Annotated in this window: 96 protein-coding genes and 1 pseudogene (2 of these 97 cut by a window edge); 49 read left to right on the plus strand and 48 right to left on the minus strand. The window is 41.6% G+C overall.

Translation table 11 applies throughout. The features are described 5' to 3' along the window. Both V7L07_RS26720 and V7L07_RS26725 read left to right on the plus strand, forming a co-directional pair. A protein-coding gene (locus tag V7L07_RS26720; protein WP_335061922.1) for a tetratricopeptide repeat protein crosses the window boundary here: on the plus strand, positions 1-468 show its 3' end. It extends 597 nt beyond the left edge of the window; 468 of the gene's 1,065 nt are visible here — the last part of the coding sequence; the start codon falls outside the window, past its left edge; the stop codon is at positions 466-468. Positions 469-624: 156 nt separating this feature from the next. Continuing rightward, positions 625-2,934: a VIT domain-containing protein gene (locus V7L07_RS26725; RefSeq protein ID WP_335061923.1), complete on the plus strand. Its 2,310-nt coding sequence runs from the start codon at positions 625-627 to the stop codon at positions 2,932-2,934. Positions 2,935-2,994: 60 nt separating this feature from the next. Here V7L07_RS26725 and V7L07_RS26730 read toward each other — a convergent pair whose 3' ends face one another. Then, positions 2,995-3,525, minus strand: coding sequence for a hypothetical protein (locus V7L07_RS26730; protein ID WP_335061924.1), 531 nt, complete (start codon positions 3,523-3,525; stop codon positions 2,995-2,997). Between the two features lie 505 nt (positions 3,526-4,030). Here V7L07_RS26730 and V7L07_RS26735 point away from each other — a divergent pair. Continuing rightward, positions 4,031-4,666: an esterase/lipase family protein gene (locus V7L07_RS26735; RefSeq protein ID WP_335061926.1), complete on the plus strand. Its 636-nt coding sequence runs from the start codon at positions 4,031-4,033 to the stop codon at positions 4,664-4,666. A gap of 56 nt (positions 4,667-4,722) precedes the next feature. Here V7L07_RS26735 and V7L07_RS26740 read toward each other — a convergent pair whose 3' ends face one another. Further along, a complete protein-coding gene (locus V7L07_RS26740; protein ID WP_335061928.1) occupies positions 4,723-5,154 on the minus strand; it encodes a VOC family protein in 432 nt (143 codons plus the stop codon). 223 nt (positions 5,155-5,377) lie between these two features. On the opposite strand from V7L07_RS26740, the gene V7L07_RS26745 reads away from it, so the two are divergent. From V7L07_RS26745 to V7L07_RS26755, 3 genes are all read left to right on the plus strand, one after another. Beyond that, positions 5,378-6,175, plus strand: coding sequence for a TIGR00297 family protein (locus tag V7L07_RS26745; protein WP_335061930.1), 798 nt, complete (start codon positions 5,378-5,380; stop codon positions 6,173-6,175). A gap of 370 nt (positions 6,176-6,545) precedes the next feature. Further along, positions 6,546-7,328 carry a peptidylprolyl isomerase gene (locus V7L07_RS26750; protein ID WP_179065537.1) on the plus strand — a complete coding sequence of 261 codons (783 nt, stop codon included), beginning with the start codon at positions 6,546-6,548 and terminating at the stop codon, positions 7,326-7,328. Beyond that, positions 7,277-9,979: a type I secretion system permease/ATPase gene (locus tag V7L07_RS26755; protein WP_335061932.1), complete on the plus strand. Its 2,703-nt coding sequence runs from the start codon at positions 7,277-7,279 to the stop codon at positions 9,977-9,979. Before V7L07_RS26750 ends, V7L07_RS26755 begins: the two co-directional genes overlap by 52 nt. Positions 9,980-9,998: 19 nt before the next feature. Here V7L07_RS26755 and V7L07_RS26760 read toward each other — a convergent pair whose 3' ends face one another. Then, positions 9,999-10,244 carry a hypothetical protein gene (locus tag V7L07_RS26760; protein WP_335061933.1) on the minus strand — a complete coding sequence of 82 codons (246 nt, stop codon included), beginning with the start codon at positions 10,242-10,244 and terminating at the stop codon, positions 9,999-10,001. A 333-nt stretch (positions 10,245-10,577) separates the two neighbouring features. Here V7L07_RS26760 and V7L07_RS26765 point away from each other — a divergent pair, with 333 nt between their 5' ends. Next, entirely contained in the window at positions 10,578-11,675 is a 1,098-nt protein-coding gene (locus V7L07_RS26765; protein WP_335061935.1) for a 30S ribosomal protein S1, read from the plus strand. A gap of 131 nt (positions 11,676-11,806) precedes the next feature. Continuing rightward, the gene (locus V7L07_RS26770; RefSeq protein ID WP_335061937.1) at positions 11,807-12,541 is read left to right on the plus strand and encodes an HAD family hydrolase; all 735 of its coding nucleotides are present in this window, start codon (positions 11,807-11,809) and stop codon (positions 12,539-12,541) included. Between the two features lie 393 nt (positions 12,542-12,934). Here V7L07_RS26770 and V7L07_RS26775 read toward each other — a convergent pair whose 3' ends face one another. The 3 genes from V7L07_RS26775 to V7L07_RS26785 form a co-directional block, all read right to left on the minus strand. Further along, positions 12,935-14,038, minus strand: coding sequence for an AI-2E family transporter (locus tag V7L07_RS26775; RefSeq protein WP_335061939.1), 1,104 nt, complete (start codon positions 14,036-14,038; stop codon positions 12,935-12,937). A 261-nt stretch (positions 14,039-14,299) separates the two neighbouring features. After that, positions 14,300-14,734, minus strand: coding sequence for an NUDIX hydrolase (locus V7L07_RS26780; RefSeq protein WP_335061940.1), 435 nt, complete (start codon positions 14,732-14,734; stop codon positions 14,300-14,302). A 33-nt stretch (positions 14,735-14,767) separates the two neighbouring features. After that, on the minus strand, positions 14,768-15,025 hold the full coding sequence (locus V7L07_RS26785; protein WP_335061942.1) for a hypothetical protein: 258 nt from the start codon (positions 15,023-15,025) through the stop codon (positions 14,768-14,770). 446 nt (positions 15,026-15,471) lie between these two features. Here V7L07_RS26785 and folD point away from each other — a divergent pair, with 446 nt between their 5' ends. The 3 genes from folD (at position 15,472) to V7L07_RS26800 (ending at position 18,199) form a co-directional block, all read left to right on the plus strand. After that, positions 15,472-16,359: a bifunctional methylenetetrahydrofolate dehydrogenase/methenyltetrahydrofolate cyclohydrolase FolD gene (gene folD / locus V7L07_RS26790; protein WP_335061944.1), complete on the plus strand. Its 888-nt coding sequence runs from the start codon at positions 15,472-15,474 to the stop codon at positions 16,357-16,359. Positions 16,360-16,534: 175 nt separating this feature from the next. Continuing rightward, positions 16,535-17,467 carry a geranylgeranyl diphosphate synthase CrtE gene (crtE, locus tag V7L07_RS26795; RefSeq protein ID WP_335061946.1) on the plus strand — a complete coding sequence of 311 codons (933 nt, stop codon included), beginning with the start codon at positions 16,535-16,537 and terminating at the stop codon, positions 17,465-17,467. Between the two features lie 276 nt (positions 17,468-17,743). Continuing rightward, positions 17,744-18,199 (plus strand): divergent PAP2 family protein, encoded by a 456-nt coding sequence (locus V7L07_RS26800; protein WP_335061948.1) that lies wholly within the window; start codon positions 17,744-17,746, stop codon positions 18,197-18,199. Positions 18,200-18,249: 50 nt separating this feature from the next. On the opposite strand, the gene V7L07_RS26805 is transcribed toward V7L07_RS26800, so the two are convergent. Beyond that, positions 18,250-18,915, minus strand: coding sequence for a hypothetical protein (locus V7L07_RS26805; RefSeq protein ID WP_335061949.1), 666 nt, complete (start codon positions 18,913-18,915; stop codon positions 18,250-18,252). A gap of 642 nt (positions 18,916-19,557) precedes the next feature. Between V7L07_RS26805 and V7L07_RS26810 the strand changes: the two genes are divergently transcribed. Then, complete coding sequence (locus V7L07_RS26810) at positions 19,558-20,655, plus strand: LLM class flavin-dependent oxidoreductase (RefSeq protein WP_335061951.1); 1,098 nt, start codon at positions 19,558-19,560, stop codon at positions 20,653-20,655. 56 nt (positions 20,656-20,711) lie between these two features. Here the strand turns inward: V7L07_RS26810 and V7L07_RS26815 are convergent, their stop codons facing one another. Beyond that, positions 20,712-21,479, minus strand: coding sequence for a LysR family transcriptional regulator (locus V7L07_RS26815; protein ID WP_335061953.1), 768 nt, complete (start codon positions 21,477-21,479; stop codon positions 20,712-20,714). Between the two features lie 329 nt (positions 21,480-21,808). Here V7L07_RS26815 and V7L07_RS26820 point away from each other — a divergent pair, with 329 nt between their 5' ends. After that, the gene (locus V7L07_RS26820) at positions 21,809-22,765 is read left to right on the plus strand and encodes an aliphatic sulfonate ABC transporter substrate-binding protein (protein WP_335061955.1); all 957 of its coding nucleotides are present in this window, start codon (positions 21,809-21,811) and stop codon (positions 22,763-22,765) included. 109 nt (positions 22,766-22,874) lie between these two features. On the opposite strand, the gene V7L07_RS26825 is transcribed toward V7L07_RS26820, so the two are convergent. The 12 genes from V7L07_RS26825 to V7L07_RS26880 form a co-directional block, all read right to left on the minus strand. Then, the gene (locus V7L07_RS26825) at positions 22,875-23,204 is read right to left on the minus strand and encodes an MgPME-cyclase complex family protein (RefSeq protein WP_335061957.1); all 330 of its coding nucleotides are present in this window, start codon (positions 23,202-23,204) and stop codon (positions 22,875-22,877) included. A gap of 63 nt (positions 23,205-23,267) precedes the next feature. After that, entirely contained in the window at positions 23,268-23,987 is a 720-nt protein-coding gene (locus tag V7L07_RS26830) for a SnoaL-like polyketide cyclase (RefSeq protein WP_335061959.1), read from the minus strand. Between the two features lie 167 nt (positions 23,988-24,154). Continuing rightward, positions 24,155-24,880, minus strand: coding sequence for a pyridoxine 5'-phosphate synthase (locus tag V7L07_RS26835; protein WP_335061960.1), 726 nt, complete (start codon positions 24,878-24,880; stop codon positions 24,155-24,157). A 225-nt stretch (positions 24,881-25,105) separates the two neighbouring features. Further along, a complete protein-coding gene (locus tag V7L07_RS26840) occupies positions 25,106-25,675 on the minus strand; it encodes a YvaD family protein (RefSeq protein ID WP_335061962.1) in 570 nt (189 codons plus the stop codon). A 27-nt stretch (positions 25,676-25,702) separates the two neighbouring features. Then, positions 25,703-26,869, minus strand: coding sequence for an ABC transporter permease DevC (devC, locus tag V7L07_RS26845; RefSeq protein ID WP_335061964.1), 1,167 nt, complete (start codon positions 26,867-26,869; stop codon positions 25,703-25,705). Positions 26,870-26,903: 34 nt separating this feature from the next. After that, positions 26,904-28,223, minus strand: a complete 1,320-nt coding sequence (locus tag V7L07_RS26850) for an ABC exporter membrane fusion protein (RefSeq protein WP_179065521.1) — start codon at positions 28,221-28,223, stop codon at positions 26,904-26,906. Positions 28,224-28,421: 198 nt separating this feature from the next. Further along, positions 28,422-29,579 carry an acyltransferase family protein gene (locus V7L07_RS26855; RefSeq protein WP_335061966.1) on the minus strand — a complete coding sequence of 386 codons (1,158 nt, stop codon included), beginning with the start codon at positions 29,577-29,579 and terminating at the stop codon, positions 28,422-28,424. Positions 29,580-29,680: 101 nt separating this feature from the next. Then, on the minus strand, positions 29,681-30,004 hold the full coding sequence (locus tag V7L07_RS26860) for a DMT family transporter (RefSeq protein ID WP_335061968.1): 324 nt from the start codon (positions 30,002-30,004) through the stop codon (positions 29,681-29,683). A gap of 107 nt (positions 30,005-30,111) precedes the next feature. Beyond that, positions 30,112-30,990 carry a class I SAM-dependent methyltransferase gene (locus V7L07_RS26865; RefSeq protein ID WP_335061969.1) on the minus strand — a complete coding sequence of 293 codons (879 nt, stop codon included), beginning with the start codon at positions 30,988-30,990 and terminating at the stop codon, positions 30,112-30,114. Positions 30,991-31,052: 62 nt separating this feature from the next. Then, the gene (locus V7L07_RS26870) at positions 31,053-32,459 is read right to left on the minus strand and encodes an aminotransferase class I/II-fold pyridoxal phosphate-dependent enzyme (RefSeq protein ID WP_335061970.1); all 1,407 of its coding nucleotides are present in this window, start codon (positions 32,457-32,459) and stop codon (positions 31,053-31,055) included. Continuing rightward, on the minus strand, positions 32,456-34,690 hold the full coding sequence (locus tag V7L07_RS26875; RefSeq protein ID WP_335061971.1) for an AMP-binding protein: 2,235 nt from the start codon (positions 34,688-34,690) through the stop codon (positions 32,456-32,458). The genes V7L07_RS26870 and V7L07_RS26875 overlap by 4 nt, the downstream gene beginning before the upstream one ends. A gap of 982 nt (positions 34,691-35,672) precedes the next feature. Further along, positions 35,673-35,954, minus strand: coding sequence for a hypothetical protein (locus V7L07_RS26880; protein WP_335061972.1), 282 nt, complete (start codon positions 35,952-35,954; stop codon positions 35,673-35,675). A gap of 354 nt (positions 35,955-36,308) precedes the next feature. Between V7L07_RS26880 and V7L07_RS26885 the strand changes: the two genes are divergently transcribed. From V7L07_RS26885 to V7L07_RS26915, 7 genes are all read left to right on the plus strand, one after another. Continuing rightward, complete coding sequence (locus V7L07_RS26885; protein ID WP_335061974.1) at positions 36,309-42,290, plus strand: trifunctional serine/threonine-protein kinase/ATP-binding protein/sensor histidine kinase; 5,982 nt, start codon at positions 36,309-36,311, stop codon at positions 42,288-42,290. 142 nt (positions 42,291-42,432) lie between these two features. Next, entirely contained in the window at positions 42,433-42,558 is a 126-nt protein-coding gene (locus V7L07_RS26890) for a hypothetical protein (RefSeq protein ID WP_335061975.1), read from the plus strand. A gap of 134 nt (positions 42,559-42,692) precedes the next feature. Continuing rightward, positions 42,693-42,980: a CRISPR-associated endonuclease Cas2 gene (gene cas2 / locus V7L07_RS26895; RefSeq protein WP_335061977.1), complete on the plus strand. Its 288-nt coding sequence runs from the start codon at positions 42,693-42,695 to the stop codon at positions 42,978-42,980. A gap of 386 nt (positions 42,981-43,366) precedes the next feature. Continuing rightward, positions 43,367-43,804, plus strand: a complete 438-nt coding sequence (locus tag V7L07_RS26900) for an RrF2 family transcriptional regulator (RefSeq protein WP_292847338.1) — start codon at positions 43,367-43,369, stop codon at positions 43,802-43,804. 130 nt (positions 43,805-43,934) lie between these two features. Continuing rightward, positions 43,935-44,321 carry a pentapeptide repeat-containing protein gene (locus tag V7L07_RS26905; protein ID WP_335061979.1) on the plus strand — a complete coding sequence of 129 codons (387 nt, stop codon included), beginning with the start codon at positions 43,935-43,937 and terminating at the stop codon, positions 44,319-44,321. A 153-nt stretch (positions 44,322-44,474) separates the two neighbouring features. Then, positions 44,475-44,948 (plus strand): DUF2243 domain-containing protein, encoded by a 474-nt coding sequence (locus V7L07_RS26910; RefSeq protein WP_335061980.1) that lies wholly within the window; start codon positions 44,475-44,477, stop codon positions 44,946-44,948. A 124-nt stretch (positions 44,949-45,072) separates the two neighbouring features. Next, on the plus strand, positions 45,073-45,678 hold the full coding sequence (locus V7L07_RS26915) for a DUF4129 domain-containing protein (protein ID WP_335061982.1): 606 nt from the start codon (positions 45,073-45,075) through the stop codon (positions 45,676-45,678). Between the two features lie 53 nt (positions 45,679-45,731). Here the strand turns inward: V7L07_RS26915 and V7L07_RS26920 are convergent, their stop codons facing one another. Next, on the minus strand, positions 45,732-47,012 hold the full coding sequence (locus tag V7L07_RS26920; RefSeq protein ID WP_335061984.1) for an aspartate aminotransferase family protein: 1,281 nt from the start codon (positions 47,010-47,012) through the stop codon (positions 45,732-45,734). Between the two features lie 295 nt (positions 47,013-47,307). On the opposite strand from V7L07_RS26920, the gene V7L07_RS26925 reads away from it, so the two are divergent. After that, on the plus strand, positions 47,308-48,138 hold the full coding sequence (locus V7L07_RS26925; protein WP_335061986.1) for a metallophosphoesterase: 831 nt from the start codon (positions 47,308-47,310) through the stop codon (positions 48,136-48,138). Between the two features lie 196 nt (positions 48,139-48,334). After that, a complete protein-coding gene (locus tag V7L07_RS26930) occupies positions 48,335-49,168 on the plus strand; it encodes a metallophosphoesterase (RefSeq protein WP_335061988.1) in 834 nt (277 codons plus the stop codon). Positions 49,169-49,401: 233 nt separating this feature from the next. On the opposite strand, the gene V7L07_RS26935 is transcribed toward V7L07_RS26930, so the two are convergent. The 7 genes from V7L07_RS26935 to V7L07_RS26965 form a co-directional block, all read right to left on the minus strand. Then, positions 49,402-50,142 carry a hypothetical protein gene (locus V7L07_RS26935; RefSeq protein ID WP_335061989.1) on the minus strand — a complete coding sequence of 247 codons (741 nt, stop codon included), beginning with the start codon at positions 50,140-50,142 and terminating at the stop codon, positions 49,402-49,404. 417 nt (positions 50,143-50,559) lie between these two features. After that, entirely contained in the window at positions 50,560-50,673 is a 114-nt protein-coding gene (locus V7L07_RS26940; protein ID WP_335061991.1) for a WD40 repeat domain-containing protein, read from the minus strand. Positions 50,674-50,931: 258 nt separating this feature from the next. Next, on the minus strand, positions 50,932-52,173 hold the full coding sequence (locus V7L07_RS26945; protein ID WP_335061993.1) for an aminotransferase-like domain-containing protein: 1,242 nt from the start codon (positions 52,171-52,173) through the stop codon (positions 50,932-50,934). Between the two features lie 353 nt (positions 52,174-52,526). Further along, positions 52,527-53,261: an ABC transporter ATP-binding protein gene (locus V7L07_RS26950; protein WP_335061995.1), complete on the minus strand. Its 735-nt coding sequence runs from the start codon at positions 53,259-53,261 to the stop codon at positions 52,527-52,529. Next, positions 53,258-54,097 carry an ABC transporter ATP-binding protein gene (locus tag V7L07_RS26955; protein WP_335061997.1) on the minus strand — a complete coding sequence of 280 codons (840 nt, stop codon included), beginning with the start codon at positions 54,095-54,097 and terminating at the stop codon, positions 53,258-53,260. Before V7L07_RS26955 ends, V7L07_RS26950 begins: the two co-directional genes overlap by 4 nt. Next, positions 54,094-55,932, minus strand: a complete 1,839-nt coding sequence (locus tag V7L07_RS26960; protein WP_335061999.1) for an ABC transporter permease — start codon at positions 55,930-55,932, stop codon at positions 54,094-54,096. Before V7L07_RS26960 ends, V7L07_RS26955 begins: the two co-directional genes overlap by 4 nt. Continuing rightward, on the minus strand, positions 55,925-57,127 hold the full coding sequence (locus V7L07_RS26965; RefSeq protein ID WP_335062001.1) for an ABC transporter substrate-binding protein: 1,203 nt from the start codon (positions 57,125-57,127) through the stop codon (positions 55,925-55,927). The genes V7L07_RS26960 and V7L07_RS26965 overlap by 8 nt, the downstream gene beginning before the upstream one ends. A gap of 431 nt (positions 57,128-57,558) precedes the next feature. On the opposite strand from V7L07_RS26965, the gene V7L07_RS26970 reads away from it, so the two are divergent. From V7L07_RS26970 to V7L07_RS26980, 3 genes are all read left to right on the plus strand, one after another. Continuing rightward, the gene (locus V7L07_RS26970; protein ID WP_335062002.1) at positions 57,559-58,359 is read left to right on the plus strand and encodes a basic amino acid ABC transporter substrate-binding protein; all 801 of its coding nucleotides are present in this window, start codon (positions 57,559-57,561) and stop codon (positions 58,357-58,359) included. Positions 58,360-58,628: 269 nt separating this feature from the next. Continuing rightward, a complete protein-coding gene (locus V7L07_RS26975) occupies positions 58,629-60,623 on the plus strand; it encodes a serine/threonine phosphatase (RefSeq protein ID WP_335062004.1) in 1,995 nt (664 codons plus the stop codon). A gap of 194 nt (positions 60,624-60,817) precedes the next feature. After that, a complete protein-coding gene (locus V7L07_RS26980) occupies positions 60,818-62,101 on the plus strand; it encodes a protein kinase domain-containing protein (RefSeq protein WP_335062005.1) in 1,284 nt (427 codons plus the stop codon). A gap of 45 nt (positions 62,102-62,146) precedes the next feature. Here the strand turns inward: V7L07_RS26980 and V7L07_RS26985 are convergent, their stop codons facing one another. Beyond that, on the minus strand, positions 62,147-62,365 hold the full coding sequence (locus V7L07_RS26985) for a DUF4327 family protein (protein WP_012407469.1): 219 nt from the start codon (positions 62,363-62,365) through the stop codon (positions 62,147-62,149). Between the two features lie 889 nt (positions 62,366-63,254). Here V7L07_RS26985 and V7L07_RS26990 point away from each other — a divergent pair. The 7 genes from V7L07_RS26990 to V7L07_RS27020 all read left to right on the plus strand — a co-directional run bounded on the left by V7L07_RS26990 (position 63,255) and on the right by V7L07_RS27020 (position 73,691). Beyond that, the gene (locus V7L07_RS26990) at positions 63,255-63,665 is read left to right on the plus strand and encodes a tetratricopeptide repeat protein (protein ID WP_335062007.1); all 411 of its coding nucleotides are present in this window, start codon (positions 63,255-63,257) and stop codon (positions 63,663-63,665) included. Positions 63,666-63,735: 70 nt separating this feature from the next. Beyond that, positions 63,736-64,476 (plus strand): N-acetyltransferase, encoded by a 741-nt coding sequence (locus tag V7L07_RS26995; protein ID WP_335062009.1) that lies wholly within the window; start codon positions 63,736-63,738, stop codon positions 64,474-64,476. Positions 64,477-64,685: 209 nt separating this feature from the next. Next, complete coding sequence (locus tag V7L07_RS27000) at positions 64,686-65,117, plus strand: sugar 3,4-ketoisomerase (protein WP_335062011.1); 432 nt, start codon at positions 64,686-64,688, stop codon at positions 65,115-65,117. After that, the gene (locus tag V7L07_RS27005; RefSeq protein ID WP_335062012.1) at positions 65,098-65,304 is read left to right on the plus strand and encodes a DegT/DnrJ/EryC1/StrS family aminotransferase; all 207 of its coding nucleotides are present in this window, start codon (positions 65,098-65,100) and stop codon (positions 65,302-65,304) included. Before V7L07_RS27000 ends, V7L07_RS27005 begins: the two co-directional genes overlap by 20 nt. Positions 65,305-65,370: 66 nt before the next feature. Beyond that, complete coding sequence (locus tag V7L07_RS27010; protein ID WP_335062014.1) at positions 65,371-71,535, plus strand: glycosyltransferase; 6,165 nt, start codon at positions 65,371-65,373, stop codon at positions 71,533-71,535. Positions 71,536-71,799: 264 nt separating this feature from the next. Next, positions 71,800-73,155, plus strand: coding sequence for a UDP-N-acetylmuramoyl-tripeptide--D-alanyl-D-alanine ligase (locus V7L07_RS27015; RefSeq protein WP_335062016.1), 1,356 nt, complete (start codon positions 71,800-71,802; stop codon positions 73,153-73,155). Next, a complete protein-coding gene (locus V7L07_RS27020; protein ID WP_335062018.1) occupies positions 73,152-73,691 on the plus strand; it encodes a GNAT family N-acetyltransferase in 540 nt (179 codons plus the stop codon). Before V7L07_RS27015 ends, V7L07_RS27020 begins: the two co-directional genes overlap by 4 nt. Positions 73,692-73,709: 18 nt before the next feature. On the opposite strand, the gene V7L07_RS27025 is transcribed toward V7L07_RS27020, so the two are convergent. Next, on the minus strand, positions 73,710-74,045 hold the full coding sequence (locus tag V7L07_RS27025; RefSeq protein WP_335062019.1) for a hypothetical protein: 336 nt from the start codon (positions 74,043-74,045) through the stop codon (positions 73,710-73,712). 203 nt (positions 74,046-74,248) lie between these two features. Further along, a complete protein-coding gene (locus tag V7L07_RS27030; protein WP_335062022.1) occupies positions 74,249-74,650 on the minus strand; it encodes a fasciclin domain-containing protein in 402 nt (133 codons plus the stop codon). A gap of 265 nt (positions 74,651-74,915) precedes the next feature. On the opposite strand from V7L07_RS27030, the gene V7L07_RS27035 reads away from it, so the two are divergent. Then, positions 74,916-76,403: a CIA30 family protein gene (locus V7L07_RS27035; protein WP_335062023.1), complete on the plus strand. Its 1,488-nt coding sequence runs from the start codon at positions 74,916-74,918 to the stop codon at positions 76,401-76,403. 20 nt (positions 76,404-76,423) lie between these two features. After that, the gene (locus V7L07_RS27040) at positions 76,424-76,582 is read left to right on the plus strand and encodes a hypothetical protein (protein ID WP_335062025.1); all 159 of its coding nucleotides are present in this window, start codon (positions 76,424-76,426) and stop codon (positions 76,580-76,582) included. 77 nt (positions 76,583-76,659) lie between these two features. Here V7L07_RS27040 and pheT read toward each other — a convergent pair whose 3' ends face one another. From pheT to V7L07_RS27070, 6 genes are all read right to left on the minus strand, one after another. Beyond that, positions 76,660-79,110 carry a phenylalanine--tRNA ligase subunit beta gene (gene pheT, locus V7L07_RS27045; protein ID WP_335062027.1) on the minus strand — a complete coding sequence of 817 codons (2,451 nt, stop codon included), beginning with the start codon at positions 79,108-79,110 and terminating at the stop codon, positions 76,660-76,662. A 270-nt stretch (positions 79,111-79,380) separates the two neighbouring features. Further along, complete coding sequence (locus V7L07_RS27050; RefSeq protein WP_335062029.1) at positions 79,381-79,632, minus strand: hypothetical protein; 252 nt, start codon at positions 79,630-79,632, stop codon at positions 79,381-79,383. 2 nt (positions 79,633-79,634) lie between these two features. Next, positions 79,635-80,477 (minus strand): hypothetical protein, encoded by an 843-nt coding sequence (locus V7L07_RS27055; protein ID WP_335062030.1) that lies wholly within the window; start codon positions 80,475-80,477, stop codon positions 79,635-79,637. A gap of 164 nt (positions 80,478-80,641) precedes the next feature. Next, positions 80,642-81,418, minus strand: coding sequence for an RNA polymerase sigma factor SigF (locus tag V7L07_RS27060; RefSeq protein ID WP_335062032.1), 777 nt, complete (start codon positions 81,416-81,418; stop codon positions 80,642-80,644). A 987-nt stretch (positions 81,419-82,405) separates the two neighbouring features. Further along, complete coding sequence (locus V7L07_RS27065) at positions 82,406-83,242, minus strand: photosystem II manganese-stabilizing polypeptide (RefSeq protein WP_335062033.1); 837 nt, start codon at positions 83,240-83,242, stop codon at positions 82,406-82,408. A 274-nt stretch (positions 83,243-83,516) separates the two neighbouring features. Further along, positions 83,517-83,702, minus strand: coding sequence for a hypothetical protein (locus V7L07_RS27070; RefSeq protein WP_335062035.1), 186 nt, complete (start codon positions 83,700-83,702; stop codon positions 83,517-83,519). A 303-nt stretch (positions 83,703-84,005) separates the two neighbouring features. On the opposite strand from V7L07_RS27070, the gene V7L07_RS27075 reads away from it, so the two are divergent. Then, entirely contained in the window at positions 84,006-84,353 is a 348-nt protein-coding gene (locus V7L07_RS27075) for a hypothetical protein (RefSeq protein ID WP_335062037.1), read from the plus strand. Between the two features lie 97 nt (positions 84,354-84,450). Here V7L07_RS27075 and V7L07_RS27080 read toward each other — a convergent pair whose 3' ends face one another. Next, on the minus strand, positions 84,451-89,502 hold the full coding sequence (locus V7L07_RS27080; RefSeq protein WP_335062039.1) for an nSTAND1 domain-containing NTPase: 5,052 nt from the start codon (positions 89,500-89,502) through the stop codon (positions 84,451-84,453). Positions 89,503-89,581: 79 nt separating this feature from the next. Then, positions 89,582-90,913 (minus strand): P-loop NTPase fold protein, encoded by a 1,332-nt coding sequence (locus V7L07_RS27085; RefSeq protein ID WP_335062232.1) that lies wholly within the window; start codon positions 90,911-90,913, stop codon positions 89,582-89,584. Between the two features lie 677 nt (positions 90,914-91,590). Between V7L07_RS27085 and V7L07_RS27090 the strand changes: the two genes are divergently transcribed. The 4 genes from V7L07_RS27090 to V7L07_RS27105 all read left to right on the plus strand — a co-directional run bounded on the left by V7L07_RS27090 (position 91,591) and on the right by V7L07_RS27105 (position 95,666). Beyond that, positions 91,591-92,424 carry a cell division protein FtsQ/DivIB gene (locus V7L07_RS27090; RefSeq protein ID WP_335062041.1) on the plus strand — a complete coding sequence of 278 codons (834 nt, stop codon included), beginning with the start codon at positions 91,591-91,593 and terminating at the stop codon, positions 92,422-92,424. Positions 92,425-93,415: 991 nt separating this feature from the next. After that, positions 93,416-93,703, plus strand: coding sequence for a hypothetical protein (locus tag V7L07_RS27095; protein ID WP_334776610.1), 288 nt, complete (start codon positions 93,416-93,418; stop codon positions 93,701-93,703). Positions 93,704-93,763: 60 nt separating this feature from the next. Beyond that, positions 93,764-95,068 (plus strand): cell division protein FtsZ, encoded by a 1,305-nt coding sequence (gene ftsZ, locus V7L07_RS27100; protein WP_179066944.1) that lies wholly within the window; start codon positions 93,764-93,766, stop codon positions 95,066-95,068. A gap of 313 nt (positions 95,069-95,381) precedes the next feature. Further along, entirely contained in the window at positions 95,382-95,666 is a 285-nt protein-coding gene (locus V7L07_RS27105) for a hypothetical protein (protein ID WP_335062042.1), read from the plus strand. A 27-nt stretch (positions 95,667-95,693) separates the two neighbouring features. Here V7L07_RS27105 and gshB read toward each other — a convergent pair whose 3' ends face one another. Both gshB and grxC read right to left on the minus strand, forming a co-directional pair. Continuing rightward, positions 95,694-96,668 (minus strand): glutathione synthase, encoded by a 975-nt coding sequence (gshB, locus tag V7L07_RS27110; RefSeq protein ID WP_335062043.1) that lies wholly within the window; start codon positions 96,666-96,668, stop codon positions 95,694-95,696. Positions 96,669-96,886: 218 nt separating this feature from the next. Next, positions 96,887-97,159: a glutaredoxin 3 gene (grxC, locus tag V7L07_RS27115; protein ID WP_335062045.1), complete on the minus strand. Its 273-nt coding sequence runs from the start codon at positions 97,157-97,159 to the stop codon at positions 96,887-96,889. Between the two features lie 521 nt (positions 97,160-97,680). Here grxC and V7L07_RS27120 point away from each other — a divergent pair. Together V7L07_RS27120 and V7L07_RS27125 are read left to right on the plus strand one after the other, a co-directional pair. Next, positions 97,681-98,115: a DUF29 family protein gene (locus V7L07_RS27120; protein WP_335062047.1), complete on the plus strand. Its 435-nt coding sequence runs from the start codon at positions 97,681-97,683 to the stop codon at positions 98,113-98,115. Further along, the gene (locus V7L07_RS27125; RefSeq protein WP_335062049.1) at positions 98,116-98,934 is read left to right on the plus strand and encodes a TlyA family RNA methyltransferase; all 819 of its coding nucleotides are present in this window, start codon (positions 98,116-98,118) and stop codon (positions 98,932-98,934) included. A gap of 113 nt (positions 98,935-99,047) precedes the next feature. Here the strand turns inward: V7L07_RS27125 and V7L07_RS27130 are convergent, their stop codons facing one another. The 3 genes from V7L07_RS27130 to V7L07_RS27140 form a co-directional block, all read right to left on the minus strand. Then, the gene (locus V7L07_RS27130) at positions 99,048-99,308 is read right to left on the minus strand and encodes a Calvin cycle protein CP12 (RefSeq protein WP_335062051.1); all 261 of its coding nucleotides are present in this window, start codon (positions 99,306-99,308) and stop codon (positions 99,048-99,050) included. Between the two features lie 402 nt (positions 99,309-99,710). After that, entirely contained in the window at positions 99,711-101,066 is a 1,356-nt protein-coding gene (locus V7L07_RS27135) for a GTP-binding protein (RefSeq protein WP_335062053.1), read from the minus strand. A 353-nt stretch (positions 101,067-101,419) separates the two neighbouring features. Then, positions 101,420-101,566: a hypothetical protein gene (locus V7L07_RS27140; protein WP_335062055.1), complete on the minus strand. Its 147-nt coding sequence runs from the start codon at positions 101,564-101,566 to the stop codon at positions 101,420-101,422. Between the two features lie 247 nt (positions 101,567-101,813). Between V7L07_RS27140 and V7L07_RS27145 the strand changes: the two genes are divergently transcribed. After that, positions 101,814-102,065, plus strand: a complete 252-nt coding sequence (locus V7L07_RS27145; RefSeq protein ID WP_335062057.1) for a hypothetical protein — start codon at positions 101,814-101,816, stop codon at positions 102,063-102,065. Positions 102,066-102,814: 749 nt separating this feature from the next. Then, positions 102,815-103,912 (plus strand): annotated as a pseudogene (locus V7L07_RS27150) (PDDEXK nuclease domain-containing protein). A gap of 377 nt (positions 103,913-104,289) precedes the next feature. Here V7L07_RS27150 and V7L07_RS27155 read toward each other — a convergent pair. Next, positions 104,290-104,622, minus strand: coding sequence for a hypothetical protein (locus V7L07_RS27155; protein WP_335062059.1), 333 nt, complete (start codon positions 104,620-104,622; stop codon positions 104,290-104,292). Positions 104,623-104,920: 298 nt separating this feature from the next. Here V7L07_RS27155 and V7L07_RS27160 point away from each other — a divergent pair, with 298 nt between their 5' ends. The 5 genes from V7L07_RS27160 (at position 104,921) to V7L07_RS27180 (ending at position 109,617) form a co-directional block, all read left to right on the plus strand. Further along, complete coding sequence (locus V7L07_RS27160) at positions 104,921-105,490, plus strand: Rieske 2Fe-2S domain-containing protein (RefSeq protein ID WP_335062060.1); 570 nt, start codon at positions 104,921-104,923, stop codon at positions 105,488-105,490. Positions 105,491-105,872: 382 nt separating this feature from the next. Continuing rightward, the gene (locus V7L07_RS27165) at positions 105,873-106,658 is read left to right on the plus strand and encodes an HAD family hydrolase (protein WP_335062062.1); all 786 of its coding nucleotides are present in this window, start codon (positions 105,873-105,875) and stop codon (positions 106,656-106,658) included. Between the two features lie 205 nt (positions 106,659-106,863). Further along, the gene (locus V7L07_RS27170) at positions 106,864-107,160 is read left to right on the plus strand and encodes a hypothetical protein (protein WP_335062063.1); all 297 of its coding nucleotides are present in this window, start codon (positions 106,864-106,866) and stop codon (positions 107,158-107,160) included. 178 nt (positions 107,161-107,338) lie between these two features. Beyond that, a complete protein-coding gene (locus V7L07_RS27175; RefSeq protein WP_335062065.1) occupies positions 107,339-108,223 on the plus strand; it encodes a TauD/TfdA dioxygenase family protein in 885 nt (294 codons plus the stop codon). A 317-nt stretch (positions 108,224-108,540) separates the two neighbouring features. Continuing rightward, positions 108,541-109,617, plus strand: coding sequence for an aliphatic sulfonate ABC transporter substrate-binding protein (locus V7L07_RS27180; protein ID WP_335062067.1), 1,077 nt, complete (start codon positions 108,541-108,543; stop codon positions 109,615-109,617). Positions 109,618-109,712: 95 nt separating this feature from the next. Here the strand turns inward: V7L07_RS27180 and V7L07_RS27185 are convergent, their stop codons facing one another. Next, positions 109,713-110,111 (minus strand): DUF6335 family protein, encoded by a 399-nt coding sequence (locus V7L07_RS27185; RefSeq protein WP_335062069.1) that lies wholly within the window; start codon positions 110,109-110,111, stop codon positions 109,713-109,715. Positions 110,112-110,421: 310 nt separating this feature from the next. Between V7L07_RS27185 and V7L07_RS27190 the strand changes: the two genes are divergently transcribed. Then, positions 110,422-111,519 (plus strand): DJ-1/PfpI/YhbO family deglycase/protease, encoded by a 1,098-nt coding sequence (locus tag V7L07_RS27190; RefSeq protein ID WP_335062071.1) that lies wholly within the window; start codon positions 110,422-110,424, stop codon positions 111,517-111,519. 202 nt (positions 111,520-111,721) lie between these two features. Here the strand turns inward: V7L07_RS27190 and V7L07_RS27195 are convergent, their stop codons facing one another. Next, positions 111,722-113,455 carry an iron uptake porin gene (locus V7L07_RS27195; RefSeq protein ID WP_335062072.1) on the minus strand — a complete coding sequence of 578 codons (1,734 nt, stop codon included), beginning with the start codon at positions 113,453-113,455 and terminating at the stop codon, positions 111,722-111,724. A gap of 364 nt (positions 113,456-113,819) precedes the next feature. Next, positions 113,820-115,343, minus strand: the 3' portion of a protein-coding gene (gene pabB, locus V7L07_RS27200; RefSeq protein WP_335062074.1) for an aminodeoxychorismate synthase. The gene runs 639 nt beyond the window's last position; only the last 1,524 of its 2,163 coding nucleotides appear in the window; its start codon lies off the right edge, out of view — the gene reads right to left on this strand; its stop codon occupies positions 113,820-113,822.

Raw genomic sequence — 115,343 nt, forward strand, 5'->3', positions numbered from 1 at the left:
GACACAAATCAACTCGGTTCTCTCACCTTTAACTGGTCAGAAGTCACAGCCAGAGTAGTAGGACTTTTGCCTATTTTTGAGCAAGTTGTAGATGTTGATCCCTACCATAAACTCGAATGGAAAACTCAAACACAAGACTATGCTCAGTTTTGTGATTTACACATACCTGGTAGACGTTGCATTCTCCGATTTTATGATAACGGCTATGAATTCCAGCAAGGTTTAGAAATCATTCCCCAAGCTGGCCAAAATACAATCAGAATTAATTGGAATCATTTGTCTAGTTGGATTAACCAGCAACTACCTCAAGTCAAAATCTGGTCAGATTTCACATCTTTTGCAGATACAACATTAGATCAAACAGAAATGCTGAGTCATATCAAGCCTCACATTGATCTGTTTCGTCGGGAGCAGAGTAATTGGGATTCAGCTTTTCATTTATATAGTGGACTGGTATTTGTTAAATAATTCCTAATTAAATTTTAGATTTTGGATTTTGGATTTTAGATTGATTGACCGAGCAGACATTTTTTGATTTTGAATTATTCAAGCCAAAATCAAAATTTTCAAATCAACTAAAGTCTTATAAGTTTACCAATCGAATAGGAGTGTTGTATCAAACTGATGAATACAGTAAGTGCTAAAAACCAACAGCTAGGGGGTTTATACGTCCAATCCCCTGAAAGACAACAGCTAGTGTTTCCCCTAAAACACACAGAAGTTATAGCAAAAATTGCAGGTAACTTATCACGAGTTGAGGTCATCCAAAGCTTTGAAAATCCCTTTACGCAGCCTTTAGAAGCGGTGTATGTCTTTCCGTTACCCGATGAAGCCGCGGTGGATGACATGGAAATCAAAATAGGCGATCGCACCATCAAAGGTAATATTAAAAAACGTGAAGAAGCTGTAGCCATCTACGAAAAGGCAAAACAAGAAGGACGCACCGCTGGACTTCTAGAACAGGAACGAGACAACATCTTTACCCAGTCTCTTGCTAACATCAAACCTGGTGAACAAATTGATGTCACAATTCGTTACACCGAAAGCTTAAAATTTGAGGCGGGAAATTACGAATTTGTTTTCCCGATGGTGGTGGGGCCAAGATATATTCCGGGAACGCCCATAGATGGTAGCGGTGACACAGACCAAGTTCCTGATGCTTCGCGCATTACACCGCCTATAGTCTTAGAAGGAACGCGAACGCGTCACAATATTAATGTCACAGTCGAAATTGATGCAGGTTTACCAATTTCTCAAGTGCGTTCTCCTTCACATCAATTAAAAATTGAACACTTAGGTCAAATTGTGCGAATTCAATTAGCTGGAGAAGATACAATTCCCAACAAAGATTTAATTCTCCGCTATCAAGTTTCTGGCAAAGAAACTCAATCTACAGTATTAACCCAAGCCGACGATCGCGGCGGACATTTTGCAATATATTTGATTCCAGCTTTGGAATATTCCACTGATGAGATTGTCCCCAAAGATGTTGTATTTTTGGTAGATACTTCTGGTTCTCAATCTGGCGATCCGTTGCAAAAGTGTCAAGAGTTAATGCGGCGATTTATCAATGGGTTAAATCCCAACGATACTTTCACAATTATCGATTTTTCCGATAGAGTTAGGCAGTTATCGCCAAAACCTCTGCCGAATACAGCAGAAAATCGTGCTAAGGCGATCGCTTACATTAACAATTTACAAGCTGATGGCAGCACAGAAATGCTCAGTGGCATTCGTACAGCGATAAATTTCCCCACACCAGTCGGAAGATTACGCAGTGTTGTACTCTTAACCGATGGCTACATCGGTAACGAAAATGAGATTTTAGCAGAGGTACAACAGCACCTACAACCAGCAAATCGCCTTTACAGTTTTGGTGCTGGTAGTTCAGTTAACCGTTTTTTACTGAATCGCATCGCCGAAATTGGCCGGGGAATATCTACAATTATTCGTCATGATGAACCCACAGAAGAAGTTGCCGAAAAGTTTTATAGGCAAATTAACAATCCTGTACTTACGAATATTCAAATCTCTTGGCAAGGTGACACAGAATCACCTGTGATTTACCCAAAGGTAGCGCCTGATTTATTCAGCGAACAACCATTAGTTTTATTTGGTCGCAAACAGGACAAAGTTAGTGGTAATCTGCAAATCTCCGGCATTGCTGCGGGTGGTAAGCACTATGAAAAAACGTTTCACCTCAGATTTGAGGAAACAGGAAATGTTGCTGTAGCGCAGTTGTGGGGACGCGCTCGTATCAAAGACTTGATGAATCAAATGGTGAGTTTTGAAACCAAAGCTGGTGTAGAAGCAGTTACAGAAACAGCCTTAAATTATCAACTGCTTTCTCAATACACCGCTTTTGTGGCTGTCAGCGATGACGTGCGGGTTGAACCAGGAAGCGAATACTTGTCTATGCAAGTGCCAGTGGAAATGCCTGAAGCAGTTAGTTATCAAGGAGTGTTTGGCAATGCTCCGGCTGGTGGTTTTGCGCCTCAAATGAAATTGTCAGCACCAACTTTAGCAGAAGCTCCCGATTTGCTCTACAAAAGGCGATCGCCACCATCCCCAGTACCTAAAGAAGTCGAGATATCTTTGAGCTTTGATTTAGAGGAGATAGAACAAGATGAAATATCAGACGCAGCCATCAACCATCAGTTAGAGGTCATCAGTGTTACTGGCTTGGATGAAACAGAAATTGCTAACCTAACCCAACACCTTCAACAACTAAACTTTCCTTCCGGCTTCGATGGTGAAATCGTCTTTGAGTTCACCGTCAACAAAGGTCGGGTAGAACAGGTAATGTTAGACGAGGAAGCCTCTAACCTAAAAGATGCAGTTGTAGTGGAGAAAATTAAGCGATCGCTCCTACTTTGGAGAGTTTCCCCATCTACAACTGGCAAAGTTATCTTAACCTTACATCTTCACATTTAATTTTGTAGAGGCGCGTTAGTATTGCGGCACGAAATGCAATTTCGCGTCTCTACAAATTAATTAATTCTTAGGGGTTTTAATCTGACGTGCCAGTTCTAGATAAGCACTCATATTCGCCCCTGGACGACGACGACCATTAGAGCTTGTTGTCGAAGGAGCAAGATATTTTGGTGCAAAGGTGGTTTCAGTTGGCTGCTCTTTAATGACTTTGGCTGCTGCGGCTTTTCCATTTTTAGCGGGTTCAACTTTAAGACCCTCAGCAGTCTGAACTAGTTGAACATCAGCTGCTTTAGAATTTTTAGCCGATTTTGCCTTAGCCGCAGCGGTTTTTGTTCCGTTTAATGAATCTGGCTTGGATGAAGTTGCTGCTTCTGATGTAATTGTTGCCGTTACCTTCTTAGCATTCGATGAAACTGTATCTGCTACTTTCTTCGCATTCGATGCGACCTCTTTAACAGCATCTTTGGCTTCGTCCAATTCTAAGAAGTAGCCATTGCTTTTCTTCTTCCCTGGTAACAGTCCGGTAATGAAACCCAAAATACCGCCAAGAAAACCTTGAATACCCGAAATTAACTTTTTGATAAAATCCATTACAATTACTCCTGCTTTTACCTTTTATATTGGGAACTCTACCGTAATTGTTAAAAATTACGACAAAATATTACATTTTCTACTTTGCGTCACCTCGTTCTGGTGACAACCTTTATAGGCTTGTGCTTAATTAACATTGTAGTAAAATCACAGGGCAAATGTTCTATTGCAAGCATTTTGCAACCTACATACACCAAGAACTAATTATTAAATTTTACTGTAACTAAGAGCAAGATTCTGAAAGCAAGCTTTACAAGAATTAACATTTCTTTGTTTGGTAAATACCTAATTGAAGTTAAGCAAGCAGTTTACTCTCAACCAGTGATAGCCTATTGGCAGATGGCAAGATTGATTAGTTAAATTTTATACAAACTCTCTTTGTGGAAGCATTTCAGTTTTGCAAAAATATCTTTTAAAGAATCCGAAAAGCAATAGCTTCAGTTTGTAGAGCAGTATGTACCGACAAAGGTAAAATATATCCCCTTAATTCAGCTAGATTTTGTAAATGAATATTGAAAATCAACAACGCAATCCCGTTTTATTAATACATGGTATTGACGACACAGAGGCAGTTTTTAATAAAATGAGGGCATACCTCATAGAACGTGGTTGGTCTGTCTATAGCCTGAATCTAGTTCCTAATAATGGTGATGTGGGTCTTGATGAGTTGGCAAAGCAAGTAGTTGATTATGTTACAGCTACCTTTGCACCAGAACAATGCCTAGATTTAGTAGGCTTCAGCATGGGAGGAATTGTTAGCCGTTACTATATCCAGCGACTAGGAGGACTTAACCGTGTGCAGAGATTTCTTACCATCTCTTCACCCCATTATGGAACTGTTGTTGCTTATGGTTCCCGGCGTCCTGGTTGCGTACAAATGCGCCCCGACAGCATTTTTCTCAAGGATTTAAATTCTGATTCTGTAATATTGGGGCAGCTAGATTTTACGTCTATCTGGACACCTTATGATTTGATGATTGTCCCAGCAAATAGTTCACAAATGTCCTTAGGACGCGAAGTAATAGTACCAGTTGCTCTACACCCTTGGATGCTGACAGACTCCAGAAGTTTAGCAGTAGTCACAGCAACCTTAGCAGAGCCTATCAAGCTACCCTTGCTAAATAAAAAATCCAGTCAGTAGGCAGGATACTTGTTGCACTTGCATCTCTTTAATTTTTAATTCTTAATTTTTAATTCTTAAGCCCTATCCCCAATTTGCGTATATTCGTAACTTCCAAAAATCGCCTCTGGGTGACTATAGTACTTAAACTCCATGAGGTTATAAAAAGGATCTTCTAAAAAGAAAGTACGATGCTCAAGAGGAGAACCAACAAAGCGATTTTTCGTTTCTTCGCGAAAAAATAGCTGTTGTTGTTGTGCCCTTTCTAGTAAGTCTTGCCAGTCACCTTCTTGGGTAAAAATTAGCCCAAAGTGTCTGGGATAGATAGTGGATTGCGGTATCAAAGGTTCTTTAGTGACGTGAGCGACTAATTGATGTCCGTAGAGATTGAGAATTAGAGCATGGCGGTTTTCACGGCCAGGAATGCAGCCCAAGCCATCTACGTAATATGCTTTCGTTTGGGCAATATCAGTCACAGGGAAAGCTAGATGGAATAAAGTTTGACTCATAACTTGTGTGGAAAAAAGTAGTGGTTGATGCTATCTACAATTTATGCTGTTAAGTCTTGATTGTGGTCAATTTAAAAATCAGCTTTCGGCGCAATGCCTACGCTATTTAGTGAATAATACAAACATATTACTTTAGCTGGAGAGGTTTCAGAAATTAAGCACTAAGTATCATAAATTCGCTATTCTGTTGATATTCAGAAAAATTACTCATAATTAATTGCTGATGTCACCCTCAATTGATTCTGTAAATCCCTGGTTGGTAGCAGTAGTGTTAAACACACTTTTATTGGGTTTAGCTTGGATTTCTCCGAAAAAACTACTTACCCCTGCTGGATTATTTCATGCCTGGTTCTTGGCTATCTTAATTTGGGTAACTCTAGGCTGGCAAGGATATGCAGTAGTAATGTTCTATTTTCTGGTTGGTTCTGGCGTTACCCGCATCGGTATGGCACAGAAAGAGGCAGAAGGAATTGCCGAAAAGCGTTCTGGGGCAAGAGGTCCAGAAAATGTTTGGGGTTCGGCTTTAACTGGCGCGCTCTGTGCTTTGGGAGTAGGGATAATAAATTCGGGATTCTTTGTAGCTAGTCCCCAATCCCTAGTACCCAATCCCCAATCCCTATTATTGTTAGCTTATGTAGCAAGTTTCAGTACCAAGCTGGCTGATACTACTGCTAGTGAAGTTGGTAAAGCTTATGGTAAAAGTACCTTTCTCATTACCACACTCCAACCAGTGCCACGGGGTACAGAAGGAGCGGTAAGTTTGGAGGGAACTTTAGCTGGGATTGTGGCTTCTGTTGCGATCGCATTTATCGGTTGGGGAGTTGGTTTAATTGATCTATTAGGAGTCGCTTGGTGTGTATTAGCAGCATTTATTGCTACCAACCTAGAAAGTGTGATTGGTGCAACATTGCAATCTAAGTATACTTGGCTGACCAATGAAGTGGTAAATATTTTTAATACATTAATCGGTGCGATCGCCTCTGTGCTACTTACCTTGACATGGATAAATTTCATTAAGTAAATCAGTGAAAATAACTAGCTGGGGCATTGGGCATTGAAAAGAGGTAGAGGGGCAGGGTGCTGCTCTCGCTGAGGGGAAAATTCTTCTCCCTGCTTCCTGCTTCCTGCTCCCTTACTTCTTCCCCAATCCCCAATCCCCAATCTCCAATCTCCAATCCCCAGTCCCCAGTTCAATCCTGTTTTGTCCCCACCAGACTGTAAAAGAGATCAAGAGAAATTATATTATTCACTAGTTATATAATTTTTTGACCATTTAGATGTAATTAGTTCATGGAATCTTTATCATATTTATCCATCAACAACCAGATGATTTCTATATGATTTAAATTAAAAGTCCTATAAGTGTTTAACCATTTTCACATAATTAGTTCATGGAATCTTCATCATTTTTGACAATTAATGACCAAATAATTTCTGTTGAGGAAGCAGTAAAGTACCTGCAAGCCTCTGGAAAGTTGGGACAGTTCATTGGGGATATTCTCCGCCAGTACGTAATTGAGGAAGAAATCAGAACACGAAACGATATTGAAATTGGCACAGCAATAACTGAACAGTCAATTATTGACTTTAGGCTGAAAAATCAACTGACTGATCCCGAAAGTTTTCAAGAATGGTTAAAGATCAATAACACAGATTACGCTACATTTCACACATCGGTTACTTTTGGGTACAAGTTAGAAAAGCTCAAAGCTGTAGTAACCCAAACAAAAATCCAAGAATATTTCATTGAGCGCAAAATTTTTTTGGATCGGGTAGTACTTTCTCGGATTGTTGTCAATAATCGAGAATTGGCAGATGAACTCCATACCCAAATTGAAGAAGGAGGTAGTTTTGAGCAACTAGCCAAAGAGTATTCACTTTCAGATGACCGAATTGTAAACGGCATGATGGGAATCGTCAGCCGAGGCAGTATGCCGGATATATTACGCGCAGCTATTGATGTCGCTAGTCCAGGACAATTGGTAGGCCCAATAGAAATCGTTGGCAAAGACTCTCCCCAAGGAGAAGGACCTTTTGGTTTGTTTCGAGTAGAACAATTTCTGCCAGCGTCTTTAGAAGATACTCAACTACAGCAAGTACTACAAAATGAGTTATTTGAAAAATGGCTAGCAGAGAAAATTCAAAAACTGACAGTCAAGTTACAAGTGAGTTAAAAATTCTGGATAATGAATCTTTACGATTAAAAGTTCTAGCTTCTTTGCCTTGGAATCAGCCACCGCTATGCTGGCTGACTCCCGAACAAAAATCCCAATTAGAAAATGAATCCCAAACCCGCCAGTATCGTCTTGGGGAAAAAATCTGGTCAAATGATGTCGGTGGTTATCAATTCTTAATTGTGGCTGGAAAAGTCCGCTTGCGAGAAGAGGGCATTGGCAAACCAATAGCTGCCCTAGATGCAGGGGATTGGTTTGGCGACTTACAAAAGCTGTCTGCGGATTTTAAAGCTGTAGCTGCTAGTAAAGAAGTGATAGTAATTTGTTGGGATACTGCACTTTGGACAGAATTTTCTCACCCACAAATTCAAGAGTTTTGGCAAGCATTACCAGTACAAACAGAAGGAGAAAGGGAGACATTTTCCTTCTCTTCCACCCCTTCAGTAATATCAACCTCAGACGGAACTTCCAGCCCCCACAGCCTCCAACCCCAAAAAGGACTCCCAGCCGCCAATCAGATCGTTGCAAATTATCCCTTTGTTGCTAGTTGGAATACTGCTGCGGCGTGTTTAACAATGGTGGCGCAACAGTTAGAAAATTCTGTGCAACTGGAATGGGTGCAGCGCCAACTCAGAGGACAACGCCCAAAACAGGTTGTGGAAGCAGCAGAAAAATTAGGGTTAGTGTTGCGGCGGTTACAAGTGAGTTGGGGCGAGTTGCGGCAGTTGTCATTTCCAGCTTTACTGCTGTGGAGTTCTGACTCACCCCAGAGTCCATCTTGGGTGGTGGCTTATGGAGTTAAGGGCGATCGCTTAATTATCGCTAATCCTCTCAATCCCGAAAGAACTTGTGAAAGCTTGCCACAGTCCATAGTTGAAGCCTCTTGGGATGGACAATTATGGCAAGTAGAACTCGTATCTCGGCAAGAAAAGTTTAACCTTAATTGGTTCACCCCAGCAGTTTGGAAGTATAAGGGCTTACTCGTAGAAGTATTGTTGGCATCTTTTACCTTGCAGCTTTTGGGGTTAACAACACCCCTAATCACGCAAGTCGTCATTGATAAAGTGATGGTGCAGGGGAGTTTGCCGACTCTTGATGTCATGGCGATCGCACTTTTATGCGTAGCTGTATTTGAGTCCATATTGGGTATTCTACGCCTATTCATCTTTACCCATACAGCTCGTCGGCTGGATTTGAGTTTATCAGCACAGCTATTTCGCCATCTGATGCGTCTGCCATTAGCTTATTTTGAGTCGCGGCGCGTCGGAGACACAGTAGCACGAGTCCAGGAACTCGAACAAATTCGTCAGTTTCTCACAGGTACAGCATTAACAGTAATTCTAGATAGCATTTTTACTGTGGTGTATCTGGTATTGATGTTTTACTATAACGTCCCACTCACCTTTGTCGCCTTAGCAGTACTGCCGCTATTTGCCACATTAACTATCGTTTCAACCCCTATTCTGCGTAACTGGCTCAACGAAACTTTTAACCGTTCTGCCGATAGTCAATCGTTTCTAGTAGAGACAATCACTGGAATTCACTCCGTTAAAGCCCATGCAGCCGAACCAGTAGCCCGCGATCGCTGGGAAGGCTTATTTGCTCGCTTCATTCGCACAGGTTTTAAAGCCTCCACCACCTCCAATATCAGCAGCAACATTGGTGACTTTCTTACCAATTTGTCTACTATGCTGATTCTCTGGTTTGGAGCTAAGTTAGTTATCGAACAAAAGCTCACAATCGGACAGCTAGTTGCTTTTCAAATGCTGTCTGGGAGAGTTACAGGCCCACTTTTGCGTTTAGTACAGTTGTGGCAAAACCTCCAACAAGTGCTACTTTCTGTAGATCGCATTGGTGATATTCTCAACGTCTCCCCAGAAGCAGAACTGGGAACTGGTCTAGTTTTACCACCTCTGAAAGGACAAATCACCTTCGAGCAAGTATTTTTTCGCTACCGGCCAAACTTTGAAGCAATTCTGCGGGGAATATCTTTCAATGCCGAACCAGGGCAATTTGTCGGCATTGTCGGACGCAGTGGTTCTGGAAAAAGTACCCTGTCTAAACTATTGCAACGCCTCTATCAAATTGAATCAGGACGTATCCTCATTGATGGTTTTGATATAAAAAGTGCCGACTTAGCCTCACTGCGGCAACAAGTTAGTGTGGTTCTTCAAGAAGACTTTTTATTCAACGGTTCCATTTTGGAAAATATCACTCTCGGTAGTCCCGACATTACCGCAGAACAAGTAGTAGAAGCGGCAAGACTAGCAGTAGCACACGACTTCATCAGTCAATTACCCTACGGTTACGAAACCAATGTTGGTGAACGCGGTACTGCTTTATCTGGTGGACAGAGACAACGTATTGCCCTAGCAAGACTATTTCTTTCCCAAGCGCCGATTTTAGTTTTAGATGAAGCTACCAGCGCTTTGGATAGTGAAACTGAACAACAAGTACTGCAAAACCTACAAAAAATTTCCGCTAATCGTACCGTGTTCCTGATTGCTCACCGCTTTGCCCCCCTCAAACGTGCTGATTTGATTTTGGTATTAGAGCAAGGTGTGATTGCTGAACGTGGTACTCACTCACAGTTGTTGCAACAAAAGGGTTTGTATTGGTCATTATATCAACGTCAACAAGCAAACATTTAACTAGCTTTTAGTTTAATGTCTACTTGATATCTAAAGAATGGCTGAATAATAGACCACACAGTAGGGGCACAGCATTGCTCATTGATGTCAAATTAAGCTGAAACTCCTTTAAAACCTCGTTTTCAGCCTCCGGCTGGGAATGCTGATACTGGCGGCTCTGCCGCAAGTGTTGAGGCGGAGCCTCAATGACGAGCATTCCCAGTCGGAGACTGGGAACGAGACAAACGAGACAATATCTAAAAGCTTTTACTAGGCTAGTTTTCACGTTAAGTTGACACCAATGAGCATTGCTGTGCCCTTACGAGAGATGTGGTTCAAATACATAAAAACTGCTGTAATTTGGTTACAAACTCGCCCATTGTTCCATTAATTTAACGTGAGTCTCCAAGGAAGGCACACGTTAACTACTAAGTAAATAACCAATCATTTTCATATTGTGATATAATTTCCAATCTTGGGAGTAGATATGTGTTAATACTAGCTTTTCTGCGCTAGGATGAAAATGGATGTTTTGTGTAAGCTGCCATAAAAGTGCTTACATAGCACATCGCGCTTGTCGCACAACCTTTACGGAGACTAGAACCAGGAACAAATCAGCATGGTCAATCAGAATTTAACCGCTACAGAAATTGGATTCACTCACGAAGATTTCGCTGCTCTACTTGACAAATACGATTATCATTTTAGCCCTGGCGATGTTGTCCCAGGAACAGTTTTCAGTATAGAGCCGCGCGGCGCTCTGATTGACATTGGTGCTAAAACCGCAGCATATATACCTATACAAGAAATGTCTATTAACCGGGTGGATAGCCCGGAAGAAGTATTACAGTCAAACGAAACGCGGGAATTTTTCATCCTTACCGATGAAAACGAAGATGGACAATTAACCCTTTCCATTCGCCGTATTGAATATATGCGGGCTTGGGAGCGCGTGCGACAGCTGCAAGCAGAAGATGCTACTGTCCGTTCTGGCGTATTTGCAACCAATCGCGGCGGAGCGTTGGTACGGATTGAGGGATTACGTGGCTTTATCCCAGGTTCCCACATTAGTACCCGCAAACCTAAAGAAGAATTGGTCGGCGAGGATCTGCCGTTGAAATTCCTAGAGGTGGATGAAGAACGTAATCGCCTAGTTCTATCTCACCGTCGGGCGTTGGTTGAGCGGAAGATGAACCGCCTAGAAGTCGGCGAAGTAGTAATTGGTACTGTTCGTGGTATTAAGCCATACGGTGCTTTCATCGACATTGGCGGCGTCAGTGGTCTACTACATATTTCTGAGATTTCTCACGAACATATTGATACACCTCATAGTGTGTTCAATGTCAATGATGAAGTGAAAGTTATGATCATTGACTTGGATGCAGAAAGGGGTCGGATTTCCCTATCTACCAAGCAACTAGAACCTGAACCCGGCGACATGATTAAGAACCGGGATTTGGTCTACGATAAGGCAGAAGAAATGGCTGCTAAGTATCGTGAACAGCTATTAGCCAAGCAGCAAGGTGCTACTGCTGCACCGGCTGCACCTGCGGAAGTTGTAGCAGACGAAGATATTCCACCAGCAGCGGAACTTGAAGAAGAGATTCCACCAGCAGCAGAACTTGAACAAGAAAATTCAGTAGTTGCGGAAATTGAAAAGGAAATTCCAGCAGCGACGGAAACTGAAGAGGAAATTCCAGCAGCTATTGAAGAGTAATAGATTTTTTATAGTTTTACTTATTTTTAAGTAAGAGTATCAAATCATTTTATAAAGAGGGTTTTCCCCTCTTTTTTTATGTGGAGAATCAGTAAAAATAAAGAATTGGCAGTAGTTAGAAGTTAAATATTATGGCAACCATTAAATGTAGAAATATCACTTTTGATAATATCCAGGCAATTTTGTTTGATAAAAACGGTACTCTAGAAGATTCAGAAACGTATTTGCGATCGCTCGCACAAAAAGCAACAAGGTTAATAGATGCTCAAATCCCTGGAACTGGGGAACCCTTGTTAATGGCATTTGGTATCAATGGCAATTTTCTAGATCCCGCAGGCTTAATATCAGTAGCAAGCCGCCGCGAAACAGAAGTTGCGGCTGCGGCATATATTGCCGAAACTGGAAGAGGATGGTTTGAGTGCTTAAAAATAGCCCGTCAAGCTTTAGATGAAGCGGAAAAGTACATTGGACAAACTGCTTCACCATTGTTTGTGGGTAGCTTAGACTTGCTGAAATATCTACAAGAAGGGGGTTTAAAACTTGGCATCCTCTCAGCTGCGACAACTGAAGAAGTACGTAATTTTGTAGCCAATCACCAGTTAAGTGATTATATCCAGTTGGAAATGGGCGTAGATGAAGGGCCGAGTAAACCAGATCCAGTGCTATTTTTGCAAGCTTGTCAAGCTTTAGGAGTTGAACCGAACGCTACATTGATGGTGGGTGATTCAGTTGGTGATATGCAAATGGCGCGTAATGCTAAAGCCGCAGGTTGTATTGGTATCACTTGGGTAGGTAAGTCAGATAATGTCCGAGGTGCAGATGTAGTGATTAATCAACTTGATGAAATCCAGATTTTAGAAGATTAATTTAACGTGAGTTCGACAAGTCTTATTTGACCTCTCCCCCAGCCCCTCTCTGATGCGGAGAGGGGAGCAAAAAACTGAATTTTTCGTTACTCATTTTATGTCATTGCAAACGAAGTGTTCGCGGAGCGTCTCGTAGAGAAGCAATCCCAAACATTTGCGATTGCTACGTTTCGCTACGCTACACTCGCAATGACAATGTATTTTTAATTTTGCATGACTACTTCTTGTAAATCGCGATGCCTGCGACGGGCTACGCCTACGCTCCAGTTTTTTACCCTTATCTTAAGATGCACAAAGTAATAGCTTCTTGTTTGTTGGCATCATAAATCAGGGTTTTATAGTTGATCTCTGGACAAAATCACCAGTTTTTCAGTTAATCTGAATGATGTAATTTTAGCTGTAAGTTCCTGCTCTCTCAGTTGTTATCGCAATAGGTTCAGACTCAATATCATCTATTTTATTAAATTCTCCAGCCCGCCAGCTATCTGTTATATCCTTGATAAAACTGGCAATGGGGATCGCAACTAACAAACCCAAAACACCTCCCAACTTTGCTCCTAGTAATAAAGAAATTACCACCCATACAGGATTTAAGCCGGTCAAATTGCTGAGAATTCGAGGTGCAATAATATTAGAGTTAACTTGGTCGATCGCAACAGCGACACCTAAGACTTCCACTCCTAACCAAAAATTTTGCAGCGCTACTAACAAACTTACTATCGTAATACCAACTCCCGTACCAAAGGGGAAGAGTGAAAACAAGCCAATACCGATGCCAAAAAGTAGAGCCAAGGGGACTTGCAGCGCTAAAAACGCCAGCGTAATTGTCACCCCTAACACAGCTCCCAATGTTGCTTGACCGATGAAGTAATTGTGGAAATCTTCTCGCAGTAATTCCCGCACTTTGAACCCAATGTTAGGGGGAAACCACTGAAAAATTCCGTCCCAAAGACGTTCACCGTTCAATATTAGGTAGATAGTCAGCACTACCGCCAGCAGCACATTGAGGACAATACCGATGGTATCGACGGCAAAACCAAGAATTCTACCAGTGAAGGATTGAAGTTGGTTAGATAATCGTTCCAGAACTTGGGTAAATAAACCACTTAAATTAATCGGAAGTTGCTGTTGACTTAACGCCCAATCTTGAAAAGCTTGTAGCTGCTGAGTACCAGAATCAATCCAACTGGGTAAAATATTAGCCAGTTCAACGAGCTGTTGAATAATCAGGGGAACCAAGGTGATGCCTAAAGCTACTAAAACCACCAGAGTCAAAAGCAACACTCCCCCGATCGCTAAGTTGCGTTTTACCCCTTGTTCCTGAAGAAACTGGATTGGATAATTCAAGACAAAAGCCAGTAGGATGGCGGCGGCAATAATGCTAACTAAGGGTTGAAAATATTGTATAACCTGGATCAATAGCCAGCCGTTGAGAATAGCAATAGGAAATGCCAATCCGATAGTTAACCATCGCGGCAATTTGTTTGCTGATTGCATTAGTGATGACCCCATAAGAGTTCTAACTTTATTGTGGCTTGGGAGTTTGGGGAGTGGGGAGTGGGGAGCAGGGGGCAAGGGAGAAGAATTTTCCCCTCAGCAAGACGCAGTACCCCACCCCTCTGCCTCTTTTCAATCCCCAATGCCCCTCAAGAGTGGTGAGTGGGGAAGAAGCAAGGAAGCAGGGAGAAGAATTTTCCCCTCCGCTCCCCGCACCCTGCCCCTCTGCATCTTTTCAATGCCCCATACCCAATCCCCAAATTATGTTAGATTTTTCTCAATAAAATCCAACATAATTTTCTGATGCATTGCCCCTAAAGGTCGGATTTCACCAGCATTTTGTGAATAACAGTTACCTTGACGGATATCTTCTGGGGTAAATAACGCCATATCCCAACCCTCGTTAAGAACCAGTTGATTTAATTCCACCAAGAGTGGTGCATGAAAGACATGACGGACAACTCTTTCGTTGGGATAACAGCCAAATTCAACAAAGGGTGGTAAATCATAGCCGATTTCTTCTAATATTTCTCGTTTTACGGCTACATCCGGCGTTTCACCAGGTTCGATGTGACCGCCAAACAGCCCCCAGTAACCAGGATAGAGAATACCGGGGATATTGTCGCGTAGCTGCATGAGAAACTTGTTTTTTTGATAGAGAATTGCGATCGCTACGTGTACCTGTTGACTGTTCATAGTTCATATATTTATTTTTAATTTAATTGCTGATTACTCTTCTTCTAAATAAACTTCCCCCAATTCTTTGCCAGCTAAGGGAATACTTCGGTAGCGAACTTTACCCTTAATTACCACTTGTGAACCCTCACCCAGATTCTTTTGATTGGTAACAACCCAAATTTTGCCGGTTGAGTCACTAATTTTATAAGCCCACTGTTTGATCAGAGGAGCTTGCTTTTCTACCTGACCTTGGATGTAAACTATAGCCTGATTGTCCTGTTTTGGTTTAATTTCTCCAATTGGAGTCACATTTGTCCTAAATTTTAAGCCAGCCTTACTTAAGCTAGGTAATGTCAAGTTACCACAACTACAAAGTCCCGCTACGAGGAAACAAGTCAATCCTAAGCGGTATGGAAAAATACTGTGCCCGTATAAGAATGAAAGGGGAAAATTTCTCGTTTTTTGCATGAAAACCACCGATTTATTTATTTTAGGCATGGGGCATTGATTGAAAAGAGGCAGAGGGGCAGGGTGCGAAGGGGAAAATTCTTCTCCCCTGCTCCCTACTCCCCACTCCCCACTCCCTAATTCTTCAGATGATGCCGTTAATCTGAGAAAATAAATATTATGAATTTACTGTGAGAGAAACGCTACGACATCAAACAGCCACACAATAATAGTCAAAAGTCAAGATGCAATAATCAATATTTTTACTTTGGACTTTGGACAACAAGCGAATATAGCTGGGAATTTTTATGGAAACAAAAACTGCCAAACTCCTTGATGGTAAAACTTTAGCGGCAAAAATTCAGCAAGAACTTTCTGTCGCCATTACAGAATTACAACCAAAAATTGGACGACCTCCTGGTTTAGCAGTGTTGATGGTTGGTGACAACCCAGCGTCAGCCGCTTATGTACGCAATAAAGAAAAAGCCTGCGCTAAAGTTGGGATCGCTTCTTTTGGTAAGCATTTTCCTGCCCAAACTACCCTTGGGGAGTTAGAAGAGGTCATTGCTGCGCTCAACCACGATGAACGGGTGGATGGCATTCTTGTACAGTTGCCCTTACCTAACCACTTGGATGCTGTGACTCTGCTGCATCAAATTGATCCCGATAAAGATGCCGATGGACTGCACCCAGTTAACTTGGGGCGACTAGTACGGGGAGAAAGTGGTTTACGTAGCTGTACTCCGGCTGGTGTAATGCGGCTTTTAGAAGCTTATGAGATTCCTTTGCAGGGAAAACAGGCAGTAGTGGTGGGACGCAGTATTTTGGTGGGTAAACCGATGGCGCTGATGCTATTAGAAGCTGATGCCACCGTTACGATCACTCACTCGCGATCGCACGATCTCAAAACCATCACCCAAAATGCTGATATCCTAATTGCAGCAGTAGGTCTTCCCGGACTAATCTCTGCTGACATGGTGAAACCGGGCGCAGTTGTGGTAGATGTGGGGATGAATCGCGTCACCGATGCTAATGGCAAAAGTCGCCTCATTGGCGATGTTGATTTTGAATCAACCTCTGATGTAGCAGGATTTATCACTCCTGTTCCTGGCGGTGTTGGCCCGATGACTGTTGCCATATTGTTGGAAAATACATTTGCTAGCTATGTCAGAACGACAAAAGAAGAAAGAGAGTGATGAGTTAAAAGTTAAAAGTGATGAATTAAAAGTTAAGAGTGATGAATTAAAAGTTAAGAGTTATTAACTCCTAACTCCTAACTCCTAACTCCTAACTCTTCATTTTTTTCAGCCCCACAGCGCCTTAAAATTGTGACGTATAAGACAAGAATCCCAAAATGTCAGGAATTAAAGCATGGTAGCAACTGATAACGTTCAAAAAACACCACCAGAGGGAACCACATTTAACTTAGCAGCCTATCTCAAAGAGCGGCAAAAGCTTTGTGATAATGCTTTGGATCAGTCTATCCCAGTCATTTATCCAGAAAAGATTTATGAGGCGATGCGCTACTCGTTATTAGCTGGAGGTAAGCGTGTACGTCCCATTCTTTGCCTTGCTACCTGTGAAATGATGGGTGGAACCATCGAGATGGCTATGCCGACGGCTTGTGCTGTGGAGATGATCCATACAATGTCGTTGATTCATGACGACCTCCCAGCGATGGATAATGACGATTACCGTCGTGGGAAGCTGACGAATCATAAAGTCTATGGCGAAGATGTCGCGATTTTGGCTGGGGATGGCTTGTTGGCTCTCGCTTTTGAATTTGTTGCCCTTCAAACCCCCCAAAGTGTTCCCAGAGAGCTAGTCTTACAAGTAGTTGTCCGTCTTGGTCGGGCGCTGGGGGCAGCTGGTTTGGTCGGCGGTCAAGTTGTCGATTTAGAGTCGGAAGGGAAATCTGATATTTCTCTAGAAACGCTAAATTTTATTCATAAACACAAAACAGCAGCCCTTTTAGAAGCTTCTGTAGTTTGTGGTGGGATCATAACTGATGCATCACCCGAAGATGTGCAACGACTGACCCGTTATGCTCAAAATATTGGGCTAGCATTCCAAATCATCGATGATATTCTGGATATCACTTCTACCCAAGAGCAATTAGGTAAAACAGCTGGTAAAGACCAAAAAGCTAAGAAAGTGACCTATCCCAGCCTTTGGGGACTTGAGGAATCACGCTCAAAAGCCCAAGAGCTAGTTAAAGCAGCTTGTGTGGAATTGGAACCGTTTGGAGACAGAGCTAAACCACTCCAAGCGATCGCTCATTTTATTACCAGCCGCAATAACTAGTAACGTTTTGGGTAATTCGTAATTCCTATACCACAAGCGTTTTCTTGATTGAAAATGGGTGGTCTATTGACGCTATGCTGTACTACACCGCCCAACGGAATTCAAAATTTACTCATTCAAAATTCAAAAAGCTGATCCATTAAGCTTTTAGGTGATTTTGAAGAATTGGTCTGTTTCCACCGTGATCTACTAGGTTAATTTGGGATTTTGGGTTGAATCTAAATGTTTCCTCAACCAACAACTGCTGCTAATATTTACTAACCTAACCAAAATACCATGCAGGACATAGGCAACATTTTAGACAACCGCGTGCTGCTGGTTGCTCTGGTAGCTTGTTTAATTGCTCAAGCATTAAAGCTCGTAATCGAAATCATCAAAAATCGCAAACTGAATATACGTGTTTTGGTAACAACCGGAGGTATGCCTAGTGCCCATTCGGCTCTAGTTACGGCTCTAGCGGCTGGTGTCGGGCAAACACTGGGTTGGGCATCTCCTGATTTTGCCGTTGCGATGATTTTTGCCATTATTGTCATGTATGATGCAGCCGGAGTTCGCCAAGCTGCTGGCAAACAAGCTCGTATCCTCAATCAAATGATTGATGAATTATTTCATGAAAAACCAGACTTTAGCCAAGACCGTCTGAAAGAATTACTCGGACATACACCAGTTCAGGTAATCGCTGGAGCGGCTTTGGGTATAACCATCTATTGGTTAGGGAGGTCTGCTTATTAGTCAATAGTCTACAGTTTATTAACCAATGACTAATGACTAATGACTAATAACTACAACCGCACAGTTGAGCGCAGCAGAATCACCTTACGACTATCTACGATGCTGGCAACAAAACCGCCATTGTTGAGCTTCTGCAATGTGTTGTATGCTTCACTTTGGTTAGTAGTATAAACTGCCAACAAGTAAGGGCGTTGTCCATAAGAAACAAAGCCGACGTTACCTCCAACTGCTTGCTGCACACTATTTACGAGTTCTGGGCGGTTGTAATAATCTACCAACACTGCATAACCCTCTCCTAAAGCTTGAGGATTATAACTAACTGTCTGCTGAGGTGGCTGTAGCTGTCGCTGTGCCTGTGGTTGTACCGCCTGCACATCTGGTGTTGTTGGTCGAGTGGTAATTATGGCAGACAAGCCAACAATATTACTGACATATCTTGCCCAACGATTGGCATCATCGATTTTGTTAAAGCCACCTACTCGCGTCACAGTTTCGTTGAGATATTTGCAGGTGATAGTTTTGAGTTCAGGTGGTAAGGCACTACGTAACTGCTTTTGATTATTCGCTGTGGGACTGACTACTAATAAAAGATACTCGCCTGCATTTGGTGGTTGACAAAGGGGAATGGTTTGTTGGGCAAAGACAGAACTCGTGCCACCAATCAACCCTGCAACTGCTAATCCTAAAACACTTGGTAAAGTCTGAAATCTATGCACAAAAGTTAGATTATGTAAATTAAGGTGTCTTAGAAGATTTTATAAAAATATATTTTGTTCCCCCAAAATAATATAGCACTTGTCTCTACATAGTGATTGATTGGCGATCGCCCTTTAGGGAAACTTTTGCTGCTGGGGAATTGTTGCGGTTGTTGGTTTTTTTGGTAAGGGCATCGCGTTGCAACTGTGATGAGAAGTTTGCTTCTTGAAATGATCTGTGGTCACTTCATTGGAAAAACTACTGTTTTCAGATAAGATTACCGTAGTTTAATTTTACTACCCTAGCGAAAAAAGTTTTCATAGCTAGTGGTCTGTCCCATTAATTTTGTGGGGCTGCTAGATCCCCGAATTCTTCAAGAAGTCGGGGATCTGAACACCACTAACCTCTCAAAACTTTTGGGACAGACTACTAGGTAGTCTCGATATTTTCCATAGGTTAGCAATAACGCATTGTCCAGAGAGGGCGATCGCGAGCTTTGAGCAGCCCTGTTCGTCAGAGATGCCTAAGCAATGCACATTTGTAGCATTTAAATGGGTATTGCAGATTGGTATTGAAAAAAAATTTTCCCAGTCCCCAATCCCTAATCCCCAATCCCCAGTCCCCAGTCCCCAGTCCCTAATCCCTTTTCAGGAGAATTAATCATGCCTATCGAGTTCATTGGAGCAATCCGCACAACACCAGTTTCGGAGTTAAATAGTATTCCTGGAACCCTGAACGAAGACATCATCGACAAAGATTACCTTCGTGAATTTGCTCAAGCTCATGAGAAAAGTGATTTTGACCGAGTACTAGTTGCCTACCGTTCTAGTAGCCCTGATAGTTTTCTCGTGACTAGTTATGCAGCTTCCGTAACCGAGCGATTGGGCTTTATGATTGCCCACCGACCGGGTTTTGTTGCTCCCACTTTAGCAGCCCGCACGGCAGCTACCCTCGACCACTTCACCAACGGCCGCATAGCAGTACATATCATCACTGGTGGTAATGATGCTGACCAACAACGAGATGGTGACTGGCTAGATCATGACAATCGGTATCGTCGCACCGATGAGTACCTAGAAATTGTTCGCCGCATTTGGACAAGCGATACTCCTTTCGACTACGAAGGCGAATTCTACCACGTTAAAGATGCTTTCGCGGCAATCAAACCACTGCAAAAGCCCCATATCCCGCTTTACTTTGGCGGCGCATCCGGCTCTGCTGTCAACGTGGGAGCTAAACACAGTAATGTCTACGCCTTATGGGGTGAGCCAATTGCCGGAGTCAAAGAGCGCATCGCTGAAGTAAATGCGGCCTTACCTCCTGGTCGTTCTATCCGCTTTAGTGTGTCCCTACGACCGATTCTTGGTGCCACAGAAAAACAGGCCTGGGAGAAAGCACACAATATTTTGGCGCGGATTCAAGAACTGCGGCAAGAGGTGAAAGTCGATCCCTTAACTAGACCACAAGCGGTAGGGTCACAGCGTTTAGTAGACTTTGCGGCAAAAGGAGAAATTTACGATAAGCGTCTGTGGACACCAATAGCCGCAGCGACCGGTGCAGCAGGTAATACGACGGCTCTTGTGGGTACACCTGAGCAAGTTGCAGAAGCCTTACTTGATTACTACGATGCTGGTGTTACCACTCTATTGATCCGAGGCTTCGATCCGCTACAAGATGCGATTGATTATGGAGAGGTGATTTCTTTGGTGCGTGCGGAAGTGGCACGGCGCGATCGCCAAGCGGTTTCTGTTGCGAACTAGTTATGATCCTATAAACATCTATACCTCAGTCGTGCTGATGAAGAAGAATTCAGGATTCAGAATAATTCATTCTGAATTCTGACTCCTGAATTCTGTTTGATAAAGCTAAGGAAGAGTTTTAGTTGTGGAGACTCAAACCCATCTAGCCAGACAGATGAAATTTCCAACTGAGGACGAGGAGGTAGTAAAGGGATAAATCGTAAGTCTTTGGTTGCAAATTTACTTAAAGTTCGTGTAGTTAAAAGTATCCCTGCACCAGAAGAGACTAATAAGGGGCATTCCTGATTAGGTTTCTTGTGGAATAGCTTAGGCTCAATTCCTCCGTCTCTTAACAGGGTAAGAAAACTGTCGTAGAACTGGGGATTATCCCTCCTGGGTTGAAAGATAAATGTCTCATCGTGGAGATCGGCAAAACGAATGAGTTTTTTCTTTCCCAACCGATGAGTCTTGGACATCAAAATTCCAAAGTCCTCTCGGTGAATCAATTGTGTCTGAACGCCATCGAGGTTGATCCTACCTTCAACAAGGGCAGAAAACCCCACGCGAAGTATACCTTCACTATTCTTAGCAGATTGACTAACCTGCTGTTTAAGTCGTTCGGCTTGATTGATTAAGTCTTTTGCTCCCTCGTAAAGGATTATTCCACTTCGAGTCAGTTCAACCTTTGTTGTCGATCGCTCAAACAACTGGACTCCTAACTGCGCCTCAAGTCGATGCACGAGTCTCGTCAAAGGAGGTTGTGTAAGATGCAATCTGGCCGCTGCTTTTCTAAAATTTAGTTCTTCTGCAAGGACGAGGAAGGCGTTTAAGTCTCTCAATTCCATAGAAATCGACAGAAATTGACTGATACCAAAATAGTATCAATTGCGATACTTTTTTAGAAATTCCCCTGTGCTTTTATTTGCCGTAGAATCTCTTTGAGAACAAAAAAGGTATTACCAATTCAACTCAATAGATGAATTTGTGAGTAGCTAGGGCAGTTTTGATATTGTCTTAGCAATCTCTTGGATATATATAGAAAGTTTATTTTACTCAACCAAAATCACGGTAGCAGGGAATTGTAAGTAATATGTCTAATCAATATTTTCACAACCGAATCACAAAGCACTCAAGAATATCCAGACGCAATTTTTTCCATGTCTGTTATGGATTCATGGCTATATCTACAGCTTTAGCCAGTTGCAATACAAAAAATAGTAGTACCAAGTTAGTTAGACTTGGTTATCAGAATTCTGGGGACCTCATCGCCCACGAGAAAAAAGTGATGGAAAAGCGCTTGACTTCTCTGGGAGTTGGCGTGCAGTGGTCTTTATTTGTTTCCGGCCCTCCCTTACTAGAAGCCTTAGATGTAGGGAGCATAGACTTGGGGCCGACGGGAGAAACACCGCCAATTTTTGCCCAAGCATCTGGTAGCAACTTAGTGTATCTGGCTAATATACCAGGGTTAACCGCAGAAGCCAAAGCGATCGTCGTCCCAAATGACTCTCCAATTCGCACGTTAGCGGATCTTAAAGACAAGAAAGTTGCTTATGCTAGGGGTACGGCTCTAACGTATTTCTTGGTAAAAGCACTTGAGGAAGTAGGGCTGAAATTAAGTGACATCAAATCGGTTAACTTAACAACTCCCGATGGACGTTCAGCATTTCTAAACAAGACTGTAGATGCTTTTGTAGCTTCAGATCCGGCTCTACTACAACTACAAAAGGAAAGTAATATTCGCACCCTACGAGATGGTAAAGGCATTGATACGCCAGGGGGCTATTACTTGGCTTCTCGGGAGTTTGCTAAGAATAATCTCGATCTGCTCAAAGCGATTTTAGAAGAATACTACAACGTTGGACAATGGACAAATAACAACAGGCGTGAAGCAGCACAAATTCTTGCACCGAAACTCAAGATAGATATCCCAACAATGGAACTATTGCTAACAAGGCGCAACTTCGACATGAAACCGATTACTGAGGAAGTGATTAACGCTCAACAACAGGTTGCAGATTTGCTGTATCAGTTAAAGATTATTCCCAAACAAGTGAATGTTAGGTTGGGCATCCTTACCCCCGAACAGTATGCAGCAATTACTCCCGATGCTGTCAGGAATAAAGTACATTGATCAATCGAATGGGGAATGGGGAATGGGGAGCAGGGAGCAAGGGAGAAGAGTTTGAGTTTTCCCCTCCGCCCCCCGCACCCCGCCCCTCTGCCTCTTTTCAATGCCCAAATTAGGAAACAGTCACAAGCGATGCCAATGCATCGGGTATTGCCTCACAAGGAGCCTGGAATTCTCCAGTGATGACATATTCTAAACGCAGTTTTAACCAAGTAATAAATTGGGGATTAGTAGAAATAATCGCCACTGCTGGTTGAGGACACTTCGCCTTTAGCTCTTTAAATTGTGGTGCTTCCAAGAAAGCTGGTTGCTCAACCAACCAAAAATCTATTTGTTTTTCTTGTTCGTGGTAGTTACGGATGCGCTCTTTGAGAACTTCCTGTATCGGTTCTTCTTGGAGAAGAAAACGTTGACTAGCCAAAACGTAATGATATTTTTGCATTTTCATCCTTTGTAGTTACTATGTGAATAGTTTAAGGGCACAGTGACTCTGTACCCTTACAAACTAACTTTTGTGGGATTTCTTGAACCAAGAACTGAACGGACAAGCACTTTTCTGATTTTCAGCATTTGTCTGTTTGCCACCAGATGTTAGCTTTTCCAAGAACAGATTATTGTCAAAGTAGTGTTCTAAGGAAATAACCTTCAAGTCATCGGTAACTTTTGCAATGCTCATGCCGATAATTTCTACTGTCTCTCCAGTAGGTGCATGACCTTTGTATTCTCCGTTAAAATGTCCCCAATGCCGCCATTTGAATGTGACATTTGGTGGCCCTGAGAAAACTTCCAGTACTTCCCAAGGAAATCCTTGAGGAAATGTTGTGTGGAAGACTTTTGCGGATGATTCAAAGCTTTCTTCTGAAGCTTTGTAATGCTCTGAATCAGCCATGAATAAATTGTAAGTACCTTGGGCTGATAAATCTGCTGCGGTATACTCTACTCCGCCATTGGTACTCACCCGAAACTGTTCATTCACAATAGATAACCACTGTTGGGGGTTAGCTTTGAAGGATACCTCCATCTCGAAGGTTCGCACTAAGTTTTGCACGATCGCTTCTAGTGTACCTTCAAGGTGATTGTAGATACTTTCTTTCGCAAGATTCTCTTTTGAACGGGAATAATCAGGCGGTGTCTGATAGCGCCACTCGACATCAGTGCTTTCTGCTATTACCTGATCTCGATCCTGTACCCAAAGTGGCAGGTTGTTAGATTGTGTTGCGCTCATAGAAGTTTTTGCTGAAAATTTGATCCCAATTTCTAGATTTCGCAGTGACAACCCTCTGTGGGGGATTGGGGATTGGGGACTGGGGACTGGGGACTGGGGAGGCAGAGGGGCGGGGGGCAGAGGGGAAAATTCTTCTCCCTTGCTCCCTGCTCCCTATTCCCTATTCCCTATTCCCTATTTCCCCTTATAGCTTCTTTCATCTCACGGACTGCCCTTTCTATACCTACTAATGCTGCCCGACTGATGATGGTATGACCAATATTCAGTTCTTCCATGCCTGGAAGCGCAGCCACAGGAAAGACGTTCCAATAGGTGAGTCCGTGTCCAGCGTTGACTCGCAATCCAGCTTGAATCGCTTGTTCGCAACCTTTAGCTAATATGGCTAATTCTCGGTGGCGATTTGTTTCATCTTTAGCCTCAGCGTATTGTCCGGTGTGCAATTCAATAAACTGCGCCTGTACCTTGACAGATGCTTCGATTTGTGTTGGTTCGGCATCGATAAATAAACTAACTGGAATATTAGCGCTTTGCAATTTATCGACGATTTCACCTATTCTAGCAATTTTCCCGATGATATCTAATCCGCCTTCTGTTGTGACTTCTTCGCGTTTTTCGGGGACTAAAGTCACGTAATCTGGTTTGATATCGAGAGCGATCGCAAGCATTTCTTCTGTAGCGGCCATTTCTAAATTAAGATGCGATCGCACTGTTTGCCGCAATATCCGCACATCCCGATCTTGGATATGCCGCCGATCTTCGCGCAGATGTACTGTAATCCCATCTGCACCGCCTAGTTCTGCCAGCACCGCAGCTGCTACGGGATCTGGTTCTACCGTCCGCCGTGCTTGCCGGATGGTGGCAATGTGATCAATGTTAACGCCAAGTGTAGGCACCCCAAGTTTCTCCCAAATCCACAGTCCTCAGAACTTGATTTTACCGGAAATAGTGGGAGTTTTGCTTGAGTTTCTCAAAAGACCTTTTGCAAAAGTCCTAAATGCGTGGGACAAGTAGATTAGAGTTGGGTAGTATTATCTATGTTCTAAGAACAGCTAAAAAACCTGAAGTCAGAAGACTTTAAATGCTTGTTATAAAAGATGTGACTAATGCATAGCCCTTTTTCATTCCACGATTTTATTTGAGATAATCCGAGGAATAAAAAACATTGGGTATATAAGTAAAAATAAATTAGGGAGCCACCAGTTCAAGTCAAAATCCAGTCTTAACGTCCAAAAGGCAATTGCTTGCAGACCTGAGCAAAACGTCAGTATTAATGATGTTAACGCAAATTTTATCCAAACTATTTTACCTTTTTGATAAAGAAATAAGCTTAATAACCCTGTAAAAGATATTAGCAAATCTAAAGGTAAAAAGGAAAAATTCCAAGCAACTAATATAGGATTTGTATAATCCTTAAATAAATATCTGTCAGGGATTAAATGAAGTAAGGTTATGATCCAATATAAAAGAAAGCCAATATCAGTAATCAGAAAAAAAATCTTGAGCTTTTTCATGGTTGAATCATCCCTTTCAATATTATGAGTAAGGCTGCTTTCGTATGATAAATAACTTATCAAAAATAAATTTAGATTGAGAAAAAATAGTGAATGAGATGCATTACAGTATATTTTATTCAAATTTCTTGCCAAGACAACCATATTTTCAACATCAAGAGCCAATAATTTTGACATTGGATTAACCAGTGAATGACAAGAAAATTAGAAAATATCAGATGGATCGGCAGAACGTAGTTTAACTATTGCAAACGCACTAGCAATAGAACACATAAAAATTGTCGATATTAGTACTCCAGAAGCCCGATAAACATTCATTACAATAGGTAATAATGTTGCATTTTGTGCAAAATCATACAAGAAAACAGATAAAATAAAACCAGGTGTATAGCCTAAAATAGCTAAAATCAAGGCCTCTTGTAAAACGACACCTAGAAAGTAAATATCTGCATATCCCATTGCCTTCAGCGTTGCATACTCTGCTAGGTGATCGGAAACACCAGTATAAAGTATTTGATATACAATAACCGCACCGACTAGAAATCCCATCATGACACCCAGGCTAAAGATAAAACCAATGGGCGTACTGCTAGACCAATGTTCTTGCTCAAAGTCCACGAATTCTTGTTTGGTAAGTACTCTAACGTCCTGGGGTAAGTTAGCCACTAAATTTGCTTTGACCTTTTGAGTATCAGACCCCGGTTTTAGAGTAATTAAACCTATATCTATTTGTTCGGGATTGCGGTTTTTAAATTTGAATATTCGCAAGAATGTCAAGTCACTGGCAATTAAATTTCCATCAGCAGCAAAAGAGTTACCTAATTTGAATAATCCTCCCACTTTTATTTTATGACCACCCATCTCAGTAGAAACAATTTGACCTTGTTTAAGTTTTTCAGAAATTGCCATTGTGCCAAATTCAGGACGTGACGCACTGTCAAGTAAAACCACATCAGGTAGCTTAATTTTATTTATATTTTCTGGGATACCAGGTAATTTTAAAACTCGTTCGTTTGGATTAAAACCTAAAAATAAGATTGTTCGATTGTAACGAGTTTCTGGATTTTTAAATCTAATAAAATCGACATAAAAAGAATTAACAGACTCAACATTATCAAAGCCTCGCGCTTGGTACAATCGGCGTCGAGAAAAGCTTTCCATATAGGCAATTGTTTGAGACTGGGGATTAATTAAAAATAAATCGCCTTGTAGGCTCTTATGCAGCTGAGTATTGCTTTCATACAGAGCATCCTGGAAACCCAATTGCATAAACATGAGAATATCTGCAAATGCAATGCCTGCCATTGCCGCCAGAAGGCGACTTTTTTTACGAGTTAGTTGTAACCAAGCTAGAGGAATTTTAATAAACATAGTAGAATTTTATTGAGATTTGTTGAATGTCTAGTTATTCTTGATGAGAAGGTGAAATATTAATCACCGCCTCTACTTGTAAATTCGTTAAACCTGCCACTTTTTTGCTATCTACTGGATCGAGGCGGATTTTGACTTTGACTACTCTTGCATCTAAATCTGCGGTTGGGTCGGTATCAAGAATACTTTTTTTCTCAATTTGCGAGCTAATCTGAACCACAGTTCCCCGTAATTGCTCGGCAAATGCAAAACTTGTAACAGTGGCGCGTTGCCCAATTCGTACTTTAGTAATATCGGTTTCATAGATTTCTGCTACCACATACATTTGATTTGTTTGACCAAGATCGGCAATTCCCTGCTCTGTGACAATTTCTCCAGGTCGAGCATTAATTTTCAAAATTTGACTAGAAGAGGGCGATCGCACATAAGCTAAAGCCAAGTCTGCTTCAGATTTTTTTAAGGCTGCGATCGCACTTTCAACTTCAGCTTCAGCAGACAGCAAATCAGTTGGACGTATTTCAGTAATCTGGTTCAAGGTCGCTTTTGCTTCGTTAATCTGTTGTTGCAAAGTTTCCGAGGTCTGCTTCTGAGTGGCTTCAGTCTCGTTAATCTGTTGTTGCAAAGTTTCTAAAGTCTGCTTTTGAGCAGCTTTTGCCTCCTTCAACTGTTCTTTAGCAGTTTCTACCTCCAGGCGCTTGCTGTCAAATTTTGAGGCTTCAACCGCACCTTGTTGGTATAGCATCTGGTAGCGTTCAAACTCTGTCTGAGCATTACGCAACTGAGCTTCGAGACGAGAAATCTTAGCTTGTTGAACTTTCTTTTCTCCTTGCAACTGAGCTTGTAGGCGAGCAATTGTAACTTGCACAGTTGCAATTTGCCCACGCAACTGAGCTTGTAAGCGAGCAATTGTAGCTTGTCCAGCGATGATTTCTCCTACTTTCGCACCAGCTTTTACCTTGGCTAAACTAGCTTGGGCGACTTTAACTTGTTTTTTTGCCTGTTCCCTAACAGCTAGCAGGCGATCGCGGTTTTCTAAAATGGCAATAACCTGCTTAGGCTGAACTTGATCGCCTTCTTTAACAAGCAGTTGGGCTACTTTAACACCACCTTCAGCAGAAGCCGCCGCGGACAAATGAATGACTTCTCCTTGAGGTTCCAAACGTCCCAAACCAGCAATAGTAGTGACAGCCGACGAAGCCCTCACAGGTGTCTGTGTTAAGGAGCTACGGCTCTGAAAATTGAGTTGGTAATTTTGCAGAATGTACACAGAGATGCCAATTGGGGCTAAACCTGCAATAATTGATAAACTAATAACCCAGCATTTATTAGGTTTTGATAATAACTGGTTTGCCATTTTTATTTTCTGTATTTGTCTACCTTCTATTGGTTTTTCAGGATTCAGGGAGCGGTAATTTCAGAGAATTAGATTGTTTAATATTTTGGCGTATATGAATATTACCTTGCTGTTACGACTACTTTTGATACTTTTCCCAAAAGAAATGAGTATTTTTGGATCACATAAGATTATCATTAAAACTATTTAAAAAATTTCTCAGTTCCTTATTCTGTTGTTTGTTAATTTTGATGCTGAAACTCGGCGTGTATTTAAGAATGGCCGCTCGCAATAAAAAAAGAAGACGTATGCTGCACCAAGAATCATCGGTGTGCCTACAAGCAGAAGTAAAACAAACTCAAAGACTTTTCCGAGATGTAATGGATGCAGAACATACTGCCAGACAATTTGTAGTAGAGGTGCATGAATGAGATACAAGCTGTACGAGAATGTACCAATAAAGACAAGTAGACTTGAACCTAGAAAATTACGAACTTTGTTTGCTCCAGGACGTGAGGCAGCTACAAGCAAAAACAACGTACCTAATGCAGTCATAGTATCTAAAAAGGCAAAACGCTCTTCTGCTATATCGAATCCCCAGAGATAGCAGAACAAGATAATTGTCAGAATTAAACCAGCTATAACGAAGTGCCAGGGAAAATGCTTACGCATCAATGCCCAAAGCCGATCTTGGGAAAAGACGATGGTTGCACCAAGCATTCCCAATACAAAATAGAAACACAAACCTAAAAATTGTGGGGGTATTTCTTTTACCTGCGCGATTTCCAGCAGAATAATAGTAATGTAAGTAAATAAGCCGATTCCAAGTGTGGTCTTAATGCTGCCAAAGCGCTGCCAGCTGAGTACGAGAAGGGGAAAGCAAAGATATAGGTGTGATTCAAGGGCGATAGACCAGAAAACATAGTTAATTTGGGTCGTGTTAACAAAATCTTGGAACATTGAGATATGTGCAATCAATCCACTCAGCGTCACTGGTACGCTTATATCCCACTGTGTTCCCGTCTTCAAACCAATAAAAAGCCAGATGAGGAATAGTGAAAACAATAGAGCACAGTAGTAGGGAGGCAGAATACGCCGAGCTCGCCTTTTGAAAAATTCCAGTGTCCCACCACGCAAAATACCATTATTTTGAATAACAGGTAGCATCAGGCAAAAGCCTGATAAAACGATGAATACAACTACAGCAAAGTGTCCGTAATAAAGCCAGCTAGTGAGGAGCAGTATCAATCCAGTAGGTCGATGACCATACCCAAATGGGGGAGATACAGCTGGCCATATTTGATACCATGTATGACTGAATAGTACAAACAGAGCGGCGATCGCACGCAAGCCGTCCAGAAAGTTAATATGTTTCACTATAGAAGTTAATATGTTTCACTATAGAACTAGATGCGTTGACTCTGGCTAATTAAGTGCATTGTTAATCATAAAAAGCATCAGTTATTTCTTACTAATGATTAATGACTTCCACCACTGATATTTAAACCAATTACTCCCATAATCACCAGTCCAATTGATATTATCTTCAATGTATTGGCTGGCTCTTTAAACCACAAAATGCCTATAATTGCTATCAAAACTGTCCCCAGACCAGACCAGATTGCATAAGCAACGCTAACATCAATCTTTTTAATGGCAAACGTCAAAGAAGTAAGACTTATACCATAAAATATTACCATTGCAATTGAAGGCAATAATTGAGTGAAGCCTACTGATAATTTCATGCAAGTAGTGCCTGTAACCTCTGACATTATTGCCAATAATAAAAAAAGCCAGCTCATTTTATATCTATTACCTGTAAATTTATTTACAATCAGTCAAATAGGGCAAAGTATTGTTAATAGCTACTCGCTCATTAGAACAAGTAGCTATTAGTAATTGATAACAATTATTGCCTGGTGGCAACAAGAGCAGAGAACTCATGTATCACCGGAACCTCTTGTCCCTTGGCAAAACTCTCATCTGCATAACGGACAAAATTTTGCATAACTTGAGGTAGTAAATTCTTGTCCAATGCATCTAAAAAGCCCGCAGAAGCACCTGATTTAATCATATATTCAGCTACTGCATTACCGTCTTTACAAGGAACAGAGACTTCTCCATCCCAGGCTTCTTGGACTTTAAAGCTACTTTTACAAAAAGTTTTTACCAAATAATTCTTGTCTTTTGGCAGATGAATAACCATATTTTTGATCATGGCATTCGGGTAATCCAACAGAACTTTTGTAAATAGATCAGAAATAGCTTTTAGTGAACAAGCCCTATTTTCAATCAACCCAATAAAGCCTCCTGGTTTTACTACTCTTTCTATTTCCTGGAGGAACTTTCCGTGTTCCATATAGCAAATTCCCCAACCACAAACAATGCCATCTATGGAATTATCTGAAAGTCCCGACAGAAAAGAGAGAGCGTCAGATTGCACAAAATTAATATTTGAAATACCTTGGGATGTAGCATTCTCTTGATTGCATTGAAGCATACCAGGAGAGAGGTCTACTGCAACCACTTTTCCATGTTTTCCAACTTTCTCAGCTAACCGATGAGTAAAGAAGCCTGTCCCACAAGCTAAATCCAAGATATGTTGACCTGACTTAATTGGGAGTTTTTCCAACATTCCTAATGCCCCTTGACCAAGATATTTTGAGTAATAGGCATCGTAGGATGCAGCGGCTGCATTGTAGTCAGCCGTTGGGTCTGAGTTAATATTACTCAGCTTGAGTATGGCTGTTCTATAAATCAGTTGTGGCAATTTTAATGCTGACTTCATTGATTCACCTCAAAAATTAATGACTAATGTATAGATACGTGTCCCTACTGACTAATAGCTAGTTAGTCAATGAATGAACTGACTTTCGTAAATTGAGAAGCTTGAATTTTCGCTAACTCTTCCGCAGTTGTACTCACAGTGAAGCGGATTTGATCTTCATTATGAGTAGAAGCTATGAAGAAGCGCAGGCGGGCTGCTTTATCTGGAACAGCTGGATAAATTATCGGTCGGACATTAATGCCACGCTTGAAGAGCGCTTGCGACAGTTGTATGCAGTGTAAGGAATTGCCAACAATGACTGGCACGACAGGGGTGTTCTGGCTCATGCCTGTATCTAGCCCTTGTTTGCGAGAAAGTTCTAGGAAGAGCTTTGAGCGCTCATACAGATGTGTGACTCGCTCTGGCTCTGTCTTGAGAATCTGGATAGCTGCCAGCGCTGCTGCTGCATTTGATGGTGAAATACCGACACTATAGACAAAGCCTGGGGCAGTGTATTTAAGATATTCGACCAAAGCTTTGCAGCCTGCTATGTAGCCGCCACAGCTAGCAAACGACTTGCTAAGAGTACCCATCCACAGGTCTACATCAGTGGGATCGATTCCAAAATGCTCCCCGATACCGCGACCGTACTTTCCTAGTACACCTATGGAGTGGGCTTCATCCACCATTAAGAACACCTTATGGCGTTTCTTAACCTCAATGAATTTCGGCAGGTTGGGAATGTCGCCGTCCATGCTGTAGACCCCTTCGATGACGATAAGCACCCGTTTGTAGCGGTGACGCTGATTGCTAAGTATTTCGTCAAGCGCCTGCCAATCATTGTGCGCGAAAGAAAGTCGCTTTGCTCCAGACAACTTACAGCCCTCTAATGCACTGTTATGAATGAATGCGTCATGCAGGATTAGGTCGTCTTGCCCAACTAAATGACCAATGGTCGTTACGTTAGTTGCATGACCTCCTATATAAACAATGCAGTCCTCCGTTCCAATAAAGTCAGAAAGTTCTCTTTCTAACTCCCGGTGCAACGGTCTTTCTCCTGACGCAATGCGACTTGCTGATACAGATGTACCAAATCGGTCAATAGCTTCCTTCGCAGCCTGAGACACTACTGGGTCGCCGGACATCCCTAAATAGTTGTAGCTAGAGTAATTGATAAGTTGCCGATCGCCAATGATTGTCGTGTCATTGTTTAACCCTTCATGCATTGTGAAATATGGGTTGACGGCACCACTAACTTCCATATCCTGCATTTGCTGTCGCAGTTTTAGGTACTCCGGGTACAGGTGAAAGTTATAATATTCATGTGGAATATCGTCAGCATTCTTCCCTAACAAATCGCAAAATAAAGCTTTCAGACTCGGAGTATTGCAGCTTTGTTGATTGCTAACTTTTTGACTAAGTAGCTGCTTTAGAAGTACACGCTTTTCCTCGTTTGAGAAAGCAGATATATTTTTATTGATATAACTCATTGGTGACTTCCTTGATGCAAGAATTTGTTGAGTAATAAATCGACTTCCTGATCTGAAAGTTGATCAACTTTGGTGATAATATCTTCCGTTTGCATGGATTCTAAATGTTGGGCAAGCTCTTCAATCGTTGGGTGTTCGTACAATAGAGTAGGAGAAATTCTGCACCCAAGCCAATTCTCTAGCTGGTAGGAAATATCCATTACTGCTACGGAATCCAAACCGTAATTGTCTAAGGGCTTGCGAATATCGATGTTATGGACATCTATCTCATGAGAATTAACTTTCAGATACTCAGCAATTTTAGAAACTAACCAATCTTGAATAGCTTGGGCTTTCTGAAACATCTTTTGGCAACTCGCTTGCTCATTAGCATTATTTCTACCTGATAAAGATGATTGCGATTTGTGAGTTTGGAGTTGTTGCTCTAAAATTTCTACTTCTTCTTGCAGATCGCGGAAGTTTGCTTTCATTCGAGGGTTCGCGATCCAGTCCGACACTACATCTAAGCTGTTATTGAGAAAACCTGTTCGGCAAGCATAACGCTGAATCTTCCCACTAGAGGTTTTCGGTATACTCCCTGTCTTAAGTAGCAAGATGGCATAAACTTGGATTTCGTGCTGTTGCGCCACTGTTTGGCAGATTGCCGTGACAATTTCATTGATATTTAGATTTCGCAGATAACTACGTTCTACCTCTTGTGCAATCACCAGTTGCTCAATACCATCCATATCGACTGAAAATGCTGCTCCATGTCCTAGTCGCAGTGCTGGATGGCTCTGTTCCACAGTCAGTTCAATATCTTGGGGATAGTGATTGCGACCTCTGATAATGATTAAGTCTTTGATCCGACCTGTGATGAACAACTCTCCATCCTGCAAAAATCCCAGGTCTCCTGTACGCAGAAATGGTCCCTCTCCACTATCTGCCAGGTAGGCTTTGAAAGTATACTCTGTTTCTTCAGGACGGTTCCAATACCCTTGAGCTACGCTGCCACCTGACACCAAAATCTCACCTACTTCATCAGGTAAACAACGGGTCAAAGTCTCAGGATGGGCAATAACAATCCGTTGATCCAACCTAGTTTGTCCACAGCCAACTAGTGTACGGGTTCCATTCTTTTCTCTAAAAGCTGGAACAACCTGATTTTGTTCCAGAGCATCTCCCTGGATGATTTTGATTGCTGGTTGAGTTGCCTTGAACCCACCAGAAACAATCAGGGTGGTTTCTGCCATTCCGTAGCATGGGTAGAAAGCGCTTCTTCGGAAACCACAGGGTTCAAAAGCCGCAGCGAACCTCTCTAATGTCTCGGCACGAATGGGTTCGGCTCCGTTGAAGGCGACTTCCCAGCTACTCAGGTCTAAAGTCATCCGTTGTTCGTCGGTGATCCTGCGAACGCATAGGTCGTAAGCAAAATTAGGACCGCCGCTAGTGGTAGCTTTGTAGCGGGAAATTGCATTAAGCCACCTAACTGGACTTTGCAAAAAGTCAACTGGTGAGATGAGTGTCATTGGCGCACCGATATAGAGGGGCTGTAGTACACCTCCAATCAGTCCCATATCATGGTATACGGGCAACCAGCTCACACCCATACTGTTAGGTGTATCTTGAAAACACTCATAGATTAGAGCCGAGTTGTGTAGCAAGTTTCCGTGGTTCAGCATCACTCCTTTAGGAGTGCCTGTAGAGCCAGAAGTGTACTGAAGTAATGCCAGAGTATTGCTATCTAGTAATGGTTTTTGCCATTCTTGTGCTAAACCAGTGTTGATGTTGTTGGTTGCTAGCAAGCGCAGAGCCTGTAGATTCGGAGACTCAGCGAATCGTCGCTCTACATTGGACAAGACAGTTGTAGTGGTGAGCGCGATAGTCGCTTCTGCATCTGCGACGATCGCTTGTAGACGGGATAGAGACTGGTTAGAACGCGGTGGATAGGCAGGAACAGCTACGACTCCAGCATATAAACAACCAAAAAATGCTTCAATAAACTCCAAACCTGGTGGGTAGAACAGCAATGCACGAGAATTGAATGCACCTATGGATTGCAACTGAGTGGCGATCGCCCGCGAGACTAGATCCAACTCTGCATAAGTTATGCTAACTTCGTCATTTTCTCCGTTCACCAGAAAGGTGTAAGCGATCTTATTAGGCTCATGAACTGCTCGATAACGCAGTATGTCAACTAAATTGGAAAAATTAAGTTGCACTTTTGCTGAATTATTGAATCCAACAATCATCTCTTCTCTTGCTCCTTTTAATCAGAATTCAAAAATTAGGCTAGATATCAATTTTTGATAGAAACAACAGCCATCTCGCTTATTTCGATAACCTTGACTTAATTGACTTAACAGCGAAGTTATAATGAATTATGCATCTGTCTTGCAAAATTTTTGTGAGTAAGAGATTAGTGACAATTTAAGATGGGGTTAACTGTGAACTGACATCTCTTGTAAAGTCTTTCTAGCAAGCATATCAAAGACTCCGCATTGAAAAGTTTTGAGTATTGTTAATCAAACATTACTCTTCACTTCTGTGTCATCCAAATTGAAAAAAATAATTACTAGTAAGTACCTGAAAGTATTGCTCTGTTTAGCTTCAATAAGCTTAACCAAAACATAAAGCTCTGATTTAGCAGACTTCTACCAGCTAATCTAGACCAATATATAATGCACCTAGCCTTTACACAGTAAAGTTTATGCCTATTCTAATTAGTTTTTATTTTCACAGATTATTTTGATATTTGTGAACTAATAAACTATATACAATAGTCTCATTAAAAAGTCTAGTATTTTACTGAATTATGATCTCGTCTTTATATTCCAAAAAAGAAAAATATAACGCTAGTCTCATCAGAAAAATCTAGTGTTTAACTAAATCATAACCTTGTCTTTATATACTGAAAAAGAAAAATATAACGCTTATTTTATAAGCCTATGACACGATCTAATAATTTAGCAATATCGCGTTTTCAAGAAACATATTTAGTGAGGTGAGAAATAGGAACAAGTTCCAAATCAAGAGTCTGAGCTTTTTGTCGGGAGTTTTTGAGAATTAGTTTCTGGTATTTTTGCTAGTAAGCTAATCAGCATTAAAGTTGCATAATCAGGGCGGGCAAGATGCCTACCCCACAAGATATTGAGAAAATTTTAATATGCAAATTAGCTGTGTTTTAGCTTAGTCCATGCCAGAATTCAGAATATTCTCAGCCGTTGTCCAGATTCAGTAGAACAAACGAGCTAGTTTGTGTGCAGTAGCAGTGATGACTTTGAGTACGCCCAAGCGAGAACGTAAGCAACGATAAAATGCACCTAGAGCAGAACGATTGTGATTCAGAGAAAAAGCCACCATACGAAAAGCATTGGCAGCTCGATTCACAACAGTACAAAAAATTTGAGAGCTTTTGACCTTACCGCCAGTCACGTTTTGACCGTAAATCAAAAGCAGGTTCATTGCCTTGGGGTTTATGGCGGGGGTATTTTGGTTGCGGAAGTGGAGATTCATTCAAATTAACTTTGTTGCTAAATTGAGCCAAGCACTCCTGTATTTGGCGATCGCAAACTGTTATCTGAGTTTGATAAACATCGTTGCACGTTCGTCCTCAAGGTCGTGGCTTCTGGGAAAGAGATATTATGCTTATCAGCTTGATAATAGCTTTATCTGGGTTCCACTCGAATTTTATGCAAAAAATTTCGTTGCCAATGCAACCAGCGATTTCAGATGTTACCAATTTTACCGGAAAAATCTGATGTCTACGAGGGGCTACGCCTACGCCCAAAAAAAACTGAGTTAGAAAAAGCTGGTTTTTGGGCAGACTACTTTAAATAAATAGCTGATTTCACAAGAGTTGATCGAGTTATGAATAAAGCAGTTGAGCCGATGGACAAGCTTTTTAACTATCGAATTAGTGAGCAACTTTATGCAGGCTCTAGAACCTTGGTTTACCGTGGAATTCGAGAGGCCGATCAACTTCCGGTTGTGATCAAACTGTTTCAGCAGGAGTATCCCACCTTCAACGAACTGCTGCTATTCCGTAATCAGTACACGATCGCTAAAAATATTGATCTACCTGGCATTGTTCGTCCCTACAGTCTGGAACCTTACCGCAACAGCTATGCTTTGGTGATGGAGGATTTTGGCGGCATTTCCCTTAGAGATTGGATGAACAGGGAAATGGGGGACAACCAATATACTTTGACAGAGTTCTTGGATGTTGCGATCGCTCTGAGCAATATTCTTGACGGACTCTATCACCATCGGATTATCCACAAAGACATTAAGCCTGCCAACATCCTGATTAACCCAGAAACCAAGCAAGTCAAGTTAATTGACTTTAGCATTGCTTCTCTTTTACCTAGAGAAACTCAGGAAATTTACAGTCCTAATGTCTTAGAAGGTACTCTCGCCTACCTTTCCCCAGAACAAACTGGGCGGATGAATCGCGGAATTGATTATCGCAGTGATTATTACTCTCTTGGTGTTACTTTCTTTGAACTACTTGCTGGACACTTACCCTTTCAGTCTCACGATCCGATGGAGTTGGTTCACTGTCATATCGCCAAGCAACCGGATCAATTAGGAGGCAGGGGGCAGGAGGCAGGGGGCGGGGTGCAGGGGGCAGAGAGCGGGGGGGAAGAGGAAATTCCGCAGGTTCTTTGTGACATTGTGATGAAATTGATGGCGAAAAATGCTGAAGACCGCTATCAGAGTGCGTTAGGGCTAAAGTACGATTTAGAACAATGCTTAGAGCAACTGAAGAACAAGGGTAGAATTGAGAGTTTCCCAATTGCCCAAAGGGATATTTGCGATCGCTTCATCATCCCAGAAAAACTCTACGGTCGCCAAGCCGAAGTTCAAAGTTTATTAGATGCTTTCGAGAGAGTCAGTCAGGGAAGCAGTGAAATTATTTTGATAGCAGGCTTCTCTGGGATTGGCAAAACTGCTGTGGTTAACGAAGTCCACAAGCCTATTGTGCGGCAACGAGGTTATTTCATTAAAGGTAAATTTGACCAGTTCCAGCGCAACATTCCCTTCTCTGCCTTTGTGCAAGCCTTCCGAGACTTAATTGGGCAACTGCTGAGTGAAACTGACGCTCAATTTGAGCAATGGAAATCTAAAATTCTTTCTGCTTTGGGTGAGAACGGACAAGTGATGATTGAGGTGATTCCTGAACTGCAAAGTCTGATTGGGAAACAGCCCCCTGCACCGGAACTTTCTGGGAGTGCGGCACAAAATCGCTTCAATTTGCTGTTCTTGAAATTCACTCAAGTCTTCACGGCATCAGAGCATCCATTGGTGATTTTTATTGATGACTTGCAATGGGTAGATGCTGCTTCTTTAAAGTTAATGCACTTGTTAATGAGTGAAGCTGACATTGGCTATTTACTTTTAATTGGTGCTTATCGAGATAACGAAGTTAACCCAGTACATCCGCTAATGCTGACTTTGGAAGAGATTCAGAAGTTAGATGCTACAGTTAATACGATTACTTTAGCTCCCCTGGAGCAGATTTCTATCAATCATTTGGTTGCAGATACATTGAGTTGCTCCCTAGCGTTAGCTGCACCATTAACAGAGTTAGTATTGAGTAAAACCAAAGGCAATCCTTTTTTCAGTACCCAGTTTCTCAAAGCGCTACATCAAGATCAACTAATTACATTTAACCCCCCTCAGTCCCCCCTTACCAAGGGGGGAAGTCAAGGGGGGTGGGAATGTGATATTGCTCAGGTGCGATCGCTTGCTCTGACAGATGATGTAGTAGAGTTCATGGCAATCCAACTTCAGAAGTTATCAAGAGAAACTCAAGAAGTTTTGAAATTAGCAGCTTGTGTGGGAAACAAATTTGATTTAGCAGCATTAGCGATCGTCTATGAAAAATCCCAGCTAGAGACAGCCGCAGACTTTTGGAAGGCTGTGCAAGATGGGTTGATTATTCCTACCAATGAAGTTTACAAGTTTTATCAAGATAATTCCGAATTCAGGATTCGGAATTCGGAATTTCAGCAACATAGTTTTGCTGATTCCTGCTCTTACAAATTTCTCCACGATCGTGTTCAGCAAGCTGCCTATTCTTTAATTCCTGAATCACAAAGAAAAGCTACTCATCTAAAAATTGGCCAATTACTTTTAAGCAATACACCAATTGAAGACATTGAAGCCAATATTTTTGATATTCTTAATCAGTTAAATGAGGGAATTGATATAATTGATGAACAATCCCAAAAATATGAACTGGCTCAACTGAATCTAATTGCTGGGAAAAAAGCCAAAGCTTCTACTGCTTATCGAGCAGCCGTGAAATACTTTACATTAGGCAGAGAACTGCTAATAGAGGAAAGTTGGCTAACTAATTATCAACTAACGTTTGAATTATATCGAGAATCTGCGGAATGTGAATATCTAACTGGCAACTTTAATCAAGCTGAGACATTATTCAATCTTGCTTTGAATCATAGCCAAGATAAGTTTGAAAAAGCAGATATTTATGGAATTCAGATGTACCTGAAAATGACTCAGGGCGAAAATATCGAAGCTGGCTTTAAAGCTGGGCTGAAAGGTTTGAGCATCATGGGAATGCCTTTGCCTGTTACTTCTGAAGAACAGCAAGCTGCCATCGAAACTGAACTTCAAGAATTAAAGGCTAAACTTCAAACAGTTAAGATAGCAGATTTATTCGATTTACCTGAGATGACAGATCCAGAGAAGAAGGTCTGCATGGGTCTTTTAGCTGATGTTTGGGCAGCCGCTTATATGGGAGGAGATCAACATCTCAGTTGCTTGGCTCCTTTATTAATGATCGGTTTATCGTTGAAATATGGGAATGCAGAAAGCTCTGGTTTTGCTTACTGTCTGTATGGAATGAATCTGGCAAATCAAGGAAACTATCAAACTGCTTATGAGTTCGGTACATTAGCACTAAAACTCGATCGTCACTTCAATAGTACCCAATTTATTTTTAAGACTAATAATATCTTTGCACACACGATTAATCCTTATAATCAGCACATCAAAACAAATTTGCCACTTTCACAGCAATCATTTCAAGTATGTCAAGAAACTGGAAATTTGGTGTTTGGTGTCTGGGCAGTTTCGTTTCTGATTTGGGCAATGTTAATTAAGGGCGATCGCCTCTCAGATGTCTACGCGGAAACTGAAAAATATCTCAGCTATGTGCAGCAGGTAAATGATACAAATATGCTGTATGCCTTTACTTTACAGCGGCAGTTTCTACTAAGTTTGCAAGATATATCTGAAAGTACCGATTTATTAGACGATTACAATAGCGAAGATACTCCCTACATAGAAGTTTGGAGGCAGAAGAATAACTTTGAGCATGGAATTAATTGGTACTGCTTTCTCAAAATTCAATTGTCGTACCTTTATGGTCGCTATGAAGATGCTGTGAAAGCGGCAAAAGAAGCTGATAAAACTCTTGCTGCCAATTCTGGCTTTTTTCCAATTATTCAGTATCATTTTTATTATCCCCTCAGCTTGGTAGCTCTCTATCCCAATGCAACATTAGAGAAGAAAAAACAGTATTGGGATATTATTCGAGAGCATCAACAAACCCAGAAAAACTGGGCGAATAATTGCCCAAAAAACTTTCTACATCGATATCTATTGTTATCTGCGGAAATAGCGAGAATTTCTGGCAAGTATATGGATGCAATTGAATCATACGATCGCGCCATTGCCAAAGCCAAAGAAAACGAATACCTCAACGAAGAAGCTCTCGCCAACGAACTCGCAGCCAAGTTTTATTTAGAATGGGGCAAAGAACGCATTGCCCAAGAGTATTTGATTAATGCTTACTATTGTTACACTCGCTGGGGCGCTAAAACTAAAGTTGATGAACTAGAAGAGCGTTATCCACAATTGCTAGCTCCCATCTTACAACAGACGCGTTTACGAAGCGACTCTGAAAGAGTATCGCCATTCACGCCCAATGAGACGATCACAAATGTTAACAGCATTACTACCTTGCACCCAAGCTTTAATAAATCAGTAACTTCTAGCAGTAGTGCATCAGTAATGCTAGATTTGACAACAGTTCTCAAAGCCTCTCAGACTCTTTCTAGTGAAATTGAACTAGATAAATTACTGACGAAGCTGTTGCAAGTGGTAATTGAAAATGCCGGAGCAGATAAGTGTGCATTACTACTTGTTAAAGAAGATAGATTGTTAATAGAGGCCACTGCCAAAGTTGGGGAACAATCAACTGTTCTACAGTCCATTTTTGTAGAAGATAGCGCAGACGTTCCCCATAGCCTAATTTACACCGTCAAACGCAGCCTACAACCTACCGTCATCATTAATGCAACAGTATATCCGGCGCTAATAGCTGACCCCTACATCATTCGTCAGCAACCCAAAAGCTTGCTGTGTACACCGATTCTGCATCAAGGCAAACTGTTGGGGATTTTGTATTTAGAAAACAATCTTACTACAGGGGCATTTACGAGCGATCGCGTTGAAATTCTCAATCTGTTATGTACTCAAGCTGCAATCTCCTTAGAAAACGCCCGACTTTATCAACAAGCACAAGATACTCTCGAAAATCTTGGACAGACTGAACAATGCTTGCGGTTAATTATTGACAATATTCCCCAATCTGTTTTCTGGAAAGACTGCAATAGTGTTTATTTAGGATGTAACCAGAACTTTGCTGAAATTTCAGGTGTAGGAGTGCCAGAAAATGTTATTGGTAAAACAGACTACGACCTTCCCTGGATTCGGGAAAAATCAGATTATTATGTAGGGCGCGATCGCCGCATTCTGGAATCTGGACAAGCTGAACTCAACATTATTGAAACTATCCAGAAAGTAAACGGAAAACAAACATGGTCTAATACAAATAAAATTCCCCTACGAGATCGAGAAGGAAACATTTTTGGCATTCTTGGCACATCTGAAGACATCACCGAACGCCAAGAAGCACAACAATTACTGCAAGAACAAAAGCAACAATTAGAACAAGCTTTACAAGAACTCCAAACAATGCAATTGCAATTGGTGCAAGGTGAAAAAATGTCTGCCCTTGGTAATTTGGTAGCAGGTGTTGCCCATGAAATCAACAATCCTGTGGGCTTCATTGCAGGCAACTTAGAACCAGCCAAAGATTATGTCAAAGATTTGTTTGGACTAATTAACCTTTATCAAGAGAAGTTTCCTAATCCTGGTTCAGATATTCAAGATGAAATTGATGCTATCGATTTGAATTATTTACGCGAAGATTTACCTAAATTGCTAGACTCGATGAAATTGGGTGTTAGCCGTATCCGCAGTATTAGTACTAGTTTGCGAACCTTCTCCCGCGCCGATAAGGATTATAAAGTTCCCTTTGATATTCACGAAGGCATTGACAGCACTATTCTGATTCTCAGACACCGTTTAAAATCTAACGAAAACCGTCCGGCAATTGAGGTGGTTAGGAATTATGGCAAACTCCCCCTCGTAGAATGCTTTGCTGGACAACTGAATCAGGTGTTTATGAACTTGTTAGCAAATGCCATTGATGCACTTGAACAATACAATTCAGAGCATAGTTTAGAAGCTATTCTTGCTAACCCCAATTGCATCACTATTGAAACTAGTTTAGCAGACTCCGCTCAGTACATTTTGATTAAGATTGCTGATAATGGGGTAGGAATGTCACCAGAGGTTAAACAAAAAGTATTTGACCATTTATTCACCACTAAACCTGTAGGAAAAGGCACTGGATTAGGATTAGCGATCGCTCGTCAAATTGTGGTGGAAGGACATGGCGGTTCACTCTCCTGCACTTCCGAACTTGGAAAGGGTACAGAGTTTGTTATTCAAATCTCTACTCAACAACAATAATGAGTGCTGAGTGTTGAGTGTTGAGTTTTGTTAGCGGTAGTGGGGCGTTGAGCCAGTACTAAGTAATTTCTAGTTTAATCAGCACTATTGATTTTTGCCTTTTAAATTTTAACTTGAAATTCGGAAGACAGAAATTAAGACTTTGGCAAATTCTCCAGTGGTGCGATCGCCTAACGGGGAAATACGGGTTACAGCACTCCTGACGGAAAAGTTATGCTTCCAGTCACAGAAATATTATGGTTCCAGTGACATCAGGCGAGGTTATTGAGTAAGTACCTTATGAACGAAATCGATAAATATCCCCCTTTAGTTCTCAAATAAGGGACTTTCAAAAAAAAATAATCAATCGCTTTGGGGAGACAAGGGAGAAATATTGCTACCTTGTCCCCACTCCCCACTCCCATGTACATTGTTGTCAGCTACGACATTCCAGAAGATAAGCGGCGTACAAAAATCCATTCAATTCTCAAGTCTTACGGACAATGGATGCAACTGAGTGTGTTTGAATGCGATATCACTTCCACTCAGTATGCTAAATTGCGATCGCGTTTAGCTAAATTAATAAAACCCGACACTGACAGCGTTCGCTTTTATTTTCTCTGTGGCTGTTGTCAGCGAAAAGTCGAACGCATTGGCGGAGAACAGCCACGAGACGAAACAATTTTCTTTGCTGAACCCCCTTCTACTTAGGTTCCTGCATCTCAAATGCGCCAAAGGGTAAGTGTAAAAATTCCACAGCCCCAAAAAAGTGCTTTTATCATAAATCCAGCTAGGATTTCACTCCATCAGTTGCACAATCCTCATCCGTGCAATCTCCGAAATGCTAATTAAAACTGGGTTGAAGGCTAGATACACTAAGCTTTCAACTCACTTTTCAGATGGGAAGACTGTATAATAATCAATCACTTTTATTTATTGAATTTAAAAAAAAAAGTATTTGCTTCTATCCTAAAAGGTCTTTAAAGTAGAGTTAGCCGGTCGACAATAGATTGATTGTAAAGTTTTCTTAGCATCAGCCTAAGGAAACAGACTTCAACACTTTGTATTTTTAGGTATGAGTTTAAAATATTACGCCTGTGGTAATCTCTAATAAATCAGAATACGCGCTTCTAGCCCTGTTAGAGTTAGCAACCTGCTACCCTAAGGGTGAAGCCCTGCAAATTCGAGAAATAGCGGCATTACAAGACATACCGAACCGCTATTTAGAACAACTCCTAGCAACATTAAGACGTGGAGGTTTGATTAAAAGTATACGCGGAGCCAAAGGTGGCTATGTTTTGGCACGAGATCCTGCAAAGATTACAGTGTTTGATGCTTTTAGCTGTATGGAAGGGTCAGATATTGTTGTCTCTCCTTGTGAGCCGACTCCCAACACGGTAGAAGGTGAGCTAATTCAAGAAGTCTGGCAGGAAGCACGTCAGGCTGCTAACTCTGTTTTGGAAAAATATACACTCCAAGACCTTTGCGATCGAAGAGCAATCCGAGAACAGAAGGAGCTAATGTATTATATTTAGGAAGGATGACCAAATAATTACTAATTCGTAATTCGTAATGACGCTCCTGCGTCGCTAACGCTGCGCTAACGTAATTCGTAATTAAAAAGGGTATCTGAAAGTAATAACTAGCAACCTTTAACGCTGTTATATGCCTGAAGTCAATTCTCAGCAGACCATCAATAGTACCGCTACTCTTGTGGAGAGTTATGCAGCCGGAAGACGGAGCTTTAGTAAAGCAGAACTAGGTAATGCTGACTTGCAAAGCATTAACTTGAAAGGATCTGACCTTAGTTATGCTGACTTGAGTGAAGCTAACCTGAGTAGCGCTAATTTGAGGGGAACTGATTTGAGTTTTGCCGATCTCAGTCAAGCGAATCTGAAGGATGCCGATCTTAGGGGAGCATTATTGATGTCAGCGAATCTCCGCCGAGCCTCTCTCAAAGGAGCGAACCTGGAAAAAGCAGACTATGATCGCAACACCCATTTTCCCCAAGATTTCGATCCAGTGAAGGCGGGTATGCAGATTAAATTTTAAGATTGATTAATTTACAGCATTTTTCAAGTAAATGGTGTAGTTCAATTACTTGAAAAACGCCGTAAATTGAATGATTTTACTTGCCTCAAGATAGAAGATATTTCTCCTCAAGGAGTTGTATTTTTGTAAAAAAGCCTATCTATGAGGTTGACAATGGAGGCGAATAGTGAAAACCTCAACCGACGCGCACCACTGATTACTGCTGGAATTTTTCTTGGTGTGGGTCTTGGAGGGTTTATTGATGGGATTTTACTGCATCAAATCCTCCAGTGGCATCACATGCTCAGTAACATTCGACCTCTGACCAACACGGCAAATATAGATTTGAACATAGTATGGGATGGTTTATTTCATACTTTGAATTGGGTATTTACCGTGGTCGGACTTGTGTTGCTATGGCGTGCTGGAGGGCGTGATGATGTTCCTTGGTCATCACAGACTTTTATTGGATCGATACTGATTGGAACTGGGTTATTCGACTTAGTTGAAGGTTTAATTGACCACCAAATTCTCGGTATCCATCACGTGAAACCAGGCCCAAATCAGTTAGCTTGGGATTTAGGATTTCTTGCATTCGGTGCGCTACTTGTTGTTATCGGCTCGATAATGATAAAAAAGAGTCGTTAGGCATTGGGCATTGAAAAGAGGCAGAGAGGCAGGGTGCGGGGGGCGGAGGGGAAAATTCTTCTCCCTGCTCCCTGCTACCTTGCTTCTGCCCTGCTACCCCACTCCCCAATCCCCAATCCCCCCTATGACAGAAACTTTTGAAAAAACTAGCTGGAGTTGGCAGTTATCTCAATTCCAACAACAAGTGGGTGAATGGTGGGAATACCAGTTTTACCGCTTTGAGCAAGCTTTACCAGAATTGCCTACTGGATGGTCAATTAGTCCTTGGCTTGCTGATTTGCTGAAATTCTTGTTTTGGCTGGTACTGGGCTTATTTATAGCTTGGGTGTGTTGGCGATTATGGCGAGAATTCAGTCCTTATATATATTCTTGGCTCAATAAAACTGGCAATCTCATTGATTTTCGCGTCAAAACTCCCGCTAGTGAGTCATCCATAGCCCTTTTGTTGGAGCGATCGCAAGAATTTTACCGTCAAGGTAACTACCGTGAAGCTTGCCGTTGTATTTATTTAGCAATGTTGCAGCAGTTACATCAAAAGGCGATCGCACCTCACAAACTCAGCCGTACAGATGGAGAATATCTGCAATTACTGCGATCATCTGTGACTCCTATACAGCCTTATGAAACTTTAATTACCACTCACGAGCAATTATGTTTTGGTAATGCCGATATTTTGCCAGACAATTATGAGCAGTGTCGGCAAGCTTATCGGGAAATTTCCCCAGAATGAAAAAGAGACGTTGCATTACAACGTCTCTACACAAAAACAAAACAAACAGTATTCTATTTGGTGAGAACCGCGATCGCTTTGTCTACAGCTTGCAAGGCAATGTCTACTTCCGCCTCTGTGACAATTAGCGGTGGCACAAACCGGACTACTTTAGGCCCGGCTGGTACTAGTAATACGCCCTCTTTGATGGCAGCGTTGACGACATCGCCTGCGGTTAGGGCAATGTCGCCTCGCAACTCCAAACCGTTGATTAAACCCCAACCCCGAACTTCGCTAATGTGCTGAGGATATTTGGCTGCGATCGCTCTCAATCCATCTCGCAACTGTTCCCCCCTATCTTCCACATTCTGCAAAATATTTTCCCGTTCTAATGTCTGGCAAACAGCAAGTGCTACACCACACACAAAAGGATTTCCGCCAAAGGTGCTAGCGTGTTCCCCTGGTTGAAAAATATCACAGAATTTCTTGCTCATCATTGCACCGATAGGTATACCGCCACCTAAGCCTTTGGCACTGGTGAAAATATCCGGTTCAACGCCGAGATGTTCGTAACCCCATAATTTGCCACTGCGCCCCATACCAACTTGCACTTCATCAAAAATCAATAAAATGCCAGTTTCGTCGCAAATCTGCCGGAGTTTTTTGAAATAGGCAACATCTCCTGGACGTACACCGCCTTCTCCCTGCAATGGCTCGATTAGAATTGCCGCTACCCGGTAATCGCCTTCATCCAACTCACTAATCGCCACTTCCACAGCGTTAATATCGTTGTAATTTACGTAGTGGAACCCAGGAACTAAGGGGTCGAAGTACTTTTGATACTTTGGTTGTCCCGTAGCGGTAATGGTCGCCAAAGTCCGCCCGTGGAAACTGGCATTGGCGGTGAGAATAATTGGTTTTTCAATGTCTAATACTGTGTGAGCATATTTTCGTGCTAGTTTAATTGCGGCTTCGTTAGCTTCAGCCCCAGAATTGCAGAAAAATACGCGATCGGCACAGGAATGATTGACAAGCCATTTTGCCAATTCACCCTGCTCAGGAATATAGTACAAATTAGAGACATGGTGCAACTTCTGGATTTGGCGTGTCACCGCTTCTACCATCGCTGGATGGGCATGTCCTAAAGTACAAGTGGCAATTCCCGCCACAAAGTCCAGATATTCTCGTCCCTGTGTATCCCAAATCCGGCATCCAGCACCCCGTTCTAGGGCTAAGGGAAACCGGCCGTAGGTGGACATGACAGCTTCATTAAAGCTATCTACCTCAAAGGGACTAGATGCTGACCCTGAATCTGGGGGGATGGTGGCTTGGTCAACGAGAGTTTGTAGGCTCACTACCGCTCCTCCTGAAAGTTTTTCATTATATAGTTATTTACTAGTTTCCTAGAAATCTCTAAAAATTACTTTTTGTTTGGTACAACTCGTACATCTTCTTAAGTTAACGCTTATTTGACGTGACATACTCCCTGCGCCGTCACTTCGTGGACGGCGAAGGCTTCTCAGTGACTATAAATACGCTAGAACCTATAGCTTTCATAAAATTTTCAATAAGTTGCATTGGTTGCTGCATACAAACCGACAATGTTTAGTTAAGCTGTAAGCGCTATGATTGAAGTTTATTGAACGTCTTATGCACTGGTTGTTATCTGGGCCGTTGAGTACAGAGGAATTGACGGTTAACATTGCAGGGTTGCCTGCATCGTTACAGGGTAAGAAGGTAGTGCAGTTGTCAGATTTTCACTACGATGGTTTGCGGCTGTCGGAGGATATGTTAGAAAAAGCGATCGCAGTTACTAACGAAGCTGAACCAGATTTAATTTTATTAACTGGTGACTATGTAACTGACGATCCGACACCGATTCATCAACTGATACTTCGACTAAAACATCTGCAAAGTCGTAGTGGTATCTATGCTATTCTTGGCAATCACGATATATATCACAAACAAGCCCAAGCAGAAGTTACAAAAGCCCTGACTAGCATTGGTATTCACGTCCTTTGGAACGAAATTGCCTATCCACTAGGAAAAGAATTGCCACTCGTTGGACTGGCGGATAGTTGGTCACGGGAATTTCACCCCGCACCAGTTATGAACCAACTAAACCCCGACACACCCTGCATTGTTTTATCCCACAACCCAGATACGGCGGAGATATTACAAGCATGGCGAGTCGATTTACAATTATCTGGTCATACTCACGGCGGTCAAATCGTGATTCCTGGAATTGGCCCTGCGGCGTTGCTTTACGAAAAGCTGGCAAAAAAAATACCCAGAAAAATCCGGCGTCTAATGCCATTTTTGGAAGTAAATGTTTCTGTAGTCAACCATTGGGAATGGGCGCAAGGTTTTCATAGGGTAGGAAAAAATCAGCTATATGTCAATCGTGGTTTGGGAACTTACCTTCCAGGACGCTTATTTTGCCGCCCAGAAGTTACTATAATCACCCTACGAGGTGAGTAGGTAATTCAAATTTCAAAATAAAAGAACGCAATCACAGCAGGTATTCTAGGCTGATAATACTTAGTTTGATCGCATAACTTTGAATCAATGAGTCAATTGTATTTGGAATAGATGACATAAATTATTGCATTTTATCAAGTTACATTTTTATTTTTGGTAAGCTGTAAGCGCTGGTATGAGGAGTATCGGTTGGCTTATGCATTGGTTATTTACGGGACATTTAAGAGTAGATAAAATAACGGTTAAGATTGCAAAACTTCCTGCATCTTTACAAGGGACAACGTTAGTGCAGTTGTCAGATTTTCACTATGATGGTTTGCGACTGTCGGAAGATATGTTAGAAAAAGCGATCGCACTTACTAACGAAGCTGAACCAGATTTAATTTTATTAACTGGTGACTATGTAACTGACGATCCCGCACCAATTCACCAACTGGTGCTTCGACTCAAGCATTTGCAAAGTCGCTGTGGTATCTACGCCGTACTTGGGAACCACGATATCTATTACAGCCACTCTAAAGTGGAAGTTACACAGGCATTAACTAGTATTGGGGTGCATGTGCTTTGGAATGAAATTGCCTATCCACTAGGAAAAGAATTACCATTCGTTGGACTAGCTGATTATTGGTCACGGGAATTTTACCCTGCACCAGTCATGAATCAACTAGATTCGGTTACACCGCGCATCGTTTTATCTCATAACCCTGATACAGCTAAGATATTGCAACAATGGCGCGTAGATTTGCAACTATCTGGTCATACCCACGGTGGTCACATCGTCATTCCGGGTATTGGCCCTCTAGTATTTTATTACAAAAAGCTACTCAAACAAATTCCCAAAAAATTGCGGCGTTGGATAACATTTTTTCTGGGAGACTGTTCTAAAGTAGTGCAATATTGGGAGTGGGCGCAAGGGTTTCACAAGGTAGAAGAAAATCAACTATATGTCAATCGTGGTTTAGGAACTTACCGCCCAGGACGTTTATTTTGTCCGCCAGAAGTGACTGTAATTACCTTAATTAGTGATTAGTTATTGGTCATTGGTCATTAGTCTAATCCGTTTCTTTATGAACTGCATATAATTCAATACAGTTTAGATAAGCCCAAAACACTTGTAGAGACGGCGATTTATCGCGTCTCGAAAACCCAAAATTGTTGCTAATTTATCGCAATAATTCTGAAATATTGCTTAAGAATTATCCCACTTGTTATGTATTGGCATGAATACCAACATTATCAAGTGGGCTAAAAGTTTAGAAGCAGTTATTTACCAGAACTACCTGTAGTCGCATCACCTGTGGTAGAAGAACCACTATTAGATGTACTGTTTGATTGGTCTACTCCTTGAGGTTGAGTAGTTTTAGAGCTATCACTTTTTGTACCTGAACTATCGTTTTGTGAAGGCGGAGTATTAGTAGTGGGAATCGTCGCCGGACTTTGTGAGGCTTTCGGGGTTGGCTGAGTTACAGAAGGTACTTTTTCTGCCGCAGGCTGCTGGGGTGGAATAGTAATGTTAATATCCGGTTGGCGAGGTGCAGCCTGCTGTTGGGGAACAGGAACAGGTACAGCAACAGGTACAGGTACTTCCCTAGTTCTTTCGATTATCGTCGTTGGTGGTTGAGGAGATGCACTGGGCGTTGGATTACTCTTACTCGGTACAGGAACCACTACCGGCACAGCATTGTTAACCGCAGCGTTATTCTGCTGGTTGAAGTACCAAACCCCACCTATAACCAAACCAAGCAGGGAAGTAATGATAATACCCAACAGCAAACCACCACTAGCATTGTTTTCATCACGCTGGGCTAAATCTGCTTGCTGGTAGCTACGCTCAACATTTCGACCTTGTACGTAACCGTTAGTGTAAGAGTTGGGATTAGCTACGTTGTTCTTGACTGTTTCAGTAGTTCGTGTCAAGTCAGTGTGAGTATTACCATTAATATCAGTGTAAGATTCTTGCTTGACTTCACTATTTTTGCTTTCGCGTTCATTGGGAATAGACATAGCTGTTGATTTCACTCCTCAGATACGATAGTGACAAACTAAAGGGTTTTATGAGTTAAAAATGTATGTTACTGAGTATATTGCTGATAAATTTTGAGTTTTATTTACTACTCAATTGTTGGTAATCATCAGAATAACTTCTGCGATCAAACAAGTGGCTCTATCTCCAGGAAGTTAATATTTAATCTAAAGAAAGAGTATCCCAAATAGGACTTACGCGCTTAGGGAATAACGTAGACGCAAAGAGGCTTGCCGCAGGCTACCGCAGAGGCGCAGAGAACACGGAAAAATCAGAGTTTGAGAGATATTTTGCGTAAGCCCTACCAAAGATGAATGCTATTAAGCTGTCAGATGATGGTTTGATAAAACAATCTATTAATTAACTGAAAATCATTCATCTAAATTTTTAATTTGTCGTTAAATATCGCATCGCCAAAGTTTGATTGTCATGTTTCTACTACCACTAACGAGGGTTTTGCTATCGGGGCTGAAGGCGACAGAGTTAACCCAATCTGAATGCTTATATTTCACTTAATTGTATTGTCTGCACTAAGCTAATCAGCATTCAAGTTGCATAATTAGGGCGCGGGCAAGATGCCCACCCCACAAGATATTAAGAAAATTTTAATATGCAAATTAGATGTGTTTTAGCTTACCACTGATTAAAATTTGCTGTTTTGGGCAAATAGTAAGGCAATGAACCAAGTCAGATGACATTTGAGGATGGGCATTCCCAGTCTCAGACTGGGAACGAGGTTAACGAGGTTACGAATTATCTTCAATCCAAAATTAGTTTCGCCATCCGCGCAACACTGTTCCCAAAACAGCAATTCCTTCGACAATTTTCTCTGTTGTTTGAAAACTAAAAGCTAGTCTGATAGCATCATCTCCCTGGCCATTGGCATAGCAGCGAGTTCCTGGCAGAAAGCTGATGCCGTATTCATTGGCAGCGGCTAGGAGTGCTTTGGCGCTGATATGTGGTGGCAATTTACACCAAACGAAAAAGCCCCCACCTGGTCGCAAAGCAACTATATCACTGGGAAACTCGTCAGCGATCGCTTCTAACAACAAATTACACTTATGCTTGTAGCAGGCAATTAGCTCCTGAATGTGATGATCTAGTTTGCCTGTAGCACAGTAGCGGGCAACCACATGGCTAACAAATGGCCCCACAGGCCCCTCACTTTTGAACATTGCCAGCCGTTGAATAATTGCTGGATCGCCGCAAGCCCAGCCCAGCCTGATACCAGGCGCAATAATTTTCGAGAAGGTACTCACATATAAAACCCACCCTTCCTTGTCAAGGCTTGCCAGGGAGGGCACTGTTTCACCTTGGAATCGCAAATCGCTATAAGCATCGTCTTCCACCACCAACACACCATACTCAGCCGCTAATGCGACCAATTTTTGGCGGCGAGATAATGGCATAGTCGCGCCTGTGGGATTATGAAAGGTGGGGATAGTGTAAATAAATCGGGGTCGAATGCCCTGTTTTTTCAAATCGCTCAAAGTTTCTTCTAAAGCATCCACATCCATTCCTAATTCATCTACAGGAATGGTAATTAGGCGTGCGCCAGCCTGGAGAAATCTAGTAACTACTCCCAAGAAGGTTGGGCCTTCCACAATTACCACATCACGAGGTTCGACAAACACATCTGGTAGCAAACCCAAAATCTGACCAGAACCGTAGCCAATAATCACGCGATCGCGATCGGCAGGGATTCCTTGAGCCTGCAAGCGGAGGATAATTTGCTCATAAAGTTGGGCTGAAGGTGGCCCGTAATTGAGAGCGATCGGAGCCTCTTCTGCCAGCACAGCCGCACTTGCAGTAGCCAAGTCGGCGTGAGGAAAGAGAATTGGGTCAGCTAGACCGTAGGCAAAGCTAACAGTGATAATTTTGGTTAACTCAGTGCCGTAAGTTGGTGGTGCGATTTTTCTCGCTCGTTCGGCGAATAAATCAGCAATTTGGTAAGCAGGGGTAGTGGGAGCCATAGAGGGCAAGTTGTCTTCTAGGTTGATTGAAATCAGCATTTTCTCGAAGAAATACTGATATTAAGGAGGCAGGAGGACGTTCGCGCAGCCTGTCGTAGACAAGGCAGGAGGCAGGAGATAATCCCCATAAATAAATTTAGTTGCTCTCAGACCTTGTAGCAGAGGGCAAAAAAATATTTTCTTCCTCCTGCCCTCTGCCTTTCTTCGGTCAGTTTTATTCTAAGCACTGGCTCCTCTGCGTGAGGTCAAAAAATCTGAAAATCAGTGTCAGGTGAATTAATGCGATCGCTGCACGAACAAAACTTGGATAGTGATCTGAATCCCCGAATAATTTTCCCAGTCCCTAGTCCCCAGTCCCTAATTCCCAGTTCCCACTCCCTTTTTCAACCACATCATATTTGCGAAACCGCCTCACCACCCAAATAAGCGTCACGAATTTGCGGGTTATTCAATAATTCACCAGATGACCCAGATAGCACAATTTGACCATTTTGAAGTACATAACCATAATGAGCAATTTGTAGTGCTAAATTGGCATTTTGTTCAACCATAAATATAGTTACACCCTGCTGATTAATCGTCTCAATTAATTCCAGCACGCGCTCGACATACAAAGGTGAAAGACCCATTGTGGGTTCATCCATGCAAATTAAACGGGGTCGGCTCATAAGTGCGCGAGCCATTGCTACCATCTGCTGCTCACCGCCGCTAAGTGTACCGGCACGCTGGCGCAAGCGTCCACCCAGGCGGGGAAAGAGTTCTAGAACCCGTTCAAAGTCTGCATTGATTGTTGCGCGATCGCTACGGGTATAAGCTCCCATTAACAGATTTTCCCGTACCGACATCGCCCCAAATAGCCTTCGTGCCTCTGGCACTGAGGCAATCCCGCGTCGAATTAGTTGTGGCGTGGATAAACCTGTAACAGTCTCGTTGGCAAAGGACACAATACCAGCACGGGGACGCACTAAACCTAAAATCACCTTCATGGTGGTTGATTTACCGCTTGCATTGCCACCAAGTAGACAAACAATCTGTCCTTGGTTGACTGCCAAGCTTAAATCAAAATGTACCTGTACTGAACCGTAGTAAGTGACAATTCCATCTAGTTTAAGAAGTGCAGTACTCATGTTTCTGCCTCCACTCCCACCATCGCTGCCCCGATTTTGCGATGTCCCAAGTATGCCTCAATTACCTCTGGATGGTTACGCACAAATTGGGGTAGCCCTTCGGCAATTTTTTTACCGTTATCCATAACCACTACCCGATCGGAAAGCTCCATTACTAGTGACAATTTGTGTTCAATCAGCAAAATTGTCAGACCACCAGCTTTTAGTGTGCGGAGCAATAATAGCATCTCGGCAGTTTCGGTGGGATTCATCCCAGCAGTTGGCTCATCCAGTAACAGCAGACGCGGCTGTAAAGCCAGGGCACGGGCAATTTCGATGCGCCGACGGTTGGCGTAAGATAGACTATGGGCAGGCAGATTCGCTCGTGGTAGGAGGCGATCGCCAAATAAGCTGAGAATTTTCAGCGCTTCCTCACGTAGTTTTTTTTCTTCTTCCCTAACAGCAGCAGGCTGCACCAGTGCCAATAGTAATTCTGCCAAAGGCCCCAGCAATGGCAACTTGGGACGCACAGCCCGGAGTCTGGTATGGGCACCCACTAGGACGTTATCCAGTACACTGATATTTCCGAAGACTCGCCCATGCTGGAAAGTCCGGGCTAATCCACGGTAGGCGAGTGCTTCTGGGCGCAATCCGACAATTGATTGATTGTAAAACTGGATACTACCTGCGTCTGGTTGGTCTAATCCACTAATTAAGTTAAAAAGTGTGGTTTTGCCTGCACCATTTGGCCCAATTACACTAACTACCTCACCGAGTCCTACCTTGAGGTCGAGGTTATTGACAGCGACTACTCCCCCAAATGAGCGAGAAAGCTTTGCAACTTCCAGGATATTCATATTGTGCCCATCAGTCCTTGTGGACGGAAGCGAATTAATACCACGAGCAATACGCCATAAATCAAGATACGTTCTTCGACAAAACCCCGAAAGAACTCAGGGAGGATAATTAACAAAATTGCACCGATTACCGCACCGACGGTATTACCCAAACCTCCGAGAATTGCCATTGTCAATCCCAGAATCGAAATCGTGTTATTGAAGGTTTCGGGGTTGATATAAGAGTACATGTGTGCTGTGAACGCCCCACTAATTCCCGCAGCAAAGCTACTGACGGCAAAGACTAGAGTTTTATAACGATTCAGGCTGATGCCGTAGCATTGGGCTGCAACTTCATCTTCGCGGATGGCTCTGAGGGTGCGTCCTAAATGCGATCGCACTAGTCGCATTTGCAGCAGTGCTACCAACAACAATAGAATCAGCGCTAGCCAATAAGTAGCTTGGGGTGTAACAATCAGCTGTCCAGCCAAAGTTAGCGGCGGAATGTTATTTAAACCCACAGGGCCAGCCGTCAAACTTTGCCAGTTAAGCAAAATTAAACCAACACTTTCACCAATACCCAAAGTGGCGATCGCGACGTAATGGCCCCGCAGTCGAAAAGCAGGTAATATCAACAACGTACCTAACCCAGCAGTAATTAATCCCGCCGCAGGTAACGCTACCTCAAAGGGCACTCCTAACTTCATCACCAATAGCGCCGAGGCATAGCCACCAATAGCTAACAGTCCCGCGTGCCCCAAGGACATTAACCCTGATGTCCCCGCAACCAGCGTCAGGCTGAGGGCTAGCAAACCATACAACCAAGCGTTGGTAAGAGTTTGTAATACATAACCGTTGGAAACCAGCAAAGGTAACGCCAAAGCTAGCAAGCTCAAACCCCACACAAGTCTCGGTGGTAAGCGTAACGGCCGACTGATGGCAATAAATGTACCTGTAAGCGGCTCCGGTGGTAGCCCCCGCCTCCCACCAAATAACCCATTAGGAAACAGTACCAATACAATCAACAAGATGATAAAAGCAAACAGATTGCGATAGCTAGCTCCCAACCATGCCACACCGTAGCTTTCCGTTAGTCCTAGTATTAAACTACCAGCGATCGCACCAGGGATATTACCCAGTCCTCCCAGCAGTGCTGCCGCAAAGCCCTTGAGTCCTGCCTGATAGCCCATTGTCGGAAAAACAACGTTGAAATACATACCCACGAGCATTCCGACAATCCCTGCTAGGGCTGAGGCAATGGCAAAAGTCCCCTGGTTAACTAAATTGACATCCACACCCATTTGCTGCGCTGCATCCCGATCTTGAGCCATCGCCCGGACTGCCCAGCCCAAGCGGGTGAAGCGCAAAAAGCAGTAGAGAAACAACCCACTAGCAAGACTGATTCCAGCAATCAGCAAATCTAGAACACCAATGCTGACTCCTGCAATGGGAATGCGTTCTGAGGGTAGTGGACTGGGAAATGCCTGGGGAAACGGGCCAAAAACGATCTGGGCTGTTTGTTCTAAAATCAGGCTGATACCGAGAGTTGCCAACAAGGGCGCAATCCGGGCTGAACCGTAGAGTGCCCTTAGTCCAATGCGCTCAATTCCTATCCCCAAACCCCCACAGAAAATAGCCACTAATCCAAAAGTTACTACTAACGGCAAGTGCAACCGAGTGATACATAGCCAACCGACATAAGCACCAGCCATGTAAACTGAGCCGTGGGCAAAATTCAGTACATTTGCCACTCCGAATATTAGCGCTAACCCAATAGCTACTAAGGCATAGAGATTACCAAGTACCAAACCATTGATAGTTTGATCGAGCAAAGCAATACCAATCTGGTCAGACATATAGTTGTACCAGATTAGCCTGCGCCAACTTCTTGCCATCCCAGAGTACGAACTTTCCGTCTTTAATGATTAAGCGCCTATCTACTGGTTTAACTGCCCGCCGTGTTTCTGGATTGAAAGTAACTTTGCCATAAATAACGCTAGGTACATCTTTGAGTTTACCCAGTGATTCTTTAATAGCGGTGCGATCCGGGCCACCCAACTCAATCGCAGCTGCCACTAACTTAATTGTGTCGTAAGCGTGGACGGCAAAAGAATCTGGTTCTTCATGATATTTAGCATCGAATTTTTTCAAGTATTCCCGTACTTCTGGGCGTGGATCAAAGGGTGAAAAATTGGATGTTAGATAAACGCCTTCCACTGCCTTACCACCAAGTTCGAGAAACTTGGGTGAGTGGTTTGAGCCAGTGGTGACAATTGGCAAGTTGATACCCAGCGATCGCGCCTGCTGAATAATCAACGCGGCGTCACTATAATATGAAATCAACGCAATTCCATCAGGTTTAGTTTCACGTACACGAGTTAAAGAAGTCCGAAAGTCTTTTTCATCAGCCAAATAAGGTTCTGTAAATAAAATCTCAATGCCGTTTTCTTTAGCCCTTTGAGCAAACAAGTCATAGCTTGTTTTCCCCCAGTCAGTGTTGAGATGGAATACGGCAATCCGCTTTAAACCCAAGGCTTGGATATAATTGGCGTGTAGTGGCGCTCCATCTTTTTGACTAACTGCATTACTCCAGATGTAATCACCGCCCTTAGTGAAGTCGGGGTGGGAGTTAGTAAAGCCAAACTGAACTAGTTTGTTACGTTGATAAATTGGCGATGCAGCCATTGATGCCGGGCTGCTAAAATCTCCCAATTCGATAACAATTTTGGGGTCAGCAACAAATTTCTGAGCAATAACCACAGATTGCTTAGGATCGCTCTGGCTATCTTCAAAAATGTATGCCAGCTTACGCCCTTTAATACCGCCAGCCCCGTTGATTTCGTCGAGTGCTAAATCAAACCCTTTTTTCCACTGGGCACCATACTGGGCATTATTACCAGTCAATGGACCACTCACCCCAATGTAAATCGGCTCCGTCGCTGAGGATTGTACTTGTTGAGAACTGGCACTACAAGCGACCACAATAAAAGTTAGCAGTCCAAGTAGTACGTATGTATATAGCGATCGCTGTAAATTTGATAGAAGTGACATTAATCAACCCCTCCGGGAATTAAAATCGAAAATTTATACAGAGCAATCTGAATAGCTCAAAAAATGTATGTTTACAGGTGTAGATAAAAGCAAAATTAAACTAGTCGCAGCGATCGCGCAGCTAATACCCAATCTCCAGTTCCTTTTACAGGTATGTTGATTTCCACCATGATGTAATAGCTTTATCCTGGTGTTGAGAAGCTGGAAAGCTCGCTAAAATCATTTAAACAACGGTAAGTTAATCGAGTTGCCGTTGTATCAACTGAGTAAGAACATCTCACACCTAGCTAGAAAAATCAAGAGGGGCATTGGGCATGGGGCATTGCAAAACGGTTCCGTTACCGATAGCAGGGCGTTTAACCCGTGCTGAGTGTGGAATCTCACCTCTTTACTCAGAACTCGGAACTGTTTTGCCCAATCACAAATGACAAATGACTAAAGCTAAATTGAAATGGCGGCAGCTAATTCTGAGCTTAGGCTGTTTGCTACTGCTCCTTGCCTGTAACAATTCTTATCAGACTACAAATTCAGGTATTCAAACTCTGAAGGTGGCGACAGACCCCACCTTTATCCCCTTTGAAATCCAGACGACTAGCGGGAATTTAGAAGGTTTTGATATTGATTTGATGAAAGCCTTGGCGCAGCCCGCCACAGGCATCGCAGTCAAGTTTGAAAGTCTACCCTTTGATGGCATGATTTCCACCTTGCAAGCCAAAAGAGTCGATGCAGCAATTAGCGGCATCACAATTACCGCCGAACGACTGAAAACAATTGCTTTTTCACGACCTTATTTTAAAGCCGGACTAGCGATCGCTGTCCGCGAAGACAACCAAAATATTAAAGACTTCAACAGTCTCAAAGGCAAAAAAATTGCTGTCCAAATTGGTTCCACTGGGGCAGATTTTGCCAAAACCATCCCCAACGCCAAAATTAGTACTTTTAATTCTGGGCCAGAATTCTTCCAAGACTTGCTCAATGGCAACGTAGATGCTGTGGTTAGCGATGCTTTCGCTACTTTGTATGCGATTAAAAATGGCAAACTCAAAGGCATCAGAGTTGTTGCCGACCTTCTCACTGAAGAATACTACGGGATTGCTGCACCTAAAGACTCTCCCCATTTGGATGCAATTAACAAAGGTATAGCGACTTTGTTATCCAATGGTACTTATAAGCAAATTTATCAAAAATGGTTTAACGCTGAACCTCCACAATTGCCAGATTCTTGGCAATAGGGCGTTAGGAGTGCTGAGTGCTGAGTGCTGAGTTAAAAGTTAGGAGTTAAGAGTTAAGAGTTTTGTTTATCTCCCTCATCTCCACTCCCCCATCTATAAGGAATTAACTGCCAATATATGAAATATTTATCTAATATGCGTCACAATTAATACTGCCACCAAAATTTATTGATAAACTACAATTTACTGTAGTCAGGGACAGCCAATTGTGGCACCTTGGATCTTAGTGGCTAGAAGCACCTTGGAACGGGAATAAAGGAACTTCCACTATGCTGATTTGCCCTCAGTGTAAATTTGAAAACCCCAATAGCAACAAATTCTGTCAAAACTGTGGCACGTCCCTGACTCACAAGGTCTGTCCTGAATGCAGTACCGATGATGTACCTGTGAATGCGCTACGTTGTCATAACTGTGACACGGAATGTGGAACAGTGTTTTGGGCAATTATTGCCAAGAAAACGACTGACGAAGCTTTGGGAGTAGAAGGGGATGTGGGGGATGTAGAAGATACAGGAGATGAGGGAGAAATATCTTCTTTATCTCCTCTATCCCCTAGTTCTCAGATTGCATTAGGCTCCTATTTAGACTCCCAAGAGCGCTATCAATTGTTAGATCCGCTACCTGCCCAAACTGAAACTGATACTATTGGTGATGTAGGTGTGAGAGTTCTAGACTGTCAGCCGTATCAAATATCACCAATTGAGGCAATATTAGCAGGTCAGCAAGCAGATTTGCTCACGCCATCAGCACAAGCAAGTGGAATTCCTCACCTTGCCCAACTTTATATTGCCTTACAATCTCAAGGTGAACCGGGGATACCGGCGATTCACGATGCCTGGCAGCAGGATGATATACAGGTAGTAATAATCGAAGATCGCTCGAATTGGCAGTATTTACTTGACCTGTGGCAACAAGAAACAACGAGTTCGTTAAAAATTTTACACTGGTGTTATGAAATGACCCAACTATGGGCAGCATTGGAACCAGTAAATTGTCGTCAAAGCCTTTTAGAATTGTCGAATTTGCGATTGGATGAAGACCAAACGCTGGCACTACAAAGGTTGTATGTGGAATCATCCAATTCTCAGCCCGCCACGGAGTCGCCAGAAGATGCCCAAGTCCAAACATCTGCCATTCCAGAGGAACCGTTAGCTATCCAAGCTTTAGGACGGGTTTGGCAAGCATTATTTAGACAGTCTCAACGCACTCAATTTGGCTCTGTAGTCCAGATGTTGGGGGATTTAGATGTAGGCAAGATTGAGACGATCGCACAATTGCGATCGCGTTTGGAGGAAATCTCTATTGAACTAGAAGCACTAGGAAATGCACCTTTGCCCCCAATAAAGGAGAAAGATACTGCTGTGCCCACTATCCCACAATCAGATGAGTCAGAAGATATCATTAGCAAAGCTGATGATTTGCCAACTGTTGTGCTGGCGATGCAGTTAAGTAGCTTGGAAGATGCAGGACGCACAGATGTAGGGCGTCAACGTCATCATAATGAAGATTACTTTGGCATTGAAACCAAAATTCACAAGCTGGAGTTTCCCAAAAGTCGGGTCTTAGAAGGGCATGGTTTGTATATTCTCTGTGATGGTATGGGTGGACACGCTGGTGGTGAGATAGCCAGCGAGTTAGCAGTCAACACCCTACGGCAATACTTTCAAGAACACTGGATTGCCAACCAACTGCCAACAGAAGATAGCATTCGTGAGGCAGTGTATTTAGCTAACGAGGCGATTTACAAGCTCAACCAACAAGATGCCCGTTCGGGAGTTGGGCGTATGGGTACAACTTTGGTAATGCTCTTAATTCAAGATACTCAAGCAGCAGTTGCTCATGTGGGAGATAGCCGTCTCTATCGCGTGACGCGCAAACAGGGATTAGAACAAGTCACAGTAGACCACGAAGTTGGCCAACGGGAAATTACACGCGGAGTAGAAGCAAGCATAGCTTACGCCCGCCCAGATGCCTACCAACTTACCCAAGCCTTGGGGCCTCGTGATGAAAACTCGATTGATCCCGATGTCGGCTTTTTCGACATCAATGAAGATACTCTTCTGCTGTTGGCATCGGACGGTCTATCAGATAATGATTTACTAGAAACCCACTGGCAGACTCACTTAGAACCCTTAATTAGTTCTGGCGCTAACTTAGAACGGGGTGTTACAGACTTAATTGAGTTGGCAAACCAATACAATGGTCATGACAACATTACTGGTATACTAATTCGGGCAAAAGTACGCCCAAATCTAGAAAGTTAATCATAAATGGGCATAGGGAATGGGGCATGGGAAGATGAGAGAGTAAGGGAGATGAGGGAGATGAGGGGACAAGGAGATAAACAAAACTCCTAACTCTTAACTCTTAACTCCTAACTCCTAACTCAGCACTCATCACTCAGCACTCAGCACTCCTAACGCCCAATCCCTAATCCATTTACCTTGTAGGTTGTATCGTGGTTAGTCTGACCCTGTTAGAACCGCAACAGAAAACGCCCCTCCAGCAGTGGTGCTTTGAGAACTCCTCCATAATTCGGATTGGTCGAGCGGCAGATAATCACGTCGTTTTAATTGATAGTTTAGTTTCGCGGCATCATCTAGAACTTAGACAAGTCGGTTCCCCTAGCAATGGCGGTACTTGGCAGCTGATTAGTCAAGGCACAAATGGGACTTTTCTCAACGGTGTCCTTGTAATTCAAAGTCCATTACCAGATAATTCCCTTTTGCAACTGGCACAGGGAGGGCCAATACTGCAATTCCAAATTCAGGATGTCACAGTACTGGAAACTGGTGTGCGATCGCAACAAATACCAGCAACAGAAGAAAATGCCGCCGAGACACTGTACTCAGCAAAAAATCCGGCAAATTTATCCTACACTTGCACGCACGAAGGCAACTCACCAAATAATTTATTCTGTATCCACTGCGGTCAACCTCTCTCAGTGCAACAGAAGATTCGCCATTATCAGGTGTTGCAAACTCTCGGACAAGGAGGGATGGGTACTACTTATCTGGCTTGGGATGAGGCTGGTTTGATTGCAGGTACACCAAAACTGCTGGTGTTAAAGCAAATGAATGCTGATATGGCCAGAATTGCCAAAGCTCAAGAGTTATTTGAGCGAGAGGCGTACACTCTCAAATCCCTTAACCATCCGGGAATTCCCAAGTATTACGATTTCTTTGTAGAAGACGGAAAAAAATACTTGGCAATGGAACTAATCCACGGGCAAGATTTAGAAAAACGTGTCTATACCACTGGCCCAGTGACACCAAACCAAGCGATCGCCTGGATGATCCAAACCTGCGATATTTTAGACTATCTTCATAGCCAAGAGCCTCCACTGATTCACCGCGACATTAAACCCGCCAACTTAATGGTGCGAGGTTCGGTAAATCGCATAGTGGTACTAGATTTTGGTGCTGTTAAGGAAATTGGCACAGCGCCCGGTACTCGAATTGGTGCAGAAGGTTACTGCGCTCCTGAACAAGAACGAGGACAACCTTTAACTCAATCTGATTTATATGCAGTTGGGCCAACGCTGATTTTTCTGCTCACAGGCGAAAACCCGTTCAAGTATTACCGCCAACGAGGGCGAAACTTCAGGTTTGATGTGGCAAAAGTTCCCACCATTAGCTCCCAATTAAGAGATGTGATCGATCGCGTTACAGAACCATTGCCACGCGATCGCTATCAAACTGCAAAGGAATTAGCTGCGGCTTTAGCTGCTTGCAAAGTTTAGGGAGTGGGGAGTGATGAATATGTAAAAATTACTATTCCCCATTCACTATTCCTCATCCCAAGTTTCTACAGCTAGCAATTCGCTAACTGGGTCTTGCATACTAAAGCCAAAGTCAAGCAATTCCTGTTTCCAGTGCTGCCATTCATTACCATAGAGCAAAGCGATTTTCCAGATGCTATCGCTTGGCTTGATAATATTCGATTCTATGAGTGATTGCACGTTGCGCTGCAATTTCACCATTGGGTGAATCACTTGCTGAGTCATAACCTCGATTGAATTCTGATGTTGTTGGTAAATGCTTAATTAAAACTGCTTTCCATTCTGCAATTGTTGCCGGCCCGTAGAGTGCTGTAATTTTGGCAAAGCTAGTCTTAACTTTCTAACTATACCATAACAAACTCCACTAAGTTACTGGTAAATTCGGTTTTGTACGGTAATTACCACCACAAAACTCCAATTTCACCAAGTAGTCCTTAAACTTTTTGCAGAAACTAGGCAAAGGTTTAGCAGCAAGAGTTAAGGGATAAAGGAGGTAAGGGATATTTATGTTTACCCTCTTCTTTTTCCTCTTTAACCTTTACCTTTTTTCCACAAGAGTGCAACACTACCTTTTGTAAGATATCTATAGTGAACGCTGGCCAAAATAACTAGTCGTCTGGGAAGTTGCACTAAGTAGTGTGACTAAGGACGACTGGGAAAATTTTATTTGTTTTTGAATCACAAAAAATATGTGTGCTTGTTGAACGACCCATCGGACAAGGGCTAGTTTGAGATTTATTGACTGGTAAGGGAAATTTGCAATTGAGTAGAAATGTCTACTGTTTATTTAAACGTTATTTAGAATATCGCAAACATCTGGCATTAGGCAGAATCATCGCAAATCTTCATATAATTTTAATATTTTGCTCAGAGAATAAGACCTGTAGGGTTTTGCTTTAAAGTATGAAGGCGATGCTTACGGCGGTAAAATACGCATGGCAAATTGTCGGTACAGCATAGGCTTACCATAAAGTTCCCTCACCTTCAGAGTCAGCATTTGAATTTTGTGTAAAAAATTTCTAGCCAAGATGTTAGTTTCTGTTGAGCAAGTGGGTATCCTCAGAACGGGAGGCTTGCTGATACCTCAGTATTTACCACAGCAAGTATATGAGGCATGGCTGGTTCAGATGAAGAATACCTAATTTCCCGCAAAAAGCAGATTCAGCGGCGACAAAAGATTGTCACGATAGTGTCGATGTTCTCGTTTTTTGGTTCTACGGCGTTTGCAATCATTCCAGCAATCCAACATGCTAATCAAATTCAGCCAATAACTGCGTCTATTTCTCCTGAGTCAGTATTACAACAACAGGTGCGGGGCTATGAGTTGGTTTTACAACGGGAACCAGAAAACCAACTTGCTTTAGAGAAACTGTCGGTGCTGCGGTTGCAATTGAAGGATACGAAAGGTGCGATCGCACCTTTGGAGAAGCTGGTGAAGTTGCACCCCGATCGGCAAGATTACAAAGTTGTATTGGAACAGATTAAGAAGCAAGAAGGTAAGGGAGAGGGGAATAGCGATCGCTAAGTGGTTAATTAGTCGCCTCAACACTAAGATGACATTATTTCAACTATAGACTGAATATTAAAGGTTGATCATGCTACAAAAAACGGCAATAATTGAAACAAATAAAATTGGAAATGATGTAGCTATAGGACACTACTCAGTTATTTCCGCTGGAGTTATTCTAGGCAATAATGTGATTATCCATCCTCATGTTGTTATAGAAGCGGGAGTAATAATTGGTGACAATGTAGAAATTTTTCCAGGTGCTTATTTAGGCAAACGACCTAAAGGAACTGGTGCAGTTTCTAGAAAAATAGACTATGAAGAAAAGGTAATTATTGGTGATAACTGTGTAATTGGGCCAAATACAGTAATCTATTATGATATTTGCATTGGTAACAATACCTTAATTTGTGAGAGTACTTCAATTAGAGAGAAAGTTACAATCGGCAATTTCTGTCTTATTAGTAGAAATGTAACCATTAATTACAATACTAATATTGGCAATCATACTAAAATTATGGATCTTACCCATATTACAGGTAATTGTGAGATTGGTAATGATGTATTTATTAGTGTGCTAGTTAGCACTACAAATGATCGGGCTATAGGTAAATTAGGTTACGACGAAGGCCGTATTATTGGGCCAAAGATTAGTGATGGAGTAGCTATCGGTGCGGGAGCAAATATCTTACCAGGAGTAACTATTGGTGAAAAATCTGTTATTGCCGCCGCATCCGTTGTAAGTAAAGATGTTCCTGCTAGTAAAATGGTTGCAGGTAATCCAGCACGAGTTATTAGAGATATCAGCAATAGTGAACAATCTGGTTAGCTCTGTTCATATTTGAATACCATGTTAAAACTCAAAGCTATTTTTTTCATGGCTGATGATGGTATTTGTTTAGCTTTTTTCCAATTTATTGAAAATAGCAAATGTCTTCTATGAGTATTAGATATTTCTAAAATGTTAATATTGCGATAATTAATTTTGATCTAATACATATCAATTAAGAAAGATTTTCAAATGACTAACCTACGAACATGAGTATTGAGCAGTGTCGTATTATTCATCTACCAAAAGTACAAGATCCCCGAGGAAATTTAACATTTATAGAAGGTAATAAGCATGTTCCTTTTGATCTCAAGAGAGTTTATTATCTCTACGATGTTCCTGGAGGAGCAGAGAGAGGCGGACACGCTCATAAACAATTACAGCAGCTAATCATTGCTATGTCTGGTAGTTTTGATGTGGTTTTAGATGATGGACATGGCAAATGGCGTTTTCCTCTAAATCGCTCTTATTACGGTCTTTATGTCAGTTCTATGATTTGGCGAGAACTAGATAATTTCTCATCAGGTTCTATTTGTATGGTTTTAGCATCTACCTACTACGAAGAATCTGACTACTATCGCAATTATGATGAATTTATAAAAGCTGTAAGGAGCATAGACAATGGAAATTCCATTTCTTGATTTAAAAGCTCCTGATTTGGAATTAAAAGAAGAATGCGATGCAGCTTATCAGGGCATGATGGAATTTGGCTGGTATATTTTTGGACATGAAGTAGAAGCTTTTGAAGAAGAGTTTGCAGTTTACTGTGAAACTAAATATAGTGTTGGGGTAGGTAATAGTCTTGCAAGAATAGCACTAAAAATATGAATTAGTGTATTCTTAAAATTTCATGAATTTAAAAAAATAGTTATTTTATTTGGATGGAATAAAACAATGTCTATATCAGTAAGAGACTTTGAATCACAAATATTAAATTTGATCAATACAGGTGATTTAAATTCAGCTTTAGATTCAATTATTAACCTTGCTAATACAATAGTATATGGGCAAGAAGCCAGTATAATGACTGTAAGTACCGTGTTCGGTTCAATTACTTTAGATAGAGTGTGCCAGAATATTGGTAACTGTGCAATCGGCACTCAGAAATCTCTTTTAGAAAATAAATCCAATATAAATAAGGAACTGATAATTTATATTGCCAGTGAGCTTTATAATTCGGGAGGACATACTGCTGTCATTGAAGATTTAATTAAAGCTAGACCAGAAAAAAAACATCTAATTCTAATTACTGATACCTTTAACTTAACCGATCGGCCAGCAGTGGAAGATAGATTTAGCCCCTTGAACATCCAAATTCTTTGGGGGCCAGCAGGCAAAGCGTTAGATAAACTTAATTGGCTTCAGCACGCTTTGAGTGTCAATCGTGCTGAGCAAGTATTTCTACTCAATCATCCACATGACGCTGTAGCAATAGCAGCAGTACAGCCAAATCTAACTCCAAACTTGATTTTTTATCATCATGCTGCTCATATTTTTTCTCTAGGTGTACACCTTCCCTATGCACAGCATATAGATTTCGCACCTATGTCTTTCTATAACTGTCGTAATAATTTAGGGCTTTCCAACAATATTTATCTTCCCTTAGTAGTTGATAATATTCCTGATCAATATTTGTCTTATTCTTCTTCATCAGATAAATTAAGAACTTGTTCCTCTATTAGTGAAAACAAGCTTAAAGGAACGCCTTATTTATACTCCTATATTCATGAAATACGTAATATTATTGCTACTACTGGTGGAGTCCACATACATATTGGTGACTTATCATCTGACACACTAAATACTATAAAAAGAGGCTTAAGAGAATTTGAAATCAACTCAGAAAGATTTATTCATGTTCCCTGGGTAAAAAGCTTAGGGATGGCAATGTATGAATATACAGTAGATATATATTTAGATACATTTCCTTTAGGAGGTGGTAAATCGGTTATTGAAGTTATGGCATCTGGAACACCAATTATTGTTCATAATAATTATCGATCTCGCCAACTTTGTACTACTGATATTACATATCCAGAAGCCTTTCGCTGGCAGAAAGTAGATGAACTTTATAACTACTTAAGTACGCTTAATTCTGAGATACTAAGCGCAGAGTCTTTTTATTCCAGAAGACATTATGAAAGAAATTATACTCCAAAGGTATTGAGAGAAGGATTGATCAAACTAGAACAGGGAGAATCAACTACTCTGCCACCTGAACTTAAGCACTACGACCTAGATGATTTGCAATCATTTTTTGATCGGTTTTTTGCTATTAAAAATATTCTAAATACGACCAATGAGCATCAATTAGTACAAGCAAGTATTGAATTGAGCGAAAAAAAATATGAGATAAAAAGGAATCTAGACTTTTTAAGATTCAAAGCTTGTAATCTTGACTTTAAACCTGTCTTTAGTATTATATTCCCAGTTTTTAATACTCCTGAGCCATACTTAAAACCTGCTATTGAATCTGTATTAAATCAGATTTATCCATATTGGGAGTTATGTATTGCTGATGATGCTTCTACCCAACCTCATATTAGAAAAATATTAGAAGAGTATTCTCAAACAGATTCCCGCATCAAAGTTATCTTCAGAAATGAAAATGGTCATATTTCTCGTTCCTCTAACTCAGCTATAGAAATAGCAACAGGAGAGTTTATTGCACTTTTTGATCACGATGATTTATTAACATCAGATGCCTTATACGAAGTAGCACTGTTGCTCAATCAGCATCCAGATGCAGATATGATCTATTCAGATGAAGATAAAGTTGATGACAATAACCAATTTATTTACCCTACTTATAAACCAGATTGGTGTCCTGATTCATTTTTGTCTCGAATGTATACTTGTCATCTTGGTGTTTATCGCCGATCGCTTGTTAACGAGATTGGTGGTTTTAGAGTTGGTTATGAAGGAAGCCAAGATTACGATTTGGTTTTGAGATTGACAGAGAAAACAGATAAAATATTTCACATACCTAAAATACTATATCATTGGCGTCTTCACGCTGGTTCTACATCTGCTTCTACAACTGCAAAATCTTATGCCTATGAAGCAGGATTTAAAGCTTTGACAGATGCGCTTTCTAGAAGAGGCGAAAAAGGCAAAATTTTACCAGATTCTAACATTCCTGGACATTACCATGCTCGTTATGAAATAGACTGTTATAAACTGGTTAGTATTATCATTATTGCAAGAGACTTTAGCTACATATTTAACCAATGTCTAGAATCAATTTTTGCAGAGACATTATATCCAAACTATGAAGTAATTGTCATCGATAATGGTCAGATAGAATGTGATCCAGAAAAAATTATTGGCAAATGGCAAGCTCAACAGCCCAATCGATTTAAGTATTACTCTCATAACATTCCCTTCAGTTACTCAAAACTGAATAATTATGCTGTTACAAAAGCGCAAGGTGATTATTTATTCTTTCTGAGTAGTGACATTCAGGTTATTCAAGGAGATTGGCTTAATGTAATGGTTGAGCAAGTCCAAAGAGATTGTATTGGTGCTGTTGGTGGGTTTCTAATTGATTATAACAACTCTATTCAACACGTAGGATTAACACTGGGTTTAGGCAAAATTGCTAGTCATATCTATAAAGGGCTTACTAAAATAGACGAATACGAAACTTTAGCTAATATAGCATTGATTAAGAACGTCTCAGTCGTCACAGAAGATTGTTTAATGTGTCGTAGAGATGCATTTGAAAGTATTAATGGATTTGATGAAACATTAACTATTTTATACAACGATGTGGATTTGTGTTTAAGATTGATAGGGAAAGGCTATAAAAATATTTATCTTCCCCATGTCAAGCTTACTTACAAAAAAATAAGCAGTTGGAAAGTTAAACTTAGCGCGGAAGAACGTTTAAAAATAGAAGAAATAGCAGTTAATTTAATGCAAGAAAAGTGGGGCAAAATTCTTGAGTATGATCCTTGTTTTAGTCCTCACTTAGCTAGAAGTTTAAACTATAATATTCAAAAAGAAAACAAGATAGTAAGACAACATCATAGTCAAGAAGAAGTTCATAAACCTCTTATTAGTATTTGTATTCCTACTTATAATGGTGAAATATTTATTGCAGAAGCTATTAATAGTGTTTTATGCCAAACCTATCCAAATATAGAAATTATCTTATCTGATGACAATTCTACTGATAGAACAGTTGAGATTGCTAAATCATTTAACCAAGAATTATCCTTTGATTTTTCAATTATTGAACATGGCCAATATGGGCTAGCTCAAAATTGGAACTTCTGTATTTCTCAAGCTAAAGGTAAATATATAAAATTTTTATTTCAAGATGATTTATTAGAGCCAACTGCTATTGAAGAAATGGTTAATTTGGCTGAACGAGATGAAGAAATAGGTTTAGTTTTTTCGCCGAGAAGACTTTTCACCAATACTGGTGATACTGTCTATGATTCAAACTTTTTAATGCATCACGAAGCTAAGGATGTACACAAAGCTTGGTCAAAATTAAAGCCAATTCAATCAGGACAGCAACTTTTGCTAGATCCCAATATACTTGGTTCTCCAATTAATAAAATTGGGGAGCCAAGCACAGTACTAATTAGAAAAGACGTTTTTGAAAAAGTAGGATTATTTAATCCTGAGTTTTGTCAACTTGTAGATTTGGAAATGTGGCTCAGAATTATGAGTCAATACAAAGTTGGTTTTATTGATCAAGTTTTATCTCACTTTAGGATACATTCAGAACAACAAACTCGTAGAAATACTGCTTTAAAGGATGCTATTTTATTAGATTACCAAAAACTGTTTCAGACAATTTACAGTGATACACGATATCCTGAAGCAACGAGACAACAAGCTCTTTATAGATACGCAGTTTTGAGCGAACAAAATTCAGAATTGCAGGGGTTGCGAAAACAAATAGCAGAAGAATGCCTGAATATTCCAGATGAGAAGATAACAGACATATATCTGGGTCTGCTGGGTACAACATATAAAATGTTAGTGAATAGTAGCATCAAATATGAGAGTCTGACTGATGAAGAACAAATTTTTGCTAATGATATACTTTTAAGGCTATCTCAAGGTTTTGATCAGCCAAAAGCAATTCAGCATTTACTAGCAGCTATGCTGTATCGTCGTGCTGACCAGTTACCATTACAGTATGACCTCTCTCGCATACCTAGTTGGTTAATTAATGACTATTTACAATTCCTATTTTCTTCCCCAGTTCACTTTCAAGAACTGGGTGATGCAGATAATTACTATCACTATATGCAGGGGTGGATTGATTACTTACACAAATCTATATTACAAAATTCTGACTCTCGCTTGTGGGATGAAATAGCTAATAACTTTGCATCCATTGCTAATTTTATTCCCCTATATTTTAATGAGCATAATCTTAAAGATATCTATGTTAAGCGTGGAGAAATTATAGAGTTTTTACTGAAGCGTAAGGGTTATGAGGTAGATTATGAGTTTACTAATAGACCTATAAGCAGAAAAAAAATTCGCTTGGGTATCCTGGCTGCACATTTTCTACCTGGTTCTGAAACATTTGCTTACCTTCCTGTTTATGAGTATATCAGTAGAGATTTTGAAGTAATCTTGTACTCTCTTAATCAAACTGGTCATCAACTAGAGCAATATTGCCAAAGCTGTGCAAATTCCTTTAAGCTGCTACCACAAGATTTAGCAGGACAAGTAAATACAATTCGTAATGATGATCTCGATATATTATTCATTGCTACCAATGTGACGGCAGTAACCAATCAAATCTGCTTCTTATCAATGCATAGGTTAGCTAGAATACAAGTCACAAGTGGTGGTTCTGTGGTAACAACAGGAATGCGGCATATAGATTATTACATTTCTGGTACGCTAACCGATCCATCAGCGACGGCAGAAGAGCAATATCGAGAAAAGTTAGTGAAGCTAGAAGGAACTGCTCATTGCTTTAGTTATGGGAATGAACAAGAAAATGTAAATATCAAAGTTGATCGAGAAAGTTTAGGTATCTCTGAAGAAGCAGTTATTTTTGTCTCTGGCGCTAACTTCTTCAAAATCATCCCTGAACTAATTAATACATGGGCAAAAATAATTTCTGGAGTTCCCAACTCCGTTTTAGTGCTTCTGCCATTTGGCCCGAATTGGTCAAACAATTACCCTAAGAAAGATTTTGTAAATCACTTGATTAAAGTGTTTTCAACGCATGGTATACCAGCAGAGCAATTAATAGTTTTAGATCCTCAGCCAGTGCCAAATCGGGAAGAAGTTAAAGAATACTTCAAAATTGCCGATGTATATCTAGATTCTTATCCATTTGCGGGAACAACTTCTTTAGTAGAACCACTACAAGTTAATCTACCAGTAATTGCTAGACGCGGAAGTAGCTTTCGCTCTGCGATGGGAGCCGCAATGGTGCAAGTACTAGATATCCCCAATTTAGTTGCGGATAGTGAAGAGTCTTATATACAATTAGCGATCGCACTTGGTAATAATCCTAAATTACGTCAAGAAAAGAGCGACCAAATTAAGGAAAAAATGCAGGGGAATCCTAGTTTTCTTGATAGTCGTTCTTACTCAGCTAAAATAGGTAGCTTATTTCAAGAATTATTAAGTAAGCATCTTGCAGATACTCTGAGTCAAAATTTACAACTAGGAGATATTAACCTCATTATCTTCCCTGATTGGTTACAGCCAGAAGAATCTCTTGGTTTAGCTTTAGAACAAGTGATTAAAACATTAGTAAATCATGTGAATAATGAGAAAATTACTTTAATTATCAACACGAGTAATATTGCTACTGAAGATGCAGAAATATTTTTATCTAGTATTGCAATGAATCTGCTGCTAGAGGAAGATTTAGATATTAATCAGGGATTAGAAATTTCTCTGTTAGAAAACCTTTCTGAAATTGAGTGGCAAGCTTTGTTACCTCGAATTAATGCCAGACTTATTTTGGAACATGAAGATCAGGAAGCTTTAGCAAAAGTACCAGTTAAAAATCTAGGATGTTATGAATTAGATAACTGGATTAATCAATTCTCGACTGTTGATTAAACAATATTTACCATATTCAGTGCCTTGGCTTAGAGGTTGTTTGAAAAGTTGTGGGCGAATATAATTCGCTACTAGCATTGTCCGCCTCCGCGGACTAATACAAAATCAATGTCTTCAACCCACGGAGGTGGGTTTCGTCTGTGTAGCCTCGATTTCTAATCGCCGGGGCTTTTCAAACAACCTCTTAGAGTAAGAAGAAGAGTACTTGTAATTACAAGTAAACAATATTATGTCATAATTCGATTTTATGATTTTGAACTTTAAATGCGTTGCTCTGCCACCCTAACCCAACTGGTTGAAGTTATTTTGGGCCATTCTGTAAACTTATCTGAAACTGCTTTAACACAAGTAAGTAGTGGTATCCAAACAGATAGCCGTACCCTGAAGCCGGGTGAAGTATTTGTTGCTTTCCGAGGCGATAAGTTTGATGGACATGAATTTGTGCCAACTGCGATCGCAAAGGGTGCGATCGCTGCAATTGTAGATTTTGAATACGAAAATCCGGGATTTCCGGTATTACAGGTAAAGGATACCCTCAAGGCATATCAAAAACTTGGTCGATGGTGGCGCGATCGCTTTAACATTCCTGTAATTGGTGTAACGGGTTCTGTGGGTAAAACTACAACCAAAGAATTGATCGCCGCAGTCTTAGCAACCAAGGGACGAGTTCACAAAACTTATGGAAATTACAACAATGAAATTGGTGTCCCGAAAACTCTCCTAGAACTTGACACTGAAAATGACTACGCCGTAATTGAGATGGCGATGCGGGGTAGGGGACAAATTGCCGAACTGACGCAAATAGCGCGTCCAACAATTGGAGTAATTACCAATGTGGGGACGGCACATATTGAGTTACTGGGTTCCGAAGAAGCGATCGCTGAGGCAAAATGTGAGTTATTAGCCGAAATGCCTGCTGATAGTGTGGCAATTCTCAATCACGACAATGCGCTATTAATGGCCACGGCGGCGAAGGTTTGGCACGGAGAACTTTTAACTTACGGCTTTTCTGGTGGGGACATTCAAGGGCAATTAATTGATAACGAGATTGTGGAAGTTGCAGGAATTCAACTACCTCTGCCTCTACCTGGGCGTCACAACGCGACTAATTTCTTGGCAGCTTTAGCAGTGGCAAAGGTGTTGGGGATTGATTGGGAAACCCTCAAAGCAGGTGTGAATGTGGATATGCCCACAGGGCGATCGCAGCGATTTAACTTACCCAATGATGTGGTAATCTTAGATGAAACTTATAATGCTGCACCAGAAGCGATGATTGCAGCATTGCAATTATTGGCAGAGACACCCGGAAAGCGGAAAATTGCCGTATTGGGTGCAATGAAAGAATTGGGAGAGCGATCGCAGCAGTTGCACCAGCGAGTCGGAGAAACAGTCCGAAAGTTGAATTTAGACGGCTTGTTGGTTTTGGTAGATGGACAAGATGCCGAAGCGATCGCTCTTAGTGCTGAGGGTATTCCATCGGAGTGCTTTGCCACTCATGCCGAGTTGGTGGCTAGGTTGAAGACATTTGTGCAAACAGGCGATCGTTTATTATTCAAAGCCGCCCATTCCGTGGGACTAGATCGGGTAGTCAATCAATTACGTGCAGAATTTCCTAAATGATACCACTAGAAACCCAACGTCTGATACTGCGAGACTTTGTAGAATCAGATTGGCCAGCAGTTCATCAATACGCCAGCGATCCGAAAGTTGTGCGTTATTTAACCTTTGGCCCGAATAGCGAAGAAGATACCAAAAACTTTTTGCAAAGAGAGATTTTATTACAAAGTAAACAACCCCGCCAGCATTTTGCCTTGGCAGTGACTTTAAAACCCCAAAAGCAATTAATTGGTATCTGTCGTATATCCGTTCAGGATACTGGCAACAAAATAGGCTCTATTGGATACTCCTTCACTAAGGAATTTTGGGGACAAGGATATGCAACTGAAGCTGTAAAAGCAGTTGTATCATTTGGTTTTCAGGAGTTAAATTTACATCGCATCTTTGCAACTTGTCACCCAGAAAACATTGCCTCAGCAAGAGTTATGCAAAAAATCGGAATGCAGCAGGAAGGGTATTTGCGAGAACACCATTGGATTAAGGGAGAATGGCGAGACTCTTGGCTATATGCCATCCTTGAACATGAATGGATTTTCTGAAAATATCACCTATAGACTTTAGTTGGAAAGACTAGGGTTGTTGTTGTTGCTGTAGCGTCTTTGAAAAAGAATTGCTGCCAAATTAGTCACGAGACAGGTGATTGCTAGCCATAACAAAATATAAGTAGGAGCCATCACCACGCCAATTAGGAACCAAGTATATACGTGAAAGATCATTACAGAAGCAAAAAAGCTAGCAATTGCAGCAGATTGCCATACTTGATGTGATGGACGACGTAACGCTACCAAGGCCATCGTTAAAATTGTGACAAGTAAGTTTGCTGGTACGAGAAATGCACAAATACTTATGCAGTTGCCACGAGAGAACTCAGCTAAGGTGTTAAAATCGAGCATTAATTTGTTGGGATAGATGTTAGCTTTTTAAGAATTTATTAATTTATTTTAAAACAACGCAATTAAACTTAATATAAAAGTGAGCAATTACATTACAAATATAACATAAATTCAACTATTGAGTTGCCTTTTGATACTATCAATAGTTAGTTAATTATAAAATTTCTGGATAACTAGGGTGGAAAACACCCACCCTAGCTGAATTAACCCGGTAAAATTACCGTATCGATAACGTGTACCACACCATTATCTGCTTCGATATCTGCTGCTAAAACTGTGGCATTTTTAATTTCAAAACCATCAGAAGAATCAATTTTAATGGGTGAACCTTCTACAGAATTAACCGTACCGAGTTGTGCCAAATCAGCCTTTAGCAGCTTTCCTGGAACGACATGATACTTTAAAATCCGCGTTAGCTGGGGAATATTCTGTAACAGAGTTTGGATAGTTCCCGCTGGTAACTTGGCAAAAGCTTCGTCATTGGGTGCAAAGACCGTGAACGGGCCAGGACTTTTTAATGTTTCTACTAAACCAGCCGCTTGGACAGCTGCTACCAGTGTTTTGAAAGACTCAGCCGTAACCGCAATATCAACAATATCAGCCATATATCTTAACCTCAATATCTGCAAAAGATTTTAAAGGATAATAAACCTATTTTAATTTTTATTGAAAAAGGGACTGGGGATAAGGGACTGGGAAAACACTACCCAAGTTTTGTTCGCGCAGCGATACCTCCGGCGTCTCTGCGATCGCACATTCACCGCAGTCGTGATTTATTTGGTTTGTGATGATACTTACTTGTGTGCGATCGCACCCTCACAACCCACTCTCGAAAATTGTTACCCTAAATAAAGTTATGAGGACGCAAATATGACTGACAAAAATCGTTCTCAATGGGACTTAGGCAGGTTTATCGAAACCCTGACTTACTTTGAGGTAATTCCTTTCCTTAACTGGGTACAGCAGTTAATCCAAGGCCGTCCTAAGGATAATCAAGATAGACCCAATGGAGGAAGAAACGTGGGTGTAATATTAGTAGCAGGTGCAACTGGTGGTGTCGGTAAACGAGTAGTGCTGCGATCGCTCCAACAAGGTTATAAAGTTCGCGCCCTAGTTCGAGATATTGACAAAGCGCGGTCAATTCTTGGTAATGATATAGATTTAGTAGTTGCGGATATCACGCAACCAGAAACTTTAACTCCTTTAGTTCTAGCTGATATTCAAGCTGTAATTTGTTGCACAGCAGTACGTGTACAACCTGTTGAGGGAGACACAGCAGATAGAGCCAAATATTATCAAGGTGTTAAATTTTACCAACCAGAAATTGTGGGTGACACTCCCGAAAATGTAGAATATCAAGGTGTCAAAAACTTAGTCCAAGCTGCGGCAAAATATTTACCCCAAGCAAACGAAAAACCGATATTTGATTTCACCAAACCATCAGCAGAATTAAAAGATTACTGGGGAGCGTTGGATGATGTCGTCATGGGTGGTGTGAGTGCCAGTAATATCCAATTGCTAGATAATACAGCTTTATTTGCTGGTAATGTCTCCACCGCTAACTCTGGCGGATTTGCTTCTGTCAGAACGAAGAATTTTGATCCACCCTTTAACTTATCTGGTTACACTGGTGTAAAACTGCGTGTCAAAGGTGACGGTCAGCGTTATAAAATCTTTCTGCGGACAGATACAACATGGGATGGTATTGGTTACAGCCATTCTTTCGACACCGTAGCTAATACTTGGATAGATATTCACATTCCCTTTACAGATTTGATTCCCGTCTTTCGGGCAGAAGTTGTCAAAGATGCGCCGCCAATTGAGCAAAGTAAAATTAGTTCATTCCAACTGATGTTGAGCAAATTTGAATACGATGGCGCTTTGAATCCCAAGTTTTCTCCAGGTGGTTTTGCTTTCCAGTTGGAATCAATTAAAGCTTATGGTGGGACAACTTTACCACAATTTATTCTCGTCAGTTCAGCAGGTGTAACTCGTCCTGGCCGCCCTGGGATTAATTTAGATGAAGAACCGCCAGCAGTAAAATTAAATGACCAATTGGGAGGAATTTTAACTTGGAAGTTGAAAGGAGAAGATAGTTTAAGAGAAAGCGGAATTCCTTATACGATTATTAGACCTTGTGCTTTAACTGAAGATGCAGGAAGTAAAGAATTAATATTCGAGCAAGGCGATAATATTAGAGGCAAAATCAGTCGTGAGGATGTGGCAGAACTTTGCGTGCAAGCGCTAAAAATAGAAAAAGCCTCTAACATTACATTTGAGGTTAAACAGGGAGAAAATACTGTCAATTCTATCGATTGGCAAAGTTTATTTTCTAACTTACAACCGGATAAGAGATGAAACTTACAACCGGATAAGAGATGAAATTTCCGCAGCTTTTTAGTCTGTCACTATCCCAACAAAGCCTGCTAAGAAAGAAATTGCCTGTAAGCAAGGGCGGACAAAATGTCCACCCCACAAGTAGTAGTAATTTATTTTTTAGTAATCTGTTAGATGCGATCGCTACACCTGATGTATAACTCCATCAAACAGGTTGAACCGGAAAACTAGACCAAAACTCCTAACTCTTGTACAGACGCGATTAATCGCGTCTCTCCTAACTCCTCAAATTGACGCCGAATTTTTCCACCAAAGCTTCGCGGACTTTATTGTGTACTGGTTCAACTTCTGCCTCAGTCAGAGTGCGATCGCTAGCCCGATAAATTAACCGGAATGCTAAACTCCGCTGTCCTTCGCGGACATTTTCGCCCCGATATTCATCAAATAATTCCACCGATTCGAGTAAATCTTTACCCGCTTTGGTAATTACTTTTTCAATTTCGACAACTGAGATTTTCACGGGTGCGAAAAAGGCGATGTCGCGATCGCTAGCCGGATAGGTAGAATAGGGCTGGAATGTCTGGACAAGAATTTCATCTTGTTCTAGAGAATCTAAAAGCACATCTAGATCCAATTGGAAAACGTAAACGGAATCTGGTAAACCTTTTTCTCGTCGCAATTGGGGATGGAGTTGTCCAAAAATCCCCAGTCTGTTACCCCGAATCCACAGAGAAGCGGTGCGTCCTGGATGTAAGCGTTCGTCGCGGCGATCGGGTTGAAATTCGATTTGCAAGCTAAGTTGCCGAAATACACTTTCTAAAATACCTTTGGCTTCAAACCAGGTGATGGGTTCTTCCCGTCCACTTTTTGACCATTTGCCAAGGGTGCGATCGCCTCCGATAATCCCCGCCAGGGCTTCTGTTTCTTGCAAACCGTCTTCTTCTTGCCAGAAAATCTGTCCGATTTCAAAGCCGTTCAGCGCACCATTACCCTGCTCTAAATTGTATTGAAAGGCATCAATTAACCCCGATATCAAATCGGTTCGTAGCGCTGAATATTCAACAAATAAGGGGTTGGACAATACTATATTTCTGTCTTCTCCTGGTTTGACTAAAGAATAGTGGATTAATTCTGTCAATCCTTCAGCCCGCAGGAAAGCTCGTAATTTGCGAACCAGTTCTTGATCTAAAGGCAGATAACCCGCTTCCGCTTTTTCTGGTAGTGTATCGCAGAATTTGTTGTAGCCATAGAGACGGGCGATTTCTTCGATTAAATCAATTTCTCGCTCTAAGTCGCGGTAACGATAAGGTGGGACGGAAACTGACCATGTAGCTTGATGGCTGCTATCTTCTCCTGAAGGAGTTAACTTACATCCCAGTGCAGTCAGGATGCGCTCAACATCTTTTTCTTGGAGTTCACCTGTATCTTCTTCTAATTCGATGGGCCCCAATATCTGATTAACTCGGTCTAAACGCAACGCGATAGAACGACTCCAAGTAGAAGGATCGGGGCGGGTGTCGGCAATTTCTTGCTGGACAAGAATTCCACTTGCCAATTCACTAATTAAGGATAAGGCGCGGCGATTAGCTATTTCCAACTCAGCCCGGTTAACTCCCCGTTCGTATCTGCCAGAAGCTTCACTTCTTAAGCCTACACTCCTCGAAGAACGGCGAATTGCCACGGAATCAAATAAGGCTGCTTCTAAAACTAAACTTTGAGTACCTTGATGAACTTCTGTTTCTTCCCCACCCATGACTCCCGCCAGTGCAACGGGTCTGTCGTTAGCAGTAATTAACAAATTTTGGGTTGCTAGGGTGCGAGTTTGTCCATCCAGGGTTTTGAGGAATTCTCCATTATTGGCGAAGCGAACGCCAATGGTTAAATTTTCGCTACTTGCAACAGATTGTAGGCGATCGCGGTCAAAGGCGTGTAGTGGTTGTCCCCATTCCAACAAAACGTAGTTAGTAATATCCACAACATTACTGATGGGACGTACCCCAGCCGCGCGCAAACGCTGTTGCAGCCATTCGGGAGATGGAGCAATTTTGACCTGTTCAATTACCGTACCAATATATGCAGGAGAAGCTTGGGTATCGGCAATTTTTAAAGCTAAATTTCCGGTGCTTTTGGGAATAGAGACTTCACCAGGTTCAGGAATGCTCAACTTTCCACCAGTTAAAGCTGCTACTTCTCTGGCTACGCCTACCATACTCAAAGCATCAGCGCGATTGGCAGTTGCGGTAAGGTCTAAAATTACATCATCTAAACCCAACAACGGCCGCACATCACTACCCAATGGTAAATTTTCCTGGGTAAAAATATGAATTCCGTCTACATCGGTGGGCAAACCAAGTTCCTTTAAAGAACAAATCATGCCCTGAGATGGGACACCACGGAGTTTTGCAGGTTTAATTTTTAAATCGATGTTGGGTAAGTAAGTACCCGTAGTTGCCACAGGTACATAGATATCTGCCTTCACATTGGCAGCACCACAGACAATATTTAAAGTCTCACCTGTACCGATATCGACTTGGCAAACACTTAATTTATCGGCATTGGGATGGGGTTGACGCTCAAGGACTTTGCCGATAACCACGCCATTTGCCCAAGTGCGGCGGTCTTCAATTTCTTCAACCTCAAATCCTGCCATTGTCAGGGTTTCGGCTAATTCTTCTGGACTAAGTTTTATCTCTACTAGTTCGCGCAGCCAATTTAGAGAAATACGCATGGAGTGTGTTTGTTTTAGGAATTGTCTTTTGTTCTCATTTTAGGGTGCAAAAAGCGCTCGATGGCTACTTGTCCCGCAATGCGTACCCTTTCACTTGAACAATCCTACTACGTTAGACTGGCAGAACAATATCGCTTTTTTACTTTATCGAAAATCGGCGGGAATCCCATCCCAACAAGAGGGGTGTCTGGGATAGCCGCCCGCCGATTTAGTCATTAGTCATTAGCACCAATGACTTCGATTTTCCCCGGCTTGAAGCCAGGGGATGAGTTAAATAGGGTTAATATAGGAATTTTGATAGTAAGCCAAAATCTGGTTAACTCGTTGCCGACTTTCTAAACCAGAGTTTGCTGTCCACGAGAGGCTCAAACCACCAATTTGACTTTGATTGTAATCAAACTGCTGGGATGACTGGGGAATTAAATCCACTTCCACACCTTCGACTTGACGTAAATGTGCTGCTATTTCTCTATAAACAGCTAAAGGCAAACCAGCGAATTCTATTTTTTCCTTAATTCCCATCTTTATGAAGCTCCCACTTTAAAAGAATTTGGAGGGGGCGGTGTCACTGAAACAGGATTGCCGGTAGCAGATACAGCTGACGGCGCTGAGTTTATGACCCCTTCCCCTACCATTTTGGCAACTTCAATACCAAATTGTTCCAAAATTACGATGGGATTGTAGCCCTGATTCATTTCAATACGTTTAATCAGTACACCATTTGCTAATCGCTGTCCCGCCTGGACATAGCGACTTGTCGGCTCATCGGGTACTTTGATAATTGCCTGTGGTTCATTACTAATTAGAACTACACCAGTCACAACCACTGCCCTTGCTAACTCAGGTTGTGCTGGCGGTGGCAATACAGAGACTAAAGTAGGGTTAGCGACAACTTGAGGCAAAACTTTAGGTAAGACTGAAGTCAAGATAGGATTGACTTTTTTTGGTACAGATTTCTGTGGATTTAAAGCTATTTTGGGTGTTGGAAGTTTTGGTTTTACTACTAATGCAGTAGGTAGCTTAGGCAACACGGGAACTGGCCTACCAGATGTTTGAGACATTCCGGGAGTCGTCTGCCCGAAAAGTTGTGCAAAAGGATCGCTCCGATCTTTTGATACCACAAGTTCTCGTGCCCTTTCTGTAGCATTAGTGGATTGAATCAAGCTAGCAGATGCAGTATTAACTTGTGAAACCTGCTTGGCAGGTATCACTGGATTCTTAAAGGATTGAGCCGCTGGTGGCGACTTTTTTGCTATTTTGGGAATTGGCGCAGGATTGATGGCTTGTTGTTGTGTATCTTCAGAAGCACATCCAGCGATCGCCAAAGTTAGAATAGCTGCAATTGTAATTTTTGAAGTTCTGCCCATGAGCTGTTCTCAAAAGCCATTGGAAAATTTAAAACTGGAAATCAACATGCCTTAAATTTATATCCAAGGCAAAGTATCTTCCCTTTATAACCTAATTTTTTACATTTCAAGGGTTATTTTTAGCACTGCCTACCTAGCGTAACTGCGGTTAACTTGATTTATAGTTAATCTTCTGCTACACCCATAAGCTCTTTCATCAAATCCAGTCCTTTTTTGACTCTACGGGAAACCGTAACTACACTGATGCCCAAATGTTCTGCAACTTGTTTTTGTGTCAAATCTTGCAAAAACACACATTCCAACACATCGCGGGTGCGTTTTTCTAGTTGAACCAATGCTTGTTGCAGGCGGAGTTGGTCTTCTTGTGCCAGTTGAAAGCTGCGATAGTGAGGATCTGGAACCAATTCTCCTAAGCAGGTAGAACCTTCTTCTCCATCTTGGATTGGTACATCAAGACTCAAGGGAGCGCGATTGATCCATGCTAATTTAATTTCTTGCCATTCATTTGGAGAAATTTCTAGTGCTGCTGCTAGTTCCGAGTCGCTTGGTTGACGATTGTGTTTTTCACGCCAAGAACGTGATACTCCTATTGCTTGCTGTTGCAGCGCTAACCATTTCCGAGGAATTCGCACGGTGACACCTTTATCTCGGAGATAGTGTTGAATTTCACCCCGAATATAAGGAAGAGCGTAGGAACTGAAGGCATGTCCCTTAGAAATTTCAAATCTTTCAATAGCCCTGATTAAACCCAAACATCCAACCTGGAGCAAATCATCGTAGGTTTCATGACATTGATTTGTCCAGTAGTGAGCTTCTTTTCTCACAAGTCCAAAATTGAGTTTTACGAGTTGATTGCGAACATTTTCTGACGGAGATTGCTGATATTCTCGCAACAACTGCCAAATTTCGTGCTTTAGTTCATTGGTGACTGTGGTAGGCATAGCACCGGGTTTATTGAGCAAATAAAGAATCTAATTATTCATTTTTAAATTTAGCTGCGATCGCACGATATCAAAGACAATATCGCACTATGTTTGCTAGCAAATACTATGGTAGATAATAAAGATTTTCTATCAAAATTCCATAGCTTACTTAACTAATCGGGCAAAATTTAAATGGGCGAAATCGCTATTTAGTTGGTTATTTATCTTTGGTGTGACCTGTAGATTTTTTAGAACTACATAGAAATAAAATATAAAATTAATCACTAAATATCAAACCGAGATTGTACTTAACTTGAATTAATTAATGATGAAGTTAATTTAGAGAAACAAAACAACAGGAGTTGGACTTTTGTTTGATAAGCAAAAGTTAGATTTACAGTAGAATTACGTGCCTATTTAACTGGAATTTATCTAATAATTAAAAACTACTAATAATTCCAAAAAATACTATGTATATTTACGCAATACCACAAAAAAAAGGGCATGTTACCCTTTTTTGTACTTAAGTCTATAGTCTTTTAATGAAAGGAAAAAGGTTAAAGGGATAAATCAAGTGACCAACAAGATTGAGGGATCAAAATTTTCCCAATTAGTCAGGGCTATTTCGCCCACAAATTTGCTCGGCTTTAACACTCAGTCCTGAGTGCTGAGTCCTGAGTAACAAGAGATCGTACTCAGTACTTTCGTACTATGATAAAAGCCCCGCCCGAAGTCAAGCGGAATCTTTGTAATACCTGAAGAATGTTGATACCCTGCCTCTTGTGGTGCGGTCTTTCAACTCAGCACTCGGAACTCAGCACTCTAAAGTTTCTACTTCTACACTTTCAACTCAGCACTCGGAACTCAGCACTCTTCATCTGTCTTTGTAAAAAACCTATCTACCCTCCTGAAAATAGAGGGTAAATAAGTTAACTTTTGCGATCAAGTGTGATACTTACAGAATTTTCGTTCTGAGTGCCAGTTAGTTGCCTGACTTTCAAGGGTTTAGCTACGAGTCGGTTCAACTCGTCCATAAAATAGACCGCGAATCTTGACTTCTTTAGGTTCGCCAGCACCTAAATCTGTATCAGATGGCTGTTCGCTCTCGAAAGTACCAGCAATTTCACCGCTAGAACTGTCTATTTTAGCGATTTGCAGAGAAATCTTGCCATTAAGATTTTCTGCACGCTTGACGTTAGTGCGGGTAAGTTCTTCATCATCTGCTTGAGCAGGGAGAGCTACGGCATTATCGTAGCCACTAACGACACCACGACCTTTGGGATCTAGGAAGGCAGCACCACGATAGGAAGGAACTTTGAAGCTGCCTTCAAAGTCCGTAGAGGTGTTAATACTGGTCAAACTGGGTTGGCTTTGAGCAACCAAGTTTTTGATGGTGAAGAGGAAAGGTACTCGCTCACCACCAGGAAGCTGCACGGTAATGGCTTGGAAGTCAAGACCATCAGTTTCGGTAAAGGTCAGGCTATTATCTGCGTTGACTTTTAGATTACCTTGCACCTGGTCAATGGTGGAAGTGTATCTGGTTAACAATTTGCCAGCAACAAATTCTGCTTCTTGGCGTTTGTTAGCAGGTTCTTCTTTGATGAAGAAGCTAGTTGGTTCCAAGCAAAGTTCTTTGATGCCGTAAGACTGGCTAGAATCAATGGGAATGGAACCACGGCTTGTTTCTGCTAGTTGGGGGCATTTGTTAGCCAAGCCAGTGCCACGAATTTGATCGTAAGTGAGTACATCTCTACCACTACTACTAGCAGGAGCATCACTACAAGCAGTTATCAGTCCCAGGCACAAAGCCAAGAATGCAACAATTAAAGCGCGATACCTCATGGTTAACCTCAATCTCAAAAATTAATATCTAAGTTGTAAAACTGCATCGAAGCTTTGATCTCTGATGAGAAGCCGCTACTCTGCGAAAAGCTACCTTTGTTCGGACATGGCTTTGCTCTGATTAAAAGAGTTGAAGTAAGTGTCCGAGTGTTTAGGTTGTCAACCGCTGCTCAAACTTTTCTCTGCTAAACGTAGTTAAACGTGTCGCTCTCTTGAGCTTGGGGTGTAAACCCCAGACTAAATAGCACACTGCATCCATTTTGGATGTGTGTCACTATAGGAGCAAAAAACCAGCAGTTTTACTGTTGGTGGCATTTGTTAGAGTTGGGCGGGTGGGTGAGTAAGCCTCACACAGAGCAGCATAAATGCTTACCTCGAAGAGTGCGAACAGGGGAATCTGCTTCGCAACTTTGCTTTTGCTGATGGCAAAAGCGGCGTCGCCCAAGTCTTTTTGTATCATGTATGTGACGCCACTACATACAGCCCATTGTTTGATGGGTAAATCAGCCAGATCATACGATTTTTTTTAACTCAAAATCAAAGTTCTCAAAATCCAAGAAAGTCTCGTCCCGATCGCACCTAGCTACTGTAAAGGCTCTGCTAGAGGTAATTACGCTCTTTTTGGAGCGATCGCAATTGCTTCTAATAAAGATACAAATCTAGTTATATTCACCTCTGAGTCAGGCAAGTGAGGGGACAAACTAGGGAAAATTAAAAATCTCCGGTAAATTTGAGTTGACCTCATTTATGCGGAAAGGGTGGCATGAACGATCAGAAAAATATTGAATCAGAGAAGTTGTCTGGTAAAGTGCAAGCGATCGCAACTGTGGTGTATGATGCAGTTCAAGATTGCCAAGGCGATACTGTAGCTCTTTTGGCTTTGCTGCGCCAATTAGAGCAGTTACACCGAGAGATCCGAGATGGAATTTTTCAAGAGAGTTTACCTGTTAACCGTCGGCAACTCTACTCATTGCTGAAAGATATTGAGTCTGAGGGCGGCTGGCCTTACATTGAGCGAATGAGACTACAAGCCTTTTTAGCGAATTTGCCCCAAGAGACTCCCGAAGAAAAAAGCCACGAAGTTTTAGAGAGCGATCGCTCCTTTAGCTAATTAGCTCGAAATTTCTTTCTAGCTCTGAATTAATAACTCTGATCGCCTCATCAACCGCTAAACCAAGAGCGGTTGCTCATTGAGGCTTTAATCTAAATTAAAAAGGGTTTTTACGGGTTATGCCATCACAAAGAAGGCGATCGCGATCCTCAAGGTTGCGATTATGCTTCAGGTAATCACCCACCCAGTTGCAACCACGAACCAGCAAATCGTCAAGGTTTAAATTCCACAAAATTATTGTGTTGTCATCACTAGCTGATGCTAATGTTTGACCATCTGGACTAAAGCTAACACTTAACACCGCAGCGCGATGCCCATTGAGACTTTTAATTAATTTGCCATCACGGCTCCAAAGTTTCACTGTACTGTCCCAACTGGCGGCGGCGAGGAATTCACCATTGGGACTAAAAGTCACGGCATTGACGCTATCGCTGTAACCCTTTAATAAGGTTTTTAACAACGTGCCATCCCGTTGCCACAGTTTCACAGTGTTATCCCAGCTAGCAGAAGCCAGCAACTCATCAATGGGACTAAAGCTGACACTCAATACCCAACTGTCATGGGGCGAGAAAGTTTTCAGCAAAGTACCATCCCTCTGCCAAAGTTTCACAGTTTGATCGTCACTGGCTGAGGCTAAAACTTGACTATCAGGGCTGAAATTGACGCTGTTTACCCAACCCTGATGCCCCACTAAGGTTTTGAGCAACTTGCCCTGACGGTTCCAAAGTTTCACTGTTTTATCTTTGCTAGCTGATGCCAAAAGCTGACCATCTGGGCTGAAACTGACGCTCATCACGCTATCAGTATGTCCGTGGAGAGTCATGATTAAAGTACCGTCAAGCCGCCAAAGTTTCACAGTTTTGTCATAACTTCCTGAAGCCAACATTTCACCTTTGGGGTCAAAACTGACACTAGGAACTTTATTTGTGTGCCCTACTAAAGTTTTGTAAAGTCGGGTTTTGACCTCGCCATTACTGGTGTATCGTTGCCAAAGTTTGACAGTGCGATCGCTACTTCCAGAGGCTAGCATTTGACCATCAGGACTCCAAGCAACGCTTAAAACTCGCTTTTGATGCCCACTAAGAATAGACGGTGTTGGAGCCTCTAAACTCCATAATTTTACGCTTTTATCATAACTTCCTGAAGCCAGCAATTTGTTATTTGGACTGAAAGCAATGCTAACAACAGCATCGCTGTGTCCTTTGAAGGTTTTGAGTAAAGTACCAGTGATACTCCAGAGGTTTATGGTATTGTCTTCGCCTGCGGAAGCTAGCTTTTTACTATCAGAACTAAAGCTCAAACTCCATACTGTGCTGCTATGCTGCGGTAAAGTTTTGTAAGGACGAAAGTCAAAACCATCTTTAGTAGAGCTATTATTTTCCCGCTGCCAAAGTTTTATTGTCTTATCTCGACCTGCTGACGCCAAAAATTTACCGTCTGGACTGAAAACAGCTACAATCACACCCTGCTGATGTCCCTGTAAGGTTGTCACGAGGCTACCATCCCGCCGCCAGATTTTCACTGTCTTGTCGTCGCTGGCCGAGGCGATGAATTGCCCATCGGGGCTGAAGTTTACCCAGTTAACCCACCCTTGATGCCCTCTGAGTATTTTTACTAAGCTACCGTCTTTGCGCCAGAGTTTTACGGTTTTATCTTTACTGCCAGTGGCCAACAACTCGCCATCAGGACTGAAATCAACGCTATAAACCCAATCTTTATCACCTTTCAGGGTTTTATATGGCTTGGGGGCAAATTTACCTGTAATCGGGTTTTTACGCCAGATTTGCACTGTTTTGTCGAGGCTGGCAGACGCTAAGGTTTGACCATCAGGGCTGAAACTTACACAGGTAACAGCATCAGTGTGACCTTTGAGGGTTTGGAGTAAAGTACCATTAGTACGCCAAATTTTCACCGTTTGATCTCGGCTACCTGATGCTAGCAACTGACCATCTGGGCTGAAAGTTACTCCCCAGACAATATCGGTGTGTCCATCCAAGCGGTTAGCCTCCGTTACTCCATAAACTGCCTGTTGCAGGGCTGTCACCACCCGCATTCGGGTATCTGGTTGCACTCCATCCGCCTGTTTGAGTCCTCGCCAAGCCCGCAAACTTTCTAATAGGGCATCAAATTCTTTATTAGAGGCAAACAAAGCTTCGCTAGCAGCAGTGATTGCACTAATGTTCAAGTTGGTTTCACTGCGTTCAGCTCGTAGAGTTTCGCGGATTGCGGCTCTTTTCTGTAAGTCGGCTTGCCACCATAATGCTGCTATTGTTCCCCCCATGATTGCCAGGATTACGCCTGCTATCCGTGCTTCTCGCAGTCGCCGTTGTAATATCAAATTAAGTTGCTTTTGACTAAGTTTTTGGGCTACTTCCGCTCGAGTTTTTTCAAGTTTGATTTTTTCTAATTCGGCGAGCATACCATAGTTGTTCTTTTGGCGAATTGGTTCAACTAAATAATCGTGAACTAATTGGTAGCGATCGCCTAATTCTTCTCTGACTCGCAACACCAAACCGGAACCCACTAATATTTCTAAAATCAGTTCTCCAACTTTGTCAAAGCTTGATATTGTATCTATATACTGATTATTAACTAATGCCGTTGCCAAATCAGCTTTAGTTTTTAACGGTCGTGTCCCCTTTTCATCAGTTAACTCAAATAATAATTTCCAACTTAACTCTTCATTCTCTTGACCACAGTCTTTGATAACTTCCCCAAGCCAGCGTTCTACTAATTTTGTTGAGCCACCGCAAAGCTTATATTGTCCCAGTGTGGTGATGTTTTCTATTTGTAGTTGAGCGCCGACTATTTGTAATTCAATTGGATGTACTTCGTCTAATTCTCTTGTCAAATCCTGCACTAATCGGTTAATTAATTCCTCACTCAGTTCATAATGTGAACGCTGAGTCAGACTGTAAATTATGGATTTTGCATCTTGGCTAGAAAATTTTCCTAAATAGTAGCGAATGTCTTTATCGAGAATATTTTTATTAATTACACCTAAATCATATAATCCAGTACTAGTTTTATGGCTCAAACGTTCAAATTCTAATAAATGATGTAAGTAATCTTCTCTTAGTGAAAGAATAATTTTTACAAATGGAATATTTAAACATTCACTAAAAAATTTGTAAAATTCTATTCTTTGAGTGGGAGGATTACTAACAAAGAAAAATTCTTCAAATTGGTCTAAGATGATAACTATAGTATAATTGCGTTCAGATGCTAACCGAATTTTTTCTAGTATTATGGTGGGTGTAGAGTCAAGACTAACTGATATTTCTGTGTATGCTAGAGCTTGGTTGATACTGCTGATTAAGATTGTGATCCAATCAGTATAAACAGATAAAACAATCGGGATAGGAATGCGTTCACCAATAACTTTTCCTTTGAGGGCTGGGACTAAACCAGCTTTGAGAATTGAACTTTTTCCTACACCTGATGGGCCATAAATTACTGTGAGTTTGTAGTCAGCACGGGCAATTCTTTCAATTAGGTGATTAACATCTTGTTGCCGTCCAGAAGCAGATATTTCTTGAGCAATTTCTTCAGGAATAAATGGTATTTTTTGAGGTTCCAGTACTGGGTTAATTCTGGGGCGTTGCGGCTGTAATTGACTTGCACCAATGAAGGCCCGAAAGCCATACTGATGTTCTATTTTAATTTTTTCTTGCTTTAGCTTAAAGGCTTCTGTGTAGTTATGACGCTCAAAAAAGTAAAGCGATCGCAGTTCTTCTAAAATCTCTAAGTAAAGTAATGGCTGATGTTGTAGTTCACAAACTACCTTCGCCCATTCCAAGTTATTAATAGCTTCCTCAGACTCACCTAGATGCCTTTGTGTACGTGCTAGCAAGAGAAGATACCAACTTTCTTGTCGTCGTATTTGCAAAGCGTCTCGCAGAGAAACTTGTGTTACTTCTTCCGAGATGGAAAGTGCTGTATTCGCTAATTCATGAGCCAGTACCCAATTTGACTCCGAAGCCGCCACATTTGCCAAAAAACCATAATTTTGAGCAACTTGTGCGGGAGCTCCATAGGTTTTATGTAGATGTAATGATTTTTGAGCTAATTCTTTTAATTCATCCCAGGCTTCTAAGCGTTCCAGCATTTCACAAGCAGGCAAAATAAATTTAGCAACTAAGTCTTCTCTTTGTACCTCTTCCAATAGGTCTAAGCATTGTTTAAACCACGACAGAGCATGTTCGCAATAGCTACTGGTATTCTGGTATAAGTCTGCCATTCGGTGATAACAAAGCCCCAGGTGAAATAGCACTATTGCTTGCTTAAGTAAAGACGAGGCAGGGATAGGGTAAGCTGATGAAAGGGGCAAAGAAGAATTACTCTCCCACTCTACAACTCTCCTCGCTTCTTGCTGCCATAATGCTAGGCTTCTTTGATAATTGGCTAAAGCACCATTAATTTGATCGTTGGCGTATTTATCTCTCCCCAAGACAAATTCTAAACTCGCTTCTAATCCTGGTGATAATTGAACGCCATACAGGCGTAGCAAATCATTACGGGCTGATTCTATTTCATGGCGATGTTGGGATTTGGGATCTAAATCTAGGAAGGCATTAGATAAAAATGTTTCAGCACCAGCTTCTAAGACTTTGGCAAAGAGAGATTCTGCTTCATTGTGAATCAAAGCAATTAAATCTGCTTTGGTCATTTCAAATTTAATAGTGGTTGCAGCCCAGCTTTTAAAATCAGGCGCTAATCTTGAAAGCAATGATGCCACTTCATCTTGTAGCCATAACACCACTGGAAATGGAAAAGTTGCAGCATAGATATCTCGTGCCTGATTGATGCCTGTAAGTAAGTTTTCCAGATCGGTAGTTGACTCAATACCAAAAACCATCACAGCCGATGGTAAAGAGTCTGTAAGGACGGCAGGATTATCTAAAGATAGTTCTGAGACTATTGTGCTGTGTAAAGAAGTAGTTGATGGATTGAGAAAAATTTCTCTGATATTAATGTCCTGGCTGGTGGAGCGAATATTCTCTAACATTTGCTCACGTAATCGCCTATAGTTACATCGAACCAAAATTAGGGCAAATTGACCTTCGGAAAGTGCGATCGCTCTAATCAGTCTTTGCAAAGTATGCTGATTTTCTTTGGTGTAGACGTGTAGCTGTTTGTCATTAGTCATTGGATATGGTGGGGCATTGGGTATTGGGTATTGGGCATAGGGAATGGGGCATTGGGAAATAACTAATGACTAATGACTATTACTTTTTTTGTTGCCAAGCCAAAACTTTTTCTGTTTCTGCCAAGGCTGGACTGATGCCAAACCAGCGCCCTACGGGGTCGCGATATTCAAACAGATACATGCTTCTTAGCAAGCTTTGATAGTCGGACTCACCTTTAACTCTCTGTTGCTGCACTACTTCAAACAATAGTTCCCACTGGGATTCATCAATAGCTAATAGCAGATCGTCGCGGTAGTCCTTAATTACAGCTTCTAAGCATTCCCTAGAAAAAGGCGGATCTTGTCGTTGCAGGCAGCTATAAAGTAAACCCAATAAGTTACGAATGTGACCACCGCTAACACGACATATACGATCTAAAGTTTGGGGGTGATCGAATAATTCTGTAACTAATAGAAACCTTTCATTCAAAGGAACTTCTGGAAAAGCTCTTGCTAGAACTAACTGGCGCACTAGTGACATCCCCGGTTCGTAGTCACTGCCATCTCTTTGCCGCACTAATACCATCGGTAGCACTTTTGGTGCAATCCCTCCCCCCAGGCGATTTTTTAGTGTCTCGTACTCATTGGAGAAGATTAACGTTAGAGGAATTGTATAAACTAGGTGGCATTTAAGTCGGCGCAGCTGTTCGCCTCGATCGATGAAGAGATATTCTGGTTGCGATCGCCCGGATGCTAAGGGGCGCATATCCACTCGATCCAAATTATCTACAATTACTACTAATCCTTTTTGGCCCCTTAGTTTTAGCTGTTCAACAGCCTTTTCTAAAATTTCTTCGTTAATCGCTTGCAAAATACTATTGGTACGTGGTTCCAGATATTGCCTCAGTTGATTCCGCATCTGGGTGCTATCTTTGGTTTTGGCGGTAATTTTGGCAATACCCAAAGACAACTCTGCTTGTCCAGAAAGCTCTATGGGGCTTTGCAAAAAATCGCCTACTTCTTTAAATAAATTGGTAAAGTAACCAGGTTTAAGTTTGATGCTAATTCCTTCTAAACTGGCACTGACTTGACGGGCTACACTCAGCAGAATATCGCTGATATCTATATCCGCCATATCTAAGTCTTGACTGGACTCAAAATAAACCACATGAAATCCCGCCAATTCTAGTTCTGTCTTGAGGCGCTGCAATTCCGTTGACTTACCGCAACCAATATGACCTGTAAATAACTGACAGGTTGGCTCATCAGGAGAAATCCGAACGATAGTCCGTTGCAATTCTTCGACAATCTTGCAACCACGTACATCAGCAAAATCTATGTAATACTGCCGATCTAGCACGTTACTTATATTTAGCGTGTAACTGGGGTTACATGCTTTATAAAAACGTGACAAATTTAACGTCGTTTTCATGTATGTAGAGGTGTATGTAGATGCAGCTTTAGTTGTATTTTTTATACGAGTAATCCAATCCGAGACGTAGGCATGGGATTGATTCACAAGTTGGTCGTGTCTTGCAAAAGACAGCACTTGTACAGGATTACTGTCAGTAGTCTGGTAGAAATTTAATTGACCCTAATAGCCTTAAGCATATCTGTTTTTTTAAACTTGGTATTGAGATTTTGACAATCTCTCGCTTTTGTTTGACCGGCCAAAAAACTGTATGGCTTAGGAAGTGAGTAAAAAAAACTACAAATTTTCATGGTTCTCAGTTTGGATAACTGACGAGGAGGACTGGTATGAATTATAGCAAGGTACACAGAGATTCAGGAATACTGGTGTATCACTTCATTATCTATTTGTCAAGGAAACAAAATCCCACACATCTCAATTAAGATTTTGTAATATTTAGGGAAAAATCTTCAAAAATAACTTGTCAAAAAGACTACAGTCAGTTAAAAATGGACACCGGAAACTTTAATAGGACTAATAACTAGCGCCATAATCCTTGTGTAGTTACTGTAAAGTGTTACTAAAAATAAAAAAGTCTTGAGGAGAGCGGCTAACAGATGCCAACAGTGTTTACTGAAATTAATAATAATGATACGAGCGTGTCAAGGAATTTAGATTGCAACCAGAAAGGGGTGTGAATGGCTGGCATAATATCAGTTTCCCGCACGGATCTAGCCCAGCGTCGTCAGAAATTGCGTCGGCAGCGGCAAATGAAAATTATTCAGGCTATTTGGCGAACCTTTGCCATTACTGGTTTGGCGGGTGGATTGCTGTGGGTGGCAATCCAACCAGTGTGGATGCTCAAGGCTCCCAAACAAATAGTGATGAAATCAGGCAATAAATTACTATCAGATCAAACAACTCAGTCATTGTTGGTGCTGTCTTACCCCCAGTCTTTGTGGCGCATTGAACCGTCAGCGATCGCTAACTCTTTGAAAAAACAACCAACTATTGCTCAAGCGATCGTCAGACGCCGCCTGTTTCCTCCTGGATTAATCATCGAAATTCAAGAACGAGTGCCTGTGGCAGTGACTCAAACACGTGGCAACAACAAAGTAATAATCGGCTTACTAGATGCCAGTGGGGCCTGGATGCCTTTAGAAAAATACACATCACTGAATCCCACTAAGAAATTACCCAATCTCAGAGTCATTGGCTCACCAAAACAATACTGCCTTTACTGGACTCAACTCCATGAAGCTGTAAGCCGGAGTCCGGTAAAAGTAATGGAAATTAATTGCCAAAATCCAACTAATTTAATTTTGAAAACAGAACTAGGAAATGTGCATCTCGGCGTTCCAGGCCCCCAATTGTCTGAACAAATTAAGGTACTCGCCCAAATGCGCCCTCTAGCAACAAAATTCAATTCCGGTCAAATAGAGTATATTGATCTGAAAAATCCCGAATATCCATTAGTACAGATGAACCAAAAAGACCAGAAATTAACTCCCAAAATCCCTAAAAAAATCTAACGTGTTTAATGTATTGATAACTCCTAGTAAATTAAGAAGCTTTATGCTGATAAATATATTTATTATTTTCAGTTTTCCAGTAAACCGCACGAAAATCGGCATTAACTTCTAATTAAAATGAGAAGATCAATCATAAAATCTCCATTGCGAGTAAAAGACCCTCAATTGTTACCCTAATATCTAATAGTAGGGTACAAGATGTCAGACAATCTAATGATGGTCTAAGTAGGTGGGCGTAAACAAAGTTAACTGGCGGGGGTCGTCATTTGTCATTTATCATTTGTCATTGGTAAGGGTTTAAGCCATATTTACGTTTCGTAACTTAGTTTGGTTTATTCCTACCTACCTACTTATGGTGTATAAAATGCCTTCTGCCCATACTCTCTTTGAGCAAACCCAGTGCGGAAAAGAGAAAAATGCTTGAGTTTTCCATTAAGATTCAGACTTGCTTTTCAGAGGGCACTGATGAGAACGGTATTGAGGACTGGGGACTGGGGACTGGGGACTGGGTACTGGTTACTAGGGATTGGAGACTAGAGAAAAGTTTTCTTAATACCCAATCCTCAGTACCCAATCCCTTTGAATTTGTCAAGAAAAATGCCTCCCAAAATTGCTTGCGTAAGCATTACTTCTGGGCAATAAGTTTGGACTACTCCGTGCCGTAATTCTTAATTGGGCAACGAAACCTCTTAGAAAATCTTGATTTGTTGACCGTGGCAATTTTGGATTTTGGATTTTGGATTTCAGGATCAATCTAAAATCCAAGTTGCGCTGGAAGCGCACCAAAGGTGCGACCTAAAATCCAAAATTGTTTGACTGCACTAGTGAGGGTTCTCGTCAGATAGACTACTGCTCCAACAAAGTGTCCATTAAGACCCCCCAAACAACAAGTTAATCAGGTATAGTCTGACAAGTAAATTCTTGCTTAGTTTAGCCTTAAAAATAAGTAAGTAGAAGGTAAATTTTGTGTCTAAAGTTGCAATCATACCCAATGGTGAAACCTATTAACAATATTATTATTAAGGCAGAGAAAATACCCTGTAGTGTGTCTTTACAAGTTATGCCCTGTGCTGAGAATAACGAAGAGATTAATGTCTGGTTGAAGTTATACAGGTCACTTTTAGATAAATATAGGTATACTTCTCTAGAATTGGCTGTGCGATCGGCTGCCTTAAAAGCTTATCCCATAGCAAATTTTCGCGCTGCCAATTCTGTTAGGCTGGGCAGTAGTGAAAACAATAAAGAACAATGCCATAGTATTGTGGCACTGTCAAACTAAAGTTGACTCTGAGGTGAATCACACCTGAAAAAGTCGTTTATCTACCCTTTCACAAATCCAATGACACTTGATAATAACCAAGGACTTAACTATAAAAATTCCCAATCTACGGGACAGCCGGGGTTCTCTCTGGCAGTTAACTCAACTAACCCCTTTAATAATTCTGGGATGAACTTCGGACAAAATCACGACAATAAGAAGATTTTTACGGAAAATAGCCGAATTGGCGAGATTGTTCCTGGCCGGGTCGCCAACATCAAAGTGATTGGTGTCGGTGGTGGTGGTGGCAATGCTGTTAACCGCATGATCGAGTCTGATGTATCTGGGGTAGAATTTTGGTCGATTAACACTGATGCTCAAGCTCTTACCTTAGCTGGCGCTCCCAGTCGATTGCAAATTGGACAGAAGCTAACGCGGGGTTTAGGAGCGGGTGGTAATCCTGCCATCGGTCAAAAAGCAGCTGAAGAATCGCGGGACGAAATTGCTACGGCTTTGGAGGGTGCAGACCTAGTATTTATCACTGCTGGTATGGGCGGTGGTACTGGGACGGGTGCAGCCCCGATTGTGGCAGAAGTAGCAAAAGAAATGGGCGCTCTGACTGTTGGTGTGGTTACACGTCCATTTGTTTTTGAGGGTCGCCGTCGCACCAGCCAGGCAGAACAAGGTATTGAAGGACTAAAAAGTAGAGTAGATACACTAATCATTATCCCCAACAACAAATTGCTGGAAGTGATCCCCGAACAAACACCTGTGCAAGAAGCTTTTCGCTATGCAGATGATGTGCTGCGTCAAGGGGTACAAGGTATTTCTGATATCATCACGATCCCCGGTCTGGTAAACGTTGACTTTGCTGATGTCCGGGCTGTGATGGCAGATGCGGGATCGGCATTGATGGGAATTGGCGTGAGTTCTGGAAAATCTAGAGCTAGAGAAGCTGCGATCGCAGCTATTTCTTCACCATTACTAGAATGTTCTATTGAAGGTGCTAGAGGGGTTGTCTTTAATATTACTGGTGGTACTGATCTCACTTTGCATGAAGTAAATGCTGCCGCAGAAGCAATCTATGAAGTCGTTGATCCCAACGCCAATATTATTTTTGGGGCTGTAATTGATGACAGACTTCAAGGTGAGGTGAGAATAACTGTAATTGCCACCGGCTTTACAGGTGAAGTGCAAGCTGCGGTACAACAAAGCGTGGCTAACGTTCGGGTCGCACCTAATACCTCGAAGCGACCAACAACACCACAACCTACAGTTAACTCCCCAACTCCAACTCCGACTCCAACTCCAACTCCAGAACCAAAAGAAAAACCTGGATTGGACATACCTGATTTTCTGAGAAACCGACGTACACCAAAGAATTAAAAGATTTTGGATTTGAGATTTCGTCGTGAGCGCTCAGTCGAACGATTTTAGATTAACTTAGCAGTCTCAGCTCAGGCTGAACGCTGTATAAAATCTGCCAGTTCCACCAGGGGTTTACCAAGGGTGGGGGTAAGCAATATATTGCCATCCCCAATTTTACCAATTGGAAAAAAACTCTCAACGCTACTTTATAAAATGAACTTGGGCAGGAGTCTGCGGCTTCCATGTCCAGCTATGCTTTTTTCACAAAAAAACAGGAAGACCTGCCCAACTACAAATGCTTCATCGATAGCGAGTCTTCTCCCAAGGGAAGATGCCTGTTTACGTAGCGTCTCCTTTCGGAGAAGGGTTGTATAGTTCAGATGTTCCTACGGACGCTCGTACCTCTCTACAAGACGCTGCGCGTAGCTTGCTTGCACGGAGTGGTACGCTAACGCTGCGTTATCATGCGTCAGAGCCAGTCATAGACATCACTACACCTACCCCTCGCGATCCATTAAATTTATATTCGGTACAAGTAAATATATTTACTGAAAGCAAATTGCGTAGACAATTCGCCCACAGAAATATCCGAAGAAAGTCTGTTTCCTGGGAATAGGACACAAGACAAAAAAATAAATGTAAATTATTTTTTGCTTTCTAGTGTCTGTTCAATCCATTGAATAACTTGATTACCAAGGTGAGTGCCATCTAGTCGATCAATCTCACGAATTCCGGTAGGACTAGTGACGTTAACTTCAGTTAAGTAGCCACCGATAACATCAATACCCACAAAAATTAAGCCATCTTGGCGTAAACGTTCGGCTAATTGGGTACAGATTTCATATTCTCTTGGGGTAATTTCAGTTTGGGCGACAGTACCACCAGTTGCCATATTATTGCGAAAATCAGTTGCGCTAGAGAGGCGATTAAGCGCACCAATGGGTTCGCCATTTAGCAAGATAATTCGCTTATCTCCCTCTTTTGCCTCTGGTAGATAGGTTTGTACCATTACTGGTACTCGCCCTTGGAGGGTACTGAGTTCAACAATAGAGTTAAAGTTGCGATCGCCTGATTGCAAAAACAAAATTCCTTCCCCAGCTTTATTACCCAGCGGTTTGAGAACTGTTGCCCCCTTTGCTTCGACAAATTGGCGAATAAACTGCTTATCAGCACTGACAATTGTCTCTGGAATGGCTTTGGTAAACTGGAGGGCATACATTTTTTCATTTGCCCCTCGGATGCCACTGGGACTATTAATCAACAGGGTTTTATTTTGGTCAATGTAATCGAGAATATAAGTAGCATAGAGGTAGGAATCATTGACAGGTGGATCTGTCCGCATAAATACGGCATCCATTGTCTCTAAAGACGTTAAGTCGGAATCGCTCAACTTATACCAAGGATTCCCCGCTACCCACCGTCTATCCACCAACTGGACTGGTACAAGTTCGACTCGCTGTAGGACAGCCCAAGCTTTGCCCTCCACCACACTCAGCAGATTTGCTTGAGTTATCCAAATTTCGTGTCCCAGGATTTGCGCTGCTTCCATCAGAGCAACACTGGTATCATGACACGGATCAAGCAAATGGATGGGATCAATGATAAAAGCCAGTTTCACCCTTTGTACCTCAATCACCAAGAAATTAAATAGTTATTCAATTATTATCTCTTGATGATCTTACCAATTGACGTACATCTGTACTGCTGAGTAAAACCTGGAGGGTAAAGTCTTATGGGGATAAAAGCCAGTAGACAAGGCAGCACATCGTTTTTCAGAGTTGTAGCGACTGCCGTGTAATTGGCAGCGGCTTGTCGCTAACGCCAAACCTTCTAAATCTAAACGCTATTGCTAGGAGTTAGTAGCTCATCCAGCTTGCCTTGACTGTCTAAAGCATGGATATCGTCACAACCACCAATATGAGCGTCATTGATGAAAATTTGCGGTAAAGAGCGGCGTCCATTTGCTCTTTGAGCCATTTTACTTCTGGCTGCTTCATCTCCATCAATGCTGTATTCGGTAAATTCAACGCCCTTGTTTTTCAGTAAACTTTTGGCACGAATGCAAAACGGGCAAGTCCTCCAGGTGTAAATTTCTACTTTTGCAGCCATGATGTCCTCAACTTGATTTAATACTTCTTAATTTTAGAACTTTACTGCTGGCTGTAGTTGCTCTATTACCTTTTAAGCGAATCAGAAGTGACTAACTAAGTTTGAATAAGTCGAATCTAGACTTTTTAACGCTCTTCTATGATCCACTGTTCCATTCACTGACTTTGGTTGAACTCAGGATATTGTCTATGACAATACACAATATATAGATTTTGTCAAACCTTATCTTAAGAAAGATGTGGGTAATGAATAGCAATATATCGGGGGGATTGAGGGGGGTAATTCCAATACTTGTCGGGTTTTGGGCAAAAGGGGAAGGTGGGGCCCCTCTGGGGATAAGGGGCGGGGGAAAGGGGAAAGAAAAAACCTTTAACCTTTACCCTTTAACCTTTTCCCAAGACCCAATTCCGAGTTAAAAATGCAAAACCCGAGCAGTATTGGGGGTAATTCGACTTGTGTGTACAGTGAATGAGAACCCTCATAAGCCACAATAGAAGTTGCCGAAGCTTGAGGCGCTAATTATGGAAGAATTATTAACCCTGAAAGACTTACTTGTTAAAGGCGATGTTCAAGGAGCATTAATTATAGTTGAAGAACTAACAGAAATGAGCCGAAATGATATTATCAAGACGATTCGTAGCTATGCAGTAATTTTGCTATTGCATCTAATTAAACAACAAGCTGAAAATCGCACGACTCGCTCTTGGGAAGTCTCTATTCGCAATTCAGTTCGGGAAATTCAACGAGAAAATAAGCGGCGTAAAGCGGGGAGTTATTATCTGACACCAGAAGAATTGTTAGAAACCTTAGCAGAAGCCTATTTAAATACTATTGATGAGGCCTCCTTAGAAGTAGAAGAAGGTCGTTATGAAGTCCAAGAATTAGAAAAGCTGGTTAACCAAGAACAAATTATCAATCGTGCTTTGGCTTTAATCTTACCAGGAGAATCTAATTAATTGGCTAAACAGCGACTCGACACACTCTTAGTAGAGTTAAATTTATGTTCTTCTCGCGCCTTAGCACAAAGGCTAATTCAGGCAGGCGAAGTTACTGTTAATCAGCAGTTAGTTGATAAACCTGGTACTGAAGTTGATATTACGGCTCAAATAAATATTAAAGAGCGATCGCCTTTTGTTTCTAGAGGTGGTGAAAAACTCTCCAAAGCTTTGTCAGTATTTGCCATTCCCGTAGTCGAGCGCATTTGTTTAGATGGTGGGATTTCTACCGGTGGTTTTACTGATTGTCTCTTGCAAGCTGGAGCAAAAAAAGTTTACGGTATTGATGTCGGTTACGGACAAGTCGACTGGCGATTGCGAAATGATTCGCGGGTGATTTTGCGGGAACGCACCAATTTACGGCAACTAAAACCAGATGAGTTATATGGCAAAAATGACGCGATTCCTGATTTGGCGGTAGTTGATGTATCGTTTATTTCTTTAACGAAGATTTTGCCTGCTTTGTGGCAACTAACTCAAGCTAACCGAGAAGCTGTGTTGTTAGTCAAGCCACAGTTTGAAGTTGGTAGATCCCGTGTGGGTAAAAAAGGTGTTGTGCGCGATCCAAACGACCAAGCTGATGCCATTTTCCAGGTGTTGCAAACAGCCCACGAATTAGGATGGAAATACAAAGGCTTAACTTGGTCGCCGATCACTGGCCCGGCTGGGAATATCGAATATCTTTTGTGGTTGGGAATGGAAAGTGAAACACCATCACCTGATTTAGAGGCAATTAAGCAAATAACGCAATCAGCAACAACTGATTTACGGAAAAGTTAAAGAAGAATGCAGAATTCAGAATTCAGAATCAATTAGTGGGGACTTAAACTCAGATATTCATCTGCACTCGGACTCCAATTCATACTGACTCCTGACTCCTGAATTCTTTCTTGTTAAACGTCGTAAATTAGACATTCTACGGAATCTGGATGGCGATCGCAGTAATTTTCCAAAGAGGTTTTCTTTGATTTTGCTTGCTGTTGATCGGCTTTTTCAGCTTGTAATTCTTCTACAATGTCCCAGGCTACCGCACAACCAGCCGAATTACTGCCATTTAGTTCACAAGTTGTCCGCGCTTCCGCAATGGCTTCAATAATGGCTTCTTCAATATTTGCTGCCCCAGCAGTTTCAAATGAGTTTAGGGTAGTTGTCATGTATTTTCACCTTTAATTTACAGAGAGAGATATTAACTGTGAGCTTTCAATGACCTCATAAAGCTCACCCTCCGGGTGACGCTCCTGCGTCGCTAACGCCAGTCGCTCTTTGTTGGAGCAACAAGACCAGGCTGGCTCACATTTCCAGTTTAGATAGGCTTTCCACAAGAGGTAGTGGTAAACACCGCCATCTTTTTAGCAAATTTGAGTGGGAATTACCCTCTCATTATCTTTGATTCAAAAAGGTAAGGGAATTCCACTAGTTGTAATCACTAGTAGAGGTGGTTATGTTTTCAATCTTGCATCCCAAATTAGGAATGTCAGTCAATTGTCAGAGGAGCTTGATAGAAGTTGATAAACACTTATAAACGGTAACAATAGGGAAACAATTCTTATTTATTTTCAATATTTTATGCCTAACTCTTGTCGCAGACGATACAGAATTGTATTTTGGTCAACTTGAGAGAGAATTTCTTGAATTACACTGCTAGCGCCCAACTGTCCCCAAGTGCAGCCTTTTTCGAGATAAATTTGGGCGGCTTTGCCAACGGAATATGCGCCATAACCAGCAATACCAGCTTGAGCGATCGCACTGCCAGCAAAAGCAGTAATATTGCTGGGATTATCACCACTGGTGATTGCAGCCGTACTTTTACCTAAACCTAAAATAAAACTACTGCCTAATTCCCCCAGTAATAAACCACCAGAACTAAATAAAATCGTTTTTAAAATTTTCCCGGCTTCATAGCTAGTCATCGGTAAACCATACAATCTAGCTAGGGCGCGAATTAAAGCCAAATCGGCAACAGTTCCGCCCAGGATATCTAAAAAAGCAATGGGATTGAGCATTACTGCCAAAGCTTTGTATTTGGTAAATTGCCAGATGATATCTTCAGCTTCTTTTTCGCGTAAATCGATAGTTTTTTGAGCGATCGCGGCTTCTGCATCTCGTGCTTGGATCAGTGCATTTAAAGCCAGAAGCGATCGCCCTTCCCGATTCAGAATATTCAGAATTGTCTCTTTGAGTTCGTCTACTTGCGGTGGTGGTGTTTCCCATTCATAACTGATACGCCCATCAGGCCACTCAACCCGCACTTCCATTGCGGCTGGTTCCGCCGCCACCATCACAATTTCATCAGGTAATAAAGGCTTTGCTTCAGGATGTCCAGCACCCAGTTGTTGCAAATTTTGGTAAATTGCTCCTTGATCGGTATCTGGGTAAAGGTCTATTTTGTTAAACACTAAAATCAGGGGTTTTTGCGATCGCCGCAATTCCAGCAATGCTTGATACTCAGTGCGTGTGATATCACCAGACACGACAAACAAAATCAAATCCGCCTGATGCACGACTTCTCGCGCCATATCCGCCCGTGATTCACCCTCAATTTCGTCTAATCCAGGGGTATCAATTAACTCTACTAGTACCTTGCCACCAGGCTGCCAACGCACGGAACGGGGCCATTGAGTGACACCGTTCAGAGGCCCAGTTTGCAAAATCTTGTCACCCAGCAAGGCATTTAAAACTGCTGACTTTCCCCGACTCACCAAACCAAAGACAGCAATTCTAATGACGTTAGAATCTAGCTTGTTGAGTGTGGCGTTCAAAGCTTCCAATTCCGGTTTCATCAACCCTACCAATTCTGGGTTAGATGATAACTGTCCTGACTTGCGGAGATATCCATACCAAGAAAGCGCTTGTCTGAGACTGGCGCGGGCACGATTCAAATGAGTTTCTTGCAGATTACGATAAACCGACATAATAGCAGCACTTTCAGCTTTGACTCTCTCAGATGCTCATCTAATAGACATCTCCGAAAATTAAATATGCATTACCTGAAACCCTTTGTAGGGACAATTCATGTAGACGCGGAGCGGCTTCCCGCAGGGTATTGTCCCATACGCCTTTTCTGGAGATGTCTAATGTTCAAAACTCTGTTTTTCAGCATTCGAGTATAAATTATTAGTATATTTTCATACCCAAAATTATGCTCAACTAACGCTGACTTTCTCAACTCCGTTATCAGAATTGAGAAAGTGAACACACCTCTATCTTATATCCCTAAAGTTCTTAGAACATTCCCAGGATCTCTAACGCTGTATCCAGATGCCATTTAACCCGGTAGAGTCCAAACAGTTTCTCTTGACTGTACCGTGCTGGATACTCTATCCATCGTCACCTTAAGCAATGCTGACTGTTCTGGTGTTGGTGTTCCCATAGCTTCTAGTGTCGCTTCTAGCGCTTCTACTTGAGAGAACATGGGAGACTTCAATCCTTTATTTTCTGATACTTGCTTGCAGGCGATAACAGGGAAAGTCAGAAGTGCATTAATGTACTGTACGATGCCTTATCAGTAGGGTTCCCTATTGCTTGGATGCCATACTGTATCAGGCATAAATCGCGTAACGCTCTCAAGCTTTTAACTTCTAATTCTGTGCGCGTGAACATAAAATAGAGTTACCTCTTGTAAAAGTGGGAATCGGTGAGCTAGAAGTTTTCCAGACAACATGCTCACCGAATTAAAACTCTATTCTAATGGTTTCGTTAGTATCAAGCCTTATTTATATTTCTCAACAATGCCCAATCCTAAAGGTAATCCTCAAAATTTTGAACCAGCGCAACCAAAAGGAAATGAGCCATTAACCGACCAATTAAGCTTTCGTGTCACCAAGGAAATGAAGGAAGAAGTGAAAGCTAAAGACGATCCTCCAGAATTTTGTCGTCAAGCTATCCAAGAGAAGCTAGATAGAGAGAAGTAGCCTATTTTGTCAGAAGAGTTTGCAGACTAGAACAGGGGATTGTGTTTATCATCCCAACATTTGCGATCGCTCCAATTTCTGCCAGTATGTTCACATTCAGATGCATCATCTATCCAAGGAATCGATGTAGAGTGGTACGAGTTTCCAGTGATAGCGAATAAGCTAGCAGTGAATAAGGGCAGTAATAAGGATAAAGTTATCAGTGTGCAAATCGGTAGAATTATTAAATATCCAGTGAGCAGGATAACGTTACTATTAGTCCAAAAAACTGCACCTATCTTATTATTTTTTGGACGAGTTTTTAAGCTGGTTCTTAAATTTGAGAAAAAAAGCATAATGCAACCCTATTAATACCAGTTTATATAAAAATCTCATTTGATTCGTAAAAGCCAAACAGACTGAGAGCTAACCGGATCGGGTTTTGGATCTGAGTATATTCAGCAAAAAAATAAATTTTTTATACAAGTATGGATTTTTACATAAGAATATTATTGAAGCTGTATACTCTCATGTCAAATGTGCAAGTGGCGACTTCTTAGAACCTTTAATATTTGGACGCTATTTAAATATTTTTCATGAAAATATGTTGAAGTTGTGGCGATCGCTCTTGCGTAAATCCTAGTAAACTTAACTCACACCCTTCTTTAAGCAATACAGCAAAAATACTGATATAACGCTGAATTGTTCTGTAACTAATACCAAAAGTTGGTGTAATGCTGGCAAAATAGAAGTAGCGTTAATTCTTTTTTATGCCTAAAGATGATAAATCTGAAGTTTTACAAAGGGGCGCATCTGAGATTATCGGTTATGAAGATTTTTTAACTGAACTAAAAACACGAATTTCTAGCGCTCAATTACGTGCCGCAGTTGCAGTCAATAAAGAATTAGTATTACTCTACTGGCAAATTGGGCGAGATATTCTGAATCGCCAACAGCAGCAGGGTTGGGGCGCAAAAGTTATTAATAGTCTGGCAGCTGACTTGCAGAAAGCTTTTCCAGAGATGAAAGGCTTTTCGCTTCGGAACCTCAAGTATATGCGGGCATTTGCCGAAGCTTATCCAGATGAGCAATTAGTGCAACAACTTGTTGCACTAATTCCCTGGGGTCATAATGTTCGGATTTTGGATACTGTTAAAGACCAAACAGAAGGCTTGTGGTATGTACAACAAACTATCCAGCATGGCTGGAGTCGGAATGTTTTAGTTCACCAGATTGAAAGCAAGTTGTATCACCGTCAGGGTAAAGCAACCACCAACTTTAACCACACTCTTCCTCAACCACAATCACAATTAGCACAGCAATTGCTGAAAGACCCCTACACTTTTGATTTTCTCAATTTAGGGGAATATTTTCTGGAACGCGATCTAGAACGTGCTTTAATCAACCACATCCGCGATTTTTTAATAGAGTTAGGAGTTGGTTTTGCTTTTGTAGGTAGTCAACACCATCTTGAAGTTGGTGGTGAAGATTTTTATATTGATTTATTGTTTTACCACTTGCGTTTACGCTGCTATATAGTGATTGATCTAAAAATTGAAGAGTTCAAGCCAGAGTATTCCGGTAAGATGAATTTTTATGTTAGTGCGGTGGATGATTTATTGAGACACTCAGATGATTAGCCTACAATTGGAATTATTCTATGCAAAAGTAAAAATAAGGTAATTGCCGAATATTCTCTGCGAGATATGCATAAGCCGATTGGTGTTTCTGTCTATCAGCTAAAAGATATTTTACCAGAGGCTTTGCAAGGTAATTTACCAACAATTGAGCAGTTAGAAGCTGAGTTGAAACCGATTAATAAAATTGAATTAGACTCGCTTAAGATGCAAAAATTTAGGCAAAAATAATTCATCTGCTTGGAGAAGCAAGATGAGAAAAACGAAATGTAGCAAGTTATCAATACTAAATTAGACAAAATATGTTCAATAGTTTTAAAAGGATGTTTTAAAGCTATTGGGTGACTAGAAGTCGCTACCACATAATCAATCAAAGTCCACCTCCGTGGACTAACGAAAAATTAAGGTTTTTAACCCGCGCAGGCGGGTCTTGCCTGTGTAGCCAAGACTTCTAGTCGCCAGGGCTAGTAATAAATTAGACTTTACAAACATGCTCTAATTTAATTAGAGACTCACTTGACTAAAGAAAATACGGTCAGTCGGAGACGCAAAGAAGCAGAGAGTATTTGATAACTTCTCTGTATCCCTGTGTCTTCCATAAACAACTACTACCAAATTCGATTTCCATTTTCATCAAGTCGTGCCTGCCGAATTACGTCAGAGATTTCTTCAGCATCTTTAATGTGATGGAGTGCCTTCTTTTCGCCGTTGGGTTCATCCACAACAAAGTAAGTCGGAACTGTGATTCTGTCGCCTGTAATGTCTGGTACATCATCGACAGCTTTCTGTTTAGCCTTCTCTTCAATTGATTGAGGCTGATCAGAAATTCTATCTCCTGGATTCGCGGTTAAGTTTCTTTCGTTCACATCTGGCTTTTTACGAGAATCCCGATCTTCGCTTACTGGTTGATTAATTTGATTTTCTTGATTATTTTCACTCATGGCGATTTCAGTTGTTATTGAAATATGTGGCTTGAATAACAACAGCTTAGAAAATAAAAGGCACAAAAGAGTTCTTTCTCTGGAGAGAGTTTGAGAAGAAATTTTGAATAAATTTTGTGAGGAACATATCTTAGGTTAGATTCTAGCTCTCAGGTTTATAAACAACCTCTTACTTCAGAAATAAATAAAAATTAAAGTTGCCGGAACAACTCTTAAAAAAAGCAAAACACAAAAGTATATTAATCCTGATGCGATCGCACCTTAGTATAGTTGTAGACCTTTGCTGGTAAATCTAATTATGAGAGACAATTCTTCTACTAATGGCAAAATTCCAACGAGAATAAAAACGCGCCGGGATTTCTTAACCTACATGCTAGGTACTACAGCTGCATCTGTAGCAATGGGATATCTATTTCCCAAAGTCAGCCAAAGTCGTGAGCTAGACCTAGAAACCCTTTGCTCACTTTTTCCCAAGAATTCGCGCTGTCAAAATTATCTTCCCGGATCGGTGGCATTGGCTCAAGATGGCAAGAAAATTGACGCCAATACACTATTAGCAACTGCAAAGCCAGGAATTCCGATTCTCGTTAAAGGCTTGCCAGATAGCAGCGTTGATTATCTGATTATCCAAGATGGACCAAAGATTGCTGAGTACGCTATCAATCCAATCTGTACCCATTTAGGATGTACAGTCTCATGGGATCTTGAGAAGAATCACTTTATTTGTCCTTGTCATGGATCTCAATACGATTCTCAAGGGCGAGTTGTTCAGGGCCCAGCTAAACGCTCTTTACCACTAATCACTGTAGTAGTCAAGCAAAATCAAATTCGTTTAGTCGATCGCAAACCTGCTGTAGATCCTCGTTAACCTAGCCAATATCAAATTAGATTGGACAATGCTACCATACTTTATTAAGCAAGTCACATCGCTTCTCTACGAGATGCCAAGGGCGATCGCTCCGAATTCAAAATTCAAAATGACGCTCTCTACGAGACGCTAAAAGCGTAGCTTGCTTCTCTGAAAGAGTACGCAGACTCGCTCTAAGCGTTCGCGCAGCGTCTCGTAGAGAAGCCATGCCGCAGGCTTTACGCTGCGCTAACAAAATTCAAAATTAATGATCCCGATAAATCAATTTAGGGGTTTGCATCCTTTTCGTTTTCGGTCAAAAATCATAAAAGACTAACAAAAATTACTGCATGATTTGGATTTGTCGGGTAAGCTGACAACAGCAGTTTTAACCCTCAAAACAATGACCGCAAGTAGTCCCACGATTTTAGCCCTGGACTTTGATGGAGTGATTTGCGACGGACTAATTGAATATTTTGAGGTAGCATGGCGTACTTATTCTGAAATTTGGTCGTCTGCTAACGATACACCACCAGATGATTTAGCTTTGAGATTCTATCGTTTACGCCCTGTAATTGAAACTGGTTGGGAAATGCCTGTTTTAATCAAAGCCTTGATAGATGGAATTTCTGATGAAAATATTCTTCATCAATGGGCAAGTATCGCCCCACAACTTTTATTAGATGACAAGCTACAAGCAAGAGAAATTGCTGCGAAACTAGATCAGCAGCGAGATGAATGGATTACTACAGATTTAAGTGGTTGGCTGAGTCTGCATAAATTTTATCCAGGTGTAGTAGAAAAAATCAAATTAACTCTTGACAGTGGAGTTAAGCTATACATTGTGACAACTAAAGAAGCGCGTTTTGTGCAGCAGTTGTTGCAACAAGAAGGGGTAAATTTACCACCAGAAGCAATTTTTGGTAAAGAAGTCAAGCGTCCCAAATATGAGATTTTACGAGAATTAATCCAGTCAGCAAGTGACAAGCTAGTTAGTCTCTGGTTTGTAGAAGATAGACTCAAGGCATTACAGTTAGTCCAACAGCAAGCAGACCTTGAGGATGTGAAACTTTTCCTTGCAGACTGGGGCTATAATACCCAAGCAGAACGGGAATTTGCCCAAAATGACCCGCGAATTCAGTTGTTATCACTTTCTCAGTTTGCTAAGGATTTCTCAGTTTGGCTTTAACTAATTCGTAATTTGTAATTCGTAATTATTGGCGAAGCACTGGCGCGTAATTGTCTATCTTGGTGGTGTTGATCTGTTGGGGTCTAAATCCCCAACTTTTTATGCCATTAATTGCAATGGGAACATCTCAACGAAAGCAAATATACCAGGCGATTAGAAATCCCGGCTACACAAACTTTCGTCCGCCTACGCGGACTCAAAGAATTTGAAACCCAGGATCGGTAGCTTTTGTTTGTATAGCCGCGATCGCCCCGAAGATATTCGTGCATTTGTCCGAGGATGGCTGCAAGCCACGACCTACTGGAAAGCAAATGTTCAGGAAGGAAACACTATCATCAGCAAAGCGTTAAAAATTCCTAAAAATACAATCTCTTTCGAGGGAGTAAACCTAACTAATTTAGGTGAAAATCAAAAATTCTTTCAATCTAGTAACCCTCACTCTTTTTTAGCAGCTATGTACAATGCCAAACAAGAGGGGCGCGATCGCTATTGTACTAATTAAAATATTTTTTACATGCAAATTAATTTTTTCTAAGTATTTACCCAGTACTTGCAGATATGTAAACTTATTGCCTATCACTTGATTAATTCTTTACACAATCTGTATTATGTGCATATACTACTTTTTCTCTATCGATTTACCGTAGTATGTGTGCGTTAAGTAAACAAAGAGAACTTTTATGACACTGACTGCAACACAAATTCAAATTACACCCACCCAAGCCCCTCTGGGAGCAGTTGTTACTGGTATTGATGCCAGCGTTGCGGCGCAACCAGAAGTGATCCTGCAACTCAAGCAGGCGTGGCGCGATTACCACGTCCTGATCTTCAAAAATCAACAATTGACTGACGACCAATTATTAGCGTTTGCGAATTACTTTGGCGACATTCTCCAGCAACCTGCCTATATTCGTAAAGGAGAAACCGAGCCGTACCTGCCGCCCCTTGTCCTTACCCTTGCAAATGCCGCCGCCGAAGAAAGTTCCGTCAATCTTGCACCTAACTATCGTGAACTTTTACCCCACATCGATCATGACTGGTTGCCTGCACCATCTAGTGGTTCCTTTTTATATGGTGTAGAACTGCCTGAAAATGGCCCCGATACCTATTGGGTGAATTTGATTCAGGCTTATGAAGAACTAGATGATGCTACTAAAGAGCAAATCGCTGGTTTGCAGGTGCGTCATTTTAGTTCTTTTTCAAAGCTGTATAAGGATGAATACTCTGGGCCGATTTACGCAGCCGGTCGTCCTGCTGAACCTGGCGAACGTTTAGCTACCCATCCACTAGTTCGTACTCACCCCGATACTGGAAAGAAAGTTCTCTTTCTAAATGCAGCTGGAGAAGTGGACATTGTTGATTACGACCCAGTGGAAGGGGCAAAGCTAATCGAGCGCTTACGGGAACACATTAAGCAACCCCACTATGTCTATCAACATCACTGGAGTAAAGGCGATTTGCTTTATTGGGATAATCAGGCAACAGCTCACTACCGCCCAGAATTTGATGCTAATGCAACCCGGATTTTGAAGCGGGTTAGCATTCGAGGAAGTCGTCCTTTCTAAAGTTCAGCTAGCTAAAGGTTGTGAATTATTTCAGATCCGAATGGCACTAAGGGATTTCCAACAAATAAATTATCCAATCTTGTGGGGTGGGCATCTTGCCCGCCTTCGGCTACAGGCGGGCGAGACGCCCACCCCACAAGAAAGAATTGAGTATTTTTTTATTTGGAAGTCCCTAAGTTAAGACACAGCACTTGCTCTGACTGCTACACGCGTAAGTTCGCCATTGAATTACTCCCAATTCAGTGGCGGGTAATTTACTTGGCGATCTTGCAGAGATTTTGCGAAATGCTATCAACGTCAAGATGAGGAGGATAATCATGGTCAGACCGCAAATTGGAAAGTACTCGATATCCAGACGTGACTTACTTTACGCTTTCTATGGGTTAGTGTCTTTTACTACGTTAGTTAGTTGCGGAACAAACAACGGTAGTGCAAATAACAGCAGCACAACCTTGAGTACTAATGTCACTAACACTAATAGTAAATCCGCTACCAAGCTGATTAGACTTGGCTACCAAGTTTCCGGGGATCTGACCCACGAAAAAGGTACGATCGAAAAACGGTTGGCTCCTCAAGGAATAGGTGTTACTTGGTCTCAATTTGTTTCTGGACCGCCGCTCTTGGAAGCCTTAAATGTGGGTAGTATTGACCTGGGCCCGGCAGGTGAAACGCCACCTATTTTTGCTCAGGCCGCTGGTACCAATCTGATTTATGTAGTTAACACCCCGCCTGGTAGTGGAGAAGGTTCAGCAATTATTGTGCTAAAGGATTCTCCTTTTCAGACATTGGCAAGTCTTAAAGGTAAAAAAGTTGCTTATTCTAGAGGGACGGCTCAGACCTTTTTTGTAGTGAAAGCTTTGGAAGAGGTAGGGCTGAAAATCAGTGATGTTGAATCAGTGAATTTGCCTGTTGCAGATGGACGAGCAGCGTTTTTGAACAAGACAGTTGATGCCTTTGTAGAAGGCGATCCTAATCTGATCAAGCTGCAACGAGAAGGCAGTATCCGGGTTTTACGAGACGCACAAGGAATTAAGACGCCAGGTGGTTATTACCTAGCTTCACGGGATTTTGCAACTAAGAATGCTGAACTTTTGAAAGCAATTTTGTCAGAGTACTACGAGGTTGGGCAGTGGGCAAACAAAAACAGGCGGGCTGCTGCCGAAATTCTCGCACCGAAGGTCAAGACTGATGTGGATACTATGGAGTTAACACTGGCGAGAAGAAAATATGATATGAAACCAATTACTGAAGAAGTGATTAACGCTCAACAGAAGGTTGCGGATCTTCTATATCAACTGAAAGTAGTACCGAAACCGGTTGATGTTCGAGGGGCAATTCTAACTACCCAAGAGTATGCAGCGATTACACCGGATGCCGTTAGAAATAAAGCGTGAATCTTGAGGGGAAAGCTTGCTACAAAGCATTGCCAGCTTACTATCTGTTCTGCCCATCGAATGCAAAGAATGTACAACTGGCTGATGTAGCAAGCTTATTCTCGTCGGTTTTGATAATCTTCAGAAGACTTTGGATCTAACTCCCAGCGATCGCCGTCACGTTGCTCTAAAATATCGTTGGTATGAAGAAACTCAGAGTCATCCATTTCTAGCCCCACTGCTGTTTCTAGCTCCTCAGTGACATTTTGATCGGGAGTGGCTGTACTACCACCAACAGCTTCATCCCCAACGGCATCTGCATCTTGCCAATAAGCATCAACATCCCCACCAGTGAGTTCAGGACTAGTTTCTGTATACTCGTCTCTTTCTGCTCTGATTGAGCGGCCACCAATATTGTATCCTGGCAAGTCTTTCACGCCAGTTCCGTAAGATTCGGTAATTTCTTGTGGCAAATCTTTGCTTTTAATTTTGTCAGGATGATTTTTTTCTGCCATGATATTACCTCTTTTGTGCATTCTTACAATAACGTTTTCCTGTCACTATTTTGTCTAACTAGAGATGTATAGCTAAGAAAATAATCTATCCCCTGGGAACGAAGCTAAACTAGCGATCGCCCCATAAGATTGTATATGTAAATTCATGGTCAAGCAACTTGTAGTTGAAATTTTTAGTTATGAGTTAGAAATTATAAAACTGAAATAATTCAGTTGCTAAATTCTCGCTCATAACTATTTTTTGAAATTGCCTAGCTAAATGCTAAACAACAAAATATTCAATACTAGAAATAAATAGGTAATACCATCAATGACTGATAATAACAATCATTCCGGCAAGAAAAAAGTTGCAATCCTCATTGAACAGGCGGTAGAGGATGCAGAATTCACAGTTCCTTATAATGGACTAAAACAAGCAGGAATCGAGGTAGTAGTCCTTGGTTCCCGAATGAATGAAAAATATAAGGGTAAACGCGGCAAACTTAGCATCCAAGCTGATGGTACTACAACGGAAGCGATCGCAGCCGAATATGATGCCGTAGTGATTCCGGGCGGTATGGCTCCCGATAAAATGCGGCGGAACCCCAATACAGTAAGCTTCGTACAAGAGGCGATACAACAAGGAAAGTTAGTCGCTGCGGTTTGCCACGGCCCACAAGTTCTGATTGAAAGTGACTTGCTCAAAGGTAAACAAGTCACTGGGTTTAGTGCTATTGCCAAAGACATCATTAACGCTGGTGCAAATTATTTAGATGAACCTTTGGTAGTTGATGGTAATTTAATTACATCTCGTGAACCTGGAGATTTGGCAATTTTCACCACCGCTATTTTGAGCCGTTTAGGCTATGGTGGCAAAGATGCTGCGTTGCCAAATGAAAAAGACACTAGTGCTGAATGGTGGAAACTCGCTGATGCTTGGGGTGGCTCAACTAAAGGTGATATTGCCAGAGGTTTAAATACTGCCCTTACTGGTGAACGTTATTCACTGGAAGCATTGAATAAGTACTTGGAAAAGGAATCAGATAGCGAAGTAAAATCACTCTTTCAAGAGATAATTGCTAATAAACAACACCACATTGAAAAACTAGAAACCTATCTTCAGCATCTAGGCGAGAAACCCTCTTTAGGGTCAAATATTGCCAATCAGTATGCCAAGGTGAAAACTGCTTTGACAGGCAGTGATGACATCTATCAATTACGTTCCGCTTTGGGGGATGTGCAAACAGGTATTGGCGATATTGGTAATTTGTCGGCGATGTTCACCGATCCAATTGCAACTGCTATTTTCAAAGAAATTTATCAGGATTTATTGAAATCCGAAAAGCGATTAGTAGAGTTGTATCGGGCGCGGATAAGCGCTCAGATTCAGCCTCCTAAGCCGACTACAGGGGCAGCTATCTCAGCGTAACAAACCGCAGATATAATCATATCAAAGCGCAATACTTGAAACAGTTAGTAGTCTGTCCCATTAATTTTGTGGGGCTGCTAGATCCCCGACTTCTTCAAGAAGTCGGGGATCTGAACATCACTAACCCTCTTCCCTCCTGCCCCCTGCCTCCTGCCTTATCTCAACGACAAATATTTACGCCCACTTAAATTGCTGTAAACCTTTAGAAGGTGAAGGTAGTTCTTAGCGTACCAATGATTGCATCATCGTTGTTGTTGACAACTTGACCAGGATTGGTTAACCAGATGATCCCAGGAGTAATAGAAATGTTGTCGGTTACGCGATACTTATAGAAACCTTCAAAGTGGTATGGCTTATCACCACCGTTACCTCCAACATAAGGTTCAACACCTGCGAAAATTCCTAAAACGTTGCCCTTCTTACCGAAGTCTGGCAAAGCAACCCCAGCTCCATAACTCCAAACTTGACTATCATCATTAGCACCAAAGCCTGTGATGTCGTTGTAAACTATAAAGCCACTAATAGATAGTTTGTCACTAGGTTTGAAAGCAGCCTCAAAGCCGTAGGAATTACTCGAATATGGATTGCCGCCACCGACAAAGTTGGCTTGTGCAGTCCCGACTACACCAGTAGTTGTACTCGCGGAGCCTGCATCGAATAAAACAGTACCTCCATTATGATAACCGTGGACGTAGGTTGCAGCTAAGGTAATGCGATCGCCTATTTTTAAGTTCAACTGTCCTAAAGCAGCATAGTTACCATCGAATAAACCCGTATTTATACCAGGGTTATTCGCTTGAGATCCCAAGTAACCCAAGGTTAATGAAGGTTGGAAGCCACCGCCACCTTTACCAAAGGCTAAGTTAACGCCGATACCAGCACCGCCGCCAATCCGATAGATTGGGCTTTCGGAGGCAAAGGTAGACAAAGCACCGTTACCGCCATCAAAATCTTCAAAGTATGGGTTGACGGTAGGAACGTAATCGCTCTGAATACCTCCAGTAGCAGCTATGTAAACTTGGGAGTTGCCAAGGGGGAAGTAATAAGACAACCAGTCGATAAAAACACCATTGTTGATAGAAGGTGACAGGTTAAAGGTTTGAGTTCCTTCAAATGTGCCACCGGGTAAAGCCAATCCAACTGCATTACCAGCTGCAAGCCTAGTATGCAAAGTATCTTTACCTGTGAAGCTGGTTTGCAAGTCTAAACGCACCCTGTCTTGGAAAACAGTATTGTTGTTGTCGTTGTTGCCAAAGTTGTCGGTGACAGCAAAAATGGCTTCACCCACCAGCTTGGTTGTAGTGGAAAATTGATGTGCTTCCAGTTCAGCAGTCCGTGTTTCTAGAGAATCTACTCGACCACGCAGAGTTGCTAATTCTGCTGAGAATTCCTCTTGTAAACGCTGGAGAGTAGCCAAATCCTGTTTTGTCACCAAGTCAGCGGTTGCTGTGGCAATCAGTTCATTAACCCGATCTAAACAAGCATTCAAACCTGCGGCAAACTCATAACGAGTCAGTGCCCGATTGCCACGATAAGTAGAGTTTGGGTATCCTGCTATACAACCGTAGCGTTCAACTAAAGATTGTAAAGCTTGGAATGCCCAGTCAGTCGGCTGTACATCAGAAAACTGAGAAACTGATGTAACTTGAGACAGTGAATTCTGGTTCTTGCCTTCGGTGCTGTAGCGATTAACCTCTTCTAAAACCCTATTATCATCAGTCTTTTGGGCAAACAACTGCTGATTAACTTTTGGTTGCTCTGTTTGAATAAATATTGAAGCAGCAGAAGCTATTGGTGCTTCTGTTTGAGCAGCTTTTGCCTTTGTATCTTCAGAAGAACTTGCTACTGAAGTAGCCATAGCTCTAGCGGAAACCAATACCGTTACTCCCAAAACTACTGGACTTAGTACCAGAGTTTTCCACAATAGATCAGACATTTTGTATTTTCCTTTCCCAAAAATAACCGAAATCAGTTGGTTCAAGAAAAAGAGAATAAGCGATTATTCTACTTGTTTGAAATCTTATCAGATTGCTGTTACCTCAGCTATATCTAATAAAATTTTCTCTGATGAAGAATCGTAAAGTATTGCAAATGGCTTGTTTATCTCAGGTCGTATTTATCCGAGATTTTTGCTCGATTTTGTGCAATTTATAGACTTTAGCTTCTTGTTAAAAACAAGAATTTATGATAAACACTACCCAGGAGTCAGAATTTATAAGAAATATAGAATAATTACTATATTGATTCATCAAATATTCTTCTTATTCTTTAACTATTCTGACTCCTGAATTCTTATTTTCTCAAGCAGTTAATTTTTCATAAACATCAGCGATTGTTGTTTCTAATCCCAAAATGTAATATTTCTCTGACTCAGAGGTTCTATACATTGTCAGAACCATAGCGTCGATTAAAGCTTTGGCTTTTAGCAACGTTTCCTGAAACTCCATTTCCGGCTCAGAAAGGGCTATAATTCCGCCACCGATACCAATGGAGGTTTGGTCGGGAGTCAAAATAGCAGTCCGAATCACAATATTCAAATCGGCTGAACCATTTAAGCCCAAAAAGCCGATCGCACCTGAATACACTCCTCGCGCCTCTTGTTCTAAGCGATCGATAATTTGCATAGTGCGGATTTTGGGCGCACCAGTCATCGATCCTCCGGGAAATGCAGCCTGTATGCAATCCACCGCTTGTAAATCTGAACGTAACCGCCCGCGTACCGTTGTCACCAATTGATGTACTGTTGGGTATGTTTCCACATCCATTAATTTTGGTACGTGGATGCTACCAATTTCACAGACTCGCCCCAAATCATTGCGTAACAAATCCACAATCATCAGATTTTCAGCCTGGTCTTTTTCGCTGTTGCGTAGCTTCTCACGGAGGATAAAATCGGCTTCGGGGGTTTCTCCTCGTGGTAGGGTTCCCTTGATGGGCTTAGTTTCTACCCAGCCTTGGCGATCGATGTGTAGAAACCGTTCTGGAGATGAACAGGCGATCGCTATTTCACCAAAGCGCAAAAATGCAGAATAAGGAGCCGGATTGATTTTACGTAATGTCCGATAGAACGCCAATGGATCGGGGGTTGCATCGGTGTAAAGCTGATTAGTCAGGCAAACTTGATAGGTTTCCCCTTCGTGAATTTCGTCCAAGCATTGGCGAATATCTTGGATATAATTTTGATAACTGCGACTCAAACGGAACTTAACTGGCTGACAATTTTCTTGGGGTATAAGGGAAGAAAGAGGTTTTAAAGTTTTGAGTTGTTGTTGGATAGTATTAAACCAAGTTTCTACCTGTTGTGTTTGTCCTTTTTTAATTAATTGCAGCAAATAAATACACTGTTCTTGATGGTCGATAGCAATCATGCGATCGGCAAGTAAGAAAATTGCATCGGGTAATGGTGAAGAATGCACCAATGAAGATCCACATTCAGCTTTCAGTTCATAGCCAAAATAGCCAATAAATCCACAGTTAAAATCAAAAGGTAACTCATCAGATTGACAAAATCGGCAGTCTATTTCTCGCTTCAAATACTCAAAAATACTTTCGTTGCAACGAGTCACGGTATCTGACTGGGTGATGATGATTTCTTGCGTTTGGGTATGATATCGCACCAATAAACTGTTTATCCCACTTCCATCACCCATAAACGAGAAGCGAGATAGATCGGGTTCTACACGGCTGCTATCTAGCCAAAACGCGTTTGGTGCATTCTCAAACAAATGTACAAATATTTGTTCTGTATTTGGGCAAATATCTAACTTGCGCGTATACAATTCAAATTTTTCTTCTTGTTTTTGGCAGGGTTGATTCATACCAGG

The organism is Nostoc sp. (assembly GCF_036916985.1).
Classification (GTDB): Bacteria; Cyanobacteriota; Cyanobacteriia; order Cyanobacteriales; family Nostocaceae; genus Nostoc.

Coding starts and splice junctions, on each gene's coding strand:
- V7L07_RS26725 (WP_335061923.1), top strand. CDS start 625: ATGAATACAGTAAGTGCTAAAAACCAACAGCTAGGGGGTTTATACGTC.
- V7L07_RS26815 (WP_335061953.1), bottom strand. CDS start 21,479: ATGGAATTGAGAGACTTAAACGCCTTCCTCGTCCTTGCAGAAGAACTA.
- V7L07_RS26735 (WP_335061926.1), top strand. CDS start 4,031: ATGAATATTGAAAATCAACAACGCAATCCCGTTTTATTAATACATGGT.
- V7L07_RS27190 (WP_335062071.1), top strand. CDS start 110,422: ATGACTGATAATAACAATCATTCCGGCAAGAAAAAAGTTGCAATCCTC.
- V7L07_RS26875 (WP_335061971.1), bottom strand. CDS start 34,690: ATGATTGTTGGATTCAATAATTCAGCAAAAGTGCAACTTAATTTTTCC.
- V7L07_RS26740 (WP_335061928.1), bottom strand. CDS start 5,154: ATGAGTCAAACTTTATTCCATCTAGCTTTCCCTGTGACTGATATTGCC.
- V7L07_RS27120 (WP_335062047.1), top strand. CDS start 97,681: ATGGAAGAATTATTAACCCTGAAAGACTTACTTGTTAAAGGCGATGTT.
- cas2 (WP_335061977.1), top strand. CDS start 42,693: ATGTACATTGTTGTCAGCTACGACATTCCAGAAGATAAGCGGCGTACA.
- V7L07_RS27015 (WP_335062016.1), top strand. CDS start 71,800: ATGCGTTGCTCTGCCACCCTAACCCAACTGGTTGAAGTTATTTTGGGC.
- V7L07_RS27055 (WP_335062030.1), bottom strand. CDS start 80,477: ATGGGCAGAACTTCAAAAATTACAATTGCAGCTATTCTAACTTTGGCG.
- V7L07_RS27025 (WP_335062019.1), bottom strand. CDS start 74,045: ATGCTCGATTTTAACACCTTAGCTGAGTTCTCTCGTGGCAACTGCATA.
- V7L07_RS27040 (WP_335062025.1), top strand. CDS start 76,424: ATGAAATTTCCGCAGCTTTTTAGTCTGTCACTATCCCAACAAAGCCTG.
- V7L07_RS26745 (WP_335061930.1), top strand. CDS start 5,378: ATGTCACCCTCAATTGATTCTGTAAATCCCTGGTTGGTAGCAGTAGTG.
- V7L07_RS26770 (WP_335061937.1), top strand. CDS start 11,807: ATGGCAACCATTAAATGTAGAAATATCACTTTTGATAATATCCAGGCA.
- V7L07_RS27000 (WP_335062011.1), top strand. CDS start 64,686: ATGAGTATTGAGCAGTGTCGTATTATTCATCTACCAAAAGTACAAGAT.
- V7L07_RS26765 (WP_335061935.1), top strand. CDS start 10,578: ATGGTCAATCAGAATTTAACCGCTACAGAAATTGGATTCACTCACGAA.
- folD (WP_335061944.1), top strand. CDS start 15,472: ATGGAAACAAAAACTGCCAAACTCCTTGATGGTAAAACTTTAGCGGCA.
- V7L07_RS26905 (WP_335061979.1), top strand. CDS start 43,935: ATGCCTGAAGTCAATTCTCAGCAGACCATCAATAGTACCGCTACTCTT.
- V7L07_RS27070 (WP_335062035.1), bottom strand. CDS start 83,702: ATGATACAAAAAGACTTGGGCGACGCCGCTTTTGCCATCAGCAAAAGC.
- V7L07_RS26955 (WP_335061997.1), bottom strand. CDS start 54,097: ATGAATATCCTGGAAGTTGCAAAGCTTTCTCGCTCATTTGGGGGAGTA.
- V7L07_RS27135 (WP_335062053.1), bottom strand. CDS start 101,066: ATGTCGGTTTATCGTAATCTGCAAGAAACTCATTTGAATCGTGCCCGC.
- V7L07_RS26995 (WP_335062009.1), top strand. CDS start 63,736: ATGCTACAAAAAACGGCAATAATTGAAACAAATAAAATTGGAAATGAT.
- V7L07_RS26840 (WP_335061962.1), bottom strand. CDS start 25,675: ATGTCAAAATTATTGGCTCTTGATGTTGAAAATATGGTTGTCTTGGCA.
- V7L07_RS26975 (WP_335062004.1), top strand. CDS start 58,629: ATGCTGATTTGCCCTCAGTGTAAATTTGAAAACCCCAATAGCAACAAA.
- V7L07_RS26800 (WP_335061948.1), top strand. CDS start 17,744: ATGCAGGACATAGGCAACATTTTAGACAACCGCGTGCTGCTGGTTGCT.
- V7L07_RS27095 (WP_334776610.1), top strand. CDS start 93,416: ATGGTGAAACCTATTAACAATATTATTATTAAGGCAGAGAAAATACCC.
- V7L07_RS27080 (WP_335062039.1), bottom strand. CDS start 89,502: ATGACTAATGACAAACAGCTACACGTCTACACCAAAGAAAATCAGCAT.
- V7L07_RS27165 (WP_335062062.1), top strand. CDS start 105,873: ATGACCGCAAGTAGTCCCACGATTTTAGCCCTGGACTTTGATGGAGTG.
- V7L07_RS26730 (WP_335061924.1), bottom strand. CDS start 3,525: ATGGATTTTATCAAAAAGTTAATTTCGGGTATTCAAGGTTTTCTTGGC.
- V7L07_RS27140 (WP_335062055.1), bottom strand. CDS start 101,566: ATGTTCTCTCAAGTAGAAGCGCTAGAAGCGACACTAGAAGCTATGGGA.
- V7L07_RS26985 (WP_012407469.1), bottom strand. CDS start 62,365: ATGACTCAGCAAGTGATTCACCCAATGGTGAAATTGCAGCGCAACGTG.
- V7L07_RS26965 (WP_335062001.1), bottom strand. CDS start 57,127: ATGTCACTTCTATCAAATTTACAGCGATCGCTATATACATACGTACTA.
- V7L07_RS27035 (WP_335062023.1), top strand. CDS start 74,916: ATGACTGACAAAAATCGTTCTCAATGGGACTTAGGCAGGTTTATCGAA.
- V7L07_RS26935 (WP_335061989.1), bottom strand. CDS start 50,142: ATGTCTATTCCCAATGAACGCGAAAGCAAAAATAGTGAAGTCAAGCAA.
- V7L07_RS26915 (WP_335061982.1), top strand. CDS start 45,073: ATGACAGAAACTTTTGAAAAAACTAGCTGGAGTTGGCAGTTATCTCAA.
- V7L07_RS27090 (WP_335062041.1), top strand. CDS start 91,591: ATGGCTGGCATAATATCAGTTTCCCGCACGGATCTAGCCCAGCGTCGT.
- V7L07_RS27160 (WP_335062060.1), top strand. CDS start 104,921: ATGAGAGACAATTCTTCTACTAATGGCAAAATTCCAACGAGAATAAAA.
- V7L07_RS27010 (WP_335062014.1), top strand. CDS start 65,371: ATGTCTATATCAGTAAGAGACTTTGAATCACAAATATTAAATTTGATC.
- ftsZ (WP_179066944.1), top strand. CDS start 93,764: ATGACACTTGATAATAACCAAGGACTTAACTATAAAAATTCCCAATCT.
- V7L07_RS26830 (WP_335061959.1), bottom strand. CDS start 23,987: ATGAGCGCAACACAATCTAACAACCTGCCACTTTGGGTACAGGATCGA.
- V7L07_RS27175 (WP_335062065.1), top strand. CDS start 107,339: ATGACACTGACTGCAACACAAATTCAAATTACACCCACCCAAGCCCCT.
- V7L07_RS27005 (WP_335062012.1), top strand. CDS start 65,098: ATGGAAATTCCATTTCTTGATTTAAAAGCTCCTGATTTGGAATTAAAA.
- V7L07_RS27065 (WP_335062033.1), bottom strand. CDS start 83,242: ATGAGGTATCGCGCTTTAATTGTTGCATTCTTGGCTTTGTGCCTGGGA.
- V7L07_RS27195 (WP_335062072.1), bottom strand. CDS start 113,455: ATGTCTGATCTATTGTGGAAAACTCTGGTACTAAGTCCAGTAGTTTTG.
- V7L07_RS27155 (WP_335062059.1), bottom strand. CDS start 104,622: ATGAGTGAAAATAATCAAGAAAATCAAATTAATCAACCAGTAAGCGAA.
- V7L07_RS26930 (WP_335061988.1), top strand. CDS start 48,335: ATGCATTGGTTATTTACGGGACATTTAAGAGTAGATAAAATAACGGTT.
- V7L07_RS26750 (WP_179065537.1), top strand. CDS start 6,546: ATGGAATCTTCATCATTTTTGACAATTAATGACCAAATAATTTCTGTT.
- V7L07_RS26810 (WP_335061951.1), top strand. CDS start 19,558: ATGCCTATCGAGTTCATTGGAGCAATCCGCACAACACCAGTTTCGGAG.
- V7L07_RS27145 (WP_335062057.1), top strand. CDS start 101,814: ATGCTCACCGAATTAAAACTCTATTCTAATGGTTTCGTTAGTATCAAG.
- V7L07_RS27030 (WP_335062022.1), bottom strand. CDS start 74,650: ATGGCTGATATTGTTGATATTGCGGTTACGGCTGAGTCTTTCAAAACA.
- V7L07_RS26880 (WP_335061972.1), bottom strand. CDS start 35,954: ATGAATCTCCACTTCCGCAACCAAAATACCCCCGCCATAAACCCCAAG.
- V7L07_RS26755 (WP_335061932.1), top strand. CDS start 7,277: ATGGCTAGCAGAGAAAATTCAAAAACTGACAGTCAAGTTACAAGTGAG.
- V7L07_RS27020 (WP_335062018.1), top strand. CDS start 73,152: ATGATACCACTAGAAACCCAACGTCTGATACTGCGAGACTTTGTAGAA.
- V7L07_RS26910 (WP_335061980.1), top strand. CDS start 44,475: ATGGAGGCGAATAGTGAAAACCTCAACCGACGCGCACCACTGATTACT.
- V7L07_RS26825 (WP_335061957.1), bottom strand. CDS start 23,204: ATGCAAAAATATCATTACGTTTTGGCTAGTCAACGTTTTCTTCTCCAA.
- V7L07_RS26865 (WP_335061969.1), bottom strand. CDS start 30,990: ATGAAGTCAGCATTAAAATTGCCACAACTGATTTATAGAACAGCCATA.
- V7L07_RS26860 (WP_335061968.1), bottom strand. CDS start 30,004: ATGAGCTGGCTTTTTTTATTATTGGCAATAATGTCAGAGGTTACAGGC.
- crtE (WP_335061946.1), top strand. CDS start 16,535: ATGGTAGCAACTGATAACGTTCAAAAAACACCACCAGAGGGAACCACA.
- devC (WP_335061964.1), bottom strand. CDS start 26,869: ATGTTTATTAAAATTCCTCTAGCTTGGTTACAACTAACTCGTAAAAAA.
- V7L07_RS27105 (WP_335062042.1), top strand. CDS start 95,382: ATGCCTGTTTACGTAGCGTCTCCTTTCGGAGAAGGGTTGTATAGTTCA.
- V7L07_RS27085 (WP_335062232.1), bottom strand. CDS start 90,913: ATGAAAACGACGTTAAATTTGTCACGTTTTTATAAAGCATGTAACCCC.
- V7L07_RS26970 (WP_335062002.1), top strand. CDS start 57,559: ATGACTAAAGCTAAATTGAAATGGCGGCAGCTAATTCTGAGCTTAGGC.
- V7L07_RS27060 (WP_335062032.1), bottom strand. CDS start 81,418: ATGCCTACCACAGTCACCAATGAACTAAAGCACGAAATTTGGCAGTTG.
- V7L07_RS27185 (WP_335062069.1), bottom strand. CDS start 110,111: ATGGCAGAAAAAAATCATCCTGACAAAATTAAAAGCAAAGATTTGCCA.
- V7L07_RS26950 (WP_335061995.1), bottom strand. CDS start 53,261: ATGAGTACTGCACTTCTTAAACTAGATGGAATTGTCACTTACTACGGT.
- V7L07_RS26850 (WP_179065521.1), bottom strand. CDS start 28,223: ATGGCAAACCAGTTATTATCAAAACCTAATAAATGCTGGGTTATTAGT.
- V7L07_RS26780 (WP_335061940.1), bottom strand. CDS start 14,734: ATGAACAGTCAACAGGTACACGTAGCGATCGCAATTCTCTATCAAAAA.
- pheT (WP_335062027.1), bottom strand. CDS start 79,110: ATGCGTATTTCTCTAAATTGGCTGCGCGAACTAGTAGAGATAAAACTT.
- V7L07_RS26990 (WP_335062007.1), top strand. CDS start 63,255: ATGGCTGGTTCAGATGAAGAATACCTAATTTCCCGCAAAAAGCAGATT.
- V7L07_RS26945 (WP_335061993.1), bottom strand. CDS start 52,173: ATGCTGATTTCAATCAACCTAGAAGACAACTTGCCCTCTATGGCTCCC.
- V7L07_RS27050 (WP_335062029.1), bottom strand. CDS start 79,632: ATGGGAATTAAGGAAAAAATAGAATTCGCTGGTTTGCCTTTAGCTGTT.
- V7L07_RS26925 (WP_335061986.1), top strand. CDS start 47,308: ATGCACTGGTTGTTATCTGGGCCGTTGAGTACAGAGGAATTGACGGTT.
- V7L07_RS26775 (WP_335061939.1), bottom strand. CDS start 14,038: ATGCAATCAGCAAACAAATTGCCGCGATGGTTAACTATCGGATTGGCA.
- grxC (WP_335062045.1), bottom strand. CDS start 97,159: ATGGCTGCAAAAGTAGAAATTTACACCTGGAGGACTTGCCCGTTTTGC.
- V7L07_RS26870 (WP_335061970.1), bottom strand. CDS start 32,459: ATGAGTTATATCAATAAAAATATATCTGCTTTCTCAAACGAGGAAAAG.
- V7L07_RS26820 (WP_335061955.1), top strand. CDS start 21,809: ATGGCTATATCTACAGCTTTAGCCAGTTGCAATACAAAAAATAGTAGT.
- V7L07_RS26960 (WP_335061999.1), bottom strand. CDS start 55,932: ATGTCTGACCAGATTGGTATTGCTTTGCTCGATCAAACTATCAATGGT.
- V7L07_RS27075 (WP_335062037.1), top strand. CDS start 84,006: ATGAACGATCAGAAAAATATTGAATCAGAGAAGTTGTCTGGTAAAGTG.
- V7L07_RS27180 (WP_335062067.1), top strand. CDS start 108,541: ATGGTCAGACCGCAAATTGGAAAGTACTCGATATCCAGACGTGACTTA.
- V7L07_RS27130 (WP_335062051.1), bottom strand. CDS start 99,308: ATGACAACTACCCTAAACTCATTTGAAACTGCTGGGGCAGCAAATATT.
- V7L07_RS26885 (WP_335061974.1), top strand. CDS start 36,309: ATGAATAAAGCAGTTGAGCCGATGGACAAGCTTTTTAACTATCGAATT.